This is a genomic window from Prauserella salsuginis (genome assembly GCF_024648885.1).
Lineage (GTDB): Bacteria > Actinomycetota > Actinomycetes > Mycobacteriales > Pseudonocardiaceae > Prauserella > Prauserella salsuginis.
Genome location: NZ_JANBBF010000010.1, coordinates 172,574 through 287,916, shown reverse-complemented (window position 1 = coordinate 287,916; position 115,343 = coordinate 172,574). Strand labels below are relative to the sequence as shown.

At 67.9% G+C, this 115,343-nt stretch carries 102 protein-coding genes and 3 pseudogenes (1 of these 105 cut by a window edge); 48 read left to right on the top strand and 57 right to left on the bottom strand.

What is annotated here, in order from left to right:
* Nucleotides 1–66, top strand: a pseudogene (locus tag LY40_RS12525) (winged helix-turn-helix transcriptional regulator) (it extends 259 nt beyond the left edge of the window).
* 130 nt (nucleotides 67–196) lie between these two features.
* On the opposite strand, the gene LY40_RS12520 reads toward LY40_RS12525, so the two are convergent.
* On the bottom strand, nucleotides 197–784 hold the full coding sequence (locus LY40_RS12520) for a superoxide dismutase family protein (RefSeq protein WP_183781804.1): 588 nt from the start codon (nucleotides 782–784) through the stop codon (nucleotides 197–199).
* A 187-nt stretch (nucleotides 785–971) separates the two neighbouring features.
* Here LY40_RS12520 and LY40_RS12515 point away from each other — a divergent pair, with 187 nt between their 5' ends.
* Both LY40_RS12515 and LY40_RS12510 read left to right on the top strand, forming a co-directional pair.
* On the top strand, nucleotides 972–1,874 hold the full coding sequence (locus LY40_RS12515) for a DMT family transporter (RefSeq protein WP_183785273.1): 903 nt from the start codon (nucleotides 972–974) through the stop codon (nucleotides 1,872–1,874).
* A 286-nt stretch (nucleotides 1,875–2,160) separates the two neighbouring features.
* Nucleotides 2,161–2,592, top strand: a pseudogene (locus tag LY40_RS12510) (DUF6328 family protein); the annotation flags it as partial.
* 81 nt (nucleotides 2,593–2,673) lie between these two features.
* Here the strand turns inward: LY40_RS12510 and LY40_RS12505 are convergent.
* From LY40_RS12505 to LY40_RS12495, 3 genes are all read right to left on the bottom strand, one after another.
* Nucleotides 2,674–3,693 (bottom strand): hypothetical protein, encoded by a 1,020-nt coding sequence (locus LY40_RS12505; protein ID WP_183781801.1) that lies wholly within the window; start codon nucleotides 3,691–3,693, stop codon nucleotides 2,674–2,676.
* A gap of 30 nt (nucleotides 3,694–3,723) precedes the next feature.
* Nucleotides 3,724–6,426 (bottom strand): helix-turn-helix transcriptional regulator, encoded by a 2,703-nt coding sequence (locus LY40_RS12500; protein ID WP_258936954.1) that lies wholly within the window; start codon nucleotides 6,424–6,426, stop codon nucleotides 3,724–3,726.
* 153 nt (nucleotides 6,427–6,579) lie between these two features.
* A complete protein-coding gene (locus LY40_RS12495) occupies nucleotides 6,580–7,194 on the bottom strand; it encodes an NADPH-dependent FMN reductase (protein ID WP_183781795.1) in 615 nt (204 codons plus the stop codon).
* A gap of 287 nt (nucleotides 7,195–7,481) precedes the next feature.
* Here LY40_RS12495 and LY40_RS12490 point away from each other — a divergent pair, with 287 nt between their 5' ends.
* Nucleotides 7,482–7,817 (top strand): YnfA family protein, encoded by a 336-nt coding sequence (locus LY40_RS12490; protein ID WP_183781792.1) that lies wholly within the window; start codon nucleotides 7,482–7,484, stop codon nucleotides 7,815–7,817.
* On the opposite strand, the gene LY40_RS12485 is transcribed toward LY40_RS12490, so the two are convergent.
* The 9 genes from LY40_RS12485 to LY40_RS12445 all read right to left on the bottom strand — a co-directional run bounded on the left by LY40_RS12485 (nucleotide 7,792) and on the right by LY40_RS12445 (nucleotide 22,661).
* Nucleotides 7,792–8,214, bottom strand: a complete 423-nt coding sequence (locus LY40_RS12485) for a YkvA family protein (RefSeq protein WP_183781789.1) — start codon at nucleotides 8,212–8,214, stop codon at nucleotides 7,792–7,794. The genes LY40_RS12490 and LY40_RS12485 overlap by 26 nt on opposite strands.
* Before the next feature lie 453 nt (nucleotides 8,215–8,667).
* Nucleotides 8,668–11,040: a S8 family peptidase gene (locus LY40_RS12480; RefSeq protein ID WP_258936953.1), complete on the bottom strand. Its 2,373-nt coding sequence runs from the start codon at nucleotides 11,038–11,040 to the stop codon at nucleotides 8,668–8,670.
* Between the two features lie 207 nt (nucleotides 11,041–11,247).
* Nucleotides 11,248–12,231, bottom strand: a complete 984-nt coding sequence (locus LY40_RS12475; RefSeq protein ID WP_258936952.1) for an AAA family ATPase — start codon at nucleotides 12,229–12,231, stop codon at nucleotides 11,248–11,250.
* 306 nt (nucleotides 12,232–12,537) lie between these two features.
* A complete protein-coding gene (locus tag LY40_RS12470; protein ID WP_258936951.1) occupies nucleotides 12,538–13,131 on the bottom strand; it encodes a hypothetical protein in 594 nt (197 codons plus the stop codon).
* Nucleotides 13,128–17,576, bottom strand: a complete 4,449-nt coding sequence (locus LY40_RS12465; protein WP_258936950.1) for a DEAD/DEAH box helicase — start codon at nucleotides 17,574–17,576, stop codon at nucleotides 13,128–13,130. Before LY40_RS12465 ends, LY40_RS12470 begins: the two co-directional genes overlap by 4 nt.
* Nucleotides 17,577–18,603: 1,027 nt before the next feature.
* The gene (locus tag LY40_RS12460; RefSeq protein ID WP_258936949.1) at nucleotides 18,604–20,070 is read right to left on the bottom strand and encodes a tyrosine-type recombinase/integrase; all 1,467 of its coding nucleotides are present in this window, start codon (nucleotides 20,068–20,070) and stop codon (nucleotides 18,604–18,606) included.
* 84 nt (nucleotides 20,071–20,154) lie between these two features.
* Nucleotides 20,155–20,430 (bottom strand): helix-turn-helix domain-containing protein, encoded by a 276-nt coding sequence (locus LY40_RS12455; RefSeq protein ID WP_258936948.1) that lies wholly within the window; start codon nucleotides 20,428–20,430, stop codon nucleotides 20,155–20,157.
* Between the two features lie 360 nt (nucleotides 20,431–20,790).
* Nucleotides 20,791–21,816: a TRM11 family SAM-dependent methyltransferase gene (locus LY40_RS12450; protein ID WP_258936947.1), complete on the bottom strand. Its 1,026-nt coding sequence runs from the start codon at nucleotides 21,814–21,816 to the stop codon at nucleotides 20,791–20,793.
* A gap of 71 nt (nucleotides 21,817–21,887) precedes the next feature.
* Nucleotides 21,888–22,661: a hypothetical protein gene (locus tag LY40_RS12445; protein WP_258937222.1), complete on the bottom strand. Its 774-nt coding sequence runs from the start codon at nucleotides 22,659–22,661 to the stop codon at nucleotides 21,888–21,890.
* Nucleotides 22,662–23,491: 830 nt separating this feature from the next.
* On the opposite strand from LY40_RS12445, the gene LY40_RS12440 reads away from it, so the two are divergent.
* The 8 genes from LY40_RS12440 to LY40_RS12405 all read left to right on the top strand — a co-directional run bounded on the left by LY40_RS12440 (nucleotide 23,492) and on the right by LY40_RS12405 (nucleotide 35,163).
* On the top strand, nucleotides 23,492–24,529 hold the full coding sequence (locus LY40_RS12440) for a sigma-70 family RNA polymerase sigma factor (RefSeq protein WP_258936946.1): 1,038 nt from the start codon (nucleotides 23,492–23,494) through the stop codon (nucleotides 24,527–24,529).
* A 119-nt stretch (nucleotides 24,530–24,648) separates the two neighbouring features.
* Complete coding sequence (locus LY40_RS12435; RefSeq protein WP_258937203.1) at nucleotides 24,649–24,921, top strand: pilin; 273 nt, start codon at nucleotides 24,649–24,651, stop codon at nucleotides 24,919–24,921.
* 3 nt (nucleotides 24,922–24,924) lie between these two features.
* Nucleotides 24,925–27,195 carry a TrbL/VirB6 family protein gene (locus LY40_RS12430; RefSeq protein ID WP_258936945.1) on the top strand — a complete coding sequence of 757 codons (2,271 nt, stop codon included), beginning with the start codon at nucleotides 24,925–24,927 and terminating at the stop codon, nucleotides 27,193–27,195.
* Nucleotides 27,196–27,208: 13 nt separating this feature from the next.
* Nucleotides 27,209–28,420, top strand: a complete 1,212-nt coding sequence (locus tag LY40_RS12425; protein WP_258936944.1) for a PrgI family protein — start codon at nucleotides 27,209–27,211, stop codon at nucleotides 28,418–28,420.
* Between the two features lie 4 nt (nucleotides 28,421–28,424).
* The gene (locus LY40_RS12420; RefSeq protein WP_258936943.1) at nucleotides 28,425–30,308 is read left to right on the top strand and encodes a VirB4 family type IV secretion system protein; all 1,884 of its coding nucleotides are present in this window, start codon (nucleotides 28,425–28,427) and stop codon (nucleotides 30,306–30,308) included.
* A 79-nt stretch (nucleotides 30,309–30,387) separates the two neighbouring features.
* Entirely contained in the window at nucleotides 30,388–32,946 is a 2,559-nt protein-coding gene (locus LY40_RS12415; protein ID WP_258936942.1) for a type IV secretory system conjugative DNA transfer family protein, read from the top strand.
* A 120-nt stretch (nucleotides 32,947–33,066) separates the two neighbouring features.
* Nucleotides 33,067–34,146, top strand: coding sequence for a replication-relaxation family protein (locus tag LY40_RS12410; RefSeq protein WP_258936941.1), 1,080 nt, complete (start codon nucleotides 33,067–33,069; stop codon nucleotides 34,144–34,146).
* A 36-nt stretch (nucleotides 34,147–34,182) separates the two neighbouring features.
* Complete coding sequence (locus LY40_RS12405; RefSeq protein ID WP_258937202.1) at nucleotides 34,183–35,163, top strand: C40 family peptidase; 981 nt, start codon at nucleotides 34,183–34,185, stop codon at nucleotides 35,161–35,163.
* A 129-nt stretch (nucleotides 35,164–35,292) separates the two neighbouring features.
* Here LY40_RS12405 and LY40_RS12400 read toward each other — a convergent pair whose 3' ends face one another.
* The 20 genes from LY40_RS12400 to LY40_RS12305 form a co-directional block, all read right to left on the bottom strand.
* Nucleotides 35,293–36,261: a hypothetical protein gene (locus LY40_RS12400; RefSeq protein ID WP_258936940.1), complete on the bottom strand. Its 969-nt coding sequence runs from the start codon at nucleotides 36,259–36,261 to the stop codon at nucleotides 35,293–35,295.
* 258 nt (nucleotides 36,262–36,519) lie between these two features.
* Nucleotides 36,520–36,843 carry a hypothetical protein gene (locus tag LY40_RS12395; RefSeq protein WP_258936939.1) on the bottom strand — a complete coding sequence of 108 codons (324 nt, stop codon included), beginning with the start codon at nucleotides 36,841–36,843 and terminating at the stop codon, nucleotides 36,520–36,522.
* A 101-nt stretch (nucleotides 36,844–36,944) separates the two neighbouring features.
* On the bottom strand, nucleotides 36,945–38,714 hold the full coding sequence (locus tag LY40_RS12390) for a VWA domain-containing protein (RefSeq protein WP_258936938.1): 1,770 nt from the start codon (nucleotides 38,712–38,714) through the stop codon (nucleotides 36,945–36,947).
* A gap of 34 nt (nucleotides 38,715–38,748) precedes the next feature.
* A complete protein-coding gene (locus tag LY40_RS12385; protein ID WP_258936937.1) occupies nucleotides 38,749–39,915 on the bottom strand; it encodes an AAA family ATPase in 1,167 nt (388 codons plus the stop codon).
* A gap of 82 nt (nucleotides 39,916–39,997) precedes the next feature.
* Nucleotides 39,998–40,324: a hypothetical protein gene (locus LY40_RS12380; protein WP_258936936.1), complete on the bottom strand. Its 327-nt coding sequence runs from the start codon at nucleotides 40,322–40,324 to the stop codon at nucleotides 39,998–40,000.
* Between the two features lie 34 nt (nucleotides 40,325–40,358).
* Nucleotides 40,359–40,511, bottom strand: coding sequence for a hypothetical protein (locus LY40_RS12375; RefSeq protein ID WP_253858048.1), 153 nt, complete (start codon nucleotides 40,509–40,511; stop codon nucleotides 40,359–40,361).
* An 895-nt stretch (nucleotides 40,512–41,406) separates the two neighbouring features.
* Nucleotides 41,407–44,211, bottom strand: coding sequence for an AfsR/SARP family transcriptional regulator (locus LY40_RS12370; RefSeq protein WP_258936935.1), 2,805 nt, complete (start codon nucleotides 44,209–44,211; stop codon nucleotides 41,407–41,409).
* Nucleotides 44,208–44,648: a hypothetical protein gene (locus tag LY40_RS12365; RefSeq protein WP_258936934.1), complete on the bottom strand. Its 441-nt coding sequence runs from the start codon at nucleotides 44,646–44,648 to the stop codon at nucleotides 44,208–44,210. Before LY40_RS12365 ends, LY40_RS12370 begins: the two co-directional genes overlap by 4 nt.
* 39 nt (nucleotides 44,649–44,687) lie before the next feature.
* Nucleotides 44,688–45,137, bottom strand: a complete 450-nt coding sequence (locus LY40_RS12360) for a pilus assembly protein TadG-related protein (RefSeq protein WP_258936933.1) — start codon at nucleotides 45,135–45,137, stop codon at nucleotides 44,688–44,690.
* Nucleotides 45,134–45,607 carry a TadE/TadG family type IV pilus assembly protein gene (locus tag LY40_RS12355; protein ID WP_258936932.1) on the bottom strand — a complete coding sequence of 158 codons (474 nt, stop codon included), beginning with the start codon at nucleotides 45,605–45,607 and terminating at the stop codon, nucleotides 45,134–45,136. The genes LY40_RS12360 and LY40_RS12355 overlap by 4 nt, the downstream gene beginning before the upstream one ends.
* A complete protein-coding gene (locus LY40_RS12350; protein WP_258936931.1) occupies nucleotides 45,604–46,503 on the bottom strand; it encodes a hypothetical protein in 900 nt (299 codons plus the stop codon). The genes LY40_RS12355 and LY40_RS12350 overlap by 4 nt, the downstream gene beginning before the upstream one ends.
* Before the next feature lie 27 nt (nucleotides 46,504–46,530).
* Nucleotides 46,531–46,995 (bottom strand): TadE/TadG family type IV pilus assembly protein, encoded by a 465-nt coding sequence (locus tag LY40_RS12345; protein ID WP_258936930.1) that lies wholly within the window; start codon nucleotides 46,993–46,995, stop codon nucleotides 46,531–46,533.
* A gap of 1 nt (nucleotide 46,996) precedes the next feature.
* Nucleotides 46,997–47,188, bottom strand: coding sequence for a hypothetical protein (locus LY40_RS12340; RefSeq protein WP_258936929.1), 192 nt, complete (start codon nucleotides 47,186–47,188; stop codon nucleotides 46,997–46,999).
* A gap of 57 nt (nucleotides 47,189–47,245) precedes the next feature.
* Entirely contained in the window at nucleotides 47,246–48,139 is an 894-nt protein-coding gene (locus tag LY40_RS12335; protein ID WP_258936928.1) for a type II secretion system F family protein, read from the bottom strand.
* Nucleotides 48,136–49,038 (bottom strand): type II secretion system F family protein, encoded by a 903-nt coding sequence (locus tag LY40_RS12330; protein WP_258936927.1) that lies wholly within the window; start codon nucleotides 49,036–49,038, stop codon nucleotides 48,136–48,138. Before LY40_RS12330 ends, LY40_RS12335 begins: the two co-directional genes overlap by 4 nt.
* On the bottom strand, nucleotides 49,035–50,420 hold the full coding sequence (locus LY40_RS12325) for a TadA family conjugal transfer-associated ATPase (protein ID WP_258936926.1): 1,386 nt from the start codon (nucleotides 50,418–50,420) through the stop codon (nucleotides 49,035–49,037). Before LY40_RS12325 ends, LY40_RS12330 begins: the two co-directional genes overlap by 4 nt.
* The gene (locus LY40_RS12320) at nucleotides 50,417–51,337 is read right to left on the bottom strand and encodes a CpaE/TadZ family protein (RefSeq protein ID WP_258936925.1); all 921 of its coding nucleotides are present in this window, start codon (nucleotides 51,335–51,337) and stop codon (nucleotides 50,417–50,419) included. The genes LY40_RS12325 and LY40_RS12320 overlap by 4 nt, the downstream gene beginning before the upstream one ends.
* Entirely contained in the window at nucleotides 51,337–52,035 is a 699-nt protein-coding gene (locus LY40_RS12315) for an SAF domain-containing protein (protein WP_258936924.1), read from the bottom strand. Before LY40_RS12315 ends, LY40_RS12320 begins: the two co-directional genes overlap by 1 nt.
* A 117-nt stretch (nucleotides 52,036–52,152) precedes the next feature.
* Complete coding sequence (locus LY40_RS12310; RefSeq protein WP_258936923.1) at nucleotides 52,153–53,205, bottom strand: hypothetical protein; 1,053 nt, start codon at nucleotides 53,203–53,205, stop codon at nucleotides 52,153–52,155.
* Complete coding sequence (locus LY40_RS12305; RefSeq protein ID WP_258936922.1) at nucleotides 53,199–53,573, bottom strand: hypothetical protein; 375 nt, start codon at nucleotides 53,571–53,573, stop codon at nucleotides 53,199–53,201. The genes LY40_RS12310 and LY40_RS12305 overlap by 7 nt, the downstream gene beginning before the upstream one ends.
* Before the next feature lie 70 nt (nucleotides 53,574–53,643).
* Here LY40_RS12305 and LY40_RS12300 point away from each other — a divergent pair, with 70 nt between their 5' ends.
* Together LY40_RS12300 and LY40_RS12295 are read left to right on the top strand one after the other, a co-directional pair.
* Complete coding sequence (locus tag LY40_RS12300; protein ID WP_258936921.1) at nucleotides 53,644–53,772, top strand: hypothetical protein; 129 nt, start codon at nucleotides 53,644–53,646, stop codon at nucleotides 53,770–53,772.
* 236 nt (nucleotides 53,773–54,008) lie between these two features.
* Nucleotides 54,009–54,647 carry a prepilin peptidase gene (locus tag LY40_RS12295; RefSeq protein WP_258936920.1) on the top strand — a complete coding sequence of 213 codons (639 nt, stop codon included), beginning with the start codon at nucleotides 54,009–54,011 and terminating at the stop codon, nucleotides 54,645–54,647.
* A 77-nt stretch (nucleotides 54,648–54,724) separates the two neighbouring features.
* Here LY40_RS12295 and LY40_RS12290 read toward each other — a convergent pair whose 3' ends face one another.
* A complete protein-coding gene (locus LY40_RS12290) occupies nucleotides 54,725–55,072 on the bottom strand; it encodes a hypothetical protein (RefSeq protein WP_258936919.1) in 348 nt (115 codons plus the stop codon).
* A 349-nt stretch (nucleotides 55,073–55,421) separates the two neighbouring features.
* Between LY40_RS12290 and LY40_RS12285 the strand changes: the two genes are divergently transcribed.
* On the top strand, nucleotides 55,422–55,676 hold the full coding sequence (locus LY40_RS12285) for a hypothetical protein (RefSeq protein WP_258936918.1): 255 nt from the start codon (nucleotides 55,422–55,424) through the stop codon (nucleotides 55,674–55,676).
* Nucleotides 55,677–55,928: 252 nt separating this feature from the next.
* Here LY40_RS12285 and LY40_RS12280 read toward each other — a convergent pair whose 3' ends face one another.
* Nucleotides 55,929–58,256: a tetratricopeptide repeat protein gene (locus LY40_RS12280; protein ID WP_258936917.1), complete on the bottom strand. Its 2,328-nt coding sequence runs from the start codon at nucleotides 58,254–58,256 to the stop codon at nucleotides 55,929–55,931.
* A 793-nt stretch (nucleotides 58,257–59,049) separates the two neighbouring features.
* On the opposite strand from LY40_RS12280, the gene LY40_RS12275 reads away from it, so the two are divergent.
* From LY40_RS12275 to LY40_RS12260, 4 genes are all read left to right on the top strand, one after another.
* Nucleotides 59,050–59,532 (top strand): hypothetical protein, encoded by a 483-nt coding sequence (locus tag LY40_RS12275; RefSeq protein ID WP_258936916.1) that lies wholly within the window; start codon nucleotides 59,050–59,052, stop codon nucleotides 59,530–59,532.
* A 99-nt stretch (nucleotides 59,533–59,631) separates the two neighbouring features.
* Nucleotides 59,632–60,369 carry an ABC transporter ATP-binding protein gene (locus tag LY40_RS12270; protein ID WP_258936915.1) on the top strand — a complete coding sequence of 246 codons (738 nt, stop codon included), beginning with the start codon at nucleotides 59,632–59,634 and terminating at the stop codon, nucleotides 60,367–60,369.
* Complete coding sequence (locus LY40_RS12265; RefSeq protein WP_258936914.1) at nucleotides 60,366–61,634, top strand: hypothetical protein; 1,269 nt, start codon at nucleotides 60,366–60,368, stop codon at nucleotides 61,632–61,634. Before LY40_RS12270 ends, LY40_RS12265 begins: the two co-directional genes overlap by 4 nt.
* A complete protein-coding gene (locus LY40_RS12260; RefSeq protein ID WP_258936913.1) occupies nucleotides 61,631–62,239 on the top strand; it encodes a hypothetical protein in 609 nt (202 codons plus the stop codon). Before LY40_RS12265 ends, LY40_RS12260 begins: the two co-directional genes overlap by 4 nt.
* 165 nt (nucleotides 62,240–62,404) lie before the next feature.
* Here LY40_RS12260 and LY40_RS12255 read toward each other — a convergent pair whose 3' ends face one another.
* Entirely contained in the window at nucleotides 62,405–63,694 is a 1,290-nt protein-coding gene (locus LY40_RS12255) for an NADH:flavin oxidoreductase/NADH oxidase family protein (RefSeq protein ID WP_258936912.1), read from the bottom strand.
* A 64-nt stretch (nucleotides 63,695–63,758) separates the two neighbouring features.
* Here LY40_RS12255 and LY40_RS12250 point away from each other — a divergent pair, with 64 nt between their 5' ends.
* On the top strand, nucleotides 63,759–64,364 hold the full coding sequence (locus LY40_RS12250; protein ID WP_258936911.1) for a TetR/AcrR family transcriptional regulator: 606 nt from the start codon (nucleotides 63,759–63,761) through the stop codon (nucleotides 64,362–64,364).
* Nucleotides 64,365–64,517: 153 nt separating this feature from the next.
* Here LY40_RS12250 and LY40_RS12245 read toward each other — a convergent pair whose 3' ends face one another.
* Together LY40_RS12245 and LY40_RS12240 are read right to left on the bottom strand one after the other, a co-directional pair.
* Complete coding sequence (locus LY40_RS12245; RefSeq protein WP_258936910.1) at nucleotides 64,518–65,939, bottom strand: sodium:solute symporter family protein; 1,422 nt, start codon at nucleotides 65,937–65,939, stop codon at nucleotides 64,518–64,520.
* Nucleotides 65,940–66,003: 64 nt separating this feature from the next.
* A complete protein-coding gene (locus tag LY40_RS12240; RefSeq protein WP_258936909.1) occupies nucleotides 66,004–67,239 on the bottom strand; it encodes a metal-dependent hydrolase family protein in 1,236 nt (411 codons plus the stop codon).
* 148 nt (nucleotides 67,240–67,387) lie between these two features.
* Here LY40_RS12240 and LY40_RS12235 point away from each other — a divergent pair, with 148 nt between their 5' ends.
* Nucleotides 67,388–68,260, top strand: a complete 873-nt coding sequence (locus tag LY40_RS12235; protein ID WP_258936908.1) for a MurR/RpiR family transcriptional regulator — start codon at nucleotides 67,388–67,390, stop codon at nucleotides 68,258–68,260.
* A gap of 3 nt (nucleotides 68,261–68,263) precedes the next feature.
* Here LY40_RS12235 and LY40_RS12230 read toward each other — a convergent pair whose 3' ends face one another.
* The gene (locus LY40_RS12230; protein ID WP_258936907.1) at nucleotides 68,264–69,223 is read right to left on the bottom strand and encodes an NAD(P)H-quinone oxidoreductase; all 960 of its coding nucleotides are present in this window, start codon (nucleotides 69,221–69,223) and stop codon (nucleotides 68,264–68,266) included.
* A 448-nt stretch (nucleotides 69,224–69,671) separates the two neighbouring features.
* Here LY40_RS12230 and LY40_RS12225 point away from each other — a divergent pair, with 448 nt between their 5' ends.
* From LY40_RS12225 to LY40_RS12205, 5 genes are all read left to right on the top strand, one after another.
* Nucleotides 69,672–70,589 (top strand): acetoacetate decarboxylase family protein, encoded by a 918-nt coding sequence (locus tag LY40_RS12225; RefSeq protein ID WP_258936906.1) that lies wholly within the window; start codon nucleotides 69,672–69,674, stop codon nucleotides 70,587–70,589.
* Between the two features lie 58 nt (nucleotides 70,590–70,647).
* Nucleotides 70,648–71,370, top strand: coding sequence for a type 1 glutamine amidotransferase domain-containing protein (locus LY40_RS12220; protein ID WP_258936905.1), 723 nt, complete (start codon nucleotides 70,648–70,650; stop codon nucleotides 71,368–71,370).
* A 69-nt stretch (nucleotides 71,371–71,439) separates the two neighbouring features.
* Entirely contained in the window at nucleotides 71,440–72,408 is a 969-nt protein-coding gene (locus LY40_RS12215) for an alpha/beta hydrolase (RefSeq protein WP_258936904.1), read from the top strand.
* Between the two features lie 358 nt (nucleotides 72,409–72,766).
* Complete coding sequence (locus LY40_RS12210) at nucleotides 72,767–73,765, top strand: AurF N-oxygenase family protein (RefSeq protein ID WP_221213489.1); 999 nt, start codon at nucleotides 72,767–72,769, stop codon at nucleotides 73,763–73,765.
* The gene (locus LY40_RS12205) at nucleotides 73,765–75,285 is read left to right on the top strand and encodes an FAD-dependent oxidoreductase (RefSeq protein ID WP_258936903.1); all 1,521 of its coding nucleotides are present in this window, start codon (nucleotides 73,765–73,767) and stop codon (nucleotides 75,283–75,285) included. The genes LY40_RS12210 and LY40_RS12205 overlap by 1 nt, the downstream gene beginning before the upstream one ends.
* On the opposite strand, the gene LY40_RS12200 is transcribed toward LY40_RS12205, so the two are convergent.
* Together LY40_RS12200 and LY40_RS12195 are read right to left on the bottom strand one after the other, a co-directional pair.
* Nucleotides 75,275–76,018, bottom strand: a complete 744-nt coding sequence (locus LY40_RS12200; RefSeq protein ID WP_258936902.1) for a TetR/AcrR family transcriptional regulator — start codon at nucleotides 76,016–76,018, stop codon at nucleotides 75,275–75,277. The two genes, LY40_RS12205 and LY40_RS12200, sit on opposite strands and share 11 nt — an antisense overlap.
* Nucleotides 76,019–76,285: 267 nt before the next feature.
* Complete coding sequence (locus LY40_RS12195; protein WP_258936901.1) at nucleotides 76,286–76,663, bottom strand: hypothetical protein; 378 nt, start codon at nucleotides 76,661–76,663, stop codon at nucleotides 76,286–76,288.
* A 1,028-nt stretch (nucleotides 76,664–77,691) separates the two neighbouring features.
* Here LY40_RS12195 and LY40_RS12190 point away from each other — a divergent pair.
* From LY40_RS12190 to LY40_RS12170, 5 genes are all read left to right on the top strand, one after another.
* Nucleotides 77,692–78,555: a helix-turn-helix domain-containing protein gene (locus LY40_RS12190; RefSeq protein WP_258936900.1), complete on the top strand. Its 864-nt coding sequence runs from the start codon at nucleotides 77,692–77,694 to the stop codon at nucleotides 78,553–78,555.
* A 4-nt stretch (nucleotides 78,556–78,559) separates the two neighbouring features.
* Entirely contained in the window at nucleotides 78,560–78,919 is a 360-nt protein-coding gene (locus LY40_RS12185; RefSeq protein WP_258936899.1) for a DUF397 domain-containing protein, read from the top strand.
* A gap of 82 nt (nucleotides 78,920–79,001) precedes the next feature.
* Entirely contained in the window at nucleotides 79,002–79,253 is a 252-nt protein-coding gene (locus LY40_RS12180; protein ID WP_258936898.1) for a hypothetical protein, read from the top strand.
* A 6-nt stretch (nucleotides 79,254–79,259) separates the two neighbouring features.
* A complete protein-coding gene (locus LY40_RS12175; RefSeq protein WP_258936897.1) occupies nucleotides 79,260–80,003 on the top strand; it encodes a DddA-like double-stranded DNA deaminase toxin in 744 nt (247 codons plus the stop codon).
* Nucleotides 80,000–80,476: an Imm1 family immunity protein gene (locus LY40_RS12170; RefSeq protein ID WP_258936896.1), complete on the top strand. Its 477-nt coding sequence runs from the start codon at nucleotides 80,000–80,002 to the stop codon at nucleotides 80,474–80,476. Before LY40_RS12175 ends, LY40_RS12170 begins: the two co-directional genes overlap by 4 nt.
* Before the next feature lie 67 nt (nucleotides 80,477–80,543).
* On the opposite strand, the gene LY40_RS12165 is transcribed toward LY40_RS12170, so the two are convergent.
* The 3 genes from LY40_RS12165 to LY40_RS12155 form a co-directional block, all read right to left on the bottom strand.
* Nucleotides 80,544–81,062 carry a P-loop NTPase family protein gene (locus LY40_RS12165; protein WP_258936895.1) on the bottom strand — a complete coding sequence of 173 codons (519 nt, stop codon included), beginning with the start codon at nucleotides 81,060–81,062 and terminating at the stop codon, nucleotides 80,544–80,546.
* Nucleotides 81,063–81,205: 143 nt separating this feature from the next.
* A complete protein-coding gene (locus LY40_RS12160; protein WP_258936894.1) occupies nucleotides 81,206–81,724 on the bottom strand; it encodes a hypothetical protein in 519 nt (172 codons plus the stop codon).
* 147 nt (nucleotides 81,725–81,871) lie between these two features.
* Nucleotides 81,872–82,303 carry an NUDIX domain-containing protein gene (locus LY40_RS12155; RefSeq protein ID WP_258936893.1) on the bottom strand — a complete coding sequence of 144 codons (432 nt, stop codon included), beginning with the start codon at nucleotides 82,301–82,303 and terminating at the stop codon, nucleotides 81,872–81,874.
* Nucleotides 82,304–82,345: 42 nt separating this feature from the next.
* Between LY40_RS12155 and LY40_RS12150 the strand changes: the two genes are divergently transcribed.
* Nucleotides 82,346–83,329, top strand: coding sequence for a phosphotransferase family protein (locus LY40_RS12150; protein ID WP_258936892.1), 984 nt, complete (start codon nucleotides 82,346–82,348; stop codon nucleotides 83,327–83,329).
* Here the strand turns inward: LY40_RS12150 and LY40_RS12145 are convergent.
* The 7 genes from LY40_RS12145 to LY40_RS12115 all read right to left on the bottom strand — a co-directional run bounded on the left by LY40_RS12145 (nucleotide 83,296) and on the right by LY40_RS12115 (nucleotide 89,534).
* On the bottom strand, nucleotides 83,296–83,925 hold the full coding sequence (locus tag LY40_RS12145; RefSeq protein ID WP_258936891.1) for a hypothetical protein: 630 nt from the start codon (nucleotides 83,923–83,925) through the stop codon (nucleotides 83,296–83,298). The genes LY40_RS12150 and LY40_RS12145 overlap by 34 nt on opposite strands.
* Before the next feature lie 20 nt (nucleotides 83,926–83,945).
* On the bottom strand, nucleotides 83,946–84,926 hold the full coding sequence (locus LY40_RS12140; RefSeq protein WP_258936890.1) for a phosphoenolpyruvate carboxykinase (ATP): 981 nt from the start codon (nucleotides 84,924–84,926) through the stop codon (nucleotides 83,946–83,948).
* Nucleotides 84,927–84,997: 71 nt separating this feature from the next.
* Entirely contained in the window at nucleotides 84,998–86,263 is a 1,266-nt protein-coding gene (locus LY40_RS12135) for a glycosyltransferase family 4 protein (RefSeq protein WP_258936889.1), read from the bottom strand.
* Complete coding sequence (locus LY40_RS12130) at nucleotides 86,260–87,285, bottom strand: NAD-dependent epimerase/dehydratase family protein (RefSeq protein WP_258936888.1); 1,026 nt, start codon at nucleotides 87,283–87,285, stop codon at nucleotides 86,260–86,262. Before LY40_RS12130 ends, LY40_RS12135 begins: the two co-directional genes overlap by 4 nt.
* A gap of 299 nt (nucleotides 87,286–87,584) precedes the next feature.
* Complete coding sequence (locus LY40_RS12125) at nucleotides 87,585–88,031, bottom strand: hypothetical protein (RefSeq protein ID WP_258936887.1); 447 nt, start codon at nucleotides 88,029–88,031, stop codon at nucleotides 87,585–87,587.
* Complete coding sequence (locus LY40_RS12120; protein ID WP_258936886.1) at nucleotides 88,000–89,229, bottom strand: hypothetical protein; 1,230 nt, start codon at nucleotides 89,227–89,229, stop codon at nucleotides 88,000–88,002. Before LY40_RS12120 ends, LY40_RS12125 begins: the two co-directional genes overlap by 32 nt.
* On the bottom strand, nucleotides 89,226–89,534 hold the full coding sequence (locus LY40_RS12115) for a hypothetical protein (RefSeq protein ID WP_258936885.1): 309 nt from the start codon (nucleotides 89,532–89,534) through the stop codon (nucleotides 89,226–89,228). The genes LY40_RS12120 and LY40_RS12115 overlap by 4 nt, the downstream gene beginning before the upstream one ends.
* A 289-nt stretch (nucleotides 89,535–89,823) precedes the next feature.
* Here LY40_RS12115 and LY40_RS12110 point away from each other — a divergent pair, with 289 nt between their 5' ends.
* Nucleotides 89,824–90,516, top strand: coding sequence for an HAD family hydrolase (locus tag LY40_RS12110; protein WP_258936884.1), 693 nt, complete (start codon nucleotides 89,824–89,826; stop codon nucleotides 90,514–90,516).
* Here the strand turns inward: LY40_RS12110 and LY40_RS12105 are convergent, their stop codons facing one another.
* Complete coding sequence (locus tag LY40_RS12105; protein WP_258936883.1) at nucleotides 90,517–91,914, bottom strand: helix-turn-helix domain-containing protein; 1,398 nt, start codon at nucleotides 91,912–91,914, stop codon at nucleotides 90,517–90,519.
* A gap of 454 nt (nucleotides 91,915–92,368) precedes the next feature.
* Here LY40_RS12105 and LY40_RS12100 point away from each other — a divergent pair, with 454 nt between their 5' ends.
* From LY40_RS12100 to LY40_RS12090, 3 genes are read left to right on the top strand one after another with little or no spacing between them, the layout of a single operon-like run.
* Nucleotides 92,369–92,656 carry a hypothetical protein gene (locus LY40_RS12100; protein ID WP_183786463.1) on the top strand — a complete coding sequence of 96 codons (288 nt, stop codon included), beginning with the start codon at nucleotides 92,369–92,371 and terminating at the stop codon, nucleotides 92,654–92,656.
* A complete protein-coding gene (locus LY40_RS12095; protein ID WP_258936882.1) occupies nucleotides 92,656–92,922 on the top strand; it encodes a hypothetical protein in 267 nt (88 codons plus the stop codon). Before LY40_RS12100 ends, LY40_RS12095 begins: the two co-directional genes overlap by 1 nt.
* A 35-nt stretch (nucleotides 92,923–92,957) precedes the next feature.
* A complete protein-coding gene (locus LY40_RS12090; protein WP_258936881.1) occupies nucleotides 92,958–93,650 on the top strand; it encodes a 2'-5' RNA ligase family protein in 693 nt (230 codons plus the stop codon).
* 125 nt (nucleotides 93,651–93,775) lie between these two features.
* On the opposite strand, the gene LY40_RS12085 is transcribed toward LY40_RS12090, so the two are convergent.
* Both LY40_RS12085 and LY40_RS12080 read right to left on the bottom strand, forming a co-directional pair.
* Nucleotides 93,776–94,321 carry a hypothetical protein gene (locus LY40_RS12085; RefSeq protein ID WP_258936880.1) on the bottom strand — a complete coding sequence of 182 codons (546 nt, stop codon included), beginning with the start codon at nucleotides 94,319–94,321 and terminating at the stop codon, nucleotides 93,776–93,778.
* Entirely contained in the window at nucleotides 94,314–95,045 is a 732-nt protein-coding gene (locus LY40_RS12080) for a hypothetical protein (RefSeq protein ID WP_258936879.1), read from the bottom strand. Before LY40_RS12080 ends, LY40_RS12085 begins: the two co-directional genes overlap by 8 nt.
* A gap of 198 nt (nucleotides 95,046–95,243) precedes the next feature.
* Here LY40_RS12080 and LY40_RS12075 point away from each other — a divergent pair, with 198 nt between their 5' ends.
* The 12 genes and pseudogenes from LY40_RS12075 to LY40_RS12025 all read left to right on the top strand — a co-directional run bounded on the left by LY40_RS12075 (nucleotide 95,244) and on the right by LY40_RS12025 (nucleotide 108,558).
* Entirely contained in the window at nucleotides 95,244–95,627 is a 384-nt protein-coding gene (locus LY40_RS12075) for a hypothetical protein (RefSeq protein ID WP_258936878.1), read from the top strand.
* An 11-nt stretch (nucleotides 95,628–95,638) separates the two neighbouring features.
* Nucleotides 95,639–96,346 (top strand): Crp/Fnr family transcriptional regulator, encoded by a 708-nt coding sequence (locus LY40_RS12070; RefSeq protein ID WP_258936877.1) that lies wholly within the window; start codon nucleotides 95,639–95,641, stop codon nucleotides 96,344–96,346.
* A 149-nt stretch (nucleotides 96,347–96,495) separates the two neighbouring features.
* Nucleotides 96,496–96,831, top strand: coding sequence for a WXG100 family type VII secretion target (locus tag LY40_RS12065; protein WP_258936876.1), 336 nt, complete (start codon nucleotides 96,496–96,498; stop codon nucleotides 96,829–96,831).
* Nucleotides 96,824–97,951, top strand: coding sequence for a putative T7SS-secreted protein (locus LY40_RS12060; RefSeq protein WP_258936875.1), 1,128 nt, complete (start codon nucleotides 96,824–96,826; stop codon nucleotides 97,949–97,951). Before LY40_RS12065 ends, LY40_RS12060 begins: the two co-directional genes overlap by 8 nt.
* Nucleotides 97,952–97,954: 3 nt before the next feature.
* On the top strand, nucleotides 97,955–98,383 hold the full coding sequence (locus LY40_RS12055) for a hypothetical protein (RefSeq protein WP_258936874.1): 429 nt from the start codon (nucleotides 97,955–97,957) through the stop codon (nucleotides 98,381–98,383).
* Nucleotides 98,384–98,394: 11 nt separating this feature from the next.
* The gene (locus LY40_RS12050; protein ID WP_258936873.1) at nucleotides 98,395–98,835 is read left to right on the top strand and encodes a hypothetical protein; all 441 of its coding nucleotides are present in this window, start codon (nucleotides 98,395–98,397) and stop codon (nucleotides 98,833–98,835) included.
* A gap of 100 nt (nucleotides 98,836–98,935) precedes the next feature.
* A complete protein-coding gene (locus tag LY40_RS12045) occupies nucleotides 98,936–99,373 on the top strand; it encodes a hypothetical protein (RefSeq protein ID WP_258936872.1) in 438 nt (145 codons plus the stop codon).
* Nucleotides 99,374–99,721: 348 nt separating this feature from the next.
* On the top strand, nucleotides 99,722–101,188 hold the full coding sequence (locus tag LY40_RS12040; RefSeq protein ID WP_258936871.1) for a PD-(D/E)XK nuclease family protein: 1,467 nt from the start codon (nucleotides 99,722–99,724) through the stop codon (nucleotides 101,186–101,188).
* Nucleotides 101,148–102,320 (top strand): pPIWI_RE_Y domain-containing protein, encoded by a 1,173-nt coding sequence (locus LY40_RS12035; RefSeq protein WP_258936870.1) that lies wholly within the window; start codon nucleotides 101,148–101,150, stop codon nucleotides 102,318–102,320. The genes LY40_RS12040 and LY40_RS12035 overlap by 41 nt, the downstream gene beginning before the upstream one ends.
* Nucleotides 102,313–102,858 (top strand): annotated as a pseudogene (locus LY40_RS26515) (pPIWI_RE_Z domain-containing protein); the annotation flags it as partial. The gene LY40_RS12035 and the pseudogene LY40_RS26515, both read left to right, overlap by 8 nt.
* A 42-nt stretch (nucleotides 102,859–102,900) precedes the next feature.
* Entirely contained in the window at nucleotides 102,901–105,741 is a 2,841-nt protein-coding gene (locus tag LY40_RS12030; protein ID WP_258936869.1) for an ATP-dependent DNA helicase, read from the top strand.
* A 24-nt stretch (nucleotides 105,742–105,765) separates the two neighbouring features.
* Entirely contained in the window at nucleotides 105,766–108,558 is a 2,793-nt protein-coding gene (locus LY40_RS12025; RefSeq protein WP_258936868.1) for a pPIWI_RE module domain-containing protein, read from the top strand.
* 335 nt (nucleotides 108,559–108,893) lie between these two features.
* On the opposite strand, the gene LY40_RS12020 is transcribed toward LY40_RS12025, so the two are convergent.
* The 3 genes from LY40_RS12020 to LY40_RS12010 are packed head-to-tail and all read right to left on the bottom strand — an operon-like array spanning nucleotide 108,894 to nucleotide 114,743.
* Complete coding sequence (locus LY40_RS12020) at nucleotides 108,894–111,977, bottom strand: type I restriction endonuclease subunit R (protein ID WP_258936867.1); 3,084 nt, start codon at nucleotides 111,975–111,977, stop codon at nucleotides 108,894–108,896.
* Complete coding sequence (locus LY40_RS12015) at nucleotides 111,977–113,176, bottom strand: restriction endonuclease subunit S (protein ID WP_258936866.1); 1,200 nt, start codon at nucleotides 113,174–113,176, stop codon at nucleotides 111,977–111,979. The genes LY40_RS12020 and LY40_RS12015 overlap by 1 nt, the downstream gene beginning before the upstream one ends.
* Nucleotides 113,169–114,743 (bottom strand): type I restriction-modification system subunit M, encoded by a 1,575-nt coding sequence (locus LY40_RS12010; protein ID WP_258936865.1) that lies wholly within the window; start codon nucleotides 114,741–114,743, stop codon nucleotides 113,169–113,171. The genes LY40_RS12015 and LY40_RS12010 overlap by 8 nt, the downstream gene beginning before the upstream one ends.
* Between the last annotated feature and the right edge of the window lie 600 nt (nucleotides 114,744–115,343).

Here is a 115,343-nt window from a genome sequence, read left to right as displayed (position 1 = left end):
CAGCGTCACGCCGGCGCGATCGCCGCCGCCCGCGCCACCTACGACGAGCGTGAGGAGACGCCGTGAGCGCCGACCGTGCCGCCGCCGTGTCCTGAGCGCAGCACTCGCGGTACTGAGCGCAGGACACGGCGTCACGAGTGCAGAACACGCGCGAGAGCGCAACACGGCGGGTGGGCGGGTGGTGCCGGCGCGAGCGTCAGAGGTCGACGTTGATGCAGGCCAGCCGCGCCCCCGCGTCGCCGGACTCGCCGGGTTCGGTCGACGTGTGGTGCTCATGGATCACCACGGATGCCGGCCTGCGGTCGCCGTACGACCAGTCCACATGCGACGACGCGAATCCCGTGCCGTGCGAATTGGTCGTGAAGTCGAGCCAGACCTCGTTGTCCGGGTTGGCGTACTCGGGGTCGGTCGACGGCTGGTTCGGGTCCTGCACGTACTGGAAGTGCGGGCCCGCGTCGTCGCCACTCGGGCCGCAGGGGTTGTCGTGAACGTGCGCGCCGTAGTGCCGGTCCGGCTGCAGCCCGGAGACTGCGAGTTTCGTGGTGGTGCCGACACCGCCGTTCGATAGCGAGAACACCGACGCGCGAGCACCCGACGGCACGCTGTCGAGGTCGTACGTCGCGGCCGTGGCACCGTCGACGTACGGGGCGAACGTGCCGTGCGCGAACGCCACCGCGGAGCGGGACTGCGCAGGCTCGGCGGCAGCCGGGGCAGCGGCAGCGGTGCCGGCACCCGCCAGAGCGACGGCCGATGCCAGGGCAAGGGTAACGGGGAGTCGTTTCATGGCTCGTCCTTAACCTCATCGCGCTATCGACCACAAGTCGATTGACACGGTCGGGCGATCTCACTGCGTGACACGGACACGTTTGTTATCGGCGTCCGGCCGTAATCTGGCACGCGTGACTACGGCGGACGTATCGACCTCAGGCACAGCCGGTCCGGCCGGCCGCCCCACGGACCGGACGTGGCTCGTGGCGGTGGCGGCGGCACTGTGGGGCACCGACGGGCTCCTCCGGCTACCGCTCGCGGCGGACCTGCCGTCCGGCACGGTCGTGTTCTGGGAGCACCTGATCATCGTCGCGGTGCTGTCGCCGTTCGTGCCGCGTGCGGTGCGAGCGCTGGCACGCTGCGGTCCGCGGGTGTGGCTGGCGGTACTGATCATCGGCGGCGGATCCTCCGCACTGGCCACGGCACTGTTCACCGCGGCGTTCCAGACGGGCGATGCGATCACGCCGCTGGTGCTGCAGAAGCTGCAACCGGTGTTCGCGGTGCTGGCCGCGTGGGCCGTGCTGGGCGAACGACTGCGCAGCGGCTACGCGCTGTTCGCGGTTCCCGCGATCGCGGGCGCGTGGCTGTTGGCTTTCGCCGACCCGCTGGACATCGAGTTCAGCGCGTTGCGTGCGGCGCTGCTCGCGCTCGGCGCAGCGGCGCTGTGGGCCGCGGGCACGGTGCTGGGACGGCTGGTGTCGACAAGCCTGCCGTCACGGGACGTCACGACCCTGCGGTTCACCGTGGGACTGCCGGTCGCCGCGATTATCGTCGCCGCACAGGGGAACCCGTACACGGTGGATTGGGACAACGCCGTGGGGCTCGGACTGCTCGCGCTGATTCCGGGCCTGTTCGCGCTGAGCCTGTACTACACGGGTCTGCGCGCGACACCGGCCGCGCGTGCGACGCTGGCCGAACTCGCCTATCCGGCGACGGCCGTCGTCATCGGCGTGTCCTTTTTGGACGAGACCATGACCGCGACGCAGTGGGCCGGCCTCGTCGTGGTGGTCGCCGCAGTGACGGCGCTGGGCTGGCACGAACGGGCCGCCAAGCGGCGCCCGGTGGTCGTCCCGCCCGAACCCGTATCGACAGGCGGCCGGGAGTAGGGGGCTCGGAGTGAACGGCCCGGGAGCGGACGCGCGCGGCGGCGGATCCGGCGCCGGGCACGACCCCGGTGTGGAACACGGCCCCGCTGCCCAGCAGAACCCGGGCGCGCAGGTGAAACCCGGCGCGCAGCACGACACCACCGCACAGCACCACACCACCGCACAGCCTCCCGCCGCCCAGCACTACGTCACGGCGACGCAGCACCCCGGCGCGCAGCACGGCCCCGATGCCCAGCACAGGTCGGATACACAGCACAGGTCCGATGCGCAGCATGACGCCGGTGCGGAGCCGCACCACCAGCGGCTGACGCGGAACGTGAACGAGCTGCTCGGCGAGCTTCGGGTGGCTCAGGCCGGGGTGCAGATCCTGTTCGGCTTCCTGCTCGCGGTGGCGTTCACGGCGCAGTTCCGTGAGGCCAGTGGATTCGAGAAGATCCTGCACCTGGTGACGGTGCTGTTCGCGGCCGCGGCGACGGCCATGCTGACCGCGCCCGCGGCCTGGCACCGCATGCTGTTCCGCGCCGGACGCAGGCAGGCGATCCTGCGCGTCGGGAATCGCCTGGTCATCGCGGGGCTGGTGTGCCTGGCCATCGCGGTGACGCTCACCGTCGGGCTGATCGCCAAGGTGGTCTACGGGCCGGTATTGATGGGCGTGGCCCTCGTCCTGGTCGGCGGCCTGTTCTCGACCCTGTGGTTCTTCATCCCGACGAAGCTGTGACCGCGGCGAGCCGGTGCCCCCAGGGGCACTTTGGTGGCATTGAGTGCGACCAAAGTGCCCCTGGGGGCGCGAACGGCGCGCTCAGTCCTCGTCGGTGAGGTACGGGTGGAGGCCGGCGGTGTCGTTGTACCGCGGGTCGGGGCGGAACCAGGTGATGACGTCGGAGTCGAAGGCGTCGAGGTCGGAGACGTCGTAGAGCTCCTCGTGGGCCCCGTCGGCGAACGCGTGGTCGTCGAAGTGGGCGAAGATCTCCGCGGCGCGCTCCTCCGGCATGGCGTCGGCGAGGTCGAGTTCCAGCTCGGCCCGCGACTTGACGACGTGCAGCGCGAGCGCCTCGGCCAGGCACAGCGGGGCCGTCCATTCCTCCTGGGTGAGGCGGTAGCCGAGGATCGCGGTCGTCACGAGCAGCTGCTTGGCGAACAGCGCGGTGTACTGGTCGGCGTACTGCTGGGGCAGTTCGTCCATCACCCAGAGCGCCTCGACGTCGACGGCGGTGCCGTCCTCGTCCTCGAGCAGCTGGATGTCGCCGAACAGTTCGTCGGTGACCATCTCGACGCCGTGCATCACCGCGCCCGCGACGTAGCGGGCCTCCTGCTCGGTGACGTCACCGCCGTCGGTGAAACCGAACGCGTCGAGGCCGAACGCGCGCAGGTACTCGGACGCGTCGAGGAGCCGCTGCCTGCGCTCGGCGAGTTCGAGCTGGTCGGCCGGGTCGATCTCGATGACGCCGTCGTCGCCGGTTTCGGCCGACGCGGCGAGCGCGCTTTCGAGCTGGTCATCCGTGGCCGTGACGGCACAGTGCTTGACCTGCCAGCCACGGAGCAGTTCGGTCTCTTCCAGGAGCTGCTCCAGCACGGCACGCGTGGCGTCCTCGGCGAACACGAGCGCGGGCGCGTCGAGCAGCCAGCTGACGTTCGCCCCGCCGAGGTGCGCGTGCACGGCGTGTTCGACGGGCGTGATCTCGACACCGTCCGGCCCTTCGATCCCGGCCAGGCGGGACAGCCGCGTGTCGAGCAGCGCCACCACGCCGACCTGCTGGAGCGGGTCCAGGTCAGGGCCGTCTTCCGGGGCGGTGAGCTCTGCCGACAGTTGGTACTCCACGGCGTGCAGTGTGGCACGACGAGTGGCGGCTCAAGCCATCAGCTCCAGTTTCGCGAGCTCACCCCTGCCGGAGACGCCGAGCTTCGGATACGCCTTGTACAGGTGGTAGCCGACGGTGCGCGGGCTCAGGTACAGACGGTTGCCGATGTCGCGGTTGCTGAGGCCGTCGGCCGCCAGTTGGACGATGCGCAGTTCTTGCGGGGTGAGGCCGTCGGTGTCGACGGTGGTCTCACGGCCAGGGCGGCTGTCGCGGCCCTCACCCGCGGCGCGCAGTTCGGTGCGGGCACGGTCGGCCCAGGGCTGTGCATGGAGCCGTTCGAACGCTGTCAGCGCCGCTCGCAGGTGAGGACGGGCCTTGGCGGGGTTGCGGTCGCGGCGGAGCCATTCGCCGTGGGCCAGTTCGGTGCGAGCCTGTTGCCAGGCGTCCGCGTGATCGGCCAGACCGAGTGCGGTGGACAGCAGGCCGGGGTCGCCCAGCAGGCCTCGACTGCGGAGGGCAACGGCGCGCACCGAGGGCCTGTCCACGACGTTCGCCCAGGTCACGAAGTCGGCAAGCGCTTGCGAAGCGAAGTCGTCGTCGGACGGGCGATCGGTGCGGGACGCCGCTTCGACGAGGTCCGGCACGGCCGCCAGGCCGGCCAGGCCCGGCCGGTGCGCCGCGGCCAGCCGGTCGACCGCCGCCTCGGCCCGGCCCTCGCCGAGGTCCAGCAGCGCCAGCGCGTGCGCCGCGGAGGCCGGATCCGCGTCAGCGGCGTACGAGGCCGTGGCGTCCGCATCGCCCCGCACGGCGGCGACGAGCGCGGGCACTCCCGACAGCGTCGCGACGCCGCGCCGCTGGCCGATGCACGTAGCGACCTCGAGTCCTTCGCCCGCCGTCTTCGCCGCGGCGTCGAGTTCACCGAGCTGCAGCTCCGCCTGTGCGAGCACGCCCAGCGCAGCGGGCAGCACCCCGGTGGCGGCCTGCCTCCTGGCCTCGCGCACGGTGTCCGTCGCCCTGGCGTAGGCGCGGTCGGGGTCGCCGAGCAGCAGCGACCACCACGACCGCTGCACCTCCGAACGCAGCGTCAACGCGATGTCGGTGCAGGCCGTCAGCTCCGTGCAGTCCGCGGCGACGAGCTCGCGCAACGCCGCGACCGCTTCCGCGACGTCTGCGCTCGCGGCGGTCGCCAGCGCCCGCACCCGGGTGGCGCCGGGAAGCGCCAGCTCGTCGGCGACCGCCGCGGCTTCGACCCCGCGGGCCGGGTCGTCACCCCGCCACGCCGCACCGACCGCGAGGAAGAGCAGCTTGCCCGCCGGTTCCGGAGCCTCGCCCGCGATCCGCCGGGCGGTCGTGACGAGCAGGTGATGCGCCTCGGCGACGCGGCCGTCGTCCTCGGCGAGGGTCGCCCTGACGATCGCGGCCCAGGTCGCGTCCACCGGCTCCGGAAGCAGCGTCGCCGCTTGTTCCGCCAGGTCACGGGCGCGTTCGGGCTGCCCCGCGTCGGCGGCCGCGCGGGCGGCGGACGTCAGCCGCAGCCCCTCGTCCCTCGGCTGCGGGCTCAGGTGGGCGGCGCGTTCGTAGTCGTCGGCGACCGCGGCCATGCCGCCGCGGACGCGCGCACGGTCGATACCGGCCTCGAGGGCCGCGGCGACCGACTCGTCGGCCGTGGTCGTGGCGGCGGCGAGGTGACGGGCGCGCCGGTCGGCGTCGGCGTCCTCACCGAGCACCTCGGCCAGTGCCCGATGGGCTTCGAGCCGCCGGGCCAATGTGGCCGCCCGGTACACGGAGGTGCCCACGAGCGGATGCCGGAACCCGAAGCAGCCCTCGGTGAACATCACCAGCTCGGCGTCCTCGGCGACGCGAAGGTCTTCGATCGACGCCCCGAGACCGTTCGCCGCGGCGAGAATCGTGCCGATGTCACACGTGCCGTCCGCCGCCGCGACCAGCAGCACGGTTCGCGTGGCGGGCGGCAACTCCGCGATCATGTCGGCGAACGGATCACCCCGACTGTCTCGTTCGGACGACCCGAATTCCAGCAATGCCAACGGGTTTCCTGCCGCCTCAGCGATGACCCGAGCCCGACGGTGACGAGGGAGTTCGGTCGTGGCAAGAATCCGGCGCGCCGACTCGTCGTCCACACCGGGCAGTCGAAGTTCGGGCAGGCCGGGTGTGGGCATCGCGGGCGCGAGCGGTTCGCGGACCGCCAACAGCACTCCTACCCGCTTGCCCGAGAGCCTGCGCGCGGCGAACGACAGGGCGTCGGCGGACGCCGCGTCGAGCCAGTGCGCGTCGTCGGCGAGCACCAGGACCGGCCTGTCCTGCGCCAACATCCCCAGTAGTTCCAGCACTGCCACGCCCGCGGCGAACCGGTCGACGGACCCGTCACCCGCGAGCACCCGGCGCAACGTGCCGGCGTGCGGTTCGGCGAGCCCGTCGACGTAGCCGGCCACCGGGTGCAGCAGCAGGTGCAGACCCGCGAACGGGATCGCCGACTCCGCCGCGACGCCGGCCCCGCGCAGCACGAACAGGCCGCACTGCGCGGTGCCCGGGTGGACCGGACCAGGTGTGCCCGCCTCGTCGGCCGCGACGCGAGTGTCGGCGGTGTCGGCGGCGAACTCGAGCAACGTCGACTTCCCGATCCCCGCCTCGCCGCGCAGCACCAGCGTCTGACCCGCCCCGGCGCGCACCTCGTCGACGAGCGTGCCGATGCGGGCGAGTTCGTCGTCACGGCCGTGGATCCCTGCAGAACTCATGGTCACAAGCCTGCAACTTCGAGTATGGTCGAAGTCAACGGATTTTCGTGGAAGATCGTCATCCCACTGCTGGAACCGGTGGTTCGACCACGACCCGCACGCAGTGGTTCACCGGGGCCGCCGCCCGGCCCTCGCGGGCGGCGGCCACGGTGATCAGTTGCTGCCGTACGGGCGCACCGCACGGGCCTCGTGCAACGCCCTGCCCCACCACGACAGCTGGTCGAGCATGCCCTTGGCCGCCTGGCTCGCGGACTCCGCGTCGTGCGGGATGCCGTCGTCGCCGAAGCGGTCCGGGTAGTTGTAGAAGCTGACGGTGTCGCGAACGGTGACGGCGTGCAGTTCCGCGAAGACGCCGCGCAGGTGCTCGACGGCGCGTAGGCCACCGCTCATGCCGCCGTAGGTGACGAAGCCGACGGGCTTGGCGAGCCACTCCGCGTGGAAGTAGTCGATGGCGGCCTTGAGCGGCGCCGGGTAGCTGTGGTTGTACTCGGGCGTGACGACGACGAACGCGTCGGCGGCGGCCAAGCGCTCGCCGAGCGCGTCGGTGTCGGCGGATCCGTCGAGCGAATCCGGCACGTCCAGTCCCGCCAGGTCGACGACGTCGACGTCGAACCCGTGATGCTTGCGCACCTCGTCGGCGAACCAGGCGGCCGGTACCGGCGCGAACCGGCCGGTGCGGGTACTGCCGATGATCACCGCGAGCCGCAGCGGCCCTCCGGTGCCCTGGGCGTCGCCGTGGGTCGTGGTCGTTGCGTTGGCGCTGGTCATGATGGTTCCTCTCGCGTCGATCGGTGCGTTGTCGATTGCCGTCGACGCTACGAACGCAGGCCCCGGTGCGGCATCAGTCGACCGACCGGTATGACGACTGTCAGCACGCGCCGTGTTGCGCCTTCCGGGCCGCGTGTTCTGCGTCCAGCACCCCGTGTTCTGCGTCCGGCACCGGACTCCCACGCCTGCGGTGCCGTGTCGCGGATTCCGGGGACCGTGTCGCGCGGCTGCCGTCGCGCCCCATCTGGTGCGGTTCCGTACGGTGCGGTTCCGTACGGTGCTCTGCCATGACGGTCCTACGTTCGGTGCTGTTGTTCGGGTTGGCCGCGCTCGCGGAGATCGGCGGGGCGTGGCTGGTGTGGCAGGGCGTGCGGGAACACCGTGGACTGCTGTGGATCGCGGCGGGCGTGATCGCACTGGGCGCGTACGGGTTCGTGGCGACGCTGCAACCGGACCCGCACTTCGGTCGGATCCTGGCCGCCTACGGCGGTGTCTTCGTGGCGGGTTCGCTGGCGTGGGGCATGATCGTCGACAAGTTCCAGCCCGACCGATGGGACTACATCGGCGCCGCGCTGTGTGTACTGGGCGTGGCCGTGATCATGTACGCCCCACGTCCGGCGTGAGGCCGGCGACGCGGCGGAGCGCGGCGAACCCGTCGTCGCTGCCCGGCCAGTGGCGACGCGCGACATCGATCCCGGCGCGACGTACGACGGACCGCAGCACGGCGGTGACGACGATCGCGTCGTCGGCGTAGCCCAGCACGGGAACGAAGTCCGGCACGAGGTCGATCGGCAAGGCGAGGTAGACCAGCAACAGCCACAGCCGCACGCGCACGCCGCGAGGCAGGTCGCGGTCGGCGGCGAGTCTGCGGACGAGCCGCAGCACGTCCGGCAACAGGCGCAGCGCCTCACGCAGCAACCCGCCGCGCGGCCGCACGATCACCAGCACCACGATCAGCGCCACCCAGGCGACCGCGAGGGCGGCGCCGACGCCGATCAGAGCTTCCCAGTACCAGGCCACGCACCCACCCTAGGCGCGCGCAGGACCGCTTCCAGGGCCGCCGGGCGCGGCCGCTAAGCTGGCCCTCGGCAGGGCCGTTAGCTCAATTGGCAGAGCAGTGGACTTTTAATCCCCGAGTTTGTGGTGTCGATGAGTGTCACGTGGCGCGGCCCAGGGTTAATCTGTGCAGGTCAGGACGCATTTTTCGCGGGCGTCAATATCGGGCAGTGTCGCGACGTATCGGGTGCTCTGTGAGCAACGGAGCCCAATCGGAGACATATACGACGGCCTGCGGGCGCCCATCGCGGACCGCCGCTGGCCTGTGGTTCTGTCGCTTCCGGGTCACGGGCAAGCTCATCCGTGGCAGCCGGAGCCGGTCACTGGCGCCGCCTCCGGTGTGACAATGCGTCCGTCGGGACGCCGTCCGGTGCGGCGCTATAGGTCAAGTTGTGACGTTAGGAGCCACGGCGGCAGTCACGTTGCCGTGGTGACAGTCAACGGAACGTTGATCTGCTGTGCAACAGGTGTCCAGACGTCGGCGTCGAGGTCCGGCGTTTCGATCGAGAGGATCATGGCGTAGCGAGCACCAGCATCGCTGCGGTCGCGTGCCTTATTCTCCTTCCACCAGCCGGTCACCGGGAACACGGCCAGTGCGCCGCGCTGGGCGAGGTCGGCGGCGCTACCGAACCAGATGTCCGTGTGCAGGGACCCCGGTGCGCGCTGGTGATCAGGGCCGAAGAACCACTCGCCAGTGTCGTTGCTGGACGTGGCTCGCAGCTCATCTTCGGCCAGGGCTTTCGCGTTGATCCGCTTCTGGAACTCGGCCTTGGACTCGGTGGCCCTACGCAGGTCGAAGCGAAGACCGTGGGACGCGTAGCTATAGCGACGCTGCCAGCCGCGCCGCCCAGGGTTGGGTTCGATGAAGTACGACAGGGTGACCCGCAGGCGGACCTGCGCTTCGCCGAGGTCTGCGAGGACGCCGGTGGGCCACGGCAGATCGTGGTAGTGGATCTCGCGCATGGTGCCCTCGGCGAAGGGACGGATGGTGTCCTGCGCGATGAGCGTCAATGCGTCGGTGGCGCTCCGGGTGGCCCGGGCGAGGTCGGGAACGCCCATGCCGTAGCGGCGGCGGAGGGCGATGCGGGGCGCCTTCTTCTTTTCGGCTTGGAATCGGGCTTTCATCGCGGGAGTCCATTCGGCGGAGTGCACAATCAGCGCCCGCACGGTCTCCGGCCACAGTGCCGGGTACTCGGCCATCACCGACGCTGACAGCGCCGCGGCCTGAGAGGTGGCGGCGCTGGTCGCGTGGATCGTGGTCAGCAGTCGCGTGGTTCCGAGGGGTGCGTTGGTGGTCAGGAGCTGTAGGTTCGCCGGGGTGTCGAACGTGGTGCCGTCCGGTGAGCGGGCCACGTTGCCGCCTTCGAGTACGACGTCTGGTTTGATCGGCCAGACTCGACTGAAGGCGACCGAAGTACGGCTGAACGGTGACAGCTCGCCACGCGGCGCCCAGGGTGTCCAGCCGGCGAAGTCGGCCGCGGCGCCGGTCATGGTGTCCATTTCGGTGTACGCACCGATGGTGAGAACGTTCCACGCCTGGGCAGGGTCTTCCACCGGTTCGAGGTCGCTGCGGTCGAGGTGCTCGTCACCGGGGTACCAGGACCGCACGTTGCCCGCCGACACGATGAACAACCGTTTCGCGGCGTGGTCGGCGTCGTCGAGAAAAACCAGCCCATCCTCGTTGGCGAGGACGCTGCGACCGGCGGCGAGCGCATCGAGGCTGGCCGACCAGGACGACGGCTGCCCGGACGCAGCCGGAGCTGCCGCACCGTTCGTCGATGTCGCCACGGGTGCCGTCACGGCGAGCGAGTAGACCCTGCGGCGATCCGGCGCCTGGACCTCAGCACGACTCGTTCCGGCGGCGGTGACCGCACCGTAGAGATCGGGGGCGTTCTGCTGCGGCAGCGGTGGGAGCAGCTTGACCGACTCCAGCCGATGGCGTAGCCGCAGCAGCTGCGGTGAGGCTAGGGCCTGGCCAAGGTCGCCGTATAGGGCGAGGCCGGCCATCTCGGTGCCGTGTCCCCGGTCGTCGTACACCGGCCACGATGGGTCTGCGGCGTGGCAGTCCTCTCGGGGAAGGGACGCCTGCAGCAGGGGGTGTTCCTGGTAGACGCCGCTGTCGATAACACAGACCGTCGGCGCCTCGGGATCGGCGGGCTCGAGCCTGTCCGCGAGGTCGTCGATCCAGGCGGCCTGCTCGATCGCGTCCGTTTCCGCCAGGAACTGTGTCGGATCGTGCGGCCGGCGCAGCTCGGCTAGATCGTCGAGAACGTCAACGGCCGAGGCGAGCTGGTCGACGGTCGCTTCGACCAGCAGCACCGTGCGGTCCCCGAACCCAAGGCCACGAGAACCTGTGCGCAGTCCGGTGGCAGAGGCGAACGTACGAAACCGGCTCACCTCGTTCCCGTCGCGCCACCGCAGCCACGCCTCCCACCAGAACAGCTGCCCCGGCTCCGGGAACTCAGCCGGCGGATCGGTCCACAACGCCTCGATCGACGCCGCCCGCACTGCCTGGACACGATCAACGAGCTCCCGATTGCGGGGCCTCGCGGCGTCTGCAGTTTCGACGTATTGTGTGATCCGGTCCAGGAAGTGAGTGAGCTTGCCCTGCGGCACGAACACGGTGGCTCGTTCCACGGTGACACCGTCGCCGAGGTCGACCTCCTGCACCGCGCGCAGCTCCGGATGGAGGGTGCCTTGCTGAGGGTCGAGCCTCTCCAGCGCGAGGTGCACCCCGGGGAAACTCTCGAAGCTGACGTAGACGCCGTCGACTGCACCCTCGACTTGCACATCTCGCTGGCTCCGTCGTGCCTCCGCGTCAGCGTCGACCTGGCGGAGGGCATCGTGCAGCTGCTGGCCGTGTTGGCGCCGGTCCGCTGGCACGGGAACTTCCTGCCCCCCGATCGCCCGCCGCGGGGGTGAGTAGTCAGCGGCATGCGCTGAGACCGGGATGAACAGATGGGGACGATCGCGAGGTTCTGGCATGGCTTCCGCGGATCAGTCGAGCATGTGCTGGCGCCGCTCCTGCAGCGCCGCACAGAGGCTGGTCGTGGTGACTCGGCCGTCGCTAGCCAGGATCGCTTCCTTGGCCGCCAGATCCGCGGCGATGGTGATCTCGCCGTGGCTGAGACCGTCGGCAGCCGCGTCTACCTTCGACCAGGTCAGCCGAGCGGTCGGAACGTTGGACAACCGGGTCCGGATCACGTCACGCACGACCTCACCGGCGGGCAGCGGATAGTCGATCACCGCGTCGAACCGACGGAACATCGCCCGGTCTAGCAATTGCGGATGGTTAGTCGTGGCCACCAGCAGGCTGTCCGAGTTGTCTATCTCGAGGAACTGCAGGAACGAGTTCAGCACCCGCCGAATCTCGCCGACGTCGTTGCTAGCAGTGCGGTCACCTGCAAGGGCGTCGACCTCGTCGAACAAGTAGACGCCGCGGGTCTCCGACAACGCGTCGAAGATCAGCCGCAGCTTCGCTGCCGTCTCCCCCATGAACTTGGTAATGAGCCCGTCGAGTCGGATCATGAAAAGGGGAAGCCGCAGCTCGCCGGCCAGTACGTGTGCCGACATGGTCTTGCCGGTGCCTGGGGGACCGGTGAGCAGCAACTGCCGCAGAGGTTCGAAGCCGTGCGACTGGAGCCGGTCACTTTGTCGTTGTTCCTGCAACACGCGTGCGAGGCGTTGCCGAACGCTCTCGTCGAGCGCGAGGTCGGCGAGGAGGTTCTGCGGGTAGGTGACCGTCAGCAGCTGTGCCAGTTCGCCGCGCGGCTGGACCACCGGGACCGGACGCGTCGCCGTCGAGTTGCGGCCTTGCTGTGTCTGCAGCGTGTCGACAAGGTCTCGCAGATCCTGGGCGAACCGGTTCTGTCCTTGCCGCGCCGCACCTGCAGCGACCTGTAGGGCCACGGAGTAGAAGCGGGAGTCGTCTCCCTCCGCATGGCTCTTCACCATGGCTTTTACCTGGTCAGCCGTGGCCACGTTCTCACCTCCCCTCCGTGAGCAAGCACTGTATTCGACCATAGCGCTCCCGGCCGACCAAACAGCCGGTACCGGGCCAATGCGTAACGGGGCCACCACGAGATCAACAGAAGTCGCAAATAACGACCCGAGGCGCTACAGCCTGGGTGGGCCTCGGCACCGTTCAAGCCAACTTCACGACCAGCACCAACGCTGGAAGCACCGCTCGCGGCAGGGACCTGTCTATGGAGCTGCGGGCTGTTCGTGGCGACGAAGTGCGCAGTGGAACCGGCCATGGACCGGCCTGTCCGTGGGCATCTTCCCGCCCTATCGATGGCGAGCCCGGCGGGCTTGTACGGCTGCACTGTACGCGGCCGCCGGGCTGGAGGACTGTCCGCGCGCTGGTGCCCATCCTTGCCCGGATGAGCTATACGGGAACCACGTTGCGCCTATGCTGAGCCGGATCTGGATTCCGAGTGTGGACACGGTGATGCGGTTCTGATCTACGGTGAGCGCGTCTTCGGGAACGTGGTGGTGGCTGCAGATGGTTTCGATCGCCGCGTACATCACGCCTGGGTCCGGGTCGTGAGCACGGTGCGCGGTGTGGACGCCCTCCAGTCCTGCGAATGTGTAGGCCACGCGTAATCGGCTGAATGCAGCGTTGCTCAGCCCTGCTCGTTCGGCGGCTGCCGCTGCCGTGGCGGCATCGCACTGTGTTACCTGGACCAGCCGGATCAGGTCGACGACGTCATCGTCGTGGAGAGCTGCGTTGCGTCCATCCAGCAATGCGGCGGCACGGCGCGCGGCATCGGCTGCGATCTCAGCGAGAACCTGGGCTGGGAGGATCCCCGCGGGTGTCTCGGGTAAGTCACGGTCGGCGAAGGGGATCCGTTCGCCTCCGCCGGTTGCGCTGGCGGTCATGATGTCCTGAGTTTGACGAGGTGCACGAGTTCAGCGGCGGTCAGCTTGGTGAAGTCGAATTCTCCGCCTGGCAGATACAGATTACTCAGGTCGCGTTTGGCGGCCAGCAGTGCGGAGATCCGGTCTTCGATGCTGTTGCGAGTCACGAGGTAGTCGACGTTGACGATTCGGGTCTGGCCGATGCGGTAGGCCCGGTCGGTGGCCTGTGCTTCGACAGCGGGGTTCCAGTGCCGCTCGAAGTGGATCACGTGGTTGGCGCAGTGCAGGTCGAGGCCGACGCCGCCGGTGGTGACGGTCGCGACCAAGATCTGAGTGCCGCCGGAGGTAAAGGCCTCGATACGGTCCTCGCGGTCGGATTCGCCGACGTCGCCAATGTAGAGCGAGCTCGTGTATCCCAGCCTGGTCAGGAAGTAGTGCACCATCTTCGCGGCGTAGACGTAGTGGGTGAACACGAGGGCCCGCTCGCCGGTGCCGCGCAGGCGTTCGACCAGTCGGCGCAGGACGGTCAGTTTCGGGGTACTGTCCTCTAGTTCGTGCGGAGGCAGGCCCAGTTCTTCCACGGGCAGGTCGTCGTATTGGGCTGGGCTGTTGGTGATCTTGCGTTGGTCGTGGATCACCTTCTTGGCGAGCTGGCCTACAGCCGGACTATTCGGGTTGCGTGTGATCTGCTCGACATCGTCGGCAGTCAGCGCTTCGAGCATGCCTCGCTGGCGGTCGGAGAGGTGGACGAGGTGTGTGGTCTCGTGCTTTCCCGGCAGGTTCATCCCGAGCGCCGGATCGTCTTTGAGCCTGCGCAGGATGAACGGACGCAGGATTCGCTGGATCCGCTGATGTGCCCACGCCGCTTGGCGCTCATCGGCGGCATCGGTGATCGGGCGCACGAACTGGGCGGTGAACTCGGCCGGTGTCCCGAACAGCCCGGGGTTGCACCAATCCAGGATGGTCCGGAGCTCGCCGGCCTGGTTCTCATAGGGCGTCCCGGTCAGAGCGACGCGCATGGCGGAGGGAAGCGCACGGATCCACCGGGCCGCGCCGGTGGCGCCGTTCTTGGTCCGCTGGGCTTCGTCCGCGACCACCAATCCCCACTCGACGGCGCTGAGTTCGTCGATGCTGCTTTGGAGAGTCGGGTAGGTGGTCACCACAACCGTGGCCGGGGTCAGCCCGGCAAGGGAGCGTTTCTGCTTCCAGTACCTGATGACGGGCAGTCCGGCGAACCGGGCTGCGTCGCGCTCCCACTGGCCGATCAGCTTGCCGCTGGGACAGATCACCAGGGTGGGCCGGTTCGCGCCGGTACGTCGTGGTGACTGGTGGAACGCCAGCGCCGAGATAGTCTTGCCCAGGCCCATGTCGTCGGCGAGTAGACATCCGAAACCGGCCTGGCTCATTCGGAGCATCCAGGCCACGGCGCGAGCCTGGTGCGGCATCAGGGTCATCGAACATTCCGTGCTGACCTGCCGGACGGCCTCGGCGTAGTCGGTGGAGCGCAGGTCCCCGATGAGCGCTGCGAGCCCGTCGGCGGGAGTGCACGCGTAGGCTCGCCCGTTGATCGTCACCCAGCCGTCGAACACGTCGAGCATAGCCTGCGCCCGGGGAATGGTGGTCGCTTTGGGCTGGCGCAGGCATTCCTGCGTCTTGTCATCGATCATGACCCAGCGGTTCCTCCGCATGATCCACGGAAGTTCGGCCCGGCGAAGCTGGTCCAGCTCGGCGGGGTTAAGGATCTGGCCATCGGCGGTGATGCGCCACCGTCGGTCGAACAGCTCGCCCAACCCGAGACGCCCAGTCAGCGGACTGGTCGACTCCGCTGGTTCAATGACGGCTTCGACGGAGAGTGCGTCGGCCCAGTCCTTGTCCCAGACCACCTCGACCCCCAAGCCGGTCAAGGTGTCTGCCGCGCTGCCCCGCAACAAGGCGGCGTCTGCGGCGCTGAGCCAGCAGCGTGCCGGATACGGGTCCGCGCCCAGCGCCTCCAGCGACGGCAGCGTCCGTCCTGCCAGCCGCAGACGTCTGCGCACGCGCTCGCGCAAGTCGGGACCGTTGGGGAAACGGGCAAGAACTGTGCCGTCCCACCACACCTCATCGGCGTCAACGGCAGTGTCGGCGCTGCCCGGGACCCGACACAGCTGCAAGGTCGCCTCCAGCACAGCGGTGTCCGGACGGGGCGGCAGGACGGTCAGCTGAAGCGACGGCGCCTCGGAGTCGAGGTCGTCGGAATCGGCCGCGTCGTCGACCCACCGCTGCACGGTGCTGATGCGGTCCGCGTCGTACACGTAGGCGGCACCGGTGAACGGGACCGGTCCGTGCAGATGGCCACGCCCGGACGAACTCACCAGGTAGTCGGCGACCGCGTCGATCATGCCTCGCACAGCCCGGACCAGGTCGACCGACTCCCGCACGTTCTCGCCGCGCGCCCAGTCCCCGAGGATGTACGGCGAATCCTCGAGTTGCCCGGCGAGCTGGTTCACCAGTTCGGCCTGGTCGGCATCGAACGCCCCGACGCGCCAGGTCGGATAGCGGGCCCCCCGCCGGTTCGTGTCGGCCAACGCCGGCGCGATCCCGTGGCGCGCGATCGCGTCCAACGCCAGGTGAATGACGCGCGTCCACACGCGCGCAGAGTCGTGCCATCGCTCGCGTGCTGGTCCGGCCAGCAACGCGATGGCGTCACCGGTGCTGATCCGCCCGCATCGAAAACTGAACGATTCGCCCTGCCGACCGACGAGGATGCGACGCACTGTTGTCTCCGGCGCAGCCTGGACATGGTCGGACAACGCGCACAGCAGGCCCGCCTCCACAGTCGGAACGGTTGTGTCGAAGACGAAGTACGCGCCGTCGTCGAGCTCGGTCATGAGCGTGTCACGGTCAAGGCTCGGCAGTCTGTCCCGGGTTGCCGAGGTGCCGACAACGGCTGGTCGCTCGGGAGCCGAGGGCGGCTCGGTCGACGATGCGGACTCGGACGAGGGCTGCGGGGCGCGAGGCTCCGGCGCGGCCGGGACGGTTGCTAGCGGTGAAACGCTCGTTGAGTCCGGCTCCGCAACGGGTTCAGTACCCTTGTTCGAAGAGGGAACGGCAATCGCTGGGACCGCGGTTGCGGGGCGGGCACGCTCATTGAGGAGCAAGATAAGCGCTCCTGCCGCGGCTTGGCGGGCCTGCTTCCGGTTTCCGCCTTTGGCCGTCGCGCCGACCGTGTCGCCGTCGTGCTGACAGGACACCCACGCTTGCGATATTCCGGCGGTAGCCTTGCCGTCGCGCCACTGCGGAGAACTGATCCACCCCCGCGACCTCGCGACGTCCAGCACCGAGATGGCCGTCGCAGCTCCCGTTACGGCCAGCCATTCGCTGTCGCCGACCGCAGTGTCCGGCCACCCGGCGGACGGATCCAGGCCTGCAAGTTCAGAAACGGCTTCCAGGCGCACTGCCTGTCGTGCTGCCTTGCCCGGTGCATAGCACGGACCGAACGTGCGCATTCGCCCGTCGACGATAATGCGGAAGGAAGCCCATTTCGTACCGTCCGGCCCAATGCCCTCGCCGTACTGGCCGGTCGACACCCCGGTCAACGCGGCGTACTGGTTGAGCACATACGGCAGCATCACCGGGATCCGGGTTGCCGCGTGCACTCCCTCACGCCGAACCTCGTCCCATGCTGCCGAGCGTGCCCGAAACAACACCACCGCCAGCTGTTTGTCGTCCAACAGGCCCGCCCGGGCCCGCTGCAGCGTGTGGCCCACCAACTGCGGATCGGGGTTGGGAAGGCGGGCGCACTCAGTCAGCGCGCCGAGGAACTCATGCGGGGTCATCGACGACCAGTGGCATGACGATTCCCCACCACCAGGTGCCGCCACGGGCTCCCCTGGTTCCAGGATCCCTTCCCCAGCGACGGTTGTGTCTTCGTTCAAGATCAGCCTGCCGTCGACCAACCGGTTCAGCAGACTCAAACTCGCCGCGTGACGGACGGCGGACTTCGACGTCGCCACGCACGTCTCTCCGGATATCGACCCGTCCTCAAGTTCGAGAACCGCCTGTCCGCGGAACGCGAGGCCGCCACGACCGTTGATCGGTTCAGGATCTACTGTCGGAACAGGCAGCCCGGCCATTTGGGCATGCACAGACAGGACGCTGACAGCCACGTGCGGTCGAGCCTGCAAATGTTCCAGAACACGCTGCCGAATCCCGTCCCCGTCCGGCCCGTCCAGACGTACCAAGAGAAGCGCACGGATGTCCTTCGGCGTGAGCTCTTGAGCCTCCAACCGACGCAGAACCTCTCGCAGCCCGTGCGTGCCCACCCCGCCGCCCACCATCCATCGGCGCAGCCACGACGGAACCTCCTGGGCCATCCTGATTCCCCCAACGAAAGCGCGGCGACGACGAACACCGCCGCCGACAGAAACCAGCGCCATCACCGACGAATGCAGGCGGGAGCGTAGCGGCAAACGCACGGGCACAAACATCCACCGCACCCAATCGTGCGACCCCCATTCCAATGATGATCCGAAGGCTCGGCGCAGGCCTCGGTGGGATCCAGCGACCGGACGGCGGTCGGCAACGAATCGCCACCGAGCACCGCACGGCCTGCGGCGCGGTTGTTCGATAATAGGTTCTGCTTCCGGCTGATCGGGGTGGACTGGTCGGCGCGCGCGATCCGGATGAGCTTCGGACATAGGGGCGCTTCCGACCCGATGTCCACCAACGAGGCGCTCGTATACGAAACCGCCGTACATTACCCGAGCAGAGATCGACACGGCGAGGTCATCACCACCAGACGGTGGTGGCGGAACCTGGCCTTCCGCAAGCTGTTCGCAGTCCCCTCCGTTGTCTCCCACCGTCCCCTCATGGGCCCCGTCGGCACCCTCACCATGCGCGGCGGCGTATCCCCAGCATGGCACTCCACCAGCGAGGCAGCGGACGAGTCGCCGACGGCGGCGGGCTTGACCCACCTCATGCCCGCCGGGACCTTCCAGCTCTCCAGTGTCCGGCCCGCCACTGTCGCCGAAAGACTTCTCTACAGCGCAACATCGAACGAGAACTTGCCGACGAACTGCTCGGGCACGACGGCAACGGGAACCCATCGCCTACCGCGAACTCGAACCCTTCGCCACGTTCGACGCCCTGATCCTCCGCGGAGACATCCTGACCGTCGCGGTCATTGAGCCAGACCTCTATGACGCCATGTTCGCCAGCGCCGCCAGTATGAACTCCGAGGACACCGTCTCGGTCCGCCTCCGTTCAAGGAAAACACGCCGCGAACTTCGGGAGCAGGGGCACCTCTCACCGAGTTCCCCCACAGCGCTGCATCTGGCGTGGGCCCACCGCGCGACGCATTTCCCCGATAGGTCCAACCGCCGCACGGTCGCGCAAGACGACCCAGCGAAGCCGTTCATGACATAGCACAGAGAAGAACGAAACACGTCAATCCATTGTGGATCGACGTGCCCCATTCTCCCCGTTTCGGGTTGTCCCGACTGTGCCCGTGGTGGGTCAGGCGGCGGTGGGACGGTTGCGCGGGACGATGGATGCAGCGGCTTCGGCGGTCTCGCGGGCCAGTTCGGGCAGGACGTGGGCGTAGGTGTCCGCGGTGACCGCGATGGTGGAGTGGCCGAGCAGTTCCTGCACGACTTTCAGGTCCGCTCCGGCGGCAAGCATGAGGGTGGCGGCGCCGTGGCGCAGGTCATGCAACCGGACCGGCGGCAGCTCGGCGGCGTCGGCGATGGCGTGGAAGGCATCGGTGAGCTTGGCCGGGTGCAGAGGGCCACCGTCGCGTTCGGTGCACACCAGCTCTTGTTCGACCCAGTCGGTCCCGGCTGCCACGCGCTGTTCGTTCTGGTGATTCTTCTGCCGCCGCAGCACCAGGGTGGTGGCCTCGTCGAGGGCGACGATGCGGCCGGAGGCTTCGCTCTTGGGTTCACCGAACTCGGCCCTCCACCCGAGTTGTACGATCGCGGTGGAGATGGTGATCGACCGGCTGACCAGGTCGACGTTCCACCATGGCAGGCCGCAGGCTTCACCGCGCCGCAGACCCCGGTATGCGATGAGATGGAACAGCGCATAGTAGGGGTGACCTTCGGCCTGATCGAGGAATTTTCCGATCTGCTCGGGTGTCCACACCATGACTCGCGAGGGCTTATGTCCGGTGCGCTGCCAGCGTTCGACCCGGTCGGGTGTCCACAACAGAGCCTTCGGGCGGCGCCCGGAGGGTAGCTCGACGTAGGCGGCCGGGTTGAAGGTGATCTTCTGGGCGCGGATGGCGGCGTTGAGCGCGGCGCGCAGGGTGGCGCGGTAGCGCTGCATGGTGGCCGCGCTGATGATCCGCAGGCCGTGCACGCTCTTGCGGACCTCGGGGTCGTCGCTGTCGTTGGCGGCGGTGATGGTGTCGTTGCGTTCGGCCATCGCGTCGAACATGCCGGAGATGTGGTCGACGGTGAGGACGTCGAGCCGATAGTGGCCCAGGTGCGGCGTCAGCCAGTTGGTTATGTGGAACTGATAGGCGATCCGGGTGCCTTCCCGGATCTTCTTGCGGGTGGTGATCCAGCTGGTCAGCCATTCGCCGACGGTGGGCATGGCTCCGAGGCTGGCATTTCCCTCGTCCAGCTGCTTCTCGACCTCGTCAGGTGTGGGGAACGGTTCTCCGGTGCGCAGCCGGTTGTCGATGAGGTCGCCGATGGCGGCGAGCGCGGTGTCGCCGCGTCGTTCACCGACTGCGACCAGGTCGGCGATCTTGTCCAGCTGGTCCTGCGCGTCGGTCTGTGAGGCGAATCCGTGCCGCCTGCGGGTGCGGCGGGTCCCGTCGTGATTCTTGGGAAGTTCGGCTTGATACGACCAAGTTCCGTGGTTCGAGCTCCACATTCCGTTGCTGCGTTTAAGTTTGGGGCATTGGGAGCCGAGTTGCTTCTTGGTGCCGGGCTGGGTGCAGCTGCAGCGCTTGTACGTGGCGCCTTTGAATGCCATCGGGGATCTTTCCTTTCCCGCAATCCGCGGCTGTCGGGTTCGGACAGGAACCATGGACGCTCCAGTAGCCGCAGAGGGCAAGCGTCAGGCATGAGGCTCTTCATCCAGCCCGAGCAGCTCGACCAGAGGTGCGACAGCGATGCGGTAGCTGCGGCCGACACGGACCGCCGGCACCGGGAAGGTTCCGGCGCGGGCGAGTTTGTAGGCCGTGGTGCGGCCGATGCCGAGCATGCGGGCGGCGGTCATCAGGTCGGTGGTCACGCCGAGGTCGGCGAGTCGTTCGCGGGACCACGCCGGTGACGACGCGGCCGTGGTTGTCGAGTCAGGTGTGGCGGGGCGGAGACGGTCGAAATCGTGCACAGCAACCTCCTCGCAGCGAGGCGATGTCAGGGTTCGGTGGAGGCATGGGGTTCTCGTGCGCGCGGGTGCTGGCCCTCACGGCAGGGGCATCCGGCAGTTGTTGGGCGTGGAAATGCCGGAGCGGTGCCCGGCGGCGCTGTCAGGCCCGGCCACAGCAAGCCCGAGACGCGAACGTCGCCCCCTACAGCAGCGACACCGTGGCCGCAGGACCGCTGCGGCACGAGACCGGGAGCATCCGCCGGGATCGTCTTCCTCGGTCATGGCGGGCGTCGCCGCGGCGCGCCAGCAGCGGGACACCGGTAGCGGGTACCCCAGCCGCAGTCCCAGCAGTGCACCCAGGGTGCTCACGACGTCCGTCCGCTACTCTTCGGCCCCGCCTCGTTGAGCGACGTGCTGCGGGGCACGAGGGGGCTTGGCCAGGACGATCACGTCCTCGTGCGAAATCAGATGCAGTGGCAACCCCTGTTCGCGTTGTTTGCGGATGAAGTCACGTTGGAAGAAGCTGCCCCGGGCGATGAGCGTGTCGTTGGCGACGCGGGCAAGGAGCGCGACGCACCGTTCGACGGGTTCGAGTCCGGCGGCGTGTCCGCAGGCGATGATTTGTGACGGCAGGTCGATCAGTTCGGCATGCTCGCGCCAGGGGCGCACGGTGATGGCGACGTGCCCTCCTGGACGCAGGATCGTCGCGGCTCCGGCCAGGATGCGTGTGAAGCCGGACAGGAGTCGGTGGTGTCCGACGTTGGCGAGGTTTCCACGGTCGAGGGTGTTGCCGTAGCGGTGGTAGTACTTGTGGACTTTTCCGTCGGCCGAGTCGGTGCTCGCGGTCGCGACGCGGCCGTGGGTGGAGGGCCCGTAGGGCGGTGAGGTGACGACGAGGGCAGCTTGCCCGTGATACTCCTCGGGCAGCAGGTGCGGGAGTTGACGGGCGTCGCCGTGTACCACCTGAGCGTCGGCGTTGTGTCCGCGTTCGCGGGCGAGTTCGAGGTTGGCTTGGGCGATGGCGGCCCAGTGGGGTTCGTATTCGACGGCGAGGGCGCGCCGTCCGGCGTGGAGGGCTTCGACGAGGGTGGTGCCGGCTCCAGCCATGGGGTCGAACACGATCTCGCCCGGACGGGTGTAGTGCTCGATGGCGTGGGCGGCGACGGCGGGAAGCATCTTGGCAGGGTGTGCCGTGGTTCCGGCCACGTAGCGGCCTTTCCGCTGGTTCGCCGGCGAGGTTTGCGCGGTCGTCCACACGGACACGGGCAGCTCAGCTGCGCCGGGTGCATTGTCGTCGGCGGGGTTGGCGTCGAGCGTGTCGTTGAGGGTGCGTGGGATCGGCATGGTCGCCTCGTCGGTGTGCGCATCGCTGGTCTGGGCGCGTTCGTTCGGCGGCTGTGGGGTCATGGCGGCAGGCACCTTTCACGGGTCCGGTCAACGGGTGGGTAGCCAGTTCAGGGCGGCGACGCAGGCGCGGTTCACGAACCTTCGCCGCTTGCGACCGTGGTGGGATCGGTCGCGCCGGTGTCGGGCGACGAGGTGTCTGTTCCGGATGGTTGCGCGAACACGAGGATGTCGCTGTGGACGCGGAGGTGTGGCGCGGGCAGTCCGCGCGCGTGGGAGTGGTGGCGGGCGCGGTCGTGTTCGGTGGTGTGGGCGGGGCTCGGGTCGGAGTGGAGATGGCCGGCGCGGATCGGGGTGTGGAGGGCGACGATGTGCTGGAGGTAGAGCAGGTCGGCGTGTTGACAGGCCGCCACGATGTCCCCGGTCGGGTCGACCAGTCGTCCGCGGTGGGTATCGCTGTGGGTGTAGACGGCGAAAATTCCTCCGGCGTGTAGCTGCGTGGCCGTGGCATGGGCGATGCGGTCCAGCGGCAGCGTGTCCGTCGCGTGGGCGGGCAGCGAGGCGAGGACGAGGTCGGCGCGGGCCGGACGGCGCGTACCGCCGGAATCTGTGAGGCCGTGGGTGGGTGCGGTAGCGGCCAGCGCTGCGGCGGGGTTGGCGTGGCTGGTGGGCAGGCTCGCCCAGAACGGACGGGCGCCGCCCGACTCGCTGGACGCATGCGGGATGAGGGTCGAGACGTCGGCGCTGCGGTTCAACGCGCGCACCACGTCGACCACACCGCACTCCGGTTGCCCGTCGGTCTCACCCACATCGGCGGAGGGGGCGTCGGTGCGGGTGCCAACCGGGTCCGGGGTGAGCAGCGTGACGTGTGCGCCGGGGTCGGTGAACGCGGCAACGAGGGTTTCCACGATGGGTGTGGGCCAGGGCGCGCGTGCATCGACGGGTTCGGGTCCGCAGGTCCACACGGTGGCCGGTGTCGGTGTCGCCGGGGCACCGGTGGTGTGCTGGCGCGGCGCGGCCGGGGTTTTCGGGCGCGTGCCGGCGGTGCTGCGGGGTGTGCTTGGGCGGGAACGCGGGGTGGCTCCTGGGTATGCCGGGCGTGTCTCGACACGGGACGAACGCGACGAGGTGGGGGCATTGTTGCGACGTCGGTGACCATCGGCGTGCGACGACGAGGATGGGGCCATGAGTGCTCCTCCCAGAGGGCCGGACTGAGCTGGCGATAACGGAACCGGCTGGGGCGCTGTCGTCAGGCAATACTCATCACGACCCGGATTTGCGACACGTCTCAGCGTGAAATGACGCGCCGTCCACACCCGCCCGAGACGCCGTCCCGCGCACCCGCCGCGCCGCGCGCGGAGCGAACCGTTCCGCTGCCCTCCCGCTTGCTGCACGTGCCTGCACCTCGGCTCACGGGTGCGCCGCAGCACAGACCTTGGAAGAGGTGATTTCCCCGGCTTTCGGCAGCACGGCGCCGGCCCTTTTCGTGGCTGCGGCAGCCGCATTCACGCTCGTCGTCGCCAACGGCGAGTCAGCAGGTCACAGCGTTGATGCGGGGCGTGTCAGCAGTGTGATTCACGTGGTCGGCGGGGTCCGCCTGTCCCGTGGTCGTCGGGCGGTGTGAGGCGGTGTTGTCGCGCTGGTGAGGCGGTGTTGAGGCGGCGACGACACGGGTGTGAGGCCCTCGGTGTGGCGTGCTGATGGCAATTCACTCAGCCGCACTCGCAAGGGGGTCGTGATGAACAGTGGGAAGAAGGACCGTGCGCGCATCTATGACGTAACTAGCAAGCCGGATTTCGTCGCCGGCTCGGACGTGTTCGCGATGGCGCGTTCGGCGTTCGCCTGGTTGGTTGCCGGCCCGGATCCGGTCAGCGTGGACGGACGCGCCGTCCCGGGTTTGCCGCCACGTCCGGTGCCGTTGGATGAGCTGGGCACGCGACTGTTGGCGCGCAGCTGCCCGCAGGTTACGCGCGACGGCGCGTGGGCCTATCTCATCACCCGGTCCCGGGCCGAAGGTGGTACGTGGACTGTGGCGTGTGTGGGGCTGGCGCTGCCGAGCGTGCTGCGGGCCGCGTCGTTGGTGACTCGCCGAGTTTCCGGTGACACGCATGACATCAACGCCGCGGTCTTGACCGGTTTCCTTGCCGCCCTGCCGACCGTCGACCTGGCGCGTCCGGCGATTCTGGCGCGCCTGTATTACGCGGCATACCGCGCGGGCTTGGCGGCGCGGGACGAGATCGTCGGCAGTCCGATACCGGCCGGGGAACGGGTGTCGGAGGCCGCCGCGACGCCGCAACCGGAGGGGCATCCCGACCTGGTGTTGGCCCGCGCGGTCGCCGCTGGTGCGATCACCACGGCCGAAGCCGATCTGATCTCCGTCACGCGCCTCGGCGACACGTCACTGGCCGAGGCGGCCGCCGAGCGCGGCAGTTCGTACAAGGCGACGGCGAAAGCGCGGGAGCGCGCCGAAGCACACCTCCGTACCTACCTGACCGGCGGCCCGGTCGACACCGATGCGAACGCACACGAACCACATCCCACTCCCGCGGGGACGAGCCGCGACAAGAACCGCGTAGGCGACCGCGGCAGGCGACCCGAGACGGCACGTGGCCGCGGGCGTGGGCAGAAAACACGGCAACCGATGTCGCCCAACGCCGCCAAATCCCGTATTGCCTCACGCGGGGCTCCTTCTCCCGCACGACCCAGTTCTCGCGCCCGTCCCGCCCGTTCCGGTCCGGCGGCGCCGACTCGTCGGGAGGTCCGCTCATGCGACTGACACCCCCACGCCCCCATCGCCGCACTCGTCATCGCCGAATTGCTGGTGCCGTTTCGCGGGTCCGCGCGGGCGGGGTAGTCGCTGCGGTGGCACTGACCGTGCTGGTGTGCACGCCAGCAATGGCCACGGCCGACGTCGGCCAGGTGGTCGCGTTGGCGCGCACGGTCGATGAGGTGTTGAGCAACATCCGCGACTGGATTATGGGGATCCTGGCGGCGGTCGCGGTGGTGTTCCTGACCATCGGCGGTCTGCGCTATCTGATGGCCTCCGGCGACCCAGGGGAGGTCGAGAAGGCCAAGGGGGCGTTCAAGGCCGCCGGTATCGGGTTCGGTCTGGCCGCACTGGCCCCGCTGGTCGTCGAGATCCTGACCGGCATCGTGGGCGGTGTGTAGCCCATGGCTCCCACGAGCGCCCGGTTGCGGCGGTGGGCAGGCACGCTCGCCGCGACCGCGGCCCTGCTGGCCACATTCGCCGCGACAGCGGCGACCTCGATCGCGGCCACCCCCGCCCCGTCGGCGGCACCGGTTGCGGCACCGGCCCAGACCGAGCCGCCGTTCCCGCTACCGCCGGTCGACGAGCCGGACTGCCGGCCGGGGGCGACTGATCCACGGTGCACGCTGCCCGATGCGCCCAGCAGCACCGCACCGCCCCCGGAATCGCACCTGCCGCCGGTCACGGAACTACCTCCGCCGCCGTCGTGTTTTCCCGGTTCGCTCGCCCCCGGATGCGACGGGCCCACCGGTTCCGACGACCCGGACGGTTCAACGACGCCGGAGCCGTGCACCGGGCCGAATTGCATCCCCCAGCCCGCCCCGGTGGAACCGGGACAGTCCGACAGGCCGCCCGACTCGAACGAGGACGGCGACGAGGAGGCCAGCGACTGCGGGATCACCGACCCGGTTGCGTGTGTCACCGACGGCATCGACAGCCTGTTCCGCGGCGTGGTGACCGAGGCGCTGAACCCGCTGCTCGACTTGCTGGGCCAGACCCTGCTGACCACACCCGAGCCGAGTGACCTGCCGAGTGTCGGACAGCTGTGGACCCAGTCGTGGCACATCCTGCTGTCGGCCTATGTGGGGCTCGTGCTCATCGCCGGCATGGTGGTGATGAGCTATCAGTCGCTGCAGACCCACTACTCGATCAAAGAGATCGCACCTCGCATCGCGGCGGGGTTTCTGGCGGGCACGCTGTCGCTGTTTCTGGCGACCAAGGCGATCCAGATCGCCAACGCCCTCGCCCAGGCCGTGCTCGGCGAAGGGGTGAATGCCGACACCGGGAGCACCGCGCTGACCACGATGGTGCTCGGCGCACTGAACGGCGGCGGGCTGTGGATCGTGTTCATCGGCCTGGCCCTGGCGGTCATGGTCATCGTGCTGCTGATCACCTTCATCGTGCGGGTGATGCTGACGATCCTGCTGATCGCCGCGGCACCGCTCGCGCTGATGTGGCACGCCCTGCCCCACACCGAAGGTATCGCCCGCGCGTGGTGGAAAGCGTTCGGCGGCGTGCTGGCCATCCAGGTGGGCCAGTCGCTGACGATGGTCGTGGCGCTACGGGTGTTTTTCACCCCGGGCGGGCTGTCGATGTTCGGGCCCACTGCCGACGGACTGGTGAACCTCCTGGTGTCGCTGGCGCTGATGTGGGTGCTGATCAAGATCCCGTTCTGGTGTCTGCGTCCCCTCTCCAACGGCGGACGGTCGATGGTCGGCTCGTTGGCACGCGGGGCGATCGCCTACAAGACGATGGGCCTGCTCGGCGGCGCCGGATCGATACTCGGCGGGAAACGGTCGTCGCGACGCGGGCCGAGCGCACACACCACCGACCGCGCCTCCGATGGCGGTGATCCGACGGCGACGCGCTCGGGGCAGTTCATGCTGCCGATGCGGCTGCGCCGCACTCGCCCCTCCTCCCACCGCAGCCCCCGACTCGGCGATACCGCCGCGGCCACGGGCGAGCCGGGAGATCGGCGGCCGGGGCCGGGCCAGCTGTCGCTGCTGTCGGTGACCGGCACCGCAGGCCAGCACGACGTGCGGCCGAATCCGCGGGCGTTGCCACCCGATGGACTTCCCGGGGCTCTCCCGACCGAGCAGCGCGGTCTGCCGATCACCACCCGCCGAACCCCCAACGCGACGTCGCGCCGCACGGTGGCCGACGAGCACGCCACACGGCGCCCGAGCATGCCACCACCGGTGCCGCAGTCGGGCCTGCTGACTCCGGACGGGCGGATCAACCGCAACGCCCGCCCACCCACACGTCTGCCCGGCGCGTTGATCGCCCCGCAAGCCGGGATGCTGCCCATCCACCTCCAGCCGGCCCCGCCCGCACCGACGCGCCACACCCTGGCCGATGAACGCAGAGCCGCGCCCGCCGACACCCCGCCGGTCCGGCAACGAGGGCCCGGGCTGATCACACCGTCCGGGCAGATCAATCGCACGGCCCGACCACTTCGGCCCCACTCGACTCGCGATGCCTACACCGGTAACCGCCCGTTGGCCTCGGGCCAGTACCCGTTGCCGCTGGGCGTGCGGCGCCAGCCAGCGCCGCGGGCCGGCGCTCAGTCCCCGGCGCCGACACCGCCGTCCACACCGCGGCCTGCGCCGCGGGCTCGTCAACTGGCCTTGCCCTTGGACCTGCCGCGACGCAGGCGGGGCAAGCCTGCGAAGTGAGGTGCCTTCCACCATGACCAGTCCTGTGCGTGTCCCCGCCGATGTGGACCGGCCCGACCGGGTCCTCGGACCGCTGTCGGCCCGACAACTAGCGATTCTCGGCACCGCCGGCCTGCTGATGTATGGCCTCTACCTGGCCGTGCGCTCCGTGGTTCCGCTCGCCGTGTTCCTCGTCGCCGCCGTGCCGATCGCGGTTGCCGTCGTGGTGCTGGCCATGGGGCGGCGGGACGGGGTGAGCCTCGATCGGCTGGCGCTGGCCGCCCTGCGATGGCGCCTGTCACCGCGCCATCGCGTGGCCGCCCCCGAAGGAGTACGGCCCGCCCCGCCGTGGTTGGCCGCCCACGCCTCGTCGCAGCACACCGGCGGCGGGGTCCACGAGGAGGTGTCTGCAGTGCCCGTGCAGCTTCCCGCCACCGGCGTCGCTGATCACGGTGGCCAGGCTGGGATCGTTGATTTGGGCAGTGACGGACTCGCGCTCATCGCTGCATGTTCCACGGTGAATTTCAGTCTGCGCACTCCGGGCGAACAAGATGCGTTGGTCGCCGCGTTCGCGCGGTTTCTGCATTCGCTGTCGGCCCCGGTCCAGATTCTCGTGCGGGCAGAACGGCTCGACCTCACCCGGCAGATCGATCAGCTGCGGGCGCGGGCCGGTGGGCTGCCGCACCCGGCCTTGGAAGCCGCCGCCCGCGATCACGCCGACTACCTGGCCGAGCTGACTATGCAAACCGATCTGCTGCGCCGCCAGGTACTGCTCGTGCTGCGCGAGCCACTACCTACCGCGCCTAGCTCGGAGACATCCGACCGATGGCCATGGCGGCGGCGTCGCCGAGATGAGGAGTCCGGCAACGTCGACGGCGCGCGGCAGGCGGCCGAGCAACGGTTGGCCCGTCGGTTGGGCGAAGCCAGCGACCTGTTGTCGACCGCCGGGATCGTGGTGAGCCCGTTGGACGCGGCGGCCGCGACCGGAGTGCTGGCTGCGGCGTGCAATCCCGACACCTTCCTACCGGCCTCAGCCGAGCTGGCCGCCGCCGACGACATCGTCACTGCCACCACCACCGTCGCCGACCTCTACGACGCCGGCTCGGACCACGAACCGGATCACCCACCTGCCCGCCCAGGAACGGCTGCGCCAACGACGTCGGCGACGCGGGAGTCCACGGCAACGGGGCCGTGGTTGGAGCCGGACCAGGACTGGGACTACGACGATGAGATCGAAAGCAGGTAACGCCATGGCACACGCTCCACATCGCCGCCGACCTGCGCGGACGGGCTCGGCCAGTGTCTTCACTCCGGACGCGTTGTCAGTGGCCGCCCGCCATCTGGAAGTGGGCAACGAGTACGTCGCCTCATTCGGAGTCACCGGGTATCCACAAGAGGTCTATCCCGGCTGGCTCGCGCCCTTGCTGACCTACCCGGCACGCTTGGATGTCTCGGTACACCTGTCCCCGATCGACCCGGCCACCGCCGCCACCCGGCTCCGTACGCAGCGGGCCAAACTGGAATCCTCCCGCCGTCACAACGCCCGGCACGACCGGCTCGACGATCCCGACCTCGATGCTGCGGCCGAAGACGCCGCCGATCTCTCGCATCGCGTCGCCCGCGGTGAGGGGCGGTTGTTCCGGTTCGGGCTGTATCTGACGGTGCACGCCCCGGACCCCGACTCGCTGGCCGACCAGGTCGCCGCGTTGCGTTCGCTGTGTGCCTCGTTGCTCCTGGATGCCAAACCGGCCACCTACCGGGCATTGCAAGGCTGGGTCACCACCCTGCCGGTCGGGATCGACGGGCTCGGGTTGACCCGCACGTTCGACACCGCCGCCGTGGCGGCGGCGTTTCCGTTCACCTCGCCGGATCTGCCGCCGACCGAGCCGACCAGCACCACACCGACCGGTGTGCTGTACGGGTACAACGTCGGCTCTGCCGGGCTGGTGCACTGGGACCGCTTCGCCTGCGACAACTACAACACCGTCGTTCTCGGACGCTCAGGGGCAGGAAAGTCGTACTTCGTCAAGCTCGAGACCCTGCGCTCGCTCTACCGCACCCTGACCCCGGAGGCCGCCGACCCCGCCGCGGCGGAAGGGGTCCAAGCCTTCGTCGTCGACCCCGAGGACGAATACGCCCGCCTCGCCGCCGAGATCGGCGGTACCTACATGCATCTGGGCGCCGCGGGCGTGCATCTGAACCCCTTCGACCTGCCGGTCCACACCAGCACGGGAGGGCGCCGCACCGCGCCCGCCGACGCGCTGCGGCGACAGACGCTGTTTCTGCACACCGTCCTCGCGGTCGCCTTCGGCGCGGCAGCCAGCGCCGAGCAGCGGGCCGTCCTCGACACCGCGATCGCCGAAACCTACCGCCAGGCCGGCATCACCGACGAGGCCCGCACGTGGACCCGCCCCGCCCCACTGCTGCGTGATCTGCGCGCGGTCCTGGCCGCCCGGGGCGAGGAAGGCGACCACGTCGCCGCCGACCTGGCGGCCCGATTGCACCCGCTGGTCGACGGGGCCTACAGCGCCCTGCTCGACGGGCCCACCTCCACCACCCCGGACGGGCATCTGGTCGTGTTCTCCCTGCGCGACCTACCTGACGAGGTCCGCCCCTTGGGCACGCTGCTGGCTCTGGATGCGATCTGGCGGCGCGTGTCGAACCCGACTCACCGGCGCCCCCGGCTCGTCGTGGTCGACGAGGCCTGGCAGCTGATGCAACAGCCCGAAGGTGCCCAGTTCCTGTTCCGCATGGCCAAAGCCGCGCGCAAACACTGGGCCGGGCTCACCGTCGCCACCCAGGACACCGCGGACGTGCTGGGCAGCGAACTCGGCAAGGCGATCGTGGCCAACGCCGCCACCCAGGTGCTGTTGCGTCAAGCCCCGCAAGCCATCGACGAGATCGCCACGACCTTCGACCTGTCGGCCGGTGAACGCCACTTCCTCCTCTCAGCCGAAAAGGGCCAAGGACTCCTCAGCTCCGGCACCCACCGAGTCGCCTTCCACACTGTGGCCTCCCCGACCGAGAACGTCCTGATCACCACCGACCCCGCCGAACTCGCCCACCTCGCCGCACACGACGACGCCACCGACCCGAGCCTGGCCGACGCCTACATCGACCTCGAGCCTGGCTAACACCAACTGCGTAGCAGCAACGGCGCGGTCTCCGCGCGTGCGTGTTCACCCGTTGTTTTCTGACCAGAGGAGTTGTGCCATGCCTTCGTCGATCGCTACCGGTGGCTGGGTGGGTGATTACCTGCGCGATCCCGGCGGCACCGCGCTGGACATGCTCGCCGCGCTCGGCGACTGGGCCCGCAGCTGGGGCCTCGTGGCCGCGGCGTTCGTCGCGGTGGCCGGATCCGTGGCAACAGCGGCGACCCTGGTGCGGCGTGGGCGACTGCGCGCGCGGCTGCAGACCGATGCCCGGTGCGTCACCGTGCTCGCCCCACCGACCGTCGATCCTGCCGGGGGCACCGCGCTATGGTCCAACCTCGCCGGGCTGCTGCGCCCGACGTGGCGACGGCTCTGGTTCGGACAACCCCATCTGGCGATGGAGTACGTCTTCACCGAACACGGGGTGGCGGTGCAATTCTGGGTCGCCGGAACCATCCCGCCCGCGCTGGTCGAGCGGGCGATCGAGGCTGCATGGCCCGGCGCGCATACACGCACCCACCGGGCCACTCCGCCGTTTCCCGCACTCGAACCCGGCCGACGCCGGATCACCGTGGCCGGCACGCTGCGCCTGGCCCGGTCCGAAGCCCTGCCGATCCGCACCGATTTCGAGGCCGACCCGATCCGCGGCCTCCTCGGCGCCCCCGTCGGGCTCGGACCGGGTGAACGGGCATGCGTGCAGATCCTCGCCCGACCTGTCACGGGCAGCCGCGTGGCCCGCGCCCGCCGCGCCGCGCGCCGGGTGCACCACGGCCGTTCCGGGCAGTTCAGATCGGCCCTCCTCGACGCCCTCACTCCCGGTACGAACGCCACCCGCCGACGGCGCACGCCCGATACGCGGCGCATCAGCCCCGACCCGCAAGTCGCACTCGAATACTCCGCACAGAACAAGGCCATCGTTGGCAAACACCGTGGCCCGCAGTACGAGACGACCATCCGCTACGCCGTGATCAGCGACCTGACGGGCGAGGTCAACGGTGGCGGGGACCTCGCCCGTCAGGCGCAGCAGACTGCGCGCGGACGGGCGCACGCCCTCGCCGCAGCGTTCGCCGCCTACACCGAGCACAACCACTACACCCGCACCCGGTTGCGCTCGGCCGCCGCCGTGTTGGCCCAGCGGCGTCTGGGTTCCGGTGACCTGTTGTCGGTGCCCGAACTGGCCGCACTCGCCCACCTGCCCGCCGACGCCGACATCCCCGGCATCGAACGCGCCGGAGCCAAGGCCGTCGCCCCGCCACCCGGCGTCGCCGTACCCGGCGCCGGGGTCAAACCACTCGGACACTCCGACACCGGTCACGCCCGCGCCGTGGGGTTGCGCGTGCCCGATGCCCGCCACCATGTGCACGTCCTCGGCGCCACCGGCTCGGGCAAATCGACGCTGCTGGGCAACATGATCCTCGACGACATTGAGACCGGCCGGGGCGTGGTGCTCATCGATCCGAAGGGTGACCTGGTCACCGACATCCTCAACCGGATCCCTCTCGACGCGGCCGCACGCGTGGTGCTCTTCGACGCCGACTCACGGCACCGACCACCGATCCTCAACCCCCTCGAAGGCGGCGAAACCGACCGCGAGGTCGACAACCTCGTATCGGTGTTTCGGCGGGTGTATTCGGCGTTCTGGGGCCCGCGCACCGATGACCTGATGCGCGCCGCCTGTCTGACCCTCCGCGCAGCCGAAGGCGTACCCACCCTGGCCGACCTACCGAAACTACTCGCGAGCGAGGCCTACCGATCCCGTATCACCAGCGGCCTGGCCGATCCCGTGCTGACCGGGTTCTGGCAGTGGTACGACGACCTCACCGATTCGTCCCGCTCGCAGGTGATCTCCCCGCTGATGAACAAACTGCGCGCCTTCCTCTTGCGTCCGTTCGTCAGAGAAGCCATCGCCGGCGGAAGGTCCACAGTAGACATGAGTAGCGTGCTTGACGACGGCGGGATCTGCCTGGTGCGTATCCCCAAAGGATCGCTCGGTGAGGAAACCACGCGACTGGTCGGCTCGCTGGTGGTGGCGCGTGCCTGGCAAGCCACCACTGCCCGCGCCCACACACCGCAGCGCCTCCGCCCCGATGCCTCACTCGTGGTCGACGAGTGCCACAACTTCCTGAACCTGCCCTACCCGCTGGAAGACATGCTCGCCGAAGCCCGCGGATTTCGCGTCGGCATGACCCTGGCCCACCAACACCTCGGCCAACTTCCCCGCGAGCTCAAAGAGGGCATCTCGACCAACGCGCGCAACAAGATCTTCTTCTCCGCCAGCCCCGAAGATGCCCGTGAACTCGCGCGCCACATCGCGCCGCGCCTGAGCGACCACGACCTGTCCCACCTCGGCGTCTATCGCACCGCGACCCGTCTCGTGGTCGGCGGCGAAGAAACCGAACCGTTCACCATGGCCACCACCTCGTTACCTGACCCCGTCCCCGGACGCGCACGAGCGATCCGCGCCGCCCTCCGAGCCCAACGCCGTGCCCACAACCCCACCGAACCCGATCCCAGCTCCGACACAGCCGCAGCCCCGCCGAAAGCCCCCGCGGCGCCCTCGCAACCGGCGGCGCGCGGGCAACGCCCTCCGGCCCCCGACCCCCGCCGCACCAGGCCGTAAGCCTGGCCGCTGCAACCAGTGGTGCGCCATCTGCCGATCGGCCTGGACCCTTCGGGGGCTCTTCGGGCCATCTGCCCACACCGGTATCCACACCCTGTTGATACGCAAGGGAGCCGTGTCGTGATCACCACGCCCACCCGCCAACACGCGCTACGTAGCCCGCGCCCGCAGAGTCGCGCCCCGCGGACGGCCGGCTCGATCGAGCATCACGCGATGCTCGCCACGCGGCTGACCGCCCGCGACAAATGGATCCTGGCGATGCTGCACGAGCACCGGGTACTGACCAGCAGCCACATCCAGGACGCCGCATTCCCCTCCGGCCGCGCCACCCGACAACGCCTGCGCGAGCTGTACCTGTGGCGCGCGGTCAGCCGATTCCAGCCCTTCCGGCAACGCGGCTCGGCCCCCATGCACTACGTCCTCGGACCCGCCGGAGCCGCAGTTCTGGCCGCCGAACACGGCCTCGAGCCAACCGAACTCGGCTACCGCCACGACCGGGCCATGGCCATCGCCCACAACCAACGCCTCGCCCACACCACGGGCATCAACGACTTCTTCACCTCGCTGATCGCCCACACCCGCCACACCCGTCCAGGCAGCGGGCGGATGGAGCTGACGGCGTGGTGGTCCGAAACCCGGTGCGCCCGCCATTTCGGTGACCTCGTGATCCCCGACGGCTACGGTCGCTGGCACACCCACACCACCAGGCACGCCAGCGACGTGGAGTTCTTCCTCGAGTTCGACACCGGCACCGAAACACTGGCCAAAGTCGCACGCAAACTACTCGGCTACGCCCGCCTGGCCGAATCCACCGGCATCGCGACCCCCGTGCTGCTGTGGCTGCCCAGCACGCGCCGCGAGGCCGGCGTGCGCACCGCGCTCGCCCGCATTCACGCCGAACTCGACCACCCCGCCGCCGTGCCCGTCGCCACCGCCGCTGCCGACCTGCTCGACCCGGCTGCGCCGCACCCCAGCCCCGCCCAGGACGTCTGGCTTCCCCTGACCTCGGCCCGTGCCCACCGCTCGGGGCCCCGCTACTCCCTCACCGACCTCCCCGACGCCTGGCCCTCGCTCGCCCCACCCACCACCGACATCGACACCACCGGCGACGCCGTCGACCCCCAGACGACCTCGCCCTACCGCCTGCCACCACCGCGCCCCACACCACCGGCGGCCACACCCAACCGCCAGCCCCGCTGAGCGCGACAAACGCCACGAAGGGAGCGCATGCCCATGATGGCGACGAAACTCGACACCAGCGGCGGGGTACTGGTCGTGGCCGTGATCGCCCTCGTCGGCGCCGCAACGGGTGGAATCGTCGGCGCCCTCGGCAACACCGAGCCCACTGCGGACGCCGCGGGCTGTCACACCGGCGCCACAGCGGCCCAACAGGTTGCGGGGTTGAGCGGTGAGCAAATGGACCATGCCGCCACCATCGTCGCGGTCGGCCGACAACAGGGCGTACCGCTCCGAGGCTGGGTAGTCGCGATCGCCGCCGCGCTCCAGGAATCCCGCCTCCGCAACCTCGACTACGGCGACCGCGACAGCCTCGGCCTCTTCCAACAACGCCCGTCCATGGGTTGGGGAACCCGGCAGCAGATCACCACTCCCAGCTACGCAGCCACCCAGTTCTACACGCACCTGAAAGCCGTCCCCGGCTGGCAGGACATGAGCATCACCGACGCCGCGCAAGCCGTCCAACGCTCCGGATTCCCCAACGCCTACGCCCAGCACGAACCCACCGCACGCACCGTCGTCGCGGCCTTGACCGACGTTCGCTGTCAGCCTGACTCCGCGACGACCGGCACCGGCAACTGCGCCACCATCCACGCTCCCACCCCCGCCGCACGTACCGCCATCAACTACGCCTGCGGACAACGCGGCCTTCCCTACGTCTGGGGTGGGAACGGCCCCGACGGCGGCCACTCCGGATTCGATTGCTCCGGCCTGACCAAAGCCGCCTACCGCGCGGCAGGCATCGACCTCCCTCGCACCGCCCACACCCAGTACCACTCGGGCACCCCCGTCCCGGACGGACAACCACTCCACCCCGGAGACCTCGTCCACTACGGCACCCCAGCCCACATTCACCACGTCGGCCTCTACATCGGCAACGGCAAGATGATCCACGCCCCCGACTTCGGCGAAGTCGTAACGATCGACAACTACCGCTACCCCAGCGACGACTACGCAGGCGCGACCCGACCGACCACATAGGACCGATCGAGCTCATCATTCCGCAACCGGATACAGACGACGAAGGTTGGCGTACGAGGCGACCTTCGTCACCGGAGCATGCGCGCCGGATTCATGGGCCCCGCCCCGCGGGCCGGACTACCTCGCCGGTCACTCCGACTCTTCGGTGGCGCTTCGCTCCCCGACGTGTCCGGGGTTGAGGGCGAAGCGTTTCGGTGCGAGGCAGGTTTTGACGGCGTAGCCCTCGGCAGTGAGTTTTTCGAGGGCGTTGTTGACTGCACCGCCGGAGCGTTGGAGGTCGGTACCGATGCGCGCGGGTCCGAAACTTTCGCCAGGGTGGTCCGCGAGGTAGGCCGCGACAAGCGCGCGCAGACCGCCCTTGGCCAGTCGCGGCCGGGGCGCGGTTGACGGGGCAGGCGTGGCCGAGGTGGCGCCGCTCGCCGGGGTGGCGGTGTCGGTCGAACCGGTGACGTCAGCACCGACCGGTGTGGATGTCGCGGCCGCAGGAGCGCCGGTGTCCGCGTCGTCGCGTGGGGTGTTGTCACGGCCGGACACGTGAGCGGGCGCGTCGCTGGCGCCAGCGGTCGACGTCGCAGAGCTCGCCGTGTCACCGGGCACGGGCGGCGCGGCGTGGGTGTTGTCGTCGGGCGCCGGTGCCAGGGTCCAGGTGTCGGGGTTTTGGGGGCTGTCACCGGGGGTGCGCACGGCGGTGCCGTCGCGATCCCAAGCGACGAGAATTTTCGCGGCAGTCGAGCGGCCCACTCCAGCGATCTTGGCCAGGGCGCCGGTGCGGGTGCCGGGATTCGCGGCCAAGGCGGCGCGGACCTTGTCTTCGGCGGTGAGCGCGGCCGGGTCGGGGTCGGAGTTGGTGACGACCCGAAGGTGCCGCGGGGTGGTTGTGTTGTGGGACATGACGAACTCCCTGGGTAGGTTGTTGGGATTGGTGGTCATGCCCCGGCCGGGGCGTGTGTGCCCGCCGGTGCGCATCCGGCGTTGTGGGCGACACGTGTATGGACGCTCGATACGGGCGTTGATGTCAAGAACGCTGTCAACAACGAACGTGTGTCTCGTGTGGACATATGCGCCACGGTGGGGTTTGTGGTGGGTGCGGGCCGTCACCGGCGCAATCTGTAGGGGTTGCTGCGTTCCCTGGCATCGCTGCACGAGCAGGCATGGTGCGGCGCGGGCCCACCCGGCAGCGGGCGGGACTCGGTGTCCCCATGCGTTCGATGGTGCGGCGCAGAAGGTAGGCGGCCACGACCACCGGGGTCCAAGGGCCGGGGAGCACTGCGGCCACCACAGCCCAGGTAAGGCGCCGACTTCGGTCGGGTGATGCTGGTCCGGCGTCGTGGTGGCAGGCGGGGGGTCGCATGGCGGTTAGCCGTTGAGCACGGTCGTCGCGCGGATAAGGAGGCGTTCAGCGAGGTCGGCGAGTTCGTGGGAGCAGTTCACCGACCAGTGCCCGGGTGGGGTGGTCTGGTGCCAGCTGCTCGGATCTTCCGAGACGAGGTGAGTCCAGGTCAGATGCTCGGAGAGAACCTCGGCGGTCGCGCTCGATTGGGCGCGGTAGGTGTCGCGTTCGATGCGTACTCGTATGCGGCGGTCGCCGCTGCGCACGATACGGGTGTAGGTGTAGCGCTGCCGCGTACCGGTGGTGTTGTCGTCGAGGGTGATGTAGGCGGGCGCGGGTGGGTCGATCATGGCTGCGGGTCCTTTCCGGTGTGACTTGTCGGGCGGCGCAGCCGGTGGGGACACGGGGCCGCACACGCGCTGCGGCGGCTACGTGGTCGTCGCGTGCAGGGTTAGTGGGCGGCGTGCAGGGCTGCGGTGGCGGCGCGGCCGATCGCGCGGGCGGTGGTGGTCGGGTCGGTGAGGGTGTGCACGGTCGCGCCGTGCATGGGCTCGTTGCCGCCCGTGTGGGGTTCGAGCCACAGCACGCCGCATCCGTTGGCGCGGAGACGGTCGAGGTCGCGCTGGGCGGGGGCTTTGGTGGCTGTTTCGAAGCGACCATCGGAGATGATCACCAGCAGGCGCGCGGCGTCGGGTCGGCCCAGGTTGAGGGCACCGTCGAGGGCGCTGATCGCGGTGTCGATCTGGTGGGCCCGGTCGCCGGTGCCGAACTCGGTGACGTGCGGCGGTGTGGTGCCGGGGTGGGTGACCGGGCGGACGGTGTGTCCGAAGATCACGGCCGCGCTCGTGGCTGCGACGGTGGTGTGGCGGGTGGCTTCGGCCAGGATCCACGCGGCGGACGCGGTGGGCTCGGCGAAGGGGGCCATGGACCCGGACACGTCGCATGCGATCCCGATACGCAGTGGCGGGGCGGGCACTGTGGTACGGGTGGTGCGGGTGAACGGTTCGGCGGTGGGGATCGCACCGGCCGCACGTTGAGCGTCGGCGGCCATGGCCCCGCGCATGTTCAGTCGTCCCGGGGGCGCGGTCGAGCGGGTTTTGGTCGGAGTGCGTTCGCGGGTCCCGGCCGTGGTCAGGGCGCGGGCCAGCTGTCGTGCGGCGTTCCGTTCGCTCTGGGTTGGCGTGCGGGTGCCACGTAGCGGGGCACCCCGGCGCCGCGCGGAACGACCTCCGTTGAAGACGGCGCGGGCACTGGACCGGGCCCGCTCGCGGGCCTCGTCGTCGGCCGCACGGGCCTCGAGCTTGCGGGTGACCGGATCACTCGGCGCGGGTGCGGTGGCCACGGCGCGGCGCACGGCCTGGGTTGTCGCGGCCACGGCTTCCGTCAGTGGCGACGGGGGCGCGCCACTGGGCTGGGCGCCGCTGTCGGCCGACCCGGCCGTGGGGGTGGATGTGCCGGGGGTGGGCGGTTGTTGGTGGGGGTCGGTGCCCAGTGCTACGCACCAGCGTCGGCCGAGTTCGATCATGGCCTCGGCGTCGTCGTCGGCCGTGGTGTGGGCCTGCTGCCAGATCTCACGCAGGGCCTCGCGGGTGGTACTGCCGAGGATGCTGTCGATCACGGTGGCCACCGGGGCGGTTTCGGTGGTGGTGAGCACGCCGCCATCGACTCGGGCCAGCAGCAGCGCCGCGCAGCGGGCGGCGTCGTCGGCGGTCATGGCCGGACCTTGTCCTGCGGTGGCGTGGGTGTCGGCGAGGATGAGGTTGGTGGCACTGGCCCGCAGCCAGTAGCGGTCGGCCGGGCGTCTGCGCAGGTGGGCGGCCTCGATGCGGGACTCTTCCAGCAGTTCGGCCGCTGCCCGCGCTCCGGGTGGTGCGGTGGTGGGGGCACGCCATTGGGAATGCTTGGCGTGTGCGCACTCGTGGGTGAGTAGTCCCCAGGCGACCCCGTAGCGCTTGCGGTCACCGACGCGGTGCGGGGCCACGGTGGCGGGGTCGACGTGGGAGTCGATGTGCGAGCCGTCGACTTCGATCGTCGCCACGTCCGGAACGAAGCAGGCGGGGGCGCCGCGTCCGGCCCCGGGCGCCACGGTCACGACGAGGTCGTCGCGGTCGGCGATCGCGGGCACCTCGTCGCCGAACGCGGCCGACAGGGTCAACCATCCGGGCGTGGTGGGGAACACGGCAGTCGGTGGCGCGGTGGGCGCGGCGATGTGGGTACTCATGGCGGGCGTGCCCCTTTCTGGGAGTGGGTGGGGGTCAGAACTGCGGTCCCAGTGACAGCGGGGCCACATCGGCGCCGAAGACGTTGCGCACGGTCTCGGCGACCACATCGCGGTCGGCTTCCGGTGCGATGCCGACCAGGTTCCCGGCAGCGGCGGCGGTGCCCAGTACCTCGGCGATCCGGTTGAACGCGATCAGTTCCCGCAGTTGCGGCGCCCACCCGATCTCACCCTTCTCGAGCCGCGCCGCCAGATTCCGCGCGACCCGGACCGCCTTGTTGTCGATCTTCAGTTGCGCGGCGAGGTCGTAGTCGGTGGAAACGTGGATCTGGGCAGCGAACCGGGACGACAGGGCGTCGGTGAGAACGGCCCCGTGCACACCCGGGTTGTGCCCGGCCACGACGTAGAACCCGGGCTCAGCGTCGATCACTTCGTTCTTGTGCGTTTTCAGGATGATCTGGCGCCGCCCGTCCATGGCGGGATAGACCACGGCCAACACGGTGGGTGGGATCAACGTCGCATCGTCGATGAACAACGCGCGCCCTTCGCGCATGGCCGTGACCAACGGGCCGTAAGCGAACTCGTAGCGCCCGTCGGGAGTTTGGGTGTAGGAGCCGACGAAGTCGTCGGTCACGGTGTCGCTGTCGCCGGGCACCGTAATCAGGTCGTCGAACGCGGCTTCCACGACCGACGTCTTCCCGGTTCCGGGCGGTCCGTACATGAGGGCGGGCACACCTGCCTCGCGTAGCCGTCGCAACGCGGTCACGTCCGACAGGCCCGACAGTTTGCGCGGGTGGTACATCTGCCCGTTCGGCCGCCGAACGGGGCCGGTCACGATCGCGGGCCCAGCGGCCCCCGTGGGCTGGGGGCGGGCAGCGGGTGCGGCGGTTTGCCGCGTAGTGGCTGCGGCGGTTGCCGCGTCGCGGGTGGCGTCGGTGGCCTGGTAGGTCACGGGGTTGGTGCCGACTTGTTGGGCTTGGCCGCGTGTGGCCAGGGTGGCCAGCGCGTTGCCCACCGCCCCGGATGACCGGCCCAATTCGGCAGCGATCCGGCCGGGGGTCAACGCGGCGCCCGGGTCTTGGGCCAGGTGCTGGGCGACCATGCGGCGTAGTTCGCCGTTGCGTAGGCGGGCGGCCGTACCCGCGCCAGCGGGCGCGGCGCCCGATCCGGTCGGTGCCGTGGTCGTCGTGGTGGGCGTGGTCATGGCGGCGGTGTCCTTTCAAGTGGCGGGGCGGTGTGGTCCAGCGGTGACGGAAACGGGCGCGGGACGCGGGGCGCCGGGGTGGCTAGTCGGCGCCGAGTTCGGTGGTGAGCGCTTCCACGGCGTGGTGTTCGCTGGTGGCGTCGTAGTGGGCGCCGTCGGCGGTCACCACGCGCCAGTGATCACCGCACACCCGGTCGGCCGGGTAATACGTTCCGACCAATCGACCGTCGGGCCGGGTCACCGCCCCGTACAACAGTTGTTGCGCGTCGGCCGGATCGATCATCACGGCGGTGACGGTGCACCCGTGGGCGGTGAATCGGCGCGTCACGATGTCCGGCAGCGGGGCCGGGTCGGCGGCGGGGTCCACGCGGCGCAACGCGTACGAGTCCCGGGCGGGGGTGTGATTCATGGCGTGGGGCCCTTTCGGTCGGTGGGTGGGTGAGTCAGTGGTCGGCGGCGTCGAATTCGGCGGCGTACTGGTGGGCGGCGGCCGCCGCATCGGCCGCGTCGGCGCTGGCGTGTTGTTCGGTCCACCCGCAGTAACACAACGCGGTGGCGGTGCCGTCGGCGTGGGTGGTGATGTCGGCGTAACACATAGCGTTCCCCGTTCGCGGTTTCGGGTGATGGTTAAACCGTGCGGCCCGACAGTTCGGCGCGGCTTCCGGTTTTCCCGGTGACACAACAAACATAACCCGAAATCGCGCGCCCCCGCAACGGTTTTCCGGGGTCAATTTCAAGGAATTTCGTTCACGTTTACCGGTTGCGACATTAAATATTCCACTAGCACGGATTCGGTCACCGACACCATTTTCCACCACGCCGAACAATGAAAGGGCGGCAATAGCAATGCCCGAATAAATAGAGAATAAGAAATGAGCCAGGAGGAGAAAGGGCGAACGGTGAGACCGTGGCGACGCGCTTGGGCTCCCCGACGACCCCCACCTCGACCTGCCTCGCGTCGCTGCCCGGCCTGATGTGCTGACCTGCTTGTTCCCAAGCGAGTCGGGGACACCGCTGGCACCCCGGGAAGCGCTCTGAACTGGGACGATAGTGGCCGTGAGGGGTTCCGCTTTAGACGGATTGCGCGGCGGCGGGTGCAGTGGCAGGTGCACAGGCGCGTGCAGCGGCGCGGGGTTTCGTCCACGGTGTCGGTGGAGTGCGCTGCCCGACGCGCGCGACGGCGGGTTCAGACACGGCGCGGGGCCGGTGGTACCTGGGTGAGATGGTGCGGCATGTCTCGGACAGCATGCGCGAGGACGAGGGCGGAATGATGTGGTCACGGTTTTCGCAAATAGCCAGACCCGCCCGCGACTGTCGTTGTCGACGTCATCCGGTGCGGGGTGATGTGTCGTGACCCTAGCATCGGCCGCTGGCCGGGCGCGATGGTTCACACGAGTCTCTTTGTGGCGATATCGAGTGACGGCGTCGGTGTCGATTCCGGCGACTCGATATTTCGTACTCCGACGTGGCGATCGGGTCATGGAATGACCGTCAGGAATGGCGACCGGCGGTCGTTTCGCGGGTGGGGATTCCCGTGTGCTGCTGCTGTAGACGATGGGCTAGTTCCACCGTGTCCGCGGTGGGGGTGGTGTCGAGGTCGGCCAGGTGGGTGCGGAGCAGGGTGAGGGTGCCGGCGATCGCCGTGTGGCGTCCGAGGGTGTGCTGCAGGCGCATGATGTCGCGGTACAGAAGTTCGTTGTGCGGATCGAAACTTCGCGCTGTTTCGAGTAGGTCTAATGTGGATGATGGGTCGTCGGCAACGCGGGCGCGGGCCAGGGCTGCCACGGCGTCGAGCGCGTCGCGGCGAGCGGCTTCGCGGACGGGGACGAGCCATTCGGCGTCCAGCCCGTCGGCCAGCGTTCCGGTGTAGCCGGTCACGACCGCTTCGGTCGCGGCGGTGCGTTCGTCAGGAGTGGTGGCGTAGCGGCGGCGGGCCACGGCGGCGGCAAAGTCCCGGTAGTCGACGGTAACCAGGGCGAAGTTGAGACGGTAGTGGGCGCGTTCAGCCAGGATCAGGTTGGTTGCGGTAGCGCCAGCGGCCTCGGCCAGGGTTCGGCGGAGCCGGGCCAGGACGGTGCGGATCGCACTGGCCGGGTTGCGGGGCGGGGTCTCAGGCCAGAGGGCATCGACGAGACGGTCACGCGAGACTCCGTCGGGATGCACTGCAAGATAGGTCAGGACTTCCAACGGCCGTGTGCTCAACCAGCCGGTGAGGTCCTCCTCCGCGCCTTCTGGGTGGGGTCGCCAGTGCAGGGCGGGACTGCCCAGCACCGTGAACCGCAGCGGCGCCGCATCCGGCCCGGCTGGCTCGCCTTGGCTCGTGGCGGGCGGACGCGGTGCGTCGGGTTCGGGGTGCGGCGGCGGGGCTGCTGAGGTCGGGGCCGCGGTGATTTCCAACTCGCCGCGGCCCTCCGCTGCCGACGCGGTCGAGATGAAGTGCGGCGAGATCTCGTCTTCAACTTCTGCGGTCCGGCCGCTTCCTCGAGGCGGATGTGTGCGAGCGAGGAAGGTGAGGAGGTCACGGGCGTCGGCGGGCGGCAGGCGCAGGGCGCGGGTGCCGCGCAAGGGCTGGCCGAGGCCGGGGCCGGTGGCTGAGATGGTGCCGTTCGGTGTGACGTAGGCGGTCACCCCGGGCCGCCATGGGCCGAGCAGGAGCGCCGTGACCCCGCGGGAGGCGTGGTTGTCCAGGAGGTGTTGAAGCCGTGCCTGGGCGGCCGTCCGAACTGGTGGCGAGGCGACCAGAACGGTCGGCCCGCCGTCGTGGTCGGCGGCCGATTCCAGTGTGGACAGCGCGGTGTCGAGGTCGGCTACGACCGTGAGCGGTTCGAGAACGTCCTCGGGCAAGGTGGTGGTGCCGAGCAGGCGGGTCAGGTCGTCGGCCGGTATCAGGACCGTCGGCGCGGGTGGGCTGCCTGTCGGCGGGGCCAGGAGGGTGAGCAGCAGCGCGCGGAGTGCGGAGTCGCCGCCGGGTCCGGCCATGCCCAGTCCGTGGGTGCGGGCCAGGTCCAGCGCGATCCGGGTACTGGTGACCCTCTCCCCTACTGGGCCGGCGATGGATACGTCCACCGGGAGCGCGGGGGCTGCGGCTGCGGTGGTGTCGTCGGTGACCACGTGGCGTCCGGGCGCCGCCAGTACTCGCGCAGGGTGGGGGTTTGCCGGGTTCGAGGGGGCGGGGTGATGAGCGTCGACAACGGCCGTGTCGCTGGTGTCGGTGTCGTCGGGGACGGGTTCGAGTACGGGTGGGGGGTCGTCGTGCTGGGCGTGTAGGTGGGCCAGGCGCAGCTGATAGACCACCGGGGCTTGTGGTGGGTCGTCGCCGCGTTCGAGGCTGCCGGGACGGTAGCGGGCGTGGTGGCGGCGTCGCGCGCGCAGCAGCAGGGCGCTGACCGCCGCCGCCAGGCCCAGCCCGACGAGTGCCTCGCCGCCCCACGTGACCACCCCGGCGGAAGGATCGCCCTCCTCCGCTGTGTCGGCTGCCCCGTCCGGCGTCGGCGTGGGTGTGGGTGTGGCAGTCGCGGGCGGTGGTGGCGTGGTGGGCGGTGCGGGCTGCGTCGGTGGGACGGCAGCGTCTGTCGTGGTGTCGCGTGTCGGGGTGGTGTGGTCGGCCGGTAGGCGCAGGAGGTCTCCGGGGCGGATGAGGTTCGGGTCGGTCAAGACGCGCGGTCCGGGCTGCGTGCTGCCGCGGTTGAGCGCCCAGATTTCGGGCCAGCGGTCACCGTCGCCGAGGCGTCGCTGGGCGATCCGCCACAGCGAGTCGTGTACGCCCTCGGACGGGGGCCGCACCCTCTCCAGTCCACCGGTGCGTGTGTCGGCCGGTATGCGGAGGGGCTGCTCGGTCGTGGGCGGTGCGGTGGCTGCGGGCGTGCTCGGCCCAGCTGTCGCGGCGCATAGACGTGGGCTGTCCGGCATGGCCAGGGCGGAGCGCCCGAGAACGGTCACCAGCAGGGCTCCGACGAGGACTCCGGCCACGCGCCGCAGCGGTCCGCGTGGCGGCCGACGGGAGCCGCGTGCAGCCTCACGGACGCACGCGGCGACGTCGACGGCGAACACCGCCCAGATCACCCAGGCTGCGCAGGCCAGCGCATCGAGCAGGAATGCGGTCGACATCGGCGTCGTCGCCACGGCGCGCAGTTCGCTGAGGCTGGGCACGTGGTCTGGCAGGGGCCAGCCCACCCCGCCGATCAGCATTCCGGGTACCCCTGCCAGCAGTCCGAGCAGCACGACCCCGGCGAGCACTGCCGACCCGACGCGGCTGAGTAGCCCGGCCCGCTGCGAGGGACGGAGTGGTCGGCTCATCCGGTGCTCGCAGGGAGTGGGGATGCCGCGGACGTGTCGTCACTGCCGCCGCTGGCGGGGCTGTCCAGTGCGGCGGTCTGTGGTGTGGATGCGGCTTCGGTGTGGGAGGGGCGTGGTCGTGAGCGGCGGGTGCGGGCGTTCTCGGTGGCGGGACGTTTGCGGGGCCGTCCGCGTGGTTTGGCGGCCTTTTCTTTCCACCGGGTCAGGTCTGCGGCCGGGACGTCGGTGACCTGGGCCAGTTCGGCGATGTCGATGACGTCGGCGGCACTGGCGACCGCGGTGGCCAGTTCGCGCTCCAGCTCGGCCAGCTGACCGGCCACCGTGCTGTGCCGCCGCGCCAGCTCGCCGATCGTGGTGGCCGCCTCGGCGCGGCGGGCCGAGCGGGCGGCATCCGCTTCGTCGAGTCGGCGAGCGATCTCGTCGTGTGAATTCACCATGGCAGGTGCTCCTTCCTCACATCGGTCGCGCGGGGGTTCTCAGGGTTCGATGCCGCGGACTCCTCGGTGGGGCTGGGCCGAGGCGTGCGCGCGGGTGTGGATGTCATCGATGCCGACCAGCGACAGCAGTTGCGGCTGGTAGGTGGCCGACACGGCCACGGTGACGATTCGACCGCTGGTGGTGACGGTGCCGGTGGCGCCGACGCTGGCCAGGTAGCGCTGGGCCAGCAGCCGCGCACGGGCCGGGTCGATCTGCACCTCGCCGGTCGCGCGGTAGGTGGCCAGGTCGAGGGCTTGCGCTCCGGCGCGGGCGGCGGATTCGGCGTGCCCGTTCGCGCGGACGGTGGCCGCCAGCGCGAGTCCGCCATCCAGGCTCAACCCGATGAGGGCGAGCAGTCCGACGCAGGCGGCGAGGACGAAGGCGGTGACTTGGCCCGCCTCCTCGCGCCACCACCGCGGCCACCCGTCGCGGGGCTCGGCCGCGCTCATGGCCGGGCCCCAGACGGTTGGGAGCGGTGAACGTCGACGACCTCGGAAGCGGTGGCGGACAACGTGCGCTCGCCCGGCGTGCCGAGCAGGAGCGCTTGCCCGAGGTCCACGGTGCAGCTCACGCGCACGGTGACCGTCTGACCCGGAGCCGGCCGGCCGGACAGACGCGTGCTGGGGTTGCGGCACACGAGCCCGGCGCGAGCCACTGCGGCCGTGGCGGTCTGGCGGGCTGCGGTGGCGGCGGCGGGAGTGGTGCGGTGCAAGGTAGCGGCGCGGGCGGCTTGGTGGGCTACGTCGTCGATGCGCAGACGTGCCTCGACTCCGCGATGCGCGAGCACGGCGACAAACACCAGGAGCAGCACCAGGAGAGGTGCGATCAGTACGGCTTCGGTGGTGGCCGATCCGCGCTCGGCGGCCCACCAGACACGCCACCGGACACGGCGCCTGGACCGGGTGATGACGGGAGTCATGAGAGTCCTCCCCGAGTACTGCTGGAGGGCCAGGTGTGAGGTGGGTGTTCCCAGACGAATGCGCCGGCGCTGGTGAGATCGCGGGCGGCAGTGATCGAGGCGAACACCGCCGGTGGCAGCTCCGCGGCCGCCGAACAGGCGAGTGCGAGCTCGTCGGTGCCCGGCAGCGTGTCTGTGGTGGCTTCGGCGCGTGTGGCGAGGTCCGCGTGGCGTAGCTTGGCCGCCCATGCCCGCAGCAGGCTCGCGCAGGCGTGGGCGTGGAAGGCGACGTCGTCGAGGGCGGCGTCGGCGGCAGTCACCGCCCGGCGGGCGGCGGCAATCTCGGCCGACTCCTGTTCGTGGAGGCCGGCGAGTTCGTCCAGCAGGGCACGGGCGGGGGCGGTGCGGTGCAGGAACGTGAGGACGTGCCATGCCACGCGATGCAGCTGGACGGGCAGGGCCGGGTCGAGCCAGGGGCGTGCGGGGCTGGCGTGCACCTCAGCGACCGCTTGCATGAGGCTGCGCACGGTGCGCTGCTGTGCCTTGTCGCTGGTGAGCGCGCGACTGCGCAGGAACATCCGAGCCGCACGGCCTTCAGCAGTGGCCGCGACGTGGATCAGGGGGTGGCCGGCGCGGCGGCGACCGACCAGCACGGCCGTCACGGCCATCAAGATCCCGGCGGCGCAGGCGGAGGCGCCGACGAACCCGGTCCCGGCGCCCGCCAGGATCGCCACCGTAGCCAGCGCAACACCGGCGAGTCCACACAGCACAGTGGCTGGGTGCAGCGCCGCACGTAGGCGCGCGGCGCGCCAGTCCCGCGGAGTGAGGTCGGGATTGATCAGCACGCAGTCGGGACCGTCGGCGAACCGGGCCGTCTGCACCGGACTGGGCGTAGGGGTGGCGTCGGTGCTGTGCATCAGCGTCTCCTTGGGCATGGCACGGATTCACCGCCCTGACCACGGTTTCGCCGTGGAGGTGTCGGGCACGAACCTCTCCCGCGGGCCGGATGCCTCCGCCGTGACGGCCAGGTGCAGGCCGGGCAGGACCGGGGTGGCGTGGCCGCTCACGCGCGCCGACGCCCCGCGCGGACCGCGGGATACCGTCAGCTCGACCTCGCGCAGGGGCCCTGGGGCCAGGTCGCTGAGCACTTGGCTGCCGGCGTCCTGTCCGGCGGCGATGGTCCCGCGGTGGGTGCGGGCGGCGGCCAGGGCTTGGGACGCTGCGGCTTGGGCGACGTGGGTGGCGTGCGACCACAGGGCAAACTGGATGATCAGCAGGAGCGTCAGCAGCAACAGCGGTGTCGCGAGCACCAGCTCCACAGTGACCTCGCCCCGGTCACCGCGCGCCGCCGCGCGCACCCGCATCACCAGCCCGGCGGCGCATGTGCGGTGTCGGCCTGCGGCGGTCATGTCAGCCGAGGTCGATCGAGTTGGCCTTCTGGGTCAGTTTGGCCACGATGATGCCGATGATGGCGATCGCCGCGATGGCCATCAGAGCGGTCACGATCACCGTGGTCGTGATCTCGCCACGCTCGGGATCGCTGCGCAGCACCGCCGCGCGGCTACACATCAGGGCCCACGCGACGCGGATCTGGATTTTCATGATGTGACCTTCCTTCCTTGGCATTCCGACGAATCCGTCATTCTGAGTACGCATTTCCTAAAGTCCATTGAGGACGCTCAGGACGGCCGGGTAGGCGATGAATCCGAGGAATCCGACGAACAACAGCGTCACCGGCAGGGCCATGCGTTCAGTGGCGGCTTGAGCCTCGCGCTCGGCGTCGGTGATCTGGTGGGTGCGGAGGGCGCGAGCCTTGGCCGCCAGTGAGGTACGTACGCGGGCGCCTTCGGTACCGGCCAGGGAGATAGCAGCGGCCAGTTCGGACAGTTCGGTGATCTCGAGTTCCTCGCCAAGGCGGCGCAGGCTCTCCCACGGGGTCGTACGAGTCAGGTGCGCGGCGCCGAGGGATCGGCGGATCGCGGTGAAGGCGGGTCCGGTACCGACGTCGGCAGCATCGGCGAGGGCGGCTTCGATGCCGGCTCCGCCAGCCAGAGTGATCCACACCAGGTCCAGGTATGCCGACAGAGCGTCCCGGAACTCGCGGCGCAGCCGTCTGGCCCGGCCACGCACGTGCAGATCGGGCACGAGGAAGCCGGCAGCCGCGCCGGCGAGACCGGCCAGCACCGGGACCTCGACCGCGATCGGCGCGCCGGTGAGAGCCAGCAACACGGCGGCCAGTCCGGGTGTGAGCAACGCTGCCGCGGCCAGCAGTACCTGGGTGGCCAGGTGAGTCGCGGGGCCGCGGCCGGTGATGCGCAGATCGGCGGCGATGCCCGCCCCGGGGAGTCCGAACCGGCGCAGTACGGGCGTGACGTGGCGGCCCCAACGCGCGACCCATGGGGCTCCGGCCGCGTCGGTCAGCGTTGGGGCGCTGTCGGTGCGTGCCAGCGGTGCCCATTGGTCGCTCAGGGGCGGGCGGGCCGGGGCGGCCCACACCAGCAGCAGCCACAGGCCCAGCCCGGTGCCGCCTCCGAACACCAGCGCCGGCATCACGGCCGCTCACCTCCGGCCACGGCGGTGGTGGGCGGATCCAGGTCGATCAGGCGCGCCGTGCGCCGGCCGCCGCCGATGCGGGCCAGCCAGGCAAAGCCCGCAGCGAAGCTCGCACCGATCACGGCGAGCACGAGTTGTCCGGCCGGGGTGTTGTAGACGTCGAGGTAGGCGCGGTTGAACACCACGACGCCAGCAGCGAACGCGCCGGTAGTGGCCACGATGACCCGTACCGAGGTTCGGGTGCGGGCGCGCCCGGTCTCCACGCGCATCCGCATTGCCGCCTGCTCGCGCGCAGCGGTGGCCAGCGAGCCGAGCAGTTCGGTCAAGTGCCGTGCCTGGTGCTCGGCGGCCAGCACCAGCGCGGCCAGCACCAGGTCCGCGGTCGGGTCGTCGAGTTCACGCGCGAGGCGCCGCAGGGCCGGCGCGAGGCGAACCCCGCTTTCCAGTCGCGCGGCCAGGGCAGTGATCTCGGGACGGATCGCCTGCGGGGCGATCGGGGCAGTGGCGAGGATGGCCTGTTCGAGGCCGGCAGCTGCCGAGAGCACATCGCGCAGCATCTCGGCCCACGCGGCGATCGCCTCGATGCGAGCAAGCCGGCGGGCGTGAGCGCGATCGGAGCCGAGCAAGCGGGGCAGGAACCACACCGCAGCCGCGGCCAATACACCGCCGACGATCCATCCCGTCCCGACCGCGGAGAGGACGCCGATCGCGGCGACCAGGGCCACGCGTATCCCCGCGCCCGGCCGCCCCGCCGCAGCGCGCACTCGACGCACCCATCCCCCGTCGTGGCGCGGTCGGATCACCGTCGTGGGGCGCAGTGCGGTGACGATCAGTCCGATGCCGCCGGCCACACCCAGGCCCACCCCGGCGGCGATGAGGGTGGTCGCCGCGGTGGTCATACCCGCCGCTCCTGGCCGGCTCGGGCGCACCGATCGGGCGTGTAGCCGACGGCGACGAGGTCGTCGAGGGTTTCGGTGCGCAAGGCGCCGGGCAGGAGGACGGCGCGCCGATCGGGACCGCGGCGGGCGACTTCGTTGGAGATCACCGCCCCGGCCTCGGCATCGACGACCTCACGGATGGACGCGATCACGCGGGTGGTGCGGTCGCAGGCACGGTCGAGATGCACCACGAAATGCACGGCACTGGCCACCAATAGAGCGGTGGCCTCCAACGACAGCCGTTCCGGGCCTTGCGCGGCGTAGGAGGCCAGGCGCGTGAACGCGATCTTCGAGCTGGAGGCGTGCAGCGTGGCCATCGACCCGTCGTTGCCCTGGCTCATGGCGTTGCACATCGGGATGACTTCGGCGCCGCGGATCTCGCCGACGATGACCCGGTCCGGGGACATGCGCAGTCCCCAGCGCACGAGCTCGGCCTGATCGATCGCACCCTCGCCTTCGACGTTGGGCTGGCGTGCCTGCAACGCGGTCACGTCGGCGTGCAGAGTCGGGTCGAGGTCCAAGCCGAGTTCGAAGGCGTCTTCGATCGTGACGATCCGCTCGAGCGGGTCCATCTCCGAGGCCAGAGCACGCAGCAGCGTGGTCTTGCCTGCCCCGGTGCCGCCGGTGATCAGGACGTTCTTGCGCGCTCGCACCAGGGCACGCAAGAACTGTTCCAGTTCCCCGTCGAGGGTGCCTCCCCGGCGCAGCTGGGCGAGGGTGGTCGTGCGATAGCCGTGCCGGCGGATCGTGCATGCGGTGACCCCGCTGGCGGTCAGACCCAGCACTGCGAACAGCCGCTCGCCGCCCGGCAGTTGTAGGTTCAATGCTGGCGAGCCTCGGTCGAACCGGCGTTCCTCCGACGAGGCCCGCGCGGCCAGTGTGCGGATCAGGTCGGTGAGTTCGTCGTTGGACTCGGCCACGGGTGCGGCTGGGGCGCGGCGCCCGTCGGCGTAGTGCACGACCACCCGATCGAAACGGTTGACCACGATGGTCTCGACCGATGGGTCGTCCAGCAGTGGTTGCAGTCGGCCCAGTCCGAACACCCCGTCCAACACCTGCTCGACAACGACGCTTTCGGTGGCCGAGTCGAGCAATGCGCGCCCGGCGAGGAGTTCGGCTTCGCTGTGGGCGGCCAGGGCGGTTTCGACGATCTCGCGGCCGATGTGGCGACGTCGCGAGTTCGGGAGCATCGGCCCGCCGCCGGCGGTGGCACCCTCGCCAGCGGCCTCGACGCGGTCGGGCATCTCGGTGGCCAGCGCCTCGCGTAAGCGCGCGCGCAACCGGTGACGCGGCCCGCCAGGCTCCCCGACCGGCGCAGCGGTGGTGTGGTGGATGGAGGTCATGACAGGGGCTCCTTTCGGGCCGACGTGGAGTGCTGGTCGTCGCGACGGGCCGGCTCTCCCGCCGATGGCGGCGCAGATGGCGGCGACGCCGGCGCTGAGGGCGAGGGCGGGCCGGGCAGGCTCGCGCCAGCAGTGCGCACCTGTTGCGGCGGCACTCCGGGCACGGCCGCAGGCGGGCCGCCGGCTGGTGTCGGTCGTGGCGTAGCGGGTGGGGCGGCGAGGGCGCGGGCGAGCGCGGCGATGCGGCGAGCCAGGCCACGGCGACGCTGCGCAGGCGACGTGATCCTGGTGAGGGCGGCGCCGGTCGGGTCGTGGGGCAGGCGGCCGATCGTGGGGACGCCGAGGGCGCGTTCGACATCCCGGGTGGCATGGCCGGTGCCGGTGAGTAGCAGGCAAGGCCGCGGGGTCCACGCGGCCAGCTCGACAAGGCGGGTGGCGGTGTGCGCCAGTTCGTCCGGGCGGGTGCCGCTGACCAGGAGCAGGACGTCGGCCCGGCGGGCGATCGCCTCGGCGGGTGTGGCGGGGTCGAGTCGTCCGCAGTCCGCGAGCAGCGCCACGCCGGGGTTGGCCGCCGCACCGTGGAGAAGTGAGCTGCCCGGTCCGCTGGCCAGAATGGTCAGCGCGGCGTGAGCCTGAGCGGCAGCCGGTGGGGCGGGCAGGACATGGCTGCCTCCCGAGACAAGGTGGGTGTGGTCCCACACGGCCGCAGGCTCGCGGGTGCGACGGGTGGAGGCGGCGAAGCTGGCCAAGCCCGGCGTGGCGGGCAGCCCGTAGCGGACAGCCAGATCCCCACCGGAGGGATCGAGTTCGGCCACCAGACGGCGGGTGTGCTGCGCCTCAGGCCACAGCGCTGCCAGGGCGGTGGTCACGGTGGTCACGCCTGGTGCGGCTTTGACCGAGCCCACGGCGATGAGCATCAGCGATCACCCCCGCCCGACTGCAGGGCCAGGGCGATCCGCCCGGCCGGAACTTGCGCAAGCTGCCCGGCCTGTTCGGCGGACATTTCGAGCGAGACGACCGTGGTCTGGTCCGTCCCGGCCGGGGCCAGGCTGAGTACGGTGGCAGACCACGCAGCCCCGGGCTCGGGCCCTTCGGTGACAGCAGGACCACCTTCTGACGTGGTGACCAGCACGCGCACCGGGTGGCCTGCGGCGAGTTCCGGTGGGTATCGGCCCGGCGCGAGGGCGACGGCGACCACCGAACGGCCCTCGCCCGGCAGGGCGGTCGGGCCGACGACCTCGCCATTGAGCAGAGCGCCCGCCGGCAGGCTCGTGGCCAACGGCCGTCCCACGAGGCTGCCGGCGCGATCGGCGGGAATCAGATCGAGGTCGGCGTCGGTGGACACCTCGACAGTGCGCAGGTCGGCGCGCGTCAGTACCTGCCCGACGGTGACCGGGTCGGCCAGCGCTACCACCGGTGTGCGCGCTGCGGCGGCGGTGCTCCACCACAGCGCGCCGGCCACACAGGCCACGACCAACAGCGCCCCGGTCACCAGGTGCGGAATGCGCCGACGCGGTGCGGACCTGGTCCGGTGGCTGGCCGTGCCGGACGGATCGGCCCAGGCTCCGGCCTGCGCCGCGTGTTCCCCGTGCGTGGGGGTCGTCGTTCTGGTCATCGCGGGTTCTCCAGGCATAGCTCGTCCGCACCGCGCATGCCGGTGCTTGTCAGCCGCGGCAACGCGGTCAGGAAAGGGACAGATTGTGCGAAGTTGTCGCCGAATTCGGGTGGCGGTTTATCCGGTGCCGAGTGCTTGGGCTTCGGCGACGCGGAACGAGGTCTCGTCGTCGGTGGCCATGTTCGGAAAGCGGCCCTGCTCACCGGCGCCCGACCAGGTGATCTGCCACGACACGGTGGCCGTGACCGGAAAACGTGCGTCAGCGGCACCGGCCGAGGAACGTTGGTACGTGTGGCCGCAATCCGGCGATGCGCTTCCCGGATCGGCATCCGCCGGGAATTCGGTTCCGGGGCCGCGGCAGGTGAGGGTGGTGCCATCGCCCATCGACCACGACACCGACGTCGGCCGGGCCGTGGCGGTCACCGATACCCCTGGAACGGAGGCTGTGGCGGTATGCGGGTGCCACAGTCTGCTGTCGATCCACACCCAGGTGGGCACTCGCACCAGCTGGGTACCGGCCGGGTTCGAGCCGATCGTCGGATTGGGCAGGCGTAGCTGTGAGCGGGCTTGGCGGGCCAGCTCCTGTGGTGACGGTGCCGGCGGCTTCGCGTCGGCCGGAGCCTGGCTCGCCGGGATCCACACCGGCGCCCGGTACAGGCTGTCGCGGGTGCCCTCGCTGCTGCACCGGTAGACATACCAGCCACCACCCCTGTCCCCGTCCAGCGCCAACTCCACGTCCCCTCCGGGAGGTCCTGCTTCGGCGACGGCGGTGCCGGTGGTGTGGGCAATCGGGCGGACATCGCCCGGTGGCCCGGACGAACGGGAGACGGTGATGGTCTGAACACCGCCCGTCGGCGGTTGGTAGTCGCTGAGCACGTAGGAGCAGTCGGCCTCGGTGTCGCTGCCGCCGACGATCCGGTCGCCCTGCGGCTGCTGCTGCTCGGGCGCCGTCTCGCCGCTGCCTTCCGGCTGTGGTTCGACCTGCGGGCGCGGCGGCGCAGGATCAGGTGCCGAGGGCGGGTTGGGGGCACTGCCAGCGCCGAGGTCACAGTACGGCGTGGGGTCGCTGTTGCAATCCACGCTGCCCCACCCGCCAGCCCATGCAGGGCTGGCTGCGCACCACACCAACGTCGCGGTCATCCCGGCGATACCGATCGCGCGGCCTAACATGTGCCCACGTCCTGGATGGCGAAGTCGGCAACCTTCCACGAGCCGTCGACCGCTTTTTCAACCCGTGCTGTGATGTGCCGCCGCCCTGCCGGGCCGTCGTTGGCCGGTTTTCCGGTGTCGGCGTGGTATTTCACCCAGTCGCTGTCGTCGCCGCAGTCGATGATGTCCACTGTGGTCGGCTTGTCGGCTGGTGTGACGGTGTCCACCTCGGGGTTGTTGCGGGGCTCGCCTTTGGTGACCAGTCCGTTGTAGTGGTCGGCATACAAGCCACGCGAGATCCGCGACAACGCCTTCCCCGTGGCATTGCGCGCCAGCCTTGGTGAGCGCCAGTCCGAGGTCTTCGCAGCTGCGGCCATGTCGCGCCACATGCCCAGATACGCTCGAATCGCCTGGCGACCAGCAGTCTCGGCGGGGGCGGGGGTAGCCGTGGTCGGCGGGGTGCTAGTCGAAGCCGGCCCCGATGACGGCGCGGGTGAGGACGGCGCGTGCCCGCCGGTGGCCGAGCTGCATGCGCTCACCACGACGCCGACGATGACGGCCACGACGAAGCGGGTGGTGCGGTGGTGAGTCATCACGGTCCCCCAAAGCATCAACGATCGCTGTCCACACCGGCCCCGCACACCGGGGCACCACTCCCCCGTGCCAGCACCGGCCCAGAAATCGACTTTCGCGCGTACTTCCTCACCGACGACGCGACTGCCAGGAAGTTCACCCGTTGGGTGGAGACTGTCCCGCCGGCGCCGCGAGCCCACAGCGACCGCGGTCAGGATGATCACGTACGCGCCGCGGGACACGGAGGTGGCATGGTCGCGAGTGGGTGGTGGGTGGTCGCCGCCGCCGCGGCCGGCCTCGGTGTGGGGGCGGCGGCGAGTGCGGCAACGCGCAGCTTCGTCGGCCCCGAACGGCGTTGGGCGCGTTCGGGGTGGCTCGGCGCCGCGCTCACCGGCGTCGTATTCGCAGTGCTGGCCTGGCGACTGGCCGGGCGTGGTGAGCTGGTCGCGTTCGGCCTCGCCGCGGGGGTGGCGATTCCGTTGGGAATCATCGACTGGTGCGAGCACCGCCTGCCGCGCGTGCTGGCCTGGCCACAGCTGGGCGCTACAGCCCTCGCACTGGCATCGGTGTCGCTGATGCGGAACACTCCCGAACCAGGGCTGCGCGCGCTCGCCGCTGCGACCGCTGCCATGGTCTTCTTTCTGCTCCTCGCCCTGGCCAGCGGCGGCGGGGTCGGGGCAGGAGATCTGCCCGCGGCCGGACTGGTCGGACTCGTCACCGGCTGGATCGGCTGGCCCCACGTCGCCGGCGCGCTGATCGCGGCGTCGGTGTTGGCGTTGGTGGTAGCCGTGCCGGCCCGCCAACACCAGACTCGCCGGGGACCGGCGACGGTGCCGTTCGGGCCGTTCCTGTTCTGCGGGGCCCTGCTCATGGTGCTCGTCGGCGCCTGACGCCGCCGGGATAGCCAATGCTGGCTCGGTGGTCCTCGCCGTCATCTCGCTGTGCTCCGATCGCGTCACGGGGGCACTCATTCGCCGACCTGCTTGCCAGTCGGACCGGCCAGCTCGTGGCCGAGTTCGCCGAAGAAGGACTCGCCCGCAGCAGGTACGGATGATGGTTCGCTGCGGGGACCGGGGACCGCGACGTCGCCTCCAGTCCCGACATCCCCTGGCAGAGCCCCTTCGGGGGGCATGTCATCGGCGATACCAGGTCGCGATGTGGGAACCAGTTCGTGGACCCGGCCCCACTGGCGACAGCCCTCGCACCAAGACAAACGGGGAATCATTTCGGGCTGGGCGATCAGCTCGGCGATATCGTGCTCAGCGACCTCGTCCAACGAGCGCGTATGACCGCACTGCAACAGGAAATACGCCATCACCCTCCTCCAATCAGGACATGAACCAGCATCACGAGTGCGTACTGATGGGGAGGGAGAGGGCGCTCCGCGTACTGGGTGAGCTGCGTAGGCTCTGGGGGCACATCAACCCACGCAGCCGCAGCAGACGCGGAGCGCCTTGATTGAGCGGACACGTGGCCACCTGGGGAGGGCAAGGCACCTGTCACGTAACAACCGGTCAGCTGCAGTGCATCAACGCCGCCGGAGGTGAACGATTTCCCATGAACCCACTGTGACCGTGAACTAACCCCACGACCACGGTTCACAATGGACAATGATGTGCACTTTGGGTGCTCATCCTGTGTCAGTCCTGTCTAGATGAACATCATTGTCATCTGGACAAGAGGGTCACCAGTCGGACCGCGAGTGGCGGACACCCTCTGCGGAGCCACAGCTCCTGCAGCTCGATGACGACGTCTTCATTCCACGCTCGAGGGCCGCGGTCCGTGGCCACCTGGGCGGGGCGCGCGCCGGGTTGCCCACGAGCGACCCGGTCGACGAGTCGCACAGCATGCAGGACGAGTTCGGCGGCAGGATCTTCCGTTCCAATGGTGCCGGCGGCCTGGCGCAGCTCGGTGGCTGACTGCTCGATCGCGGCGCGGTCAGGCCAGGAGCGCAGAAGCGGAGGCGCGGTGACGGCGCGAGTGATGGCGTGGTGTGCCCGTTGGCGCATGAAAATCATGATGACCGCACTGGCCCGCCAACACCATGGCGAGTCTGCTGCGCATCGACCGGCTCCGCGGAACGGCGTTACGGGTCGGCGGCTGCGAGACGACCCACAGTTGTGATCGTGGGCAAGTTCATCCACCTGCCGCGACCGTCGTGCTTACCCCACCTACGGCCCGGCGGTTGGTCTGATGTCAGTGCCATCGGGCGAGCTAGCGACTGTCGCGCGTGCGTCGCCGTCGGGTGGGCTCAGCGTGGCCATCCTGGCGTGGAGTTCGTATCCGCGACGGTCGTGGAGGCTCTGCCAGAGTTCTATCGCGTCCCGATAGGAAGCTCGCGCGGCGTCGACGAGCCCGAGTGCCAGTAGAGCATTGCCCCGCGCTTCCAGAGTCTCGGCATGGCAACGTGGCTGGTGGCTGTGGCGATGAATGGTCAGTGCTGCGTCGAAATGCGTGAGCGCCGCACGTGGTTGCTGTTGTGCTGACAGAACGATTCCGAGCTGGTGATGGGCCAGGGCGGCTGCGGGGTGTCGAGGAGCGATGGTCAACACGCAAGCGAGCGCATCGTTGGCGTAGGCGTGAGCGCGATCGTCGTTGCCGAGGGCTTCGTGCGTGGCGGCGAGCAGGGCTCTGGCTATCGCGGCGCCGAGCGGGAACTCGGTCTGGTCGAACAACTGAGCGGCATGTTCGTAGGCGGTTCGCGCCTCGACATGGTGTCCGGCTGAAGAGTAGGCAGTAGCGGTCGCGAACTCGCTCCATGCCAGTCCTGCTCTGTCACCCGATGATGTCTGCAGATCCGCGGCTTGGCGAAGGTGGTCGAGTGCATGGTCGGTGTGCCCGGCGTGATGTAGTGCCCATCCGAGACTTTGGGTGCAGCGGCCGATGCCGAGGTCGGTTTCGAGATCGCGAGCGGCAGCGAGGCCTTCCGTGGCAGCGGTGAGCCACGTTGTCCAGGTGTCGGTGAGCTGGAAGTAGGGCTGCAAGAGCGTGGGCAGTATCCAGGCTGCGTCCTTGGCGTTGTGGGATCGGGAGTGACGGGCGATGTCGATGATGGTGTGTGCTTCCTTGTCACACCATGCGAGAGCAGCCTCGTAGTCGCCGGCGGTAAACGGCGGGCTGACTGGGGACGGGCATTCGAGGACGGGGTCGGCCCATCCGGGCGCCAGCGCGTGGGCTGCTCGCCATGCGGTGGCGGCGTACCACTGCAGGAGGCGGTCATGGGCATGTTCGATCCCCGACAATGGGTCATCCACGATGGCTCGCCCAGCGGCGTAGGAGCGCAGGAGATCGTTCATCTGTACCTGGTCGGAATGATCCGGGGCGTCGTCGACCAGGTGGGCGCGACGGAGTTCGTCGAGTGAGTCGAGGGCGGTGGTGGCAGGCAGCCCGCATTGGACAGCGACGGCGTCGGCGCTGATCAGGCTGGCCGGAATGATGCCGGCAAGGCGGAAGACCCGGCGGGTTTGGGGTGTGAGCGCGAGGTAGGACAGGTCGATGACGGCATGCACGTTCACCGCGGGGTCGGATGAGGTGAAGACGTCGAGACGTCGGGTATCGCTGTCGAGGCGTTCGGCCAGCGTCTGTAGGGCTTCGCGCGGGTGTTGCTGGATGCGTTCGGCCGCGATGAGGATCGCCATGGGCAAGTGTCCACAGCGGGAGGCGATCCTGATGGCGGCATCGCGCTCGACGTCGATGCGGGCGTGGCCCGCTCGCATGCGCAGCAGGGTCAATGCTTCGTGGGCGGTCAGGGGCGGGAGGGTGATGTGCACGCCACCTGTGCGCAGAAGTAGCGAGGATTGGCGTTCCCGACTGGTCAGCACCACGACGCTGCCCGCGCCTGGCAGTAGGTCGGCTACCTGTTCGTAGCTGGCGATGTTGTCGAGTACGACCACGGCCGGGCGCTGGGCCAGCAGCGACCGGTAGTGCGCGGCCCGTTCGGCGAGGGTGCCGCGCATCGCGTCCGGTCCGGCATCGAGGGCGTGCAGAAATCCGTCCAGAACCTCGTCCGGGGTGAGGGCACTGCCAGGGGCCAGGCCTCGCAAGTCCGCGAACAGGCATCCGCCGGGGAACCGTTGCTCGATGCGCGCGACCCAATGCAGTGCCAATGCGGTCTTGCCGGTCCAGAACCCACCTTCGATGACCGCCGTGACCGGGGCGCCCGGGCGGGCGTCACTCACCAGAGCGGCGTCGAGTTCGTGCAGAATCGATGCGCGACCGACGAAGTCGGCTGGTGCCGCCGGTAGCTGCATGGGTCGGCTACGGGGGCGATCGCCGCTGTCTTGCTCGCGGGCGAGCTGGATCAGCTCACCGCCGGCATCGAGGATGTCGTCGATCTCGCTGACCAATGCGGGCGCCAAGCGTCGTTCGCCGTGCAAGATCTTCGAGAGATAGCTCGCGCTGTAGGTCGTCTTCTCCGCCAGGTCGGCCAGTGACATGCCGTGCCAGCGCCGGAGTCTGTGCACCGCTGCCGCGAATGCGTTGAGTGCCCTCGTTGACATGTGCGTCCCCCTCTGTTCTCACGCCACGCGCGCACCGGACAACGCGTGACCTTGAGGCCTGCCCGGTAGGCAGGCCCTATGTGGTGAGGGGACCGGGCCGCGAAGTCCCGACGGGCGCCGAAACACCGCGGCAGACGATTGTGTGGTTATCGGGCCAGGCCTCTCCCCCGCGCGCCCGCTTGCACCGCGGATGCGGAGGCGACCCTTGCCTTGGCCGGCCGTGCCGACTCTCCGACTGGTTGCGATGCAGATACGTAGCGTGCGCCGTTTCCCCAGAACCCAGGTGCGTGCCCGGACACCCTTGGGTACCGAGGCTTCACTGCAAGAGGCAACCAGTTACTCCATTAATGCCCCATTCGCGCGAATGGACCCCAGGTCAAATACTCACAGTATTAGGTAGTTCTACTCGTCTCACCCTGAGCAAATGCGCCATAGGGATCGCTGGACCTTGCCGACAGGTCGACGAACCAGCAGTGATGTGGGCGAGCCTGGACGCTATCTCGCACAGGCCACATGGCGGCCTCAGCCTCGTAACCTGCCAACCCTGCAGGCGTGTTCACTCATTCGTGTTGTCGATAGGCGAACACGTTGCCACCGGATGCGCGCGTGCGCTTAAAGTACGGAGGCCTGGGGAGGCGCTACGCGCATCATGTAACAGTTCACGGACCGATGTGTTCTCCACACGAGGAGCATCGGACCGGTTTCTCGCCGTTTAGGTACACGCATACCTAAACGCGAACGGCAACGATATCCGCCGGCGATGCAGCCTTGAACTCATTTCTGACGAGGCCGCGTGGAACTCATTTACACCACCAACACTCACATCTCACATCAAGGAAAGCGAGAACTGATGAATACGGTAAAGAAGGCGGCCGCGGCGTCTGTATTGACGCTCAGCACGGCTGGCATGAGCCTGCTAGCCGTCACATCGCCAGCCTGGGCAAACCCCACCGAACCTGCTGATAGCGGCGCGCCACGAGCGGGGTGCACGGTGCACGCCTGGGATCCCACCCAGAGCGGAAACACGTTGACCGGCCGAGCTGGGACGAACTGTCACCGCGGCGAAACCGTGGGAGGGACCCTATACATCGACTACAACAATTGGCCCGACAGCGATGTCGCCAACGGCGCGACCTCAGCGCCGGGATACTACGACGTGAACGCCAAATGCGGGGCAAGGAATGCATACTACCTTGAGGGTGTGGTCAGCTACATCAACAAAGACGGATGGCGTGCATGGGCAACGCATGAATCCGGACATCCCACGTTGTGCTGACCGCCTCTTGGCGTGACGTTCGGGTTCTGCGCACGCGTGTGGACGGGCTTTCGGTACAGTCCGTCCACACGCGTTGCCATATTCTTCGAGGGGGTTCTCATGGTCGAGGTTCGATTAGATTCTGTCAGTTTTCGCTACGGCCGCAAGCAGGTGCTGCGCGATGTCACCTGGTGCATCGTCCCCGGGGTGACCGGCCTGCTGGGGGAAAATGGAGCGGGAAAGTCGACGCTCATGTCCATTCTCGTCGGCATGCGCCGCCCGCGATCTGGTCACGTGTCGCTGGGAGGATCGTCCGAGACACCTCGGGTGGGCTTCGTACCGCAGCGTTTCACCACGCCGGGCGAGATGCGGTTGGTCGACACCATCAGCTATGCGGCGTGGCTCAACGGCGTGGACCGGCGCGCGACCGCACCGGCGGCTCAGCGCGCGTTGGAGGCCGTTGACCTCGGCGACCGGTCCCATGAGCGGGTGCGCACGCTCTCCGGCGGGCAGCGGCAACGCCTGGGTGTGGCAGCAGGTCTGGCCCACGACCCCGACGTGCTCGTGTTGGACGAACCCACGGTCGGGTTGGATCCCAGCCAGCGTCTGCGCGTGCGCGAAGTGCTGGCTGCGCTCGGGGGCAAACGCACGGTGCTGTTGTCCACGCATGTGTTGGACGACGTGCAGTTCCTCTGTCATCGGGTCGGCGTTTTGGCCGGAGGAACCATCGCGTTCGACGGCACAGTCGATGAGCTCACCTCCGCGCTGGCCCGGCCCGAGCATCCCGGTGGCGGGCTGGAGTCGGCCCTCGAACGCGGGTATCGCACGTTCATGGACACCCTGGGAGACGACCGATGAGCCCGCGACGCCTGTTCTGGCCCCTGCATCCGCTGTATGTTCTGGCCCCTGCCGCTGCGGTACTGCTGGTTGCCCTGGTTGGGACCGGGCAAATGTGGTCGTGGCCGTATCTGCACTGGTCGTTGACCGACGCGCAATGGCACCAACAATTCCGGCTCGCCGGCCCCATGGCCGCAGCAGCCGCGACGCTGTGGGCGACCCGGCTCAACCGATCGAGCCACGTGTGGGTCCAGCCCTACGCTCGCCGCCTGGGCGGTGCGGTGATCGCTCGTCATCTGGGCATACTGACCGCTTGGTATGTCGGTGCCTATGCCGTGGGCATGTTGCCGCTGACCGTGCTGACGGCCCTGGCCGGTCCACCTGGCGGGCCCGACCTGCAGGTGATCGCATCCGGCCTCGTGGCGATCGCCGCCGCGACGGCCGTCGGCTACGCGGTGGGCACCGTCACTGGGTCGACCGTTGCGGTGCCGCTCGTGGCGGTGGGCGCTTACTTGCTGGATGCCGTCGCCGTCTACGGCGCCAACGCGGCGGCACCGTACGTCCCGCAACTGAGCTACGAACCACTGCTCGGTGAGAGCGAACCGCTCACCCTCGCCTTGTTCCGGACCGTATTCTTCCTGACCGTCGCCACCGCATGCGCTGGCACGGCAGCGGCCTTCTTACGATGGAATGCCCGCGGGCGACGCGCACCGGCACGCCACGCTGCCATCGTGGCCGGGTGCCTCATGCCTGCAGTGATCGTGGGTGTCATCCCGGCGTTCGCCGCCGCGCCCGCAACCTACGTCGCCGACCCTGCCCCGCAACGCTCGTGCCTGACCCAACGCGGCATCGAGTACTGCGTCCATTCCGGCCACGCTGCACGTCTCGATCAGCTCGTCGCTGCGTTCGACCCCGTCCTCGACCGATACGGCACCAAACCCGCCGCCTTCACGAAGATCTGGGACCAGGGCTTACTTCCCAGCCATCCCATGGGCGGCCCCACGACCAACGGCACCCTGATCGCCCCGCTCAAGGCCGACGGCAGCGTCGACACCCTCTCCTCCGGACTGACCGCCACACTGTTGGGCTTCCACTCCTGCCCTGCAACCGGACCGCACGAGGACACATTCGCGGTCTACAGGGGCCTGGAAACCTACTTGCGCACCGGACGCAGCACAGGCGCCTTCGCAAACATGAACGAACGTCGAGTGAAGCAGTGGATCCACAACCACCGCGCCCAACTGGAAGGCTGCACCCTCACCGACAAGGACCTGCCCTCCACATGATCCGCATCATCCTCGCGACCAGGGCCGCCCACCGGGCCCTCATGGCCACGGCTGCCCTGGCCGCGATCACCTACCTGGCCGGCACCTGGACCCTGCGAATCGACCTGTCGCCGGCCAGGCCGAACGAACTCGTGATCTCCGACCTGTGCGGCATCGCCTGCGCCACGGTCGTCGCCATCATCACCGGCCCGCGGCTCTGGGAATGGGAGCGCGCCGCTGGTGGACACCGCGCCCGCCTTGTCGCCACCACGACAGCTCTGGCCGGTGTTGCGCTACCGGTGTTGTGTGCAGCAGCCGTCATCCCCCACGTGGCCGGGCGAACCGACTGGCTGTTCGCCGTCACCAACGTGCTGGCCCTCGCCGCCCTTATCCAACTCGTGGCCCCGTTTGTCGGCCCGCTCTGGGCCGGCGCTCTGGCCGTCGTGACCTGGTACGGCTCGGGCCTGGTCCAGAACCTGGTCCCCGAAGCCATCACCTTCCTACCCATCACCGGATACCCCACCGCAGAACCGCGAACCACCGCCGCCGGTCTACTCACCGTTGTCACGCTCGTGGTCCACGCGCGCACGTTGGGTTCCACGGCGCGGCGACGTGCCCGCGCGTAGATCCGACCACCGAGCTGGAACAGCACCGCGAATCGGCGAAGTTTCGACACTGGTATCGCCGGGGGATTGCAATCCGAATGCCGATCGCCGACAGGCGGTGTTCCCGAACTTCCTATGGTCCGATATCCACGGTATTGGACCATCTGGCCGAGAGTGTCAAACCGCCTACCGGTGCATGGCCTCCGCGTCCGGGAGTCGAGCCGGATCGTCGGAAGTCCCGCGGGTCCTGTCGTTGAGCCAGTTGCGGTAACGACGTAGGGCGCGCCGCTCCCGGGCGGATTCGCGGGCGAAGGCGAGGACCGGGTGGACACTCGGGCGCGTCGACCGGCCGGTACCGAGGCGCCGCAGCTGTTCACGGACTCGCGCCATGCCTGCGGCCGATGCCAGTGCCTTGTCCTTGATCTTGACCGGTGTGAGTTCGACGGTGGCTTCGTCGCTGTGCCGCCACTTGTTCGGCAGGTCGGGGTCCACGGCAAGCGCCGTGCCCATGCCGACGAGATCGACGCCACCGGCGAGCACGTCCTCGGCGACCGGCCGGCGGACGATTCCGCCGGTGAGCATCAGCGGGAGCGAACTGGTGCGCGCGAGCTCTTCGGCGAGGTCGAGGAAGTACGCCTCACGAGCCAGAGTCCGTTCGTCGGCGGAGCGACCCGACATCGCGGGGCTCTCGTAACTGCCGCCGGACAGCTCGACCAAATCGACGCCGAGTGGGCGCAACATCTCGATGACCGCACCGGCGTCGGAGGCGTCGAACCCGCCGCGCTGGAAGTCGGCCGAGTTCAGCTTCACGGCGACGGCGAACGAGTGGGCGACGGTCGCCCGGATCGCGCGGACGATGTCGAGCAGGATGCGTGCGCGATTCTGCAGTGTTCCTCCCCATCGGTCGGTGCGCTTGTTCACCAGTGGGGAAAGGAACTGCGAGAGCAGATAGCCGTGTGCGGCATGGATCTCGACGCCGTCGAATCCGGCCAGCTCGGCTCGTCGTGCGGTCTCGGCGAACCGCTCGACGGTCGCCTCGATCTGTTCCGGAGTCATCTCGACAGGTTCCGCCAGCCGCTTGCTCTGCTTACCGACGTCGACCTTGATCGCCGACGGGCTCCACGCCACTCCTGGCATGTTGGCCATCACCTGGCGGCCGGGGTGATTGATCTGCATCCACACCTGTGACCCACCACTTTTCGCGGCTAGTGCCCATTCGCAGAACGGTTCCAGCGGGGAACTCGCGTCGAGGACGACCCCGGCGGGGCCGGTGAGCGCTTCGGCGTGGACCATCACGTTCCCGGTGATGAGGAGTCCGGCGCCGCCCCGGCTCCAACGGCGGTAGAGCGTGTGCAGCTGCTCGTCCGGCAGTTGCCCGGCTCCGGCCATGCTCTCTTCCAAGGCCGCTTTCGCCAGGCGGTTCGGGATGACCGAGCCGTTCGGCAGCGTCAAAGAGCTGAAAAGTGCGGGTGGCATGACATTCTCCAGGCTATCCGGTATGTTTACAGTGCTCACATGACAATAGGAGGAGAAGTTAGCAGTGTCAACTTCGGGCAAGAGTGGCTATCACCACGGCGACCTGCGAGCCGCCCTGCTGGAGGCCGCGGTGCAGATGCTGGAACAGGGCGAGCCCTTCTCGATGCGCGCCGTGGCGCGCCGTGCCGGCGTCTCGCCCACGGCGCCCTACCGCCACTTCGCGGATCGCGAGGCGCTGGAGTCCGCGGTGGCGGTCGAGGGGTTCCACGACTTGAAGGCGGCGCTGACCGAAGGTCGTGATGCCCCCTCGTCGGCTACCGACCTTGCCGAGAACGCCGTGACCTACGTCTCCTTCGCACTCAGCCGGCCCGCGGTGTTCCGGCTCATGTTCGGCAACGAATGCGACGACACGAACGATCAACGTGTGCAAGCCGCCGCGGAGCTGCATGAACTGCTCGCAGGCGCGGTGGGCAACGTCTTTCCGGACGCCGACGCTCCGACCCTCGGCACCGCACTGTGGAGCTTGGCGCACGGCCTGGCCTTCCTCCATCTGGACGGAAAGTTCGCGGCCGCATCGCCCGAGGAGGTCGCGGCACGGGTGCGTTCCGCGTTCGACGCCGTCCTCGCGATTCCCCGCATCGCCGGCGGCGCCACCGGCGATGCGGACTGAGCCCGACACCGCTTGGGGGTCGCGCGCTCCGTCGCCCGTGCGCCCATCGGTGTGCTCGGAGCGGACGAGTCACTCTCCGGACGCCGGCATGAATCTCATCGCGTCAGCGAGCGACTCGGCCAGCGACGTGTGGCCTCACCCACCGGCGTTCGTTCACCGGCTGTTCGCGCTGTCGTCGGGTACCGGCTCGACCGCCGGCGGCCTGCTCGTGAGACTCCCGGCCACGAGCGCGAGCACGGAAAGCGGCAACGCGATGAGCACCGAGTTCCAGTCGTGCGGCTTGTCCAGCGCAAACTCCCAGATCAGCACCGCGGCCGTACCGACGACCATGCTGGCCAACGCGCCCACCTTGGTCACCCGCGGCCAGAAGAGCACGGCGAGGACCGCCGGAGTGACGGCCACGCCGTAGATCGTGTACGAGTGGATCTGCAGTTCCAGGACGCTCGGGAAGAAGCTTCCCAGCAGGTAGGCCAGCACCGCGATGCCGAGGACCGTCAGCCGGTGGAGCTTCAGTCGCGCCTTGTCCGAGACTTCCCGGGAAACGTGCCGTACGTAGAAGTCGTAGACCACGTTGCCGGCGACCGAGAGCATGAACGAGGTTCCGGTGGTGACGATGAAAGCCAGTGCTCCGGCCAGGACCATCCCGCCGATCACGGTCGGCACGAACCCCTCGGAGGCGAGGGAGAGGACCGCGGTGTCCCCGGTCTCCAGGTCAGGGAGCAGGACCGAAGCAGCCGACGCCAGGATTCCGACCGGGATCATGACGACGAACGCGCCGAAGAAGAAGCCGGCCGTCGAGCTTCGCGCGGTGCCCTGGTCGCGCGCGGCGGTCAACCGCTGGTAGAGGTTCTGGTCCGCGAGAATCAGCAAGAACAGCGGCAGGAAGTACCCGAGCAACTGCATCGTGGAAAGACCGCCGGTCAGCGATTGCGACGACGCGGAAAGCTGATCCCAATAGTCGGCGGGAGATCCGATTTGGGAGATCACGATCGGCACGCTGACCAGCAGCGCCACCACGATCAGCAAAGCCGAGGCAGCATCGGTCCAGGCCACACTGAGCAGGCCACCACCCACGGCGAGGAAGGTGACGACGCCGGCCACCAGGAGGGTGGCCTGCGTCTGCGACAGCGGCGTCAGCAGGCTGATGATGTGCCCGCCGCCGATGAACTGGTAGGCCGTGATGCCGACGTAGGCGAGCAGGATGACCACCGCGCCCAGCATGCGTACTCCGACGCCGTAGCGCGCCTCCAGCAGCTCCGGCACGGTGTAGGTGGACAAGGCGCGGATCTTGGCGGCGGCGAAGTAGAGCACCACGATGCCGAGCGGAGTGGCGGCGGAGAACAGGAACGCCGCGAGTGGTCCGTAGTTGTAGGCGAAGTTCGCGCCGCCGACGATCGTTCCGGACCCGACCCAGGTGGCCAGCAACGTACCGATCAGGACGGGCCGCGGGAGGGCACGCCCGGCGAAGATGAAATCGTCGCCGGTGCTGACCCGGCTCGATCGGGAGAAGTAGGCGCCGATCAGGAGCATCACAACGAGGTAGCCGATGAGAATGGCAAGATGAATTGTCTGCACTGTTCCTCCGAGGTCCCGGATCGGCCCGAGATCGATATCGCCCTGGCCGGGTTTCAGCTGGAGATCAGGGGCGCCGGCCCACGACGACCCGGCCGCCCTGGATGACGTAACGGTGGGTGTCGGCCGCGTTGACGAGGACCTCCAGGTCCTCCAGCGGGTTTCCGTCGACGACGAGGAGATCGGCGTGGGCACCGCGGGCGATCACGCCGACCTCGCCCTCCATCCCGAGCAGGCGGGCGGCGTCGACCGTCGCCGACCGGACGACGTCGGCGGCGGGCTGGACCTGTCCGCGGACGCGGAATTCGTGGAGCTGGTAGGTGCCCATCGCACCGAGTAGATCGGTGCCGTAGGCCAGGTTGACCCCGGCTCGATGTGCCCGCTCCAGCGCGCCGAGGCCCGCGTCGAGCACGTCGTAGACCTTGCGATGAGAGCCGGGCGGAAGACCGTACTTCGGCCCGTCCGCGGCAAGGCGGTCGTAGGTGATCAGAGTGGGCACCAGCCATGCGTCGTGCTCCAGGAACAGTTCGACGCTGGAGTCGTCCAACAGGTTGCCGTGTTCGATGCACCGCACACCGTTCGCCAGACCTCGGTTGATCGCCCGTGCGTGGTACGCGTGCCCGGTGACGTACCGGTTGGCGTTCGTCGCCTCCTCCACGAAGGCCCGGATTTCCTCCTCGGAGTACTGCACGGCGCTCACCTCGTCGTTCGGTGAGGCCACCCCGCCCGAGAGCATGATCTTGATGTGGCTGGCACCCTTGCGCAGCTCATCACGGGTGGCACGCCGCACCTCACCGACACCGTCGGCGATCCGGCCCCCGCCGACCTTGGTCTGACAACACGGAACCGAGTCCTCGTCGCGGGTACGGAAGTCGCCGTGTCCGCCGGTTTGACTGATGGCGCTGCCGCCGTACACGATCCGGGGGCCGGTGACGATCCCTTCCTCCACCGCCTGTGCCAGACCGTGGTCGGCACCTCCGGTGTCGCGCACAGTGGTGAATCCACGTTCGAGCATGGCGGCCAGCCCCGACGTGGCCCTGGCGGTCCGATAGGAGGGCGACCAGCCCGCCACCGCGTGGGCGTCGGCCGAGGTCAGTATTGCGTGCACGTGCGCATCGATCAGGCCGGGCAACACGGTGGCCCCGGCGAGCCGCAGGACCGGCACGTCGTCGGGCGCTGCGGGCGCCCGCCCGGTGCCGACATCCGCGATGCGGCCGTCGGCCACCTCGATCCATGAGCTGTCGGAAAGATCCCCCGTCTCCGGGTTGAGGACGTGCGCATCGGTGAGCAACAACCTGGTCATCTGGTACTTCCCTTGTCGGCCGCACGTGGTGGTCACCACACGATCGATGCAACAGTAAGATGCACAACAAGAGATTTGCAATAGTTGTTGCGCAACGATCGTTGCGCCATGCCTCCGCTGCCACCGGGACCGCTTAGAGTAGGTATCGATGTCCGTTGAAACCTGGATCGATGAGTTCGTTCGGCAGAACCCGCTGGGAGCGCAGGCGTCACGGGTCGTCCAGGTGCTGAACTCACAGCCCCGGTTCGCGTCGTACGCCACCGCGCGCGACCTTGCCGACCGAGCAGGCGTGAACATCTCGACGGTCACGCGCACGGCTCAGGGACTGGGATTCAGCGGTTGGTCCCATCTCCAGCTCGAGCTCCGCAACCGGTACCTGGGAGGCCTCGCTGCAAGCGAAGTCCTCACCGAGCACGCGGATTCCGCGGGTGACCCGGTGCAGTCGGCTTTTCAGCAGGACGCCGACAACGTCGCCCTCGCGGCCCGAACCGTGGACGTCGAGACCATCCGCGCGGTGGCCGACACGATTCGCCGGTCCGGACGCACCTTGATCATCGCGTCCGGCAGCTTCCTGGCACCCGGCATCGTGCTCGCCCACATGGCCAGTTTCATGCGGATCGACATCACGTGTGACGGCACGGGCGGCACCGTCCGCGTCAATCAGATCCTCAAGCTCGGCCCGGGCGACTGTCTCCTGGTCGTCAACGTCTGGCGCCTGCCGCGGGAGATCCTCGAGGCCACCCGGCTCGCGAAGGACCGTGGCGCCACGATCTGTGTTATCACCGACCGGCACTCCACGCCTCTGGCGGCCGCCGGTGACCACGTCGTGATCGTTCCCAGCGAAGGTTCCTCACTCTTCCCGTCGATGGCGGCAGCTTTGACCACCGCGCACGCCATCGCCGCCGAGATCGCCGCTTCCGACACCGAGGGAGTCCGCGCTGCACTGGCCGAGTGCGAGGATGCCTGGCATCGGCTCGACCTCATGGAAGATCAACCGATTCGCGACCGGTCGGCACGCTAGAGGCTAGCCGGTCACCAGCAGGATTTTGCCAATGTGCTGGCTCGTTTCCATCAGCCGATGAGCCTCACCGGCCTCCGCCATGGGAAGAACCCGGTCGACCACGAGTCGGACGGCTCCACTCTCGACCATCGGCCAGACGGTGTTCTGGACATCGGCCACGATGGCCGCCTTCTGTTCCGGCGGGCGGGTGCGCAACGTCGTGCCGTGCACGGAGGCACGTTTGAACACGAGCTCGGCGAGGTTGAGTTCCGCCGTGAGCCCATCCTGTAGCCCGATGACGACCAGGCGTCCGTCAGCGGCCAAGGCGTTGACGTTGCGTCCGAGGTACTGGCCGCCGACCACGTCCAGGATGACGTCGTAGGGGCCGTGCTCGACGAAGTCCTGAGTGCGGTAGTCGATCGCCACGTCGGCGCCGAGTTCACGAGCCCGATCGGCCTTCTCGGAGCCACCGGCGGTCGTGACGACACGCGCGCCCAGCGCCTTGGCGATCTGGATCGCCGTGGTGCCGACACCCCCGGTGCCGCCGTGCACGAGGAAGGTGTCACCCTCCTGCAGCTCGGCGGTCAGGACGAGGTTGGACCACACCGTGGCGACCGCTTCCGGCAAGGCTGCCGCCTCGATCAACCCGACGCCGTGCGGCACCGTCAGCAGCTGCCCCGCGGGCACGGCGACCTTCTCCGCATAGCCACCTCCCGTCAACAGCGCGCAGACCTCGTCGCCGACCTGCCAGCCGGTCACCCCCTCGCCGAGGGCGCTGATGCGTCCCGACACCTCGAGTCCCGGATACGGCGACGCGCCCGCCGGCACGGGGTAGAGCCCCATCCGCTGCATGACGTCCGCGCGGTTCAGTGCGCTGGCCACCACGTCGACGACGACCTCCCCGCCGGCCGGCACCGGATCATCGACCTCCATCCATTCCAGGACTTCGGGTCCGCCGGGTTCCGTGATCGTGACTGCCTTCATGACCCCTCCGTCCGGAGCGAAGCTCCCGCCGACCGATGTTTACAGTGCATACATTAGCCGGCAGGAGTAAGCAGTGTCAACATGTGGCATCTAGCGGACAGAACGCCATGTCCCTCGGACAGCGCGCCATGTCTCGAATAGCTCGGCCGGGCCGAGACCGACCCCTCGGGAAGTTCGAACGGATATCGCGCCCTGCCGGGCGTACTCGGGTGCTCTCGCAGCAGTGGTGAAGACGGCCAACCCGCTGGCAGGCGGCACGGCATGCGGTTGCGCCCACGTCGAAAGGTCGGCTTACGTCCGAGGGCTGATTCCCGCTGAAGGGTCGGCTTGTACCGGAGGGCCGGTTTGCATTGGAGGAGTCAAGGGGCCAGCCTTGTGTTGACGGTGCTTACATTTTCGGGTTAGGCTATGTGAGCACTGTATACATTGAGGTGAGGGGCAATTCGCGATGTCAGCGACACATCAGGAGACGGTCGAGGTCGACCTGGGTGGCCGCAGGGTCACGGTTCCGAAGGGCGGCTTGTTCGATCGGTACCGGATGGACACCGATCTCGACGAGGTCGCTCGCGATTCCCGGGTCAGCGGCGTGGATTTCTTCCGGCGTCTGCCCAAGACGAGGGTCGACTCGCCGATCGGTTCGACCCTGACTCCGAACTTCTACTACCGCATGTCCTCGGCGCGACTGACGATGCTTGCCCGTTCGCGTGCGATCCGCGCCCGGCTGCCCCGAGAACTGGCGCCGCTGGAAGTCGTGCCGGGCGTCGGATTGGCATCGGTGATCTTCTTTCGCTACGAGGTGTGTGACATCGACTTCTACACCGAGGCCGCCGTCGGCGTCGCCGTGCGCCCGGCCCGACACGGACGGCTTGGCGCCGTCGATCTCGCCGCAGCCCTGAAGAACGACCACCTGGACACCTACGTGCTGTCGCTGCCGGTCAACACCGACATCGCCCAGGTTCGCGGCCACGACGGCTACGGCTTCCCGAAATGGGTGACCGAGCTCGACGTCGACATCGACACCCGCCGCGCCGCCGCGCGCGTGGTGGGCGACTCCGGCGAGACCGATGTCGCGTTCTCCGCACCGACCCCCGCGCAGACCCGCTACCCCAGTGGCGAGCGCGTGTCGACCCTCACCTCCTACACCTCTATCGCCGGCGCGTGGCATTCGACCTTGAGCCAGACCAATGTGCTCTCGGCCGGGAGTGCAGTCCTGCCTCGCGGTGTCGACCTGCGACTCGGCAAGGGGCGGATGACCGATGACCTGCGCTCGCTGGAGCCGATCCGCACGATTCGCCTGGACGTGATCACCGAAGGCCAGCTCGCCCTGCACATGCCCGTGCCGTACTCGGTCCCCAGCGCGGCCTGACCGGGACAGCGCAGCCGACAGCCACCGACGTAGCCGACAGCCGCCGAGGAGTTTCGCGATGACCAGGGTTTTGCAGGTGGTTTCGGCCGCCAGAGTGTGGACGCTCAAGGACGGAACACAGCACCCGACCGGCTTCTGGGCGGAGGAGTTCGTCGTCCCCTACACGCTGTTCGGCGAAGCCGGGTGGGAGGTCACTGTCGCCACGCCCGCCGGTGTGCAGCCGGTCGTCGACAAGCTGAGCCTCGGGATCAAAGGCGGCGTGCTACCCCACGCGGCCAAGAAGCTGAGAGCACAACTCGACCGGCTCGCGCCCGTGTTGAACGACCCGGCAGATCTGTCCGGGATGGACCCCGATGACTTCGACGCCGTCTTCTATTCCGGCGGGCACGGACCGATGGAGGACCTCGCCGTCGACGGAGACTCCGGTGCCCTGCTGACGAAACGGCTTGCCTCGGGCCGGCCGCTCGCGCTGCTCTGCCACGCCCCGGCGGCAGCGTTGGCCGCCCGGAACGCCGACGGCAGCTGGCCGTTCGCCGGCTACGCGATGACCGGTCTGTCGAATGCCGAGGAGCGGCTCAACCCGTTCGCGTGGAAAGCGAAGTGGTTGCTCGAAGACCGGCTCAAAGCGGCAGGAGCGCACTACACGTCCGGTCTGCCGCTGAAGTCCAAGGTGGTCGTCGATCGCAACCTCTACACCGGACAGAACCCTGGCTCGTCGGCCGCGCTCGCGCGCCGAATCATCACCGATGTCTCGGGAAAGGAGGTCTCGGGAAAGGAGTAGGCCCCAGAACCACCGGCGCGACCCCGGGCTTCCGCCGGAGAAACAATGCCATCGCCGAGGGAGAGAACGATGACCGAGATTCCAGCTCCCATGACCCCGTACCTCGAACCAGCCGCGAGGGAACTGGCCGAAGCGACCGATCCGCGTCCCCGCATCTACGAGGTGCCACCGGAACAGGGTCGGCAGATCCTGCTCGACCTGCAAAGTGGCGAAGGTGTGCCACGTCCGGATGTGGACGAGCAGTGGGTGGACGTGGACGCCGGCCAATGGGGCACCGTCCCCACCCGCATCATCCGGCCCAAAGGCATGACCGGTCCGCTGCCGGTGGTGTTCTACATCCACGGTGCCGGCTGGGTCTTCGGGGACGACAAGACCCACGACCGCCTCTTCCGTGAACTGGCCGTCGGCGCCGGCGCCGCAGGTGTGTTCCCGGTCTACGATCGCGCGCCGGAGAAGGGGTACCCCACCCAAGTCGAGCAGAACTACGCCGTGGGCCGGTGGGTGCAGCAACACGGCGCCGATTACGACCTGGACACCACTCGCATCGCGGTCACCGGCGAGTCGGTCGGCGGCTGCATGTCGACGGTGTTCGCCCTGATGAACAAGGACCGAGGCGGCATCGACCTCAAGGCCCAGGTGCTGCTGTACCCGGTGACCAACGCCGATTTCGACACGCCCTCCTACATCCAGTTCGCCGAGGGGTACTACCTCACGCGCGAGGGCATGAAGTGGTTCTGGGACCAATACACCACCGACCCCGCCCAACGTGCCGAGAAATACGCCTCACCGTTGCAGACGTCCCTGGACGACCTCAAGGGCCTGCCCACCACGCTCGTCATCACCGACGAGGCCGACGTCCTGCGTGACGAGGGCGAACAGTACGCCAACAAGCTGCGCGAAGCCGGCGTCGACGTCACCTCGGTCCGCGTCGCCGGCATGGTCCATGACTTCCTGCTCCTGGACAGCCTGCGCGACACCCGTGCCGCCAACGTCGCCCGCCACCTCGCGATCGACGCGCTGCGAACCGCGCTGCAGTAACGACACCGGTGACCGGGCCTGCGGGTGCCCGCCCAACCCCAGCGAATCGAGGCGGGCATCCGCAGGGCTGTCGCGCGAACCCCAGACCCGACCGGCAGCTTGACAGACAGAGGCCGACCATGGCCACCGCAGCTGGCGACGTGGTTCAACAAGCCCGCCGCGGGCCGCGCGCGCTGCGGCGAGGTGGCGTCAGGCTCGGGCTACCGACGCACCGCCCTGCTCACGGCCCGTACTCCCGATCGAGACCCCACCCGCCCTGGGGCCTTGCCCGGGACGGTGTGTCCCAGTAAATTTGGCTTCGAATGGGCCCGGATCGCATCGGCAATCGGGTAGGGGCTGTCATGACGAGGAGGTATCGGTGACGTTGTCGTCGTCGACTGGGGTTGATCCGTTCGACCAGGAGTATCGCGATCTGCTGGCGACCTTGTCTGAGGGGTCGGTGCACCAGAGTTTTGATCCGTTCCAGGACATCGACTGGGACGCGCCGGAGTACGCCATCGACCCGCACGACCGGCGCTGGGTGCTTTCGGCCGATATCGATCCGCTGGGTGCGACCCAGTGGTATCGGGATCTGCCGCTGGATCGGCAGATCGAGATCGGCAAGTGGCGGCTGGCCAACTCGCTCAAGGTCGGTTCCGCGTTCGAGAGCATCCTGATCCGCGGGATGATGCAGTACATCTTCAAGCTGCCCAACGGGTCAGCGGAGTTTCGCTACTGCCTGCATGAGATGACCGAGGAATGCAACCACATCCAGATGTTTCAGGAGCTGGTCAATCGGATCGGTGTCGACGTTCCCGGGATGCGGCCGTGGTTTCGGAGGATGTCGCCGCTGATCGGGGTGGCCGGTGGCTACGCGCACGTGATCCTGTTCATCGGCATCCTGGCGGGTGAGGAACCGATTGATCACTTCCAGAAGGCCGTCATCCGCGAGGGCGCGAACATGCCCCCGGCGGTGCTGCGCGTGATGCAGATCCACATCGCCGAGGAAGCGCGGCACATCTCCTTCGGCGGCGATTTCCTGCGGGTGCATATCGAGAAGATGGGCCCGGCGGGCAAGGCGGTGTGTGCGCTGGCGTTCCCGCTGGCGATGCGGTGGCTCGCGGGTGAGATCATGACGCCGCCGCGCTCGTTCGCCCGTCAGTTCGGTATCCCGCGCGAGGTGTTTCGGGAGGCGTTCTGGCGTAGCGAGCATTCCCGGGCGATTCTGAGTAGCTACTTCGGTGACATGCGCAAGCTCGCCACCGACCTCGGCTTGATGAACCCGATCAGCAGGCAGCTGTGGAAGCGCCTGCACATCGACGGGAAGCCTTCGCGCTATCGCGGCGAGCCGTCTCGTGACGCGCGGCGGGTGGGCTGATGCCGCACGTTGTCACCCAGTCGTGCTGCAGCGACGCGTCGTGTGTGTTGGCGTGCCCGGTCAACTGCATCCATCCGACTCCGGACGAGCCCGACTTCACCTCGGCGGAGATGCTCTACATCGACCCGGCGACGTGTGTCGACTGCGGTGCGTGCGTGTCGGCGTGCCCGGTGGACGCGATCAAGCCGCACACAAAACTCACCGACGAGGAACAGGACTTCCTCTCGATCAACAGCGACTTCTACCGCAGCCCACGGGAATACCCGATACTGGCGCCGGTTGTACCACCATTGACGGTGCGCGACCGGCCCGAATCGCTGCGGGTCGCCGTTGTCGGGTCCGGGCCCGCGGGCATGTACGCGGCCGATGAGATCCTGACCATTCCGGGCGCGCGGGTCAACGTGTTCGAGCGGCTGTCCCAGCCGTACGGGCTGGCCCGGTGGGGCGTGGCACCCGACCATCAACGCACCAGAAAGGTCAGCGACCAGTTCGACCGCATCCGTGACCAGGACGGGCTGAGTCTGTTCTGCGGCGTCGAGATCGGCAAACACCTCACCCACGACGAGTTGCTCGCTCACCACCACGCGGTCATCTACGCTGTGGGCGCCTCGTCCGACCGCAAGCTCGACATACCCGGCATCGACTTGCCCGGCGCGGCCTCCGCGACCGAGTTCGTCGCCTGGTACAACGGCCACCCGGAGTTCACCGACCGCACGTTCGACCTGTCGCACCGCCGTGCCGTGGTGATCGGCAACGGCAACGTCGCCCTCGACGTCGCCCGGATCCTCACCGTCGACCCGGACACCCTCACCGAGACCGACATTTCCCCGGCCGCGCTGCACGCGTTGCGCGGCAGCGGGATCGAGGAAGTCGTGCTCGCCGGTCGGCGCGGGCCTGCCCAGTCGGCCTTCACACTGCCCGAGCTGGTTGGACTCCGCTCGACTCCCGGCGTCGAACTCACCGCCCGATCAGAAGAACTAGCCCTCGCCGACGCTATGGATCACAAGCTCACAGTGCTGCGCGGCCTCTCGCCTGCTACGAACACGGCGCGGCGCATCGAGCTGCGCTACCTGCTGTCCCCGGTCCGAATCACCGGAGGTGCCCATGTCGACGGGGTCGAGTTCGAACGCAACGAACTCGTCGACGCGGCCGACGACGTCGCGCGCGTCAAATCGACCGGAGAGCTCGAGGTCATGGACGCCGGGCTGGTGCTGACCTCGATCGGATACCGGGGGACGCCGCTGTCCGGCCTGCCATTTGACGAGGCGGCCCGTGTCGTGCCGAACGAGCGTGGCCGGGTGCTCCATCCCGAAACCGGCGACGCTTCGCCGGGTACGTTCGTCACCGGATGGATCAAGCGCGGCCCGAGCGGCTTCATCGGCAACAACAAGTCCTGCGCATTGGAAACCGTGACCGAACTGGTCGCCGACTTCAACGCGGGCTACCTGGCCGCACCCGCAACGAGCAACGACGAGCTCTCAACCCTCGCTGAGCAACGCCGACGCGTTCTCACCTCGTGACAGCGTCGTCGCTGGCGGGGCCGGGCAGCTGATTGATGACCGTGACGAGTTCGGCCGTCGGGTCGATGATGAACCCCGCGGACTGAAGAGCGCCATCAAGCACGTACCAGGCATACGTCGCGAGATCAGCGACGACCTCCGATTGGTTCGTGTCCGGGTTCGGATCGCGGACCCATTGGGTCAGCGTGCCCTCCACCATCGTAACGACGGCCGTGCTCAATGATCTGAAGGCGCCTTCATCGACTTCGATCGATTTCGCTATGGACCCGATGATCTCGCGCGCCTTGCCGACCATTCTGGCCTTCAGGCTGCTGACCGCGTCCGTATTGGCCTCGTCGGCGGTCGGGCCGTTGCGCAGGAACTCGTGCAGCCGCGGATGCTCCGACATCCACTCCGCGACAGACTGAATGGATCGGGTGAGGATCTCCTCGACCGAACCCTCTGAGATGTTTAGCTCCGCATCCAGCATGGCCGCAAAGTCCTCAACCAGATACGACCTGACTCGACGGTCCAGATCTTCACGATCACTGAACCGTCGATACACCACGGACTTGGCCAAACCCGCCCGCTTCGCGACCTGCTGCACCGCAATATCCGCGCCCGGGGAACTTTCCTCGAGCAGCTCCACCGCCGCCCGCAGGATCAACTTCTCTCGCGCGGAGTTGTGCCCCTCCCACCGAGCACGGTAGCCACTGCCCGAACGACGCACTGCGCGTTCCGCGTTGATTGACACACCCCAAGTCTATCGTCGGGCTCGGTCATGGCCGCCACGGTAGCGGCGACCCCCGACAGGGTCGCCGGGTGATACAGCGGATTATCACCCGGTCGCCGCACCGACGGCCGTTGCGTCCGTTCATGAGGAGGACCGCGACGATGACGGTCACGGTGTATGCAAGGCCGTGGAGAAGGGCCGGTAGATGAACGGTGGCCATGTTCAGCGGCAACGCGACCAGCGTCGCTAGTTCGATGGTACCGACCAGGTGGAGGGACTGACGCGGGTTCACAGCCCGACTCCTGTGGTCGATCCAGGACGATAGATCATGAGGATGACCACCACCGCCCAAAGGACATTGAAGACTCCGGTATGCATCGCGAGGCGGCAGCTGATGCGGTCAGGGGCTTCGTTGTCGGGACCGTTGACCCTCGGCGCTCCGGCGTGGTCGAGGGCTGTGAGGGTGCGACGCTGGGCGGGCAGGATGACGGCGATGAGGATGACCGCCGCCGTGGCGGTGAGGATCATGGACGCGATGAGCCACGCGTCACCGAGGACACCGAGGCTGGCACCGGTGACGAGGCCGAATACGGGAACGAGTATCCCGATGGCGGCATAGACGCGGGTAATGCGGTGCAGAACGTCGACCTCCGGTTTCGCCGGCACAGCGAGCCCGGGAGACGGAGAATGCAACGGAGTCGAACGCCGCCCTGTCGAGGTCCGTCGGACTTCCGGTGACAGTGCCGGATTCGTTCGGCGACATGTACCGCTAGAGAGGTCCGGAACTCGACGTCGATGACATAGAGTCAAGCGGCTTGCCATACCTCGCGGTCCGGGTCATTGCTCGGCCATTCTGGATGGTCGTGGCCGTCGTTGTAGTGCCTCGCCTCTCCGAGCTGGATCGGCCGACGCCCGGCCATCAGAAGCCAACGCTGGCGTGGTCGGACTTCGTACGCAGCCGTGGGAGGACGTTGCCCGGATGGACGTCCGCTTCCACGGGGTGGCGGTGGCTCCACCGGGACCAAGGGGGCACGAACCTGCAACGCGTCGCGCAGGGCGCCGCGCAACCGTCCGATCTCAAGTGGGGTAAGGGTGAGTTGCAGGTGCTCGAGTCGCGGGCCGGCGATCGTGACGCCGCCAGTGGAGATCCCGATCCGCACTTTCGTTCTCCTGCCCTGCTCGTCCCGACATGGCACGGTCCAGGATTCAGGGGCTGGCCGACCAAGGCGGCCAAGCAGGGCGAGGACGGTCATCGTTCGGCGACGCCCTCTCATGGTGTACCGCCTGCTGCTGGCCAGAAGTGTTCATCGTGAGCGGCTTGTCCCTGTGTATCGCACGAGGTCCGATGATGTTGTCGGACCAGGCTCGGGCGACGACCGCGACTTCTCGACTCAGCGAGGGCTACCGCCTTGTCACGTGTGCACCACATCCTCGACTCCGATGCCCTTCGCACGCTCTCGTGAACGTGATGGATGGATGCCGGCGGGACTGGATCAGGTCGGGGCGCCCACTCCAGCCCCGCCGGACTTCACGCCAGGACCATGCCCAACGTGATGTCGACAATTATGTCGACATCACTGCAACTTACTATGTATATATAAATATCTCGATACACCATTCGGGTGTATACGACGATGTCGGGCGGACTGCATGCGAAACTGTGGCCGACGTTGGTGACATACGGGAGGACTTCAGTGGTCGACCACCGCTCGGACCCATCGGCACTGCGCTTCCTCATCGGGCACGACCTGCGCGCGACACGCGAGCGAGCCGGCCTCAAGCAGAGCGACGCCGGCAAGGTGCTCGACTGCAGCCAGGCGAAGATCAACTACCTGGAGATCGGCAAGACCCAGCAGAAGCCCGACGAGGTCAACGCCCTGCTCCGTGCCTACAACGCTGACACCGAGCATGTCGACCGCATGACGTCCCTTGCCGCCCGCGCAGACCAGGGAACGTGGTGGGCACCGTTCAGCGACGTGCTGCCGAACTGGTTCAAGATCTTCGTCGGCTTGGAGGGCATCGCCAGCGCTCAGTTCGCATACGAATCGCTGCTGGTACCCGGTCAACTGCAGACGCCCGGCTATGCCTCGGCGCTACTGGTCGACAACCTCCGCGTGCCCCCGATGGAAGCCCCTCAAGTCGTGCGCGCCCGGATGGCCCGGCAGCGAGTGGCCGACGACGACAACCCTCTCCACTTCCGAGCCGTTATCGAGGAGTACGTCCTGGACCGTGCCGTCGGCGGGCCGCAGATCATGTCCGCCCAGCTGCAGCGCCTGCTCGACCTGGGACAACGCGACAACGTCGACATCCACGTCATGCCCGTCAGCGTCGCGGTACACGACGGCCTCGACGGCGACTACCTGCTCCTGGACTTCGAGGACGCCCAGAGCATCGGCTACGTCGAGTACCCCACCGGGGCCATCTATGTCCAGGATCAAGATCAGGTCAGCGCGTACACTCTGTCAGCAGAACGCCTGTGTTCGGCTGCGTTGTCCACCAGCGAATCGGCCGACCTGATCACCGAACGCATGCGGGCGTTGACGACGAAGACGGAGTAGCGACATGCCCCCCACCGACCGCCTCGTCTGGCGAACCTCCAGCTACAGCAGCAACGGCGAGAACTGCGTCGAACTCGCCCCCACCGGCGCCGCCGTGTACCTGCGCCACAGCAAACACCCCGACGCGGGCACCATTGCCTTCACCCACCCCGCGTGGGCGGCCTTCGTCCGCGACGCACGCAACGGCCGGCAATCGACCAACGGCGTTACCGCGATCGCACGTCACGGCGCCGACACCGTGGTCACCTCTTCGGCCGGAGATGTCGAGCTGCGCTTCGACGACGAGGAATGGTCAGCTTTCCTCTCCGGAGCGGAAGACGGTGAGTTCGACTTCGCCGATACAGGACTCGTGACGACGGGCTGACTACAGCTGCCCGTAGCGGCCGCCTCATCGTCCGAGTCGCCACGGGCAAGGGAATGTCGGTGGTGTCGTACAGGCTGAGGGCATGTCATTTGCCGAGTTGCGATTCGGATTGACCGAGCTCGCTGAGCAGTTGCCCACAGGCGAGGCCAGCGCGATGCGGGAGAGCATGGAGGCCGCGTTAGCCGACATGGTCGAGGTGTGGCGCGGGAGCAACCATCCCGCGGCAGAAACCGCACCTTCCGCCGTACGTGCTGCACTGGATGAGCTCCAGACAGCCACCGCTGGACTGGAAGAGGTCCGTCTGGCGATCGAATCGTATGTTCGAGGGATTTAGGTCGCCGTGGCGAGCTTGAGCGACGTGATCGCGCGCTTGCACGGCGCGCTCGATCGCTTGCCGACGGGCACGGTCAAGAAGACCCGCGCGCACATCTCGGACACGGTGGCACCCGCCTTCGCCGAGCTCACAAGGGGAACAGCGAACCACGACCTGATCACCGCACGCACGGCCCTGCAGACCGTTGCGCGCAGCCTTGAGCGAGTGGAGAAGCTACTCGGGTCGGCTTCCGCACACGCCGCCGAGTGGCTCTCCGAGCACGGTGAGCAGGCAGAGCGGTCGTCTCCCGGCACCTACGCCTCGCCACCGGTGCGAGCCGGTGATGTCACCTCGCGCGTGTCGACGTATCGGGCCAAGCTGGAGAACCCCTGGCCCTATGGAAAGCCGCTGCGAGGTTGGCGGCTGACCAGACACGGCGAAGATGTCGGGCTGTCCAGTGGGGCACGGCTGGAGTCGGGCCAGACCGACCCCGCCTACACCGCGGCCGTGGAACGAGCCACCGCCCTCGGCCTCGCCCGCGGAGGGTTCGTGCCCGACATCGCACGCCACATCGAGATCAAAGAAGCCGCCACCATGCGCGCAGGCGAAACACGCACGATCGTGATCGGCAAGGACCCGTGTGGCATCGACCCGGTGACCAACGTCAGCTGCCACCGGTTCCTGAAGCACTTCCTGCCGCCCAATGCCACACTCATCGTCCACGGCCCCGCCGGGAGCCCGTACCGATACGAAGGGAAACCCGCGTCGTGACGCTCCAAGCGCAGTACTGGGTCCACCAGCCCGGCCAACCGCCGGTCGAGAAGGTCGACGACCTCGCAACCCCTGACGACGTCCGCGCCTTCATGGCGACACTCGCCGAGAAGACCGTCAGCGACGCGATCCTGACCCACACCGCACGCCCCCGTGTCGACACAGCCATCCCCGATGACGACGCCCCGAGCGGGTACCTCACGGTGCCGGATCATTCAGTCATCGCCGGCATCCACGGCGACCGAGGAGCGCTCTCCTACCGGGGCAACGACGGGCACGGCTCCGAACCCGTTCACCTCTACAGCCACGGCGACGGCCCCGAACGTCCGGTTCTGTACGAGACCGACGAGTTCCCACCGAACTGCGAGATCCCGGCATCGGCCGTCGCCGAAGCCCTGATCGAGTTCCTCGACAGCGGCAAACGTCCGCTCAACGTCGCCTGGCAATCGGAGACAGCTTCGGTGTCGAGCTAGGTTTATCCCGGTCGCGACGCGCTCGATGACGTGGATGCTCCCGCAGAAGCGAACGCAGCGGGTGTGGTCATGACCGGCGCCGTTCCGTGGAGAGCGTGCTGACATAGCGGCGAGCTGCGCGACGACTGGTAAGGGTGACGACGGTACCCGTGGCGTGTTCGTCAAGCAGCGCTCGGACCTTCGAGCGCATTGTCTTGCGGTAGCCGAGGATGTACTTCACGAATCCCCAGTTCAGGTCGCCACGCAGGTGGCGCGACAGGTCGTCAGAGCCACGGTGCTGCCAGCGGCGTTGAAGGATGCCCCACAAGCACACCAACGGATGGAGGTCCAGGAAGATCACAACATCGGCCGCCGCTAAGCGGACAGGCATCGTTGAGGCATAATTGCCGTCCAAAACCCACTGCCCCTGGGTAACCAGCTGTCGTTGAATGGCAGCGAATTCGTCCTGACCCAGCGAGTTCCACTCGTCATCGTAATAGACCATGTCGAGATGGGTCACGGGAAGATCAAGACGGCGGCCGAGTTCACGCGCGAGGGCGGACTTACCTGACCCGCCGCAGCCACAGATAGCGACTTTCTCCACCATTGGAACTCTCCGGGCAATAAAGGACGCTGGCGGCTACTGCGACTTCGGTGGGAGCACGGCAGCGTGCGACAGCCGCTGGCACAAGGGCATCCGAGATCGAACGCTGACGCGTTTCGACGGCGCGGCTTTGACGGGCAGCCTGATTATCCGCCGATGGAGTGGGGATAGCGCTTGAGGACGCGGGGCGACCGCGGGATATCGGGCCAGAGGACCAGGTAGTAGCGGTCGTCGCCATCGAGCCCGTCGGGAGACACGGTGCCGAGTCCTGCGTGGTGGACGCGGGCGGCGTAGTGGGACGGTGACGGTCGTCGGATCGTTGGTCGACGCGGGAACGGTGACGTGATCAGTCGCCCCGTAGGCGTGTGCAGGCCCGTCTCGACGACGTGGTCCCAGCGTTCGAGGTCGTCGCCGGCGGGTTCGTGGCTGCGGACCCCGATCGTCAGTGGCACGCGCACCGGCCGGGCCGTGGTGATGCCGATGGCGCCGTCCTGCGCGGCCACGAAGTCCCGGAGCAGCGCCTGAATCCAGGGACGCGCCGTGGCATCGAAGGGCGCGGCCGCGTCCCGGACGGTGATGGTCCAGTCATCGGCGAACACCGCGAGTTCGGCATGAACGAGGCGATCGCCGTCTTCCGAATCCGGTATCGGTGATGGTTGGTTCATGCGTCCCTGCCAGGTGGTTGGTGTGCCGTCATGGTCACGGTGTGTCCGGCCGGAAGGTCGTGCAGACGCTGCACGATCGGCCCGCGAATGCGCATTGCCGTGGCGCCGTCTCTGACGACGAGGTTGTCGAACGTGTCAGCAGCCCACTTAGCCGTTCCAACCGTGCCAGAACGGCGTGCGATCGTCTCCTGCCGTGACGAGGGCAGCCTTGAGGGCGCCGGGTCGTACGTCGGTCTCGGCGAGTTGATCGAGAGGCAGCCAGTGGAACTCAAGGTGGTCTTCCTGGCTGATCGGGTCGGTGTCGGTGATGGCGACGTCGAAGACGAGGTTGATCTCGTGGTGAGTGGTCCCGTCCTCGATGTAGCCGTGCTCGACCGCGCCGACGAAGCCTGCGATCCTGGCTTCGGTACCGAGTTCCTCGCTCAGTTCGCGGACCAAGGCAGCTTCCACTCGTTCGCCCGGTTCGACGTGGCCGCCCGGCAGGAATGACCAGGACTTGGTGCGTTGGCGCGCGACGAGCAGCTGATCGTCGCGGCGGATGACAGCACGGGCGATGATCTCAGTGGCGGCGGCGCTCATGGGTGCCCTTCGTGTCGGTCGGTGTCTTTAGAGTTACGGCTTGTGACGACCTCAAAGATTACCGCTGAGGATGTTGCGGCGGGTGTGGCGGAGCTGGTGCCCGACGCGGCTCCGGTCGAGGTAGTCCGACCGCTGCGGCGAGGTCGGAGCCACGCCTCGTGGGTACTGGAGTCGTCGCGCGGCTGGTTGGTCGGCAAGGTGTTCCTGGGACCGGCCGGAACGGCTGGTCTGGAGCGGCTGGCCGAGCACCGCCGCGTGTGGCAGCACGGTATCGCGGTCCCACCTGTATTGGCGTTCACCGAGTCCTGCGCGTCCGTGGCTGATCGACCGTTGGCCGTGTTCGAATACGTGCCGGGCGTGGACGCCGAGGAAGCTTTGCCCACGTTGGAACCTGCGGCGGTGCTGGAGGTCATGCGTGCTACGGGCACGGCATTGGCGGCGCTGCACCAAGTCCCTGTCGAGGGATTTGGCGATGCTGCGAGCGGCTTGGGCACGGTCTCGGCGACCTGGAACACCGTCGTCACGAGCCGCGTGGAGGCACTGCGGGACGCCTATCGCTTCGTCGAAGATTTTCCCGCCGCGCTGGTCAAGACTGGGTTGGACTTGTTGGACAGCTTGGCCGAGGAGGTGTCGCCGGTCGCGCGGCCAGCGGTTGCGCACCTGGATGTGTATCTGCCCAACATTCTCCTCGATGACGAGGGCCTCTTTCGCGTCCTGTTGGACTTGGAGCACGTGCGGTGGGTCGATCCGGCGATGGATTTCGTCAAGCCCGCAATGTGGATGTTTCCTGATCAGCAGAGCTGGGCCGAAGCGTTCGCGGACGGCTACCGGGCAGCCGGTCCGTGGCCTGCATGCTGGTCTGAGCGAATGGCTGTGGCAACCGGCCTGGAACTGTTGACCGGGGTCAAGTATTGGACGCAGGTCGCTGATCATGCGATGCGCGAGGACTATCTGCGGCGACTGCGCGCGTGGGTTCGGTCGGATGGGGCCGATCATGTCTGGTCGGCGATCAGCTCGGCGACGTAGCGGGAGTAGACATCCCAATCTTGTGTGGTCGTGTCGAGCACATGGAGCGGCAAGGGTGAAGTCTGCACCCACCGGGTCAGTTCGGCTTGTACCTGCCTGACGTGTTCGGCTCGCCCGGCATCGGTTGCGCCGAAGCCCTCCAGATAGCGCGCCCACTTCGGTCCCCGGTAGTGCCGGGTCGATTCCACACACTGCGCGCGGATGCGGTCATCGGGGACGCGCAGCAGGACCAAGTGCACTCCGAGTACGGCGAGGCGCTGCTCAACGCTTGTCAGGGCGTCACGGCTGAACGGGAGCCCGTACATCGGGGCATCGAAGCCGAGCCCTTCCAGCAGGCAGGTCGGGGTCCACGCGGACGCGAAGCGGTGCTTGGGGAGCGTGCTCGCTTGGAATCGGCGGTTGGTCTCTTCGAGAAACGCGGTCAGGTGATCCAGCCACGACAGGATGTGGGCAGCGTGTTCGTGCGGTGCGCCGGGTGTGTAAGTGTGCGTGGTGATCGTTGCCGCCTGTGGCATTGCGATCAGCGATTCGCAGCCCGCAGCGGCGAGCCGTCCCAGGGTGCGCTGGTAGACGGAGGTCTTGCCCGCACCCCACACGCCGGCTAGTACGCATCCCCTCACGTCTGGGCTCGCCGGTAGGCCATCGCGGCGATGCGTGGCAGCTCGGCCGGGTCGGTCCAGGCCAGCGGGAGCACGGGCACCGTCTCGGCCAGACGTTCCCACAGGTCGCGGGCCCCACTTTGGGGTTCGGGTAGGGCCCCGCTGAGGTGCGAGCGGAGGTTGAGCCAGTCGTCGGCGAAGAAGTCCTTGGTGCCGAAGTCGAGGTGGTGCCGTACGAAGTCCCCATCTCGTTCCCCGGCCGATACCTGTGCCGAGCGGGTGAGGATCACGAGCTGGGCGACCTCGGTCTCGAGCTCGGAGGTTCGGTTGAACAGGGTGGCGAGTTCCCACGGCGTGAGTTCGATTTTGCCGTCCACGAGGTGTCGTCCTCGGCTGGGCTCGAAGCGGTTCAGCGCAGCCTTCAGGGTCGGCGAGCCGCCGATGCCTTCCGGGGTGAAACGAGCGGCTAACGGCACGCCGATGGCATGCCAGCGCCCGGTGTCAGTGGGGATGAGCGCGGTGCGATCGTTGGATACGGGACGCGCGCCGTGATCCTCGATCAGATGGGTGAGCACCGTGGTCTTGCCGGAACCGGGGTGCCCGGCGATCAGCACTCCGCGCCCGTCAAGGTCCACCGCTGCGGCGTGCACGCAGCGCCCTCCCCGTACTTCACCGCCACGCATGACGAGTTGACGCACGACTCGGATGCCGATCGTGGCTGCGACGCGCGCGCGTTCGGCGGCGACAGCCACGATCCCGGGGGTTCTGATGATCACGTGGTCCGCAGCGTGCTCGGGAAGCAGAATCTCCCGGTCTTCGATGATCCAGATGCGATAGCGCTGCTCCGGGTGACTGGTGCGCACCGTGGTCGGCGGCAGATCGGCGAGCGACTGCCGGACTTGGGCGACGGTGGCAGCGTCACGCTCAACCGAGACCGTCAGGTGCGGCCGCTCATGGATCCCGGCTGACACGAGAAACGGGCTCACGTAGTGGCGCATTGCGGCCTGAGTTTCCTCGGACGCGCTCAGGCGGCAGACGCAGGTCCCGAGATCGAGGAATCGCGAATCCATCAACGCCCATCCGGTACGACGGCGGTGCTCTGGCGCAGCCAACGCGGTTGTCCTGGTTCGGTGGTTTCCGGGGCGCCCAGGGCGTCCTGGTCCGCGTGCTCGGTGAGCCATCGGGGTACGCCGGCGCAATGGTTGTCGACGGCCGGCTTCGCACCTGGTCGGAAGGTGGCAAGCCACCACCGGCAGTGCCACACCAGTCCAGCGCCGATGCGCTGCCAGGACAGCTCCTGCTCAATGCAGCGGCGGCCCGCGCGCCCGATCTGGTCGAGCGCGGCAGGGTCGCGCAGAAGTGCGGCGATCCGTGCGGGCCACCTGTAGAGGTTGTCCTCCACGATCACGCCGGGATGCTCGGTCGGCAGCCCGGTCACGGCTTCGCGGGTGCCCAGCACGGGTAGTCCGGCGGCAAGGTAGTCGAGGACCTTCATTTTCGCGCCCGAGCCGGCGGTCAACGGGGCGAGCGCGATGGTTGTCCCGTTGAGTGCTTGGTTGATCGTGTCCACGCGCCCGGTGAACTCGATGCCCTGACCGCTGCGGGCTAGTGAGGCAGGTCCGCGGCCGACGATCCGCATCCGAACGTCGAGGTCACCCGCACGCAGTGTGGGCAAGATCGTGGTGGCAATGGCGTCGACCGCTCGCGCGTTGGGCTGGTAGTAGAGGTTCCCGACGAAGACCAGTGTCGCGGCGTCGACTTCTGGTCCCCGGCAACGGCGCTGGTGCGGGTCCGCGCCGTTGGGCAACAGCGCGGTGCGCGGCGCGGGAATCCCTGCCGTGGCTGCCATCGCTTGCTCGTTGCGTGTGGAGACGATCACGTTGTCAGCGGTGCGCAGCGCGGCGCGCTGTGTCGTCGCGTGGGTCTGCACGGCCTCCCGCGGCTCGCCGACGCTGGCAGCGACGGCAGCATCGTCGTCGTGCATGTCGTAAACCAGGTGCGCATCCAGCAGTCCGGCTAACTCACGTCCCATGGCCACGAGCGCTTCTGCTTCGCACAGGACAAGAAAATCCGCCGCATCCGTTCCGAGAATCCTCGCGAGGGTTGCGGGAGCGTAGAAGTCGCTCGGATGGACCAGCGCCACGTCGCATGGCCACTCTTTCTCCGTGCCGTACTCCGCGCCGCGGTCACACAGCACCACCGTGACAGCGGCGCCCGCTTGGTGACTGTGTTCGGCGAGGGCCAGAACGCGGGCCGGGGTGCCCGCCAGTGCCCGACCACGCCAGACATTTGGGGTGTCCAGCAGAAAAACGAGGTTGGGAACTGCCGCGCTCATGATGCTTTGCCCTCCGACTCGTCAACGCGGGCAAGAAGATCGGCCGCGATCGTTCGCCGAATGCCCTCCCGCAACGGGGTGTGCGGCCACCACGGCACGATCTGTCGCAGGCGCTCCGGATTGGCGCAGGACACAGGCCGCGACCGGTGCCGAAGTCGGTCGGGATCGACCCGTGTTTCCAGGTGCCGTCCGGTAAGGCTCCCCACAAGCTCGACCAGTTCTCGGCCAGCGACCGGAACTCCAGCGCCAATGTTGAAAACCCCGGCGCATGGAGTGCGCAGGAGCGCTAGCAATGCCTCGGCAACATCATCGACGTAGACGAAGTCACGGGCGGCGTTCAGGTCGCCGAGGTCGAGCGTCTGGCCGTGCCGTGCCTGCTGGAGGACTTCAGGAAGCAGGTGCGGGTGCGGATCACCGGGTCCGTAGACGTTGAACAGGCGGGCGATTACCGCTGTGCAGTGGCCGAGTCGGTGCGCCTGGTCCTGCAACAGCCGTTCGCCGAACAGCTTGGACCAGCCGTACACGCCCTGTGGCCCTACCGGATCATCCTCGTGATGCGGGCTTTCGCTCGCGGCGTACACGTCGGCGGTTGAGGTGAACACCAGCCGTTGCGGCGGGTGAACAGCGCAGGCATCCAGCACGTGCTGAGTGCCCAGCACGTTGATCGCCAATGTTTCGGCGGGGGCGCTGTCACAGGCCGGAATGAAGTGCTGTGCGGCCAGATGCACCACAGCCCACGGGTGTTCGGCTGCCATGAGCTGTACCAGTTCCGAACGCTGGCGAATGTCGAGCACGTAACGCTGCACCTCGGCGCAGTCGGCGAACTCGTCGAGCCGGTGCAGCGTGCCCGCGCTTCCGTCGTCGACCGCCACTACGCGGAAACCCCGTGCGCGCAGCACTCGCACGACGGGCACGCCGATCAAACCGGCTGCTCCCGTGACGAGCACGGCGCGAGGCGCGATGTCATTGGTCGTCGAGGGCATGGCGTCCGTTCCCCGGAGCGGCCGCAGCCGCGCCGCCATCCGTCTGAGTGTCGATCATGGCGTAACTCTGTGAAAGGCGAGTGCCTGAACACCCGCCCCAGGTCGCGCCGGTCGAGGCCGCACACGTCCGCGCCCTCGGCCACGAGCCGCGTGGCCGGGTGCCCGTCGATGAAACCGCGGCGCGGGTGACCACCGCACGTATCGAGGTGCCCGTCGACGCGGGGTAAGTGGCCGTGGCATGCAGCATGTCGTGTACCTCCGAGAACGTGTACCTGAGTGTCGGGCTTGGAGGACGGCGGGGCGGGGCGCGGTCGGGGTCGACACCGCCCCGCCGTCGGTCACGGGTGATGCAACGGTATGAGGTGGGCGATGTCGTGCGTGCTGCTGTCGTCGGTGTCGAACACGGCGACGTCGCGGGTTGGTCGAGGAAGCCCGCCGTGATCGGCCCACTGGCAGTCCTCGTGCGACGCGAGCGCGGTGTGCTCGACACCGGTTTCCCACACCAGGACGAGGCAGGCCGAGTCGGCCGCGGCTTCGAACACCCCGACCCAGGTCAGCGCGGACTCGGCCACCTCAAGCCCGGTCTGGTTCCGGACGTGCTCGAGCAGCGATCGCTTCGCCGGGATCGCAACTACAGGACCGCCGGGCAGCACCCAGTTCCCGCCCGGTGAGCGGATGCCGGCGATGTTGGCTTCGCCCGAGGTGTCGTCGTTGGCGTGGATCAAGAGGTGGGCGCGGATACGCCGTTGGACGTCAGCTGGCCTGCGGTAGCCGGTGGTGTTCATGGTTCTCCATGGCGGGGGTGGTCACGGGGTTGATGGGGGTTGCCGTCGCGGTCAGAAACTCGGTATTGGCGGCGATCACCGACTGCCGCAGCCGTGCTGGGTGCGCGTCGAGGCGGACCGCAGCGCGCAGCCAGGCATGGACGCGGTGGGTGTAGGCGTCCCAGAGCCGGCAGGCGATCGCGTTGAGGTTGGGAGAGAGTCCTCGGGCGGCGTACCACGCCTCAATCAGCGGACCGGGCCAGTCACCAGCCCGTGGCATCGCCGCGCCCGGTGGCGAGGCGCGGGCATCGGCGGCGAAAGCGAGTGCCCTGTCGAGGACGTCGTGGTCGGCGACGTTGGCCGGTACGAGGTCCGCGGTCCACGGAGGGACGGCGTTAGCGGGGACAGCGCGGGCGAGTCGCGCGGTCGCAAGCGCTGCCTCGAGAAGCCCCAGCCCGCGGTCGTGATCGGCAAGATCGCCGACGTCGGACGAAAGTTGGTCCAGCGTGATGCTCGGGGTCCGCGGCGGGCCCTGGTCCAGGTCCATGCCGGCGTAGCGTGCGGCAGCGAGGACGGTGAGCCCCTGCTCGCCGGGCAGCGTGTCGAGCCGCCAGCGCGGGTTGGGCGCGATCTGGACCGCGCGGGGTGACAGCACGAGGGTGCGCGCATCAGGATCGACTAGCGTGAGTCCGAGGCCAGGCGCCAGCAGTGGCCGAAGGACATGGGTCGTGAGTTGCCGCTGCCACCACGGCCGCGCCAGCGGGCTGCACACCACCCCGGGCAATGCCTGTTCCCGAAGCATCGTGATCGCGGTGGACAGCGGCAAGTGATAGGCGAACGCGTCCTCGCCCGTGGGTTTATCAGCATCGACGACGACCAGGCTGGCCTGAAGATGCAGGGCGTGCCGGAAACCACGCGCCACGGCCGCGCCCCACCCCGCTCGAGGACAGGCGACAGCGTGGCGCGAACAGCCCGTCAGCGATGACAGGAACGCCTCGCGAGCACGGGTATCGGCCGGGGCACTGGTGTCCACGAGGACGGTGCATACCGGCGTGTGCCAGCCAAGAGCCACGTGCACGGCGTGTTCGGCCTGGGTGACGATCTGGGCGACCGTGCCGTGAGCCGCGGCCGGAACGACGATCACGACCGGCGCCCCGGACGGGCTCGCCGCCGGAACGGAATACGTCTCGCCAGGCTCAACGATGTCCGGCGTGCTCACGATGGTCGCTCCGGCGCCGAACCAGAACGTCCGTGCTCTGTGGGTTCGGGCAGTTCCAACAACGCACGCACGCAGTCGTCGAGGGAACCGCGAGATCTCCAGGTGACACGCTCGCCGGTGCGATCGACGTGCGTGCGCCAGGCGAGGCAGTCACCGGTGGCGGGGACCTCAAGGGTGTCGACTGCATCCGAGGCGTCGTAGCAGCGAAGAAGCAAGCCCTGCGTCGGAGTACCGACGAACGACCAGCCGCGGTCGATAAGACGGTGGACCTGCTCATACGCCTCGTCACCGCTGTGCCCGGTCACGCCAGCCTGCCTTGCCGCATGGGACGGCCCGGCGTCGGCGCGCCGACCGGGGTGGAGGTGGGAGCACAGTGGGACCCCGGGTGGGCCGGGGGTAAGGAGGGGACTCTCGGGGCCCCACCGTGCGTCGGGGTGCCGCATCGAGGCGTGGCGGGTGTCATGTCGGCGGCGTTCCTCGTGGTCGTGGACATCAACACGCCTAGCTCACCAACCGCCGCCGGTGGGAAACAGTGGCCACTGGGTAGCCGCGGGTGTGCCACCGACGCGTCACCGGGTCCCTAAGGTGGGCGCCATGACCATTCGCGCGGTGTTTTTCGACGTCGGGGAAGTTCTGGTGGACGAGACCACCGAGTACGGCACCTGGGCTGACTGGCTGGGGGTGCCCCGGCACACGTTCTCCGCGGTGTTCGGCGCCGTGATCGCGCGGGGGCTCGATTACCGCGAGGCGTTTCAGGTGTTCCAACCCGGCTTTGACCTCGATCGGGAGCGCCGCGCACGCGCAGAAGCGGGGCAGCCCGAAACCTTCGACGAAACCGACCTCTACACCGACGTGCGGCCCTGTTTTGTGAACCTGCGAGAGCAAGGCTTGGTCGTGGGCGTCGCGGGCAACCAGACCACGCGTGCGGAAGGGATCTTGCACGCGCTCCAGTTGCCGATCGACGTACTCGGCACGTCCGATAGCTGGAATGCGTCGAAGCCGTCGCCGGAGTTCTTCGAACGTCTCATCGCCGAGGCCGGTGTGCCCGCTGACCACATCCTGTATGTCGGAGACCGGCTCGACAACGACATCCGTCCCGCCGTCGACTTGGGGATGAAGACCGCGGTGATCCGGCGAGGACCGTGGGGCCACATCCTCCGCAACAACGCGGCCACCGCGATCCTCGGAGCCGATGTGGAAGCCTCATGCCTGTTCCAGCTCGACAGTCTCGTGTCGCTGGATAGCCTCGTCGCCGAACACAACGAGGCCGCCCGCGACGCGGTGTAGTCACGCGTCGGTGGTCACACTGGGCAGGCGAAGTGCCCGAGTACGGTCCACCAGCTCGACGCCTGCCGGTGTCCCGGCCAATGCCTGGTGCACCGCCGGGATGCGTTCGACGGCGGCACCGTAGGGGTGGTCGCCCAGCATGTCGCAGGCCTGGTGCGCCAGCGTCGCGGCGTGATCGACATCGGTGGGGGCGTGCGCCGCGGCGAGGTCAAGCAGCACGACCGCGCGCTGCTTGCCAGCCTGCGGGTCTAGGTCTAGCTCGCCGAGGGATCGGTCGAGCCAGCGTGTGGCGGACTCGTGTCGTCCGGCGAGGAGCTCGGCGTTGCCGGCGAACGCGGCCAGCCGCGCGGGGCTGAAGTAATCCAGCCAGTCCGGGTCAATGCCGGCGGTGCCCAGCGCGTGTTCGGCTTGGCGAATCTGGTCCCGGGCCGTCGCGCCGTGCCCTGTACGCGCGTGGATCTCGGCGGTGACGCAGTGCATCCACGCCCGCAGGTTCGGACCGCCGCCAAAGCGGGCATGGGCCTGGGCGACGTCGAGGTGCCGCCGCGCGGCGAGGGAGTCGCCCGCGAAGCCGGGAACGAACGCGCGGTGAGCGGCGATCGCGGCTGCAAGCCCGTGGTCACCGGCGTGCTCGACGGCGGTCTCGGCCTGCTCGAAGCACCGCGTCGCGATCGTCGGGTTGTCGAGGTCGAAGAACGCGATCCGCGCGGCCAACAGGGCCGTTTCCGCGACAGCACCCGCAAGCGAGTCCGCGCCGTCTCGGTGGGTGGTGGCTTGTCCCAGGAGCGTGAGACCGAGACGAAGATGTCCCAGCGTCGCCTCCCACATCGTGTCCACCGGAGCGGTCCAGTACAGGCTGCGCTGCGAGGCCGTGACACTCTCGTAGGCCTCGACCGCGCGCGGGTCACGGGCGTGTCCAGGACTGTGCCAGGCCGCGTCCGCCTTCTCGACCGTGGCCGAGGCCAGGAAGGGCGACAGACCCGCCGCCAGTGCTGCCCGGAGAAACTGCTGGCGGCCGACACCCCCGCCATCGCTCATCAACAACCTCCTCAGCTCCGCACTGACCATCGCACCCAACGCAGTGTCGGTGACCGCCGAGTCGGTCACCGACGGATCACCGGGCTGGTTCTCCAACTCCTCGGTCGTCAGCAGCCCCAGCTCGCTGGCGGGCATCCCGAACAGGAGCACCAGATGTTTACGGAAACGGGGTTCGGGCCAGCGCTGCCCGGACTCCCACCGACGCACCGTATGCGCGGTCAGCCCCGACTCGCCGTCACCGTGCGCACGCATACTCCCGGCGAGTTGCTTGACCAGTTCCTCCCGGCTCCACCCGCGTTGCAGCCGTTGCCAAGTCAACCGCTTGTTCGGCAGGTACCGGCGCGTCTCGCCATCGCCCATTCCCATTCACCCCATGCGCAAGCCGATGCACCGTTCGTGACGGTATACGCAGCTCAACCGGCCCGCCAGACATGGCAACGCCTGGCCACCCCGCGGCCCCTACGTCCCCAGGCACGCCGGGACTGTACTCGACAAGCATCCGTACACGAGGCTTCATTGAAGAGGGTCCTCATGCTGGTCACCGACATCACACCCGACACCAAATGCCCCGAAACCGCACGCGCAGGCCGGTGGCATCTACCTCGGTTCGTGGCCCACCACATCGTCACCATGCCCGGCCGCCTCGTGGCCCGCGACACCCATCAAACGCTCATGCTCGCCCGTTGTGGTCCGCAGCGTCTTCGCGCTCCGCGTCGCGGCGAGAGCGACCGCGACAGTGAGCGATGCCTGGCATGTACGCGCCTGCGTCACGTCGAGTCCACCTACGAACCAGTCGGCGCGGCCCACTAACCACGTGGGCACCCACTCGCTCCGCGACGCCACCGGTCGCCCCGTCATCGGTAGCGGCACGACGTTCGGACCGGGTGGACGGCACAGCCATGAACTCATGAACGCACACACCGACACCTTCCACCTCGACGCCGTCACCGGAACCCTTCCGGCCGACCCCAGGTTCGAAGACACCTCACTTAAGGCTGCCGAAACAGGAACAGCCCTACCTGATGGGGAACGCCCCTCACGAGACCTGCTTGAGCGCGTATTGGACGGGTTGAAACGTCTCACCTTCGATGACGAGCAGTGATGCGAATCATCCCGCACCATTCGCGCCGCCATGCTGATATGCGCGACAGGCATGACTCGGACCTGGACCGGACACTTGCGCTGGAGCGGGAGGCGTTGCGCGTGTGCGCGGATCAACCGGTCCGGTCGGTCTGGCAGCGGGCCACCACCTTGCACGGACTCACCCAGCGCTGGGCCAACGAACCGCAGGTCCTCGAGTTCAGTGACCAACTCCGCAGCTGGCGCGATCGCCCCGAGGTCCAGGCTATCTCCGGTCGAACCGGTTGAGGGCTGTTCCTTGGAGACGGGTAGGTGTGTACCGCATGGGCACCTCGTACAGCTCGACCTTCCCGACCAGGCCGCCAACCGACCCCGATGACCCCGCCAGTGTCGCCCGCAACGATCAAGCCGCGTTCGAGCAGATCGATCAGATGCTGTGCCACTGGGACCGGCCCCATCGGCGCTCGTATCACTGGATGGTCACCCTGGACATGCAGTCCCACGCCGTCGAGCTGAGCCAGCGGTGCCAGGCGGTCCTTCCGGAGGACGGCCTGGATCTCATCCCGCCCGAGAGCCTGCATCTGACCGTGCGGCGTTTCGGGTACGTCGATCAAGTTCCTGCCGGCACGCTCGACGCCGCGGTCACCACCGTCAGCGAGCATTGCCGGGCGGCCCGGCCCTTCGACCTCCGCCTACTCCCTCTGGCCGGTTCACCCGGCGCACTTCGCTTCAGCGTTGCCCCATGGTCTCCACTGCTATCCCTACACCGAGCAGTGTCCGCGGCCTCCGGCTACGACGACGTAGACCCGCTGACCCAATACCGCCCGCATGTGGGCATTGCCTACAGCAACCAGGTGCAGCCGCCCGGTCCGTTCATCGCCGCCGCCCACAAGGCCCGATCGCTGCCGTCAACCGCGATCACCATCACCGAGCTACGGCTGGTCGAGCTGTACCGGACCAACCACCAGTACCGATGGCACGTGCTCGAACGCCTCCCAATAGCCGCGACGTCGTGAACTGGCAAACATCGACTTCGGCATCAACACCGACTATCCGAGGCACGCATGGACGAACGGTCTGTTCCAGTCGCGGGTGGTGGGCCGCAGCCCAGCCCCTGCTGGGCGTCATCGTTGCGTGTCGATCAGTAGCCCGTGTCGAGCTCGTCGTGAAGGTCCTGGTCGAGCCGCTGCCGCCAGTTCGTCGATGACTTAGGGCGGGCCGAAGCTCGGACGCTCATCACGGTCCAGTTCAGTCCAGTCGCGGTGTCGTGTGATTGCCCCGCCATGGCCTTCTCGACATGTCGCCGGATGGCCAACACGTCGGTGTGCTGCGCGTGCCCGATCTCGCGGACGCCGCGGCGCACGTGCCGGTTGAGCAGGTCGATGCCGTTTTCGGGTCCGGTGGCGAGCAGGAGATACGAGTCGGCGACGCCCCACTCGACCTGCAGTGTGAGCCAGCGTTCGTGCGACGCGCTTTCGGGTAACGGGATCTCGACCGAGTCGGTTCGCCACCGCATGTCGAGCAGGTAGTAGCGAGGCCGTCGCGACTGCGCCGTCCGGGCGTCCTCGGCGGCCCTGACGAGCCGGAGGTGTCCCGCATCGCGCCTCAACGCCTGGCAGGCGCTCGCGGCGATGCGGCTCCGGTAGACGGCCCGCACCGGCCACGCCTGGGGCAGTGCTTCAGGCATATCCCCACCACCCGACACACGAGGTGGCCGTGTCGGAGTACGGGACCGCCCCCTCGGCGCTTGTCCCGCTGCGCCGGTCCGGCAAGTTGTCGAGATAGCAGGTGGTGAGGGCGGTATCGGCTTCCAGGCCCGGGAAATGCAGCCACGCATGGCCGTGGAAGTCCTCGGTCGTCACGGTGACTCGGGCGCACCGCGCGGCGGGCACGAGGGGAACACGGCACGGCTCGACGATCCGAGTCCAGACCGTCTCGCTCATGATGAGTGCCGCACCGAACCGTTCGCCGGTCGTATCGCGCCGGCACCAGTGAGCGACCACGTCGCAGAACGCCCTGGCCGACAGGAGCCGGGTCAAGGTGATGTAGGTCCGGTGGTACCGACCGTTCTCGTGCATTGGACCCACGTGCACTGCCACACGCGCCCGAATCGGGAATCGCGCATGGCGATTGCGGGTGCGCAGGAGGTGGTCGAGATAGAACACCACTTCGGTCAGCGCGACGAGGTGGCGTTCGGGGTAGGCGACCATGACGCCGTCACCGGTTTCGCGGAAGTGCCGTGCCTGTCCACTGTCCAGCCCTACCGAGCCGAGCGCGTGGTCCAGGAGCTGTTCCAGCTCGGACTTCATCGGGTCGAGAAGGTCGTCGGGCGCTCTCGACGACCCGACCATGTCGATGGCCAACACGGCGTGCGACTGCGCCTCGTACCTGGCGCACGACAACAGCGCCATCAGATCCCATCCCTCCGTGTCGTAATGATCACGGAACGGAGTGTGGAGCCGCCGGAACGGATTTTCGGTTCGCCGCTGAACGCATCAGGCACTTGATGCGGCCGATTCCCGGTTCGGATATCACCCGGCATCAACCGTCAGCCGCGAACGTTCACCGGTGAACGTTCGGACCGGCGCATGCGTGGTCCCCTGAAGATCATGGGAACGATCGGGCGCCGGATGGTCGATGGTGAGCACAAGCTCGCGATCACCGTGGAACACCACTTCTCGCTCGCAGAGACCGTCGAGGCCGTGATGGTGCTCAAACCAGCCCTGCGTCCCGGAATCGGACGGCACGTCCGTCCGCTGCAGACCTCCGATGTGCGCCAGGCTCTGCACCACGCGGCCCGCCATCGAACCGGCCGGCCGCATCCGGTGTTACTGGCCTATGAGGACGAACTCGCGGGCGGCGAACTCCACCAGCTCGCCGACTGGATACGACGAGAACTGGTCAGACTCGGCCTGTTCACCGGTTCCGACCACCCGCACGACACGTGGCCGGAACCGACAACGACCAACGACTCCCCACACGGGAAAGGCTAGCCTGAACGCTCATGGTGGGTGGCACGAAACAACCCCGGCCCGGAACGCTCCTGGACCTGCTCGACGAACCGCTACGCGGCGAACTGGGCAACCTCGGCATCTCGACACGATTCGCCCGCGGAGAACGGCTCATCCACGTCGGCGACCCCGGCGAATGGGTCATGCTCGTAACCTCCGGCGTCGCCCAGGTCGTGGGCGAAGACGCCAACGGCGCCACCGTGATCCTCGACATCGCCGCGGCCGGCGACCTCATCGGCGAGGCCGCGGTACTCGACCCGGACCACCCACAGCGCATGGCCAGCGTCGTCGCCATGAGCACCGTCGTCGTGCGCCGCATCCCGGCACCGGAATTCCGCGCGTTCCTCGACAAGCACTCCGAGGCCGCCATCGGGCTGCTCGTGATCGCCAACCGACGCATGCGCATCGCCCAGCACCAACGCACCGTGACCCAAACCCGGGTCAGCTTCCAGCACATCGCCGAACGCCTCGACTACCTGCTCGACACCTGCGGCTACCGCACCCAACACGGCTGGGCCTTCACCGTCCCCTGGACCCGCGAAGACCTCGCCGACTTCATCCCCACCGGGCGCACCACCCTCATCACGAAACTGACCCGGTTCGAAGACCACGGCATCATCGCCCGAGCCCGCAAATTCATCACGGTCACCGACCGCGCCCGACTCACCGCCGTGGCACAAGGCCGAACCACCCTCGAATGAACCCGCCCCGCCTGGCCGGCGGCAACACAGGGTGGGCCGACAGCGCCACAGCACATGTGCACTGCACGTGTGCGTTCTCACCGGACGACTCGTAGACGCGGTGTTCGGTTGACTCCGGAGTCGCTCCGGTAGTTACCCTGCCGTTACGCGTGGCTACAGGGGGAGAAATGGACGGACCGGGCTATCACGTCGATGTCGACACGCTCGAACAAGCCGGAACCGCAGTGCAGAAGGCCGTCGAGGCACAGGACAACTTCGAACTGCGCAGTTTGACCGGTGAGCCAGAAATGTACGGTGACGAGCCGCTGCGGAACGCGCTCATGGACGTCTGCGTCCGGTGGAGCGACCGGATCGACGAACTCGTCGACGACGCCGAGGAGATCGGCCAAGCCTTGAAGGCCTCGGCCCAGGCCTACCGCGAGGCCGAGCAGCAGGCCAAGGGCGCATTGCCCGACGACCCGGCTGTGGACGTGGCCGATGGCTGAACTGGGCGAGACCGACAACCCGCGAGCACTGATCCAGGGCAACCCCGAAGCGATCGACAAGAACGTCAAGATCCTCAACGCGCGCGGCAAGCAGGCCGTCAACGCCGCGATCGGACTGCGAGCGATCGACACGGGCGCATGGACCGGACCAGCAGCGAACGCCTTCCGCGACGAGTTCTCCTACGAACCGACCAAGTGGTACGAGGCCGGTGACTCGTTGACCTACGCCGGCGAGGTCCTCGGGCTCTACGCCGGAACACTGCGCTGGGCACAGGGCCAAGCACGCGAGGCCATCGAACTGTGGAAGCAGGCGCAGCAGCAGACCGCGAAAGCCCAGGCCAACCACGATCAAGCAGTCGCCGACGCCACCCGCCAGAACCAGGCCAACGCCGCCGCCGGCAACCCGACGTGCATCACCGTCGAACCGTTCTCCGACCCCGGCGAATCGACCCGACAGGCAGCCCGCGACACCCTCAACCGGGCACGCCACCAACTCAAACAGGTCGCCGACGACACCGCGCAAGCCCTCCGCAGCATCACCCCGGCCGAAGAGGAAACCACCCTCAGCAAAATGGGCCACGGCGCCCTCGACCTCGCCGGCCTCATTCCAGGCATCGGCGAACTCGCCGACGGCACCAACGCCGCCTGGTACGCCGGGCAAGGCCGCTACACCGAAGCCGCCATCTCCGGAGCCGCCGCCGTCCCCTTCGCCGGATGGGCCGCCACCGCCGGCAAGGCCGCGGACAAGGCCACCGACATCGCCAAAGCCGCAGGACACGCACCCGCGAAGTTCGGCCACGCCACCCACACCAACTACCGCAAAACCTTCTTCGAAAAGCACCCCGACCTCGAAGGCAAGGTCGTCGTCCACCACGCCGTCGAACAGAAAGCGCTCAAGCAGTACCCCGATAACGGGATCACGGCAGCGGAAATGCACTCCTACGAAAACCTCCGCGGGATCCCCAAAGAATCCAACAGTAGACTACACTTGAGTGAAATAAGGAAAGACTGGAATGATTTCTACGAAAAGCATCCGAACGCCACCACAGAAGAACTTCTAGACTTCGCTACACATATAGACAACAAGTACGGCCACGAGTTCAACCCCCCAGTGAGGTGACCGATGATGACCCACTACAAACTCCGCCCGGCAGCACCAGGAGAGTTGGGAGACAACGTTGTCATGGACCCCAGCGTCCATCCGCCGCGCATCGACCATGCGCACCTGGAAATCGACTCGTGGTTCGGTGACGAGCTCATCGAATCTTACCCATGCCTATTCATCTCTGATGATCTGGCAAAGACACTAGAATCTAGCCGACTCGGCCATTACGAACTACGCAGCGTGGAAGTTTCCTTGTCCGAAGACCTCCCGGACGAGGAACGGGCATCTGTACCACACCTCCATTGGCTCGTCCTGACCGGACAAGCAGGGCAGGACGACATTGGCGCAACCTCCACGGGTCGCATGGTCGTGTCCGACCAAGCTCTTGAAATTCTGCGGCAACACAACATCGACCACTGCGACGTCATCGAGTACGCCGGGGAGTAGACACCTCGCCGGTGTTCGATGGCACGATGCCCTACTACTCCCTCGAACCTGCTGCACCTGGCGAACTCGGCGATCACGTAGTGATGGACACATCAGTCCACCCTCCACGAGTTACGCACGCACACCTGCATCTCGACGGATGGCTCGGCGATGACCTGATCGAGTCCTACCCGTGCTACTTCATCTCGGAGACACTCGCCGCCACCATCGAGAACAGCGAACTCGACCACTACGAACTTCGCGACGTCGAGGTGACCGTCTCCGAGGACGCACCCGACGATGAACGCGCCGCCATCCCCGGCATCCGCTGGCTCTTCGTCACCGGAACGGCCGGCGTGAATGACCTTGGCACCACCGCCATCGGCCAACTCGTCGTCTCCGACCGCGGCCTCGCCGCTCTACAGCAGGGAAACCTCGAAAACTGCGACATCGAGGACTACGACGCAGACTGACCGGGCAACGACAACTTTCAAACGCCGCGTGCTCGCCCGACTTCCACGGGGCGCCCCCGGGGGCAGACGGCGCCAAGGCGTCGGAGGGGACCACTGCAACGTGAGATACTACCTGCTTCGTCCCGACGTGGCGGGCGAGCTCGGCGCTGGCACGGTGCTCGACACGTCCACGCATCCGCCGGTCGTCCACCAGCTCGAGTACGTCATCAGCGCGTGGTTCGGATCGGACATCCTCGAATCCTTCCCCTGCTTCGTCATATCCGCCGAGCTGGGGAAAGCACTCCACGAATCGGGTTTCGGGTCATTCGAACTCGCCGATATGCAACTTACCGTGACACCAGAAGCCGAAGAGCTGCGAAAAGACATGGATGTTCGCGAATTCCCGGAGTTCGTCTGGCTGAAAATCTTCGGACAGGCAGGCGTAGATGATATCGGCGTCGACCGACGGGCATCGTTGGTCGTCTCCGACCGCGCCCTCAAGCTCCTTCGCCGCTTCGACCTAGACGGCTGCGACATCGAGGACTACCAAGACAGCTGACGGCGGCCTTTCGTAGCCGGGACTGAGGTTCCAGTTCTTCTGAGGAGCAGGCATATCCTTTCAGCCGAATGGCCCTGCGCAGAATCCTTGAGGAGCTTCAACCGTCTGGATACGATGCGGCGCATGATGTTATTTGGTCGGATGAGATCGTCGAGTATCTTGCCGAGGTCGTAGGTGGACGTAGGCGGCCCACTTCCTACCGTCGATCTCATTCGCGTCGCTGCTGGAGCGGCCCGGGAAAGCGAGGCGACCTGCGACTGCTCCGTGAGGTGGAAGACGCGCCCGAGATCGGCCACGGTCGCACGGTTTCCCCGGGAACGGTTGGACGATTTTGTGTTCCGTCCGGTGATGGCGACACTGGACCAGATCGAGTTCGACGGCGCTGATCTTGCCACGGCACTTTCTGTAGTACGGAGTGACGACATTGAGACACATCCCGGCGTCGATCGTTTCGCTGAACACGCGACGCGCGCGTATCTTCGGGCGTGTTCGCGGGACGATGCCGTGCTGCGCCCGGTGCGTGACTGGTGGGTTGCGCAGCGGATTCTGCCGTCGATGGTGTGGGAGTTGTACGCGTGGGGGCGGCGGTATGAGTCTGGGGATGGCGCGCTGCGTGAGTTTCGGTTCCTACGACTGGGCGAAGCTCGTGAACGCGGCCCCTCGGAGGTCGCGATCGCGGCGTTCGTTGCTGCGTTCGGGGCCCCTGCATCGTGGCCGCAGCCGTGGTCGGAACCGTTCCGCCCGTCTGGGCGTGAGGGTGCTGAGCGGGTCCGGGTAATCGAGGTCGGGTTGGCCGACGGATCAGTGAAAGAGCTCCTAGACGCGACGGCGCAGGAGGTGGAGGAGTACTTCGCGACGCATGGTCGGACCCAGGTCGTTGAGATCGCGCATGGCGAAGCGTTGGAGCCGGGGTTTGGGTGTGGAGAGTGTAAGCGGGTCGCAGTGTGCCGTGGACCGGTGCGTACGCCGGGGCTGCTTGGTGTCGAGTCCGGGCAGGGGCCTCTGCGAACGGTGTCGATCAGTGGACTTCGATACCACCGCAAGTGTCCGGCCCAGGCGTATCTGAGGGCGGTGCATCTGCCGCGTTCTTACGAGTACAGCCAGGAGGCCGCGCTTGGGCAGGCGGTGCATGCCTGGCTGGAGAAGGTGCACGATCAACAGCGTGACGGCTGCGACTTGGACGCGATGCCGGATGCTGTTTCAGATTGGTCGGCCGGCGATTGGCGGGTGACGGGCGAGGACGCCGCGGCCGGTGCGCGGATGCTGGCCCGCCACGTGGAGGTGTGTCCGTTTCGGGACGCGCCCGAGGTGGACTCGGTCCGGGTGGAGCCGCAGCTGACTTTCCTGGACCTGGTGGCCCGCGCCGTCGTGGTGGCCAAACCCGATCTGGTGTACCGGGAGGAGGGTCGGTGGGTGTGGCGCGAACTCAAGACCACGCAGAAGCCCAGGTCGTCCTTCTCCGACCCGCTGGAGGAGTACCCGCAGCTCGCCCTGGGCGTTACGGCGCTGGCCGGGGATGCTCTCGGTCCTGGCGGTGCGGGCCGAGTCGAGTTGGAGATCCTGCGCCCATCCGGGGCGGAGATTGTCCCGATTGACCCGACCGACTCCGAACGGGTGAAAACCGCGCGGCGGGTTCTGCGCGAATGGGCTGGTCCATGGCGGGAGGACAGCGTCTTCGACGCGCGCCCCGGCAAAGAATGTCAGTGGTGTCCGGTATCTCAGTGGTGCCCTAGCTACCCAGGGGTTGGCCCCGAGCAGAAGGACGACGAGACCAGTGCTGAGCCAGGACCAGCGGCCGCCTCAGCCGAAGGCTGACGGCTTCTTCGAAGGCGAGAACATGCTGCGGATGGTGGCTAGCGCCATCGTGCGGTTGTCGCAGCAATCCGGACCGGGTGACCCGGTGTACGACGCGACGGTGCAGAACACCTATAACCAGCTGGTGCTGCTGTGCCTGGGCAAGGGACATGCACCGCCGGGCAGTGTGCCGGAGATGGTCCGGTGGGCGGCGGAGCGTTCGATTGGGGAGTGGCCGTGGACGTTGCCGGAGGACTTCGATGGCGCATCGGCGTTCTTGGTAGACGAGCTGACGCGGACGCCGACGCAGCAGTGCTGGGAATGGCGGATTGCCGCCCGCGACGTCGCCGCCGAGCAGGTCGAGAACCAGTTGATGCTGGAAGCAATCTCCGAATGCCGCGCCGCACGTGCCCCGGCGTCCTACACCGCGTTTCGCAAGCTGTTGATCAGCAAGCCGGTGCTGACCGACGCCGAGCGCGTCGCGCTGGGCGATGACCTGGATCTCGAGTTGCTGCACGACGTGATCAAGCGCTGCTACGATCCAGTTCCCGCGTCGTATGTTCGCGAGGGTGTGTACGCGGTGTGCGCGCGGTGCGGATGCTTGCTGGTACCGATCGGGCGTGATCGCTACGTATGCGAGCTGGACCGGTGTCGCCGTGACCAGCATACGCGGGTGGGGCGGCGGGTCGAGGCACGCCGCAGCGGCTTGTATCAGCTGAACCGCCCGCTGCGCATGTTCATCACCGGGCCCGGTTTGGCCGAGACCGATCTCGAGGCCGAGCTCTCCCGTCGCGGGGTGCGCGTGGAGATGTGGCCCAACTTCGACGCCTACGATCTGCGGATCACGCTACCGCGCGGCCGGGTCTGGGCCGTTGATGTCAAGGACCGCGCGAATCCGGCGCTACTGGGTCGCAGTGCGCTGCCGCTGCGCAGCGACCCACTCTATGACGAGGGCTTCTTGGTGGCCCCGCAGTACCGATTCGACGAGCGCGAAGACTACGGCCGCGTGTACGCGCGCCACCGCACCGATGCGCCAGGTGTCCCGGACTTGATCTCCGACACCGAGTTGCTCGCGCGAGTCGATCGGGAGCTCGCGCGAAGCCAGCGGAACACGGCAGACCGTGACACTGTAGGAGGGGCGGCTGATGCGTGATCGGAGTGGATGGCACACCCAGCTGCTGGGGCAGCTTAACCCGGTCTGGCCCGAGTGGCTTCGTGACTTCTCGCCAGGGCAGATGCTCGATGTGGAACTGGGGCTGTATCTGCTCCGGTCGGTGATGTCCGAGCACTCCGCGCAGGATGCGTGGACGCTGTTCGGCGGTTACCCGTACAGCGAAGTGTTCGGCGCAGACACGGTCGAAGCACCGATGCGGGTGACGCGGGGCCGGCACTATCTGTGGGACATGCGGCGCCGCCGGGAGTGGCTCTCGGCGGTCGAGAAGTATCTGCAGGTTCCCGAGGAACTACGCGGCTTCCTGCTGGAGGACGTCGACGGTGTGCCCCAGCGGCGCGAGCCCAGCCGGGCGGCTCACCGATTCGAGGTCTACGAGACGCTGTTGACCGCGGCGCCGGCGTTCGCCCGCCAGCGACTGCCCGCCGCAACGGCAGGTGAATATGAGTTCTACGTCCGCGATCGGCGGTACTCGGTGACGTTTCCGGCCGAGCTGCTCGCCGACATTCCAGCACCGGTCGGGCACGACCTCGCCACGCAGCCGCTCAGCGCAGGTGCCCCGGTGGAGGTCACGTGGACCGAGTTGGAGGAAGCCGCGGCCAAGATGGATGCACTCGAGCAGAATCTGCCGGGTCGATCCAACGAATGGACCCGCCGACTCGGCCGGGTCAAGCTGCTGATCCGGGATGACGCCCAGGGCGAGTACGTCGAGGCCGAACGGATGCGTGTTGACCGGTTGATGAACCTGGTCGGCATGGTCGGCGCCGGCAAATCGACGTTGCGCGACATCTTGACCTTTTGGGCTGCGACGGAGACCGGCCAGCGCGTCACCATCGTGGTCGGCGACGTGGCCGAAACTCTGGCGATCGTCGATCTGTTCAACCGGCTGGGAATCGATGCCGCTCCCGTGGTGGGGCACTCGACGCGCGAGCGACATCTCGAACGGTTGCACCGGCGCATGGCCTCGACCGGCGCGGAGACAATGCTCGGTCACGAGCACGCCAGTTTCAACTTTCTCAGCAGCGCGTGCCCGCTGGACGCCCTCCGTGGGGTGAACGCGAGCCAGCCACTCAGAATCGGGGAAGCCCCGTGCAACGCACTATATGAGGTTCAGCCTGCCACGTCGGCTTCGGACAACCTGTTCGGCGACAACAACCACGCAGCCGACCGCTCGCCCGACCGGAAACGACGCAAGCGTCACGGCTGTCCGCTGTGGACAGCGTGTCCACGTCATCATGCCTCCCGCAAGCTCGTGGACGCGCAGGTGTGGGTGGCGAACCCGGCCAGCCTGGTACACAGCGGTGTCCCTCCGGCATTGCAGGACGAGCGGCTGCGACACCTGGAGCTCGCGTGCCGGATGAGTGACCTCGTGATCGTTGACGAGGCTGACCGCGTGCAGATGCAGCTCGACCGCGCGTTTGCTCCCGCAACGACGTTGGTGGGACAGTCACCGAACTCGTGGCTGGACGAGGTCGCCGGTCACAAGGTCAGCGAGCTGGCACGCCGGGGCCGTTTGCAACTGTCCGAGCAGGACGTCGACGACTGGACCAGCGCTGTGGACACCGTCTCGGCAGCAACCGACCGGCTGTATGCACTGTTGATCGGCATCCCACCACTGCGGACGTGGATCACCGAGGACTACTTCAGCGCGATGACGCTGCACCAATGGCTGATCCGGTCCTGGTTTCCCGACCTCACCGGTCCCGACGACACTGCTCCTACCGGCGATCCGGCTGTGCTGGCACAGCGGCGGGAGCGCATGGAGCACGTCGAGGCCGTGCTCAACAAGTTCCGCGACGAGCCTCTCGAGGAACACGAACCAAAGAACGACACCGATCGCGTGACACCGGCGGCCAACGCGTTGGTGCACCTCACCCTGCAGCTGCTCCATGCGCACCGCGAGTCGATGATCCGCCGCCGACTTCGCGACGTTCTGCTCGATCTCGTGGGAGACGATCCCACGATCGCCGATGACCTGGAAACCCACGCCCAACGTTTCGAACTCACCCTCATCCTGGCCGCGTTGCACGATCGTCTGGACCGGATGACGATCCTGTGGCCACGGGTCGAAGCCGCGCTCAACCTGGAAGCGACCTCGAACGTACTATCGCGGCGCCCGCCCAAGGACTACGAGCCGGTCATCCCGGAATCCCCCATGGGTAACGTCCTGGGATTTCAGTTCCAGCTCGGCGAACGCACCAGCGATGGTGACCAGAGCGGAGAGCTGCGGTTCTTCCGCTGCAGCGGAGTCGGACGCGAGCTGTTACTCAGCCTGCCACACCTTCCCGCCGTGGATGACCGGCCCGGCCCGCACGTACTGCTCATGTCGGCCACCAGCTGGGCGGGAACCTCGACTCGTTACCACGTCCACACACCGGTTGACGCGGTCCTGCGGCCACACGACGACGAAGTCACCGCGATCCTGGACACCACCCTGCGCACCGAGTTCCTCTACTGGCCGGGAACCTCCCCACCGCTGCCGCTCAAACTGTCCGGCAGCGGTCCGGGCGACCGCGAGAAAATCCTGGAGCAGATGCTCAACCAGCTCGCCGTCCCTGACCGCAGCCTGGGTGACGCGCCGAGCATGCTCGATGCCGAACTCGCCGACATCGAGGACCCGGACCGGCGCCGGATCCTGCTGCTGGTGGGCAGCTACGCCGAGGCCAAACATGCCGCCCGTCACCTCGACCGCATCCCGGAATGGACCGGCCGGGTCACCCAACTGGTATCCGACGACGCTGACCTGGATAACAGCTGGATGGTGTTGCGCCGCGGCGAACTGACGAAGTTCCCCGACAGTGGCAGCGAGATCCTGGTCGCGCCCCTACTCGCCGTAGAGCGCGGCCACAACATCGTCCTACCTGGCGGTAAGGCGGCTATCGGCAGTGTCTACTTCCTCGCCAGGCCCCACCCAAGACCCGACGACATCGCGCTCGCGATCCACGCGATCAACGACTGGGCGGTACGTCAACTTCGAGGCCCGGCCCGAACCTTCCACCGGGACGCTCTCGCCGCTGGAGCCCCGGATAGCGCCGCATTGGCATTTCGCCGTCGAGCCAGCAAAGAGTGGAACCGCTTCCTCACCCGCCAGATGGCATGGAGCAGCCTCACGCCGGACGAGAAGGTCAGCTTCACCTGGGACCAGCTCGTGGTCATGTGGCAGGTCATCGGACGGCTGGTCCGCGGCGGCGTGCCGGCCCGCGTTGTCTGTGTTGACGCCGCGTTCGCGCCTCGCCAAGCCGGACTGCAGGCCGTAGATACCCCCGAGACCAGCCTGCTGGCCAGCATGCGCGCCGTCCTCGAGCCCTACTTCACCGCCGACCCGGCCAGCACCCCGCTCGACCGCTCGCTCGTGCAAGCGCTCTACGAACCGCTTTACCAAGCACTTGCCGACCTCGACTGATCACAGACTGAACAGGACCAGCCCATGGCCTTTCCAGAACTGCAGACCGCTGCGTTCATCCCAAACCCCGACAACAAGACATTCACGGTCGACCTGCACACGCTGACTTTCCCCGCGCACTGGCGTGAACCCGTCCTCGATCTCTACCGGTCCGCCCGTTCCGAACGCTCACGGCCCTGGATCAAGGAGGTGCCGATCAAGCGGCTGAACTCCCTGATTCGCACCGTCGCTCCTGATCTGGTCACTGTCGACGCCAACGCTTCCTTCGACGACACCCGGCCCTGGCTATACACCCGCACCGACTACCCGATGCGCCCGCTGACCCGGCTCGTGCGCGCTTGGCTGCGCAACTTGGCGCCCACCCCTGAGGCGTGGGAACGCTTCCGTGACACTGCCGGCGCTGTCGACCCGGAACAGCTGCACTGGACACCGGAAACCGTCGATCTTCTTGAACACACCCTCTCACCTGGAGGAACCTGCGAGCCCGCTGCGCGGCTCTACCGAATCCTGCCGGAGATCCTCGCCGACCGTATCGCTGCACAACCGCCCTATGAGTTCTGCGGCGAGCAAGTCCGCTTTCACCGCGTCGCCGTCGACGCCGGCGCTAACGGTGCCGAGCTCATGTCCTGGCCACCCCTCAAACACAGCACCAAGGTCAAAGATGAAGAGGCACAGAAGAGCTATGGGGGCGTTCGTGAGTGGCGCTACTCCGCAGTGATCAACGTGTCGCTCCGCACAGTGCCGTTCTCACCAACACCCCGGATCCACATCAGCACCCGAATTCGACGCTGGGTCGCCGGGGAAGTATTCATGTCCGGAACACGAAACGTGTCGGCCTATCTACTGACCCAGCAGCCCTTCGTCGAGGACGGCCAGCAACCCGGCAGATTCGCCGTCGCGCAGTTCGCGTGGAACCGGCAAACCCGCCAGATCGAATGGGCGCAGAGCGGTCCTGGCGGCATGCTCGCCCGCGTCGGCGCCATCGACAACCTGCCCGCCGCGGGCGTCTTCGCCAAAGAACCTGACACGTGGCTCGACGGCCGAGACGGTATCGAAGGCGGCGCTAATTACCACACCATGATGGGTTGGCACGGGGTCGGCGCCGGCATCATGCCTGCGGAACGACGCCGATTGACCGAATGGGCTGGCGCAGCACTTGCGCCTGAGTTCGTGCCAGCGCCACCGCTGGTCCGCAGCGCCCTCAAGCAGAACCCAGCCAAAGTGCTGGAACCGAAGGTGTCGGTTCCCAAGAAGCACGCCACCGATGAGCGAGTTGCGGCCGCAGCCGCAACTAATGAGCGCGTCGACATGAACAACGCCGTGCGCCGGCGTGAGTTCGCCGCACTGGCACTAGACGGACCAGCCCTTACCGCCGTCCTGCTCTACCAGTCCACCCACATGCGCGACCAGCTCATCAGCGCCGCCGAAGCCAACCTTGGGCTGACCGAGTACCGCGAGGCAACCGGGCCGCAGCTGTGGAGCTGGAACACACCCGACCTCGAGGTTCGCATCCACGCCCGCGCACTAGGCTCGCTCGGTGCACCGCTCAGTACCGGTGATCAGCCTCCCAGAAAGGGCAACGAGCACCTCACCGCGATCAGCGACCGCCGAGCTGCCGTCGCCTCTCATCTCCGAGACCTGGCAAGCGAGCTCGGCGACACCACCGCCATCACCTTCGTAGAACTCGACGGACGAGACAAATTCAAGCACCGCACCACCGACCCCAAATTCGCCATCCGACTCGGCTGCGCCGACGCCGGTATGGTCAGCCAGTTCTTCGCCCCCGCCGAACCCAATCCCGGTGACGACGATGACGACTCGCCGTTTCGCGCCGCCGCAGCGTGGGCCGACGGGCTCCGACAACTCGGCATGCGACTCATCCCAACACACACCGTGTGCGACACGATCCCCGAAGACCTCAACCAACTCGCATTCTGGCTCGTCAAACGACAAGTAACCGGCGAAACAGGAAAAGCGCAGTTCACGCCGGTGGCAGTACTCATTCGCCCCGGCCGAAAAGGCATCCTCGGTCGCACGCCCGACATGACCGAATGGGTCCCCTACCCACAGCTACTCATCGCGCTCACCGGTCAAGTGCGCCCAGAACACTTATCAACCAAGGAGCAGCAGACCAAGTCCGTCGCGGCGTTCGTCCAGAACATCCTGTACACCTTGCGCGGCACACCGACCCTGGTCGTCACACACGCCCACAACACCCGAAGCCGTTGGCCCTGGCTGACCAACCCCGGACTCATGTCCGACCGCATTCGACTCGGAGGCGCTGACAACCCGGCCCAGCGCATCAGGTTCTTGGGAAACAACCTCCGCTTCGCTCGCGTCGCCACCAGTGACCGGGACGAAACCCCCCAATGGTGGGCGCCAAAAGACAATGATTCCGGAGGGATTAGCAAAGGCCTCTGGAAGCTGCCGGGCGGCGATGGTCAGAAACGAGTATTCTACAGCACTAGCGAAAAATCTTCGAATCACTCAATTCCCGTCGAAGCGACCAAACTGACACATCGGATCAACACGGTGGGAAAACTCGACCGGCGCCCCGGAAAGAACGCCTGGAACCCCGAACTTCTCGAGATTACGGTGCTCGGATGCCCCGACGCACAGGAAGCCGAGCGCTGGGCCATGTTCCTGCACCAACAACGTTTCGCCGAGGACTACCGTGACGCACTCGCACTCCCACTCATCCAGCACATCGCACAACTCACCTCCCAATACGGCCTGCCTCACGACGACGAACCAACCGACACCGACGATCTGTGCGGCTTTCCTGACGATGAGCAAGCGCCAGGCAACGATGGCTAGAGTGGAACGACTCGTCCAGCCTGCCGAGCATCCTCGGTTTCTCGGGCTCCTAGTCGGAGATGATCGTTGGTTGTCATGGACTACGACAGGATGTCTGCACCGCAGCAGCTTGAGTTCCATCAGTGAGCCGTCACCCGGGCTCGCCTGGGTGAGAAACAGGTCACCGCGTCTGGCGAGGCCCTCGGCGTCAGCTGCGCTGAACTGCCCAGGAACCGGTAGCTCGATCTAGAGAATAATGTTCTGCAATCCGCCGCGGCTTAACCACTGCCACGACGCTCACGCCTTTGTTCTGACGGCAAGGTTTCGCTTTACATTTGAACCATTCCGTGTATCGTTCAGTCAACGAGATAGTGGGCCTCGATGTAGGAAACGGTCGAGTCGAACGGTTCGCCAACTGGTTTTAACTGGTATCGGCGGAAAACTGCAGCGGTTGCGCGGCGGACGCCGCGGTTGCGAGCTTCGGCGTTATCCCATGAGGCAGCGAGGGTCCGGGTGACCACCTGGTCGATCTCCTCGGCCAGGTTCCTCTCTGTAACTGTGAGGCCGGGCGGTGCATGGTCGTGGATGATTCGCGTTAGGACACCCACGTGGTCGTCGTCCACGACGACTACGGCTTCGTCGGGATGCTTCTCGGCGTCCACGATGGCGCGAGCGACCCTGAGTGCCTCGGACAGGAACTCCAGTGCATCCTGGGCGTTTTGGATGATCCGGTCCCGCAGCAGTCTGATCCGCTCCGCGAGGGCGGTGTATTTCGCGGACCCCGGATCGACGCCGTGGTCCAGGGATGCCTTGATCCGATCGAGGATCTCCGCGGCGGACGGCGGTGTGGTGTCCTCGTCGTCCTTGTCGGTCTTGGAACGGACGAGTGCCAGCAGTTCTTTGAGCACGGCGATACCCTGGGTGTCCAGGACGAGGGCTTTTTCCTGGGCGGCGACCACTGAGAAGGAGTGGACGTGGGCGTTGATGATCTCCAAGACCATGGGCCCCAGCTCGCTCAGCCGTTCCCTTCTTTCCTCGTCGGAGGACTTCTTGAACAGGGTCGTGTACACGGACCCGAACAGTCCGAAGCCGTCTCGGTATTTGGCGATCCGATTGTCGGTGTTGATTAGTGGATATAGGCGAGCCAGGAGCCGATAGTCCTTGGCGAATACCGCCGCGGCGTGAGGGTCGGAGTCAAGGAAGAGGTTGATGGCTCGTACGGACTCGTACCCGTGGACCGTGAGGTCCAGGTCATCGACGTCCGCAAGGAGGTCTTCGATGCGGGCGAAGGTGGTGCGGAACTCGACCACCAACTCGGTCAGGTCGGTGACGAACCCTCCGCCCTTACCGGTCTCCGCCGTGGTGGGGTCGACCACGGCTCTCTGAACCTCTTCGGCCAGGCCGATGTAGTCCACTACCACTCCGGAGGTCTTCTCGAACCCGGTCGGGGCCACCCAGGTGCGGTTCGTCCGAGTGATCGTCTGGAATAAGGTGTGCGCCTTCAATGGCTTGTCCAGGTAGAGGACACCCTCGTTGGGGGCATCGAATCCTGTCATCAGCTTCGCCGTAACCACGAGGAAACACAGTGGGTCGTCCGGGGCGAGGAACCGTCGCTTCTGCTCCTCCTCCTCGGCTTCTGACAGTCGGAACGGGCGCATGTTGGGGTCTTCGTCTTTGGAGTCAGCAACGAAGACGTTCACCTCAGCGGTGATACGGTCGTGCTTCCCAACCTCGGTGAGTACTTGTGACACTTCGAATCCGGCCAACAACTCGTTGATTTTGTCCGTGTAGGCCACGGCGAGCTCACGGTTATACGTAACGACTTGCGCCTTGAGGCCGTTGCGGTAGGTACCGGCCAGGTAGTGGTCCACGATGTCCTGGCACACCGCTTCGATGCGATCGGGATTTGAGAACACCGAGGTGAGGCGCCCGAACTTGCGGGACAGGGCCTCGCGGTCGGGGTCGTCGAGATCGAAGTCGTCGGCAAATTGGTCGAACTCGGCTTGCAACTCCTGGTCGTTCATCTCGAAGGCGACCGGGTGTGGGTCCAGCAAGACCGGAACGGTCGCCTCGTCCATCAGAGACCGGGACACCGAGTACCGGTGCAGGACCCTGCCTGGATCAGACTCGTCGCCGAAGAGGGCAAAGGTGTCGGTGGCCAGGTTGCGGACCGGCGTGCCAGTCATGCCGAAAAACTTCGCGTGCGGCAACGCTGCCCGCATCTGCCCGGCCAGGGACTTCGGCCGGGATGACTGCGTGCGGTGCGCCTCGTCGACCAGCACGATGATGTTGCCCCGGGTCGAGAGGTTCTTGCCGGCGTCGGCGAACTTGTGGACGGTCGTGGAGATGACGCCGCGCACGTCGTCGGCCAACAGGGAACGCAGCTCCTGGCTCGTAGCAGGTTGGTGGAAGTAGGCGTCCCCCATGGCGGAGGTGTATACCCCGGAGGTCTGCCGAACGAGCTGGGTCCGGTCCGAGAGCAGGATGATCGTGGGAGAGTCGGTGCGGGTGTCGGCCAGCAGTAGGGATGCGGCGAACACCATTAGCAGCGTCTTCCCGGAGCCCTGGTGGTGCCAGACCAAACCCTTCGAGCCGCCCGCCAGGACGCGCTCGTGGATCAGGTGGGCGGCCTCCATCTGCGGGTAGCGGGGCAGGTACTTCATGTCGGCCCCGCCCCCGGAAGTGTCGAAGAGGGCGAAGTTGGCGAGCATGTCCAGGATCGTGGTCGGGTTCATCAACAGCTCGACGGTGCGCTGCACGTCGGCCTGCCCGGACAGGTGCTCGTCGTCGGCGGTGGACCGGAACGGCTGCCACAGGTTCGTGGGCGCACCGGCGGCGCCGAACCGTAGCTTCAGGCCGTCGGAGGCGAGAGAGAAGACATTAGGGGTGAAGAACCACGGGTACTCGGTGGCGTAGACGTCGTTGATCTCACGGGCGGCGTCGACCCACCCTGACTTCGAGGTCGGTGATTTCATCTCGACCACGACCAGAGGAAGGCCGTTGACCCAGTACACGAGGTCGAACCGGCGGGAGGGCTTGCCGGGAACTGAGATGCTCACCTCGTCCGACACAACCAGCGTGTTCGCAGTCGGGTCGGTCGGGTGTTCAAAGTCGATGACCTTCAGGGCATGCCACACGCCGTCGGCATCCCGGAATTCCCTGAGTCCGCGCAGCAGGCGCAGCACCTGCTCGTTGGCTCGCACCAGCCCGCCGTCGACGGCGTTGACCGTGGCGACGATCTCCTCGACGACGGCGTCCACGTCGAACCCGTCGATCACCCCGGGGTTGAGCCGAACGATCGCCTCCCGCAGTTGACCCGCGATCACCGCCTGCGTTGTCTCGCGCGGAAGTGACCTGCCAGCTGTGAAACGCCAGCCCATCGGGAGGGACCACTGGATCATCAGGTTCTGGAACTCACGCTCCCGCACGCCTTTTGCCATTAGGCAACCTCCAGTTCGGCAGCGTCGATGCTGATGGTCCCGTCCAGCAGGCCTGAAAGCAGAGCGGCACGAACCTCGCGGAGCTGAACAGCCTCAGCGCGGGTCGCTGCTACGACCTCGCTCATCGTGTCGAGTTCCGCCGCGATGCGCGCCTGGTGCTCGATGCTCGGGAGGCGCACTGGCATGCGTGCCGCTCGCTTGGACCCGATGTGCTTGATGTTGGTTCCGCCAGCGACCTCTCGGAATTGCCCAGACTCGTACGCCCACTGGCACCAGTGGTTGACGAACGCCGGAATGGTGACACCGTCGACGGCGCGGTAGCGAAGCAGAGTGTTCTGGAAACAGATCGGAGCGGGAATCTCGTCCCGCCACATCGCTGGCATTCCCACTGCGGTCTCACTCGCGCTCCCCTCGGAGACTAGGACGTCCCCGTACCGGAGGCCGAAGCTCTCGCGCTCGGCCGGGGTGAAATCCATCTCAAGTACGTCGGAGAAGTTGAAGGTTCCGTATCCGACATTGGCAGACCGAAGGTAGGGAGTCATGTACGGACCAGTCGAGCGTTGCGGTGAACGCTGGCGGCCCATAGTGATAGTGAAAGCCTCGTCTGCGCGGACTTCATCGACAGCCCCGTCGGTCATCGAGTCGGCACGAAGTCGACGAAGAACTGCTTGGATCGCATCCGCTTCGGTGTCGAGTGCGGTGATCTGGTTGTCGATCGCGTCGAGTATCTCGACGATCCGCGCTTGTACCTGGCGGGGTGGGATCGGCACTTGGATCTGCAAGAGTTGCTCTGGGTTGAGACGCTTGCGCCGCTGGACTGTCCCGCTCACCCGGTTCTTCATTTCTGTCCACAGTCGCGGTGAGCGACATACGTGCCTCATCCAGTCGGGCATCAGTTCTGGGCCAAGCGTGAACGTGGGAAACTCGTTGCTGACGACGAATCCATCGAACTCGGCAGATACTACGGTGATCGGACCTTCCCACGCGGTCAGTTTTCGCATCACGACCTGGTCGACGTGTAGCACGTTCATTGTCGTGTACTCTGTCTCGCCACCGTCGAATTCGCCTTTAGTGACAAGTCCCTGTCCTGCATTCAGGACGCCGGCCAGGCGGTAGGTGGTTGCAGGCTTCATCGGTGTGCGCTGGATGTCGAGGCGCATCACCTCTCCGAGCGGACGAAGTGGATAGCCGTCACTCACTGAGGCCCTCGATCCCAGCATCGGCGAGGACGGCGAGCATGTGCTGCTCGGTCTTCTGACGTTCGGCACGGGCAACGTTGTAGGCATCGATGAGCGAGCCGAGGTCCTCCTGCTTAGCTTCGGCCTGCTTGATGTACCTGCCGATGTTGAGATCGTAGCCGTTCGCTGCGATCGCCGTGGTAGGGACGAACCGCGCCGCAAGTCCTTCGTCGCCGTCAGGGTCGACGGGGTTGCCGTCGGGATCGAAGTTCGAATGGTAAGCGGTCACCACATCGGCGATGTCTTCCTCCGTGAGGACGTTGCGGTTCTTGCCCTTGATGAATCGTGTGGAGGCGTCGAGGAACAGCACCCCGTCCCGGCGCTCCTCAATCTTGGTGCCGGGAGCGCGAAACACGAGGATGCAGGTCGGGATGGAAGTCGAGTAGAAGAGGTTCGCTGGCAACCCGATCACGGCCTCCAGGAGGTCATCGTCCAGGACGCGCTGGCGGATGGCTGCCTCCTGGCCACCGCGGAACAGCACACCGTGCGGCAGGACGACACCGGCCCGGCCCTTCTTGGGATGCATGCTGGCGATCATGTGTTGCACGAACGCCCAGTCCGCTGCCGACTGTGGCGCTACCCCGCCGATGGCGCGTGGGTCCTGGGTCCAGGGCTTCCATTTAGAGCTGAAGGGTGGGTTGGCGACGATCACATCGAACTGCGCGACGGACCCGTCCGGCTTCTTGAAGCGCGGGTCCTTCAGGGTGTCGCCGACTTCGATCTGAAACTGGGTGAGGTTGTGCATGAACAGGTTCATGCGCGCCACACCCGCAGTGTCCGGTACGGACTCCTGCCCACGCAGCTTGAGCGTGTAGCCGCGCCCACCGCGGGCCTTCAGTAGGTTCGCGGAGGCGATGAGCATCCCGCCCGATCCGCAGGTCGGGTCGTACACCGACTCGAAGTTCTTGGGGTCCAGGACTTCGACGATCAGTTCGACGACCTCGCGTGGGGTGAAGAACTGGCCGGCGCGGGTGCCGGCCCCGTCGGAGAACCGCTTCAGCAGGTACTCGTACGCCCCGCCGAGCACGTCGTGGGACATGTTGCCCTCGTGCATCCTGGGAGTGCGGTCCATCGCTTGCATGACTGCCGCCAACACCTCTTCTGGCAGCACCTCGTCGGAGGTCCAGGTCATGGCTCCGAACAGGCGGGAGAATTTATCGGGGTTAGCCGTCTCGATGGCCTGCAGGGACGCGCGGACCCGCTTGCCGAGGCCCGGCTGGGTGACGGTGGCAAGGATGGACGACCAGGAGGCGCGACGCTCCCGGACCGTGCCCGGGTGGATGAACGGGATCTCGAACGACTGGTAGTCGCGGAACTCGATCTCGTGGGCTTCCTCGGGGGAGAGGTCGTCCAGGCCCTCGTTGTCGGCCAAGAACTCCTGGTGGTGATGTTCCCAGGTGTCCGACAAGTACTTCCAGAACATCAGGGGAAACATCACCGACGAGTACTGCGCTTCGGGCATCGCCACACGCAACTCGTCTGCGGCGTCCCACAGTCGGCTCTCGATCTCCTGCTGAGTCACTGCCATCAGTCGGGTGTCCTTACTCGTAAGAGGGCGGGGACGGGTAGGCCGTTGCGCCTCCACCGAGACACCCTATTTCGAGGGGCTTGGGCAGACGCGCACCCCAGCGTGTCGACAGCCAAGACGCCCGCAACACCATGGCCAGCTACTACTTCAGCGACGGTCCCGCCATCGACACCATCAAGACGGCACTCGCCGACGCCTTCTACGAAGCCGCCATCGAGGAACAGAGGATTGACCGGGGGTAGGACGTCCGCGACGTCTGGGTAGGCGATCAAGGCAGGCTCGCCGCACCTCGGGGGACGAATCGACGTTACTGGGCGTCTCGTGGCCATCGATCGGCCTCCGACGACGTATGCAACGGACCCGTGCCGCAGGTCCTACGACCCCGCCGCTAAGGCGACCGTCAGAGTCATCGACGAAGTACCACGGACAAGAGTGATTTCCGCCACTTAGCTTGACCTGTGGCGAAGCCAACCCGTCGCGGCACCGTCGGCGCAGACCTCGAGCGAAGCGCCACACTCCGCGTTCCCAGTGCAATGACACTCGGACGGGTAGCGCACCCCCCACCGCTGCCTCCGATCTGCAGCGCGGGGTGGCACATAA

Bases quoted from the DNA above. Each gene is read 5' to 3' on its own strand.
- LY40_RS12520 (WP_183781804.1), bottom strand. From the start codon at position 784: ATGAAACGACTCCCCGTTACCCTTGCCCTGGCATCGGCCGTCGCTCTG.
- LY40_RS12500 (WP_258936954.1), bottom strand. From the start codon at position 6,426: ATGAGTTCTGCAGGGATCCACGGCCGTGACGACGAACTCGCCCGCATC.
- LY40_RS12495 (WP_183781795.1), bottom strand. From the start codon at position 7,194: ATGACCAGCGCCAACGCAACGACCACGACCCACGGCGACGCCCAGGGC.
- LY40_RS12490 (WP_183781792.1), top strand. From the start codon at position 7,482: ATGACGGTCCTACGTTCGGTGCTGTTGTTCGGGTTGGCCGCGCTCGCG.
- LY40_RS12470 (WP_258936951.1), bottom strand. From the start codon at position 13,131: ATGACCGCCAGCGCAACCGGCGGAGGCGAACGGATCCCCTTCGCCGAC.
- LY40_RS12465 (WP_258936950.1), bottom strand. From the start codon at position 17,576: ATGTTTGTGCCCGTGCGTTTGCCGCTACGCTCCCGCCTGCATTCGTCG.
- LY40_RS12460 (WP_258936949.1), bottom strand. From the start codon at position 20,070: ATGGCATTCAAAGGCGCCACGTACAAGCGCTGCAGCTGCACCCAGCCC.
- LY40_RS12450 (WP_258936947.1), bottom strand. From the start codon at position 21,816: ATGACCCCACAGCCGCCGAACGAACGCGCCCAGACCAGCGATGCGCAC.
- LY40_RS12440 (WP_258936946.1), top strand. From the start codon at position 23,492: ATGAACAGTGGGAAGAAGGACCGTGCGCGCATCTATGACGTAACTAGC.
- LY40_RS12435 (WP_258937203.1), top strand. From the start codon at position 24,649: ATGGCCACGGCCGACGTCGGCCAGGTGGTCGCGTTGGCGCGCACGGTC.
- LY40_RS12430 (WP_258936945.1), top strand. From the start codon at position 24,925: ATGGCTCCCACGAGCGCCCGGTTGCGGCGGTGGGCAGGCACGCTCGCC.
- LY40_RS12425 (WP_258936944.1), top strand. From the start codon at position 27,209: ATGACCAGTCCTGTGCGTGTCCCCGCCGATGTGGACCGGCCCGACCGG.
- LY40_RS12420 (WP_258936943.1), top strand. From the start codon at position 28,425: ATGGCACACGCTCCACATCGCCGCCGACCTGCGCGGACGGGCTCGGCC.
- LY40_RS12415 (WP_258936942.1), top strand. From the start codon at position 30,388: ATGCCTTCGTCGATCGCTACCGGTGGCTGGGTGGGTGATTACCTGCGC.
- LY40_RS12405 (WP_258937202.1), top strand. From the start codon at position 34,183: ATGGCGACGAAACTCGACACCAGCGGCGGGGTACTGGTCGTGGCCGTG.
- LY40_RS12395 (WP_258936939.1), bottom strand. From the start codon at position 36,843: ATGATCGACCCACCCGCGCCCGCCTACATCACCCTCGACGACAACACC.
- LY40_RS12390 (WP_258936938.1), bottom strand. From the start codon at position 38,714: ATGAGTACCCACATCGCCGCGCCCACCGCGCCACCGACTGCCGTGTTC.
- LY40_RS12385 (WP_258936937.1), bottom strand. From the start codon at position 39,915: ATGACCACGCCCACCACGACGACCACGGCACCGACCGGATCGGGCGCC.
- LY40_RS12380 (WP_258936936.1), bottom strand. From the start codon at position 40,324: ATGAATCACACCCCCGCCCGGGACTCGTACGCGTTGCGCCGCGTGGAC.
- LY40_RS12375 (WP_253858048.1), bottom strand. From the start codon at position 40,511: ATGTGTTACGCCGACATCACCACCCACGCCGACGGCACCGCCACCGCG.
- LY40_RS12370 (WP_258936935.1), bottom strand. From the start codon at position 44,211: ATGAGCCGACCACTCCGTCCCTCGCAGCGGGCCGGGCTACTCAGCCGC.
- LY40_RS12365 (WP_258936934.1), bottom strand. From the start codon at position 44,648: ATGGTGAATTCACACGACGAGATCGCTCGCCGACTCGACGAAGCGGAT.
- LY40_RS12360 (WP_258936933.1), bottom strand. From the start codon at position 45,137: ATGAGCGCGGCCGAGCCCCGCGACGGGTGGCCGCGGTGGTGGCGCGAG.
- LY40_RS12355 (WP_258936932.1), bottom strand. From the start codon at position 45,607: ATGACTCCCGTCATCACCCGGTCCAGGCGCCGTGTCCGGTGGCGTGTC.
- LY40_RS12350 (WP_258936931.1), bottom strand. From the start codon at position 46,503: ATGCACAGCACCGACGCCACCCCTACGCCCAGTCCGGTGCAGACGGCC.
- LY40_RS12345 (WP_258936930.1), bottom strand. From the start codon at position 46,995: ATGACCGCCGCAGGCCGACACCGCACATGCGCCGCCGGGCTGGTGATG.
- LY40_RS12340 (WP_258936929.1), bottom strand. From the start codon at position 47,188: ATGAAAATCCAGATCCGCGTCGCGTGGGCCCTGATGTGTAGCCGCGCG.
- LY40_RS12330 (WP_258936927.1), bottom strand. From the start codon at position 49,038: ATGACCACCGCGGCGACCACCCTCATCGCCGCCGGGGTGGGCCTGGGT.
- LY40_RS12325 (WP_258936926.1), bottom strand. From the start codon at position 50,420: ATGACCTCCATCCACCACACCACCGCTGCGCCGGTCGGGGAGCCTGGC.
- LY40_RS12320 (WP_258936925.1), bottom strand. From the start codon at position 51,337: ATGCTCATCGCCGTGGGCTCGGTCAAAGCCGCACCAGGCGTGACCACC.
- LY40_RS12315 (WP_258936924.1), bottom strand. From the start codon at position 52,035: ATGACCAGAACGACGACCCCCACGCACGGGGAACACGCGGCGCAGGCC.
- LY40_RS12310 (WP_258936923.1), bottom strand. From the start codon at position 53,205: ATGTTAGGCCGCGCGATCGGTATCGCCGGGATGACCGCGACGTTGGTG.
- LY40_RS12305 (WP_258936922.1), bottom strand. From the start codon at position 53,573: ATGTGGCGCGACATGGCCGCAGCTGCGAAGACCTCGGACTGGCGCTCA.
- LY40_RS12295 (WP_258936920.1), top strand. From the start codon at position 54,009: ATGGTCGCGAGTGGGTGGTGGGTGGTCGCCGCCGCCGCGGCCGGCCTC.
- LY40_RS12290 (WP_258936919.1), bottom strand. From the start codon at position 55,072: ATGGCGTATTTCCTGTTGCAGTGCGGTCATACGCGCTCGTTGGACGAG.
- LY40_RS12280 (WP_258936917.1), bottom strand. From the start codon at position 58,256: ATGTCAACGAGGGCACTCAACGCATTCGCGGCAGCGGTGCACAGACTC.
- LY40_RS12270 (WP_258936915.1), top strand. From the start codon at position 59,632: ATGGTCGAGGTTCGATTAGATTCTGTCAGTTTTCGCTACGGCCGCAAG.
- LY40_RS12265 (WP_258936914.1), top strand. From the start codon at position 60,366: ATGAGCCCGCGACGCCTGTTCTGGCCCCTGCATCCGCTGTATGTTCTG.
- LY40_RS12260 (WP_258936913.1), top strand. From the start codon at position 61,631: ATGATCCGCATCATCCTCGCGACCAGGGCCGCCCACCGGGCCCTCATG.
- LY40_RS12255 (WP_258936912.1), bottom strand. From the start codon at position 63,694: ATGCCACCCGCACTTTTCAGCTCTTTGACGCTGCCGAACGGCTCGGTC.
- LY40_RS12240 (WP_258936909.1), bottom strand. From the start codon at position 67,239: ATGACCAGGTTGTTGCTCACCGATGCGCACGTCCTCAACCCGGAGACG.
- LY40_RS12235 (WP_258936908.1), top strand. From the start codon at position 67,388: ATGTCCGTTGAAACCTGGATCGATGAGTTCGTTCGGCAGAACCCGCTG.
- LY40_RS12230 (WP_258936907.1), bottom strand. From the start codon at position 69,223: ATGAAGGCAGTCACGATCACGGAACCCGGCGGACCCGAAGTCCTGGAA.
- LY40_RS12225 (WP_258936906.1), top strand. From the start codon at position 69,672: ATGTCAGCGACACATCAGGAGACGGTCGAGGTCGACCTGGGTGGCCGC.
- LY40_RS12220 (WP_258936905.1), top strand. From the start codon at position 70,648: ATGACCAGGGTTTTGCAGGTGGTTTCGGCCGCCAGAGTGTGGACGCTC.
- LY40_RS12215 (WP_258936904.1), top strand. From the start codon at position 71,440: ATGACCGAGATTCCAGCTCCCATGACCCCGTACCTCGAACCAGCCGCG.
- LY40_RS12205 (WP_258936903.1), top strand. From the start codon at position 73,765: ATGCCGCACGTTGTCACCCAGTCGTGCTGCAGCGACGCGTCGTGTGTG.
- LY40_RS12185 (WP_258936899.1), top strand. From the start codon at position 78,560: ATGCCCCCCACCGACCGCCTCGTCTGGCGAACCTCCAGCTACAGCAGC.
- LY40_RS12180 (WP_258936898.1), top strand. From the start codon at position 79,002: ATGTCATTTGCCGAGTTGCGATTCGGATTGACCGAGCTCGCTGAGCAG.
- LY40_RS12165 (WP_258936895.1), bottom strand. From the start codon at position 81,062: ATGGTGGAGAAAGTCGCTATCTGTGGCTGCGGCGGGTCAGGTAAGTCC.
- LY40_RS12160 (WP_258936894.1), bottom strand. From the start codon at position 81,724: ATGAACCAACCATCACCGATACCGGATTCGGAAGACGGCGATCGCCTC.
- LY40_RS12155 (WP_258936893.1), bottom strand. From the start codon at position 82,303: ATGAGCGCCGCCGCCACTGAGATCATCGCCCGTGCTGTCATCCGCCGC.
- LY40_RS12140 (WP_258936890.1), bottom strand. From the start codon at position 84,926: ATGCGCCACTACGTGAGCCCGTTTCTCGTGTCAGCCGGGATCCATGAG.
- LY40_RS12135 (WP_258936889.1), bottom strand. From the start codon at position 86,263: ATGAGCGCGGCAGTTCCCAACCTCGTTTTTCTGCTGGACACCCCAAAT.
- LY40_RS12130 (WP_258936888.1), bottom strand. From the start codon at position 87,285: ATGGCGGCGCGGCTGCGGCCGCTCCGGGGAACGGACGCCATGCCCTCG.
- LY40_RS12125 (WP_258936887.1), bottom strand. From the start codon at position 88,031: ATGAACACCACCGGCTACCGCAGGCCAGCTGACGTCCAACGGCGTATC.
- LY40_RS12110 (WP_258936884.1), top strand. From the start codon at position 89,824: ATGACCATTCGCGCGGTGTTTTTCGACGTCGGGGAAGTTCTGGTGGAC.
- LY40_RS12105 (WP_258936883.1), bottom strand. From the start codon at position 91,914: ATGGGCGATGGCGAGACGCGCCGGTACCTGCCGAACAAGCGGTTGACT.
- LY40_RS12095 (WP_258936882.1), top strand. From the start codon at position 92,656: ATGCGAATCATCCCGCACCATTCGCGCCGCCATGCTGATATGCGCGAC.
- LY40_RS12090 (WP_258936881.1), top strand. From the start codon at position 92,958: ATGGGCACCTCGTACAGCTCGACCTTCCCGACCAGGCCGCCAACCGAC.
- LY40_RS12085 (WP_258936880.1), bottom strand. From the start codon at position 94,321: ATGCCTGAAGCACTGCCCCAGGCGTGGCCGGTGCGGGCCGTCTACCGG.
- LY40_RS12080 (WP_258936879.1), bottom strand. From the start codon at position 95,045: ATGGCGCTGTTGTCGTGCGCCAGGTACGAGGCGCAGTCGCACGCCGTG.
- LY40_RS12075 (WP_258936878.1), top strand. From the start codon at position 95,244: ATGGGAACGATCGGGCGCCGGATGGTCGATGGTGAGCACAAGCTCGCG.
- LY40_RS12070 (WP_258936877.1), top strand. From the start codon at position 95,639: ATGGTGGGTGGCACGAAACAACCCCGGCCCGGAACGCTCCTGGACCTG.
- LY40_RS12060 (WP_258936875.1), top strand. From the start codon at position 96,824: ATGGCTGAACTGGGCGAGACCGACAACCCGCGAGCACTGATCCAGGGC.
- LY40_RS12055 (WP_258936874.1), top strand. From the start codon at position 97,955: ATGATGACCCACTACAAACTCCGCCCGGCAGCACCAGGAGAGTTGGGA.
- LY40_RS12040 (WP_258936871.1), top strand. From the start codon at position 99,722: ATGGCGACACTGGACCAGATCGAGTTCGACGGCGCTGATCTTGCCACG.
- LY40_RS12025 (WP_258936868.1), top strand. From the start codon at position 105,766: ATGGCCTTTCCAGAACTGCAGACCGCTGCGTTCATCCCAAACCCCGAC.
- LY40_RS12020 (WP_258936867.1), bottom strand. From the start codon at position 111,977: ATGGCAAAAGGCGTGCGGGAGCGTGAGTTCCAGAACCTGATGATCCAG.
- LY40_RS12010 (WP_258936865.1), bottom strand. From the start codon at position 114,743: ATGGCAGTGACTCAGCAGGAGATCGAGAGCCGACTGTGGGACGCCGCA.